Genomic DNA, 115,343 nt, shown 5'->3' on the forward strand with positions numbered 1-115,343 from the left:
TCAGCAACAACTGGAAAGCAGCGATCTGGATCAGTACCGCGCGCTGTTGGCTAAACTGCAACCTGCAGAAGAGCTGGACATCGAAACGCTGGCTGCTGCACTGCTGAAAATGGCACAGGGCGAACGTCCTCTGATCGTTGCCGCTGACCCAATCTTCAAAAGCCGTCCACCGCGTCGTGAATTTGAAGAACGTGGCGACCGCGGTGACCGTGGCGATCGTCGTGACCGTCCGGCTCGCAGCAATGACCGTCCTGCGCGTGATGGCGACAGCCCGCGTCGTGAACGTCGTGAAGCTGGCGATATGGAACTGTACCGTATCGAAGTGGGTCGTGATGATGGTGTTGAAGTTCGTCACATCGTTGGTGCGATTGCTAACGAAGGCGACATCAGCAGCCGTTACATCGGTAACATCAAGCTGTTCGGTACGCATTCCACTATCGAACTGCCAAAAGGTATGCCGGGCGAGATTCTGTCTCATTTCACCCGTACCCGCATCCTGAACAAACCGATGAACATGCAGTTGCTGGGTGATGCTCAGCCACAGCCTGCACGTCGCGAACGTCCGGCCGGTGCTGGTGGCGAGCGTCGTGGTAACGGTGCTCCGCGTCCTTTCAACGGTGATCGTCCTGCCGGTGCTGGTGGTGAACGTCGTGGTAACGGCGCTCCACGTTCTTTCAGCGGCGACCGTCGTGAAGGTTCTTCAGCAGCTGGCGAACGTCGTCCGCCAAGCCGCGCACCACGTCGTACTACTGACGCATAATTTATCGCGCTTCGGTTTACTGAAGCTTAGATAATAAAAAACCAGCCTTTACCGGCTGGTTTTTTTTCGTCAGTGATTTGTCGAAGTGCTTAGCTTATACGGTGCTCTTTTACTAAATCGCCCTGCAACTCCGAGACAATTTCAAACGAGCGCAAACGCGCCTGCTGATCAAAAATTTGTCCGTTGATCATCAGCTCATCGGCTTCAGTTTCACGCAAAATCGACTGCAAACCCTGACGCAGAGTGTCTTTATTACCGACCACCGACATACGCAGTGCGTTATCCACACCAAAGCGTTCTGATGCAGACCACAGGCTTTCGATGTTATCCACCGGCGCAGGCAGTTTGCCCGGCATACCACGGCGCAGATTAATGAACTGCTGCTGATTGGAGGTAAACATCCGGCGCGCTTCTTCATCAGTGTCTGCGCCAATCGCGTTGAGACACACCATTGCATAGGGTTTTTCAAGCTGCCCGGAAGGCTGGAACTTGCTGCGGTAAATAGCTAATGCCTGATACAGCATATCCGGTGCGAAATGCGATGCGAAGGCAAAGGGTAACCCGAGGGCCGCAGCCAGCTGAGCGCTGTACAGACTTGAACCCAATAGCCAAATCGGCACATGCAATCCCTGACCCGGTACGGCCTGAACTGCCTGGTTCGGCTGAACTTCACCGAAATACAGCTGCAATTCCTGCACATCTTTCGGGAAGTTATCGACCTCGCCGGAAAGATGGCGGCGCAGAGCAATCATGGTGCGCTGATCGGTACCCGGCGCGCGGCCAAGACCCAGGTCGACACGGTTCGGATACAGCGTGGCCAGCGTGCCGAACTGTTCGGCGATCACCAGCGGGGAATGGTTGGGCAGCATGACACCGCCGGAACCCACGCGAATGGTTTTCGTGCCACCGGCTATGTAGCCCAACAGCACCGACGTCGCGGCGCTGGCGATGCCGGTCATATTGTGGTGTTCAGCCATCCAGTATCGTTGATAGCCCCATTTCTCGGCGTGTTGTGCCAGTTCCAGGGAAGATTTAAAAGCCTGCGCGGGATCAGTACCTTGTGGAACAGGTGCCAGATCGAGAACGGAAAGGGGAACGGTGTGTTTATCAGACATAGTCACGGCTCACTCGTTGAGGGGCGAAACGAAAGCGGCTCGCCCGCTAAAAATGCTCATAATTAGAACGAGTATTACCCATTCATTACGGATTGAATACTGCATTTGTGCCTTTCCTGACCCTCTAATTTATATGTGACAGCTATGAATCATGTTTAATTTATCGTTTCGGACAATATGTTGTTTTGTGTTAAAACGTCTCTGTCTGCGCCGCTATGATTGAGCGTCACCTATGATGAAACTGTTACTCCGAGAACGGAGCGCGGCAAAAACGGACTATAAAGGAATGGAAACCCCATGCCGTTGAACAAAACTGGCGAAAAAAAGGATCAGGCAACACATGAGTAAACGTATTTTATTGACCCTTCTGCTGGTCGCCGTGGCGGTGTCATTAGCGGTCTTATTCCGCGCGCATAATCAGGATTTATTGTTGCAGGGCGAAGTGGATGCGCCTGAGGTTATTGTCGCCTCGAAAGCCAAAGGCCGCGTGATCGAACGTCATGTCGAGCGGGGTGATGACGTCAAAGCCGGTCAGTTACTGATAACCCTCGACAGCCCGGAAATGATGGCGCAGTTGCGTGCGCTTGAAGCGGCACGCGATCAGGCAAAGGCTCAGCTCGATCTCTCCGTAAACGGCACTCGTGAAGAAAGTATTCGCAATCTGAAAGCCACGCTGGCGCAGTCTCAGGCCGAATACATTAATGCCCGCGATCTCTACAATCGCAACGCCAAAGTCGCGGCGAAAGGATTTATTTCTGCGTCTGATTTAGAAGATTCCCGCCGTGCCCGTGACAGCGCGTATCAGCAGGTTTTGGTCGCCAAAGCCAATCTTGATGAAGGCACTAATGGCGACCGCGTTGAACAACGTGAAAGCTATGCCGCACAGTTGCGTCAGGCAGAAGAGGATTTACTTGAGCTGAAAGCGCAAACCGACGACTTACAGGTCAAAGCGCCGGTCGCGGGTGAGGTGGGGCCGATCCCGGTGGAAGTTGGCGAGCTGGAAAGTGCCAACAGTCCGTTGTTGACGTTAGTGCGTTTGCCGGACGCCTATTTCGTCTTTAACCTGCGTGAAGATATTTTGGCCGGCGTGCGCAAAGGTGACAAAGTGCAGATGCGCGTGCCTGCACTAAATAACCAGATGATTGAAGCCGAAGTGCGCTACATCGCGCCGCTTGGTGATTACGCCACCAAGCGCGCCACCCGTGCTACAGGCGACTTCGATCTCAAGACCTTTGAAGTACGTCTCTACCCGGCGAAACCGGTGCCCGGCCTGCGTCAGGGCATGAGCGCGCTGTGGCAGTGGAAGGCGAAGTGAAGCGGGTCAAAGCGCCGCGAAGTGAAAGGATAAAAGCCGGGTGGCGCTGCTTTAGCCGTGCTTTTAACCGGGAGGTCAGTTTTGCTTTCCGTAAGCCGGTGATCCACTGGCTGTGCTGGATTTTCCCCTTGCTGCTGTTCGGGCTTATCAGCAGCAATTTCTCGGAAGGCACCTTGCTGGATTTACCGGTATCGGTAGTCGATAACGATCACAGCAGCCTGTCAAAAACGCTAATCCGTAAACTGGATGCCGGATCCCACGCCCACGTTCAGGCGTTTAACGGTGGATTGCAGGAGGCCGAATACCGGTTACGCACTGCACAAGATTATGCGCTGCTGTATATTCCCACCGATTTCGAAGCCGACGTACTGGCCGGAAAACAGCCGAGCGTCGTGCTGTACTATAACGCTTTGTTCTATGGTGCCGGTTTGTACTCCACGCAGGATTTCAGCGGGCTTATCACCGAACTGAACACCAGTTACCGTTCGATTATCGCTACGGAAATCGGCAAAACGCTGCCATCGCTGGCCAGCGTCGATCTCTCATACGGTAGCCTGTTCAACGCCAGCGGCAGCTATATTTACTACCAGCAGTTCGCCGCGACCATTCACCTGCTGCAACTTTTCACAGTGACCTGCATGATCTACGTGATGGCACGCAGTCAGGCGTTGCTCAGCGCACCGTCGTTTACCCTGGCGCTGCTCGGAAAACTTGCCCCTTACACGCTGTGTTTCACAACCTTGCTGATGGTGGAAATCGCCATGCTGGTGGGGTTCTTCGATGCGCGGGTTAGCGGCAATCCGCTCTATATGTTGCTTGTCGGCTTCTTCTATGTGATTGCCGCCCAGAGCCTCGGGTTACTGCTGTTCACCTTCACCAAAACCACCATTACGGCCTACACCATGATGGGGATTTTCGTCAGTATCGCGCTGACCTTCTCCGGCATGGCGGTGCCGGTGCTCTCGATGCCGCTGCCCGCAAGGATAATCTCCGCTATCGAACCGCTGAGTTACGCGCTGGCGGCAATGTTTGACGTTTTCCTGCGTGAAGTCTCGGTGCGCGGTATTTTATTGGTCTGCTGCATCCTGCTAATTTACCCGCTGGTCACCGGCTTCCTGGTGCGTAAGCGGTTATACATGCGAATGAAACAACAGGAGCCAGGAAAATGACCCGTCGTGAATGGTTCAAAACCTGGTGGGGTACGTTTAGCAAAGTGCTGACCGGCCTGCTTGATAAACCGATGTGGATGATGTTGCTGATTTCGCTGTGCGTGATGAGCCTGGTCTACGCCAACCGTACGGTGTGGGATTTGCCGGTGGCGGTGGTTGATCAAGACCACAGCTCCGCCAGCCGGATGCTGACCCGACAGCTGGACGCCACGTCGAAAGTCAAAACCGTGCAGTACGAAAATCTGGCGGATGCGGAACACGATCTGGCGCTGCGCCAGCTTTTCGCGGTAATTATCATGCCGGTGGATCTTGAAAAGAAGATCCTCGCGGGTCAGAACATTGTGATCCCGGTGTACGGCGATGCCACCAACCGGCTGGCGAACGGCCAGATCCAGCAGGATGTGCTGGCTGCGTACCAGTCGATCCTTACGCAGTACAATAGTGATCTCCTGCTGCGTAACGGATTCAGCGAACGACAGGCCAGCGTCGTATTGTCGCCAATGGTCGGCCAGACGCTTGACCTGTTTAACCCCGGCATCAGTTTCGCAGCGATCATTTTCCCCGGCCTGCTGGTGATGTTATTACAGCATTCCCTATTGATCGCCAGCGTGCGCGTCAGCATCGTGCTTAACAGTGGCCCCTCAGGAAAGCCGGCGATCCCGGCATTTCTTGGCGGGATTTCGGCGCTGATCCCGGTGTGGCTATTTTTATCGATTGTCCTCTTCGTGCTGTGGCCATGGATCCTGGGCTACCGGCAAACGGCGAGTATTCCTGAGATACTCTTGCTGACGTTTCCGTTCCTGCTGGCAGTGTTAGGGCTGGGTAAACTGGTGACGGAATGCCTGCGCAGCGTTGAACTTATCTACCTGACGTTAGCTTTTCTGACTACGCCGGTGTTCTACATTTCCGGCACTATCTGGCCGCTTCAGGCAATGCCCGCGTGGGTAAGGGGGATTTCGTCCATGCTACCGTCAACGTGGGCAACTAAAGCGATTGCCGGGGTGAATCAGATGGGATTGCCGTTCAGAGACGTCGGCGGCGATATTCTGATGTTGCTGCTTCTCTGCGTTTTTTACACCTTTATCGGAATCGCGGTGGGCATGCTGCGCGATGGCGTCCGGCTGCGGGCGATGTTCAGGCGCAAACATAAAAGCGTATGATCAAAAAAGGGATGTGACCGCAACGTCATATCCCTTTTGCGTTAGTGTGTCTGACGATTACTGGCGCAGTTCCAGCCCGGCGACGCGCTGCCAGTAGCCGTTACAGTCGGCTTTATCGGTCAGATGAAGTGGCGCTAATCCGCGCTCGTTATTGCGGAAGGCTTCCAGCGTGGCGAGCGAGTCCATGCTTTCCGGCGAAAGCCGCACGATATCCACCAGCCCCTGCATCGACATCAGTTCATTACCCAGATTGTAGCAATAGCCGCTCTGCGTCTGGATGCCGTTGAGCACGAACACTTGCTGATTTTCCTGCGACAGGACTTTGCGCCCCTGCGGATAATCGATGCAGCAGGTTTCGCATTCGTCTTTAGCTTTGTTTTCCGAACGTGCGGTGAAACAGCGGGCCGAGTACGCCAGTGGCAGATGTCCGTAGGAGAGTACTTCCACTTCAAACTTATCGCGGATGCCCAGATCCTGGCACTGGTTAAGCAGATTCACCAGCCAGTCGCGGGAAAGCTCGACCGGCATACACCAGCGCATCATCCCCTGTTTTTGCAAAATTTTGAGTGTGACCGCGTTGTAGCAATTCAGCGCATGGCCGACCACAAACGGCAGGTTACGCTCCGCCGCCATATTCACTGCGCCGAAATCATTGGCCTCCAGCAAGAATTCGCCGTTTTCGACGTAGCGCTTGAGTTCGTTGAGTTCGGAGGGCGCCTGCAATAAAGCCAGCGTGGAGATCACCACTTGTTTGCCGGTTGCTGCCAGCTGACGTGCAATCTCCATCCAGTCGTTCACTTTCATCTCACGGCGTTTGGTACAGACATTTTCTCCGAGATAAATGACGTCGGCGCTGCTTTCTGCAGCGGCCTGATAAAATGCCTCAACCTGCGCTTTCGGCCAGTAATACAGGATCGCCCCTAAAGAATATTTCATCATCGTCTCTTCACTTACTGCCATTTGCGATGATACGCACCGAGCGTGGTTTGCGTACCTTCAGACATTGCACCCAGCGTGCTCATCCACGCGGCATCGGTTTTGAAATTCTGCGGATCGGCCATGCAGCGGTCGATCGCCGCCCGCCAGACCTTTGCCACCTGGCTGACATACGCCGGGCTGCGCTGGCGTCCTTCAATTTTCACCGACGCTATATTGGCGGCGAATAATTCCGGCAAAAGCTCCAGCGTATTCAGGCTGGTCGGCTCTTCCAGCGCGTGATATTTCGCACCATCCACCAGATAACGGCCTTTGCACAGCGTCGGATATCCGGCATTTTCGCCTTCGTCATAACGGTCGATCAGCACATCGTTCAGGCGGGATTCCATGCCCTGTGCCGTTTGCTGCCAGCGGACAAAGCGCGCCGGCGAACACGCGCCAACGGTGTTTGGGGATTCACCGGTCAGATAGGAGGACAGATAGCAGCGGCCTTCGGCCATGATGCACAGACTGCCGAACGCGAACACTTCCAGCGGCACCACCGTCGTACGTGACAGCTGGCGCACCTGATGCATCGAAAGCACGCGCGGCAGCACCACGCGGGCGACGTCAAAATTACGTTTATAGAAACGAATGGCTTCATCGTTGGTGGCAGATGCCTGCACCGAGACGTGGCGTTCAACCTGAGGATATTTATTGGCAGCGTAATCAAGCATCGCGATATCAGCGAGGATCAGCGCATCGGCACCGAGCTGCGCGGCCATGTCCACGGCGCGTTCCCAGCGCTGATAACCGTCCGGATGTGCAAATGTGTTGATGGCAATATGCAGTTTACGACGGTGACGGTGAACATAGTTGGCCGCCTCCTGGAGCTTTTTCTCGGTGAAATTCAGGCCGGCAAAATGACGCGCATTTGTATCATCTTTCAGACCGATATAAACCGCATCGGCGCCATTATCGACTGCCGCTTTCAGCGCAGGTAAATTCCCTGCCGGGCAAAGTAGCTCCATGATCATTCCTTGCTGCAACCGGACAGCGTAGCTGAAGGGTTGATAGTGATGAGAAGCCATGTGCCGACGTAATTCATTCATCAGCGAAGGCTTTGATTGGCGAACCATTTTAGAGAAGCTATAGATGCAATATTTTGATTTGAGGCAGTTTATGGGGTGTTGAGAGGGGGAGTTAGGGCCGGGGAGGTTGTACGCGACGTTTTTCTGTTGCAGTATTTATTGATGCAGGCCGCTGAATGAGTCTGGTGATGTGGCAAAATAGTGCCGAGAGTTGCCTAAAAAGTTACCGAAAGGAGTAGTGCCAGTGTTGCAAAAACTACGTGCACGTATGGTTCGCCAGGGGCCATCCCTGTTAAGTGTGCCTTTAAAATTCACCCCTTTCGCGCTTCGGCGTCAGGTTTTGCAGCAGGTGTTGAGCTGGCAGCTACGTCAGGCGTTGGCCGACGGTGAACTGGATTTTTTGGATAACCGCTGGTTAAAAATTGATGTCTCCGACCTCAGCCTGAGCTGGCAGATGTCGGTGGAAGCCGGAAAACTGGTGATCCGCGAACAAGGCGTTGCCGATGTCAGTTTCAGCGGTTACGCCAACGATCTGATCCTGATCGCTGCCCGTAAAGAAGATCCGGACACGCTGTTCTTCCAGCGCCGTCTGCGCATTGAGGGCGACACCGAACTCGGTCTGTATGTGAAGAATCTGATGGATTCTATCGATCTTGATACCATGCCTGTGCTGCTAAAGAACGGCTTGTTACGTCTGGCCGATTTTGTCGAAGCGGGTATGCAGGAGGACCGTGAGCCGCAAGCTCCGGTAGCTGAACCATGTTAATCCGAACTGAAATTCCTGTTGATGCAGCAGGCATTGACCGTCTTCTGCGTTCCGCTTTCCCGACGGGCGCGGAAGCTGATCTGGTGCAGGAACTGCGCGAAGACGGCTTACTGACGCTGGGCGTTGTGGCAACCGATGACGAAGGCGGCGTGGTCGGTTACGTCGCGTTTTGTCCGGTCGATATTCAGGGCGAAGATCGTAACTGGGTCGGGCTGGCACCGCTGGCGGTGGAAGACTCTCTGCGCCGTCAGGGGCTTGGCGAAAAGCTCATTTACGAAGGGTTAGATTCTCTGAATGAATTCGGTTACGCCGCGGTGGTGGTGCAGGGCGACCCCGCCTATTACGGTCGTTTTGGTTTTAAACCGGCCGCGGCGCATGATCTGCATTGCCGCTGGTCGGGCGCTGAAGGCACTTTCCAGCTGTTTACGCTGACCGATGACGCGCTGACTAACGCCAGCGGAGAAGTGGTTTTCCCGCCTGCGTTTAACCGGTTATGATTTCCCCACGGGCCTGTTTTCAGGCCCGTTAGCATTCTTCCAGACTCCCGCTTTCCGGCCATCCCAGATAACATTCCAGCGATTGCGGCGCGGCTTTCACCAGCAACTCCTTCTGCGCTTTACTCAGCTTTTTCACTTTCAGCTCCAGCTTTGACGCCAGCGAGCGGTCACCCGCCGCACAGTGAAACGCCAGCTGTAACTCGCCTTTTCCACGCAGCGCTTTCGCCCCTTTTCCGCACTGATGTTCTCCTATACGCCGGGCCACGTCGGTGGTGATGCCGGTGTACAGCGCGCCGGTCGGTGTTCTTAACATGTATAAATACCAGTTCGGTGCGACAGACATATGCTCGTTGCGTTTGGCAAAATTTGCGTAAGTTTACCCGAAGAGCACAAAGGAGTGACGTAAAAACGCAAACTGGCGCGTTACACTGTGCGCAAAGAATGGCAAGGGCACCGTTAATGAATAACCCCGACGATCTGAAACACATCCTGAAGTTTCTCAATAAAAATCACGTACTGGCGCTGTGTGCCGTCGCCGATGGCGAAATGTGGAGCGCCAACTGCTTTTACGTTACTGATGCAGAAAACCTGTCGCTGTATTTCATGACCGAGCTGAAAACTCTGCACGGCACGCTGATGGCGAAATCCCCGCAGGTGGTCGGCACCATTGCCCCGCATCCGAAAACAATCGCGTTAATTAAAGGCATTCAGTATCGCGGAGAAGCCACGGTGCTGACCGGCGAGGAAGAGCATCTCGCGCGCGCGCTTTACTGCACGCATTTCCCCATCGCCGTCGCGATGAAAGCGCCAGTTTGGCGGCTGAAACTCAATCACATCAAAATGACCGATAACGCACTCGGCTTCGGGAAAAAGCTGCTGTGGGATCGGGTGGTGTCTGACAAACATCCGTAACAAGATATGTCTTATGGCGCTACTTTAACAATCAGGTAACACTCAAATATCTCAATATGAAACGCCGTTTTTTAAAAGGAAGTGATATGGCAAAAGTTCTTCTTCTTGGTGGAAGTGGTCTGGTCGGGCGCGAACTGTTACGCCTGCTACAGCTCGATCCGCGCGTCAGTCGCATCGTTGCGCCAAGCCGACGTCCGTTGCCGCCGGGCAGCAAAGTGGTCAATCCGCTGGGAGCGAACCTGACTTCTTTAGTTGTCGCGCTGGATGAACCGATCGATTTGCTGTTTTGCTGCCTCGGCACCACACGAAAGCAGGCGGGAAGCGCGGCGGCGTTTCGGGCCGTGGATTACGATCTGGTGGTCGACAGTGCCAAAGCTGCCCGGGAACTCGGTGCCCGCCATTGTCTGGCGGTCAGTGCTCACGGGGCCGATGCCACTTCGCGTTTTCTCTACAACCGTACCAAAGGGGAAATGGAACAGGCGCTGATGCAGCAGGGCTGGCCGCTGCTGACGCTGGTCCGGCCATCACTGCTGGTGGGCAAACGCCATCCGCCGCGTTTGCTCGAACAACTTAGCGCGCCGCTGTTTAAACTGCTGCCGGGTAAGCTGAAAGCGATTGATTCCGATATTGTGGCGAAAGCGTTGCAGGAACAGGCGTTTAACGCCGGGTTGGGCGGCATCACGGTGTTGGAGTCCGATCAGATCGCTGCCAGTATTGAAGAGCGTTAACCCTGAATAAGATGTTGAATCGGATCGCATTTCCCCTATGCCGGTGCAACGTCGTTGATCCGCAGTCAGGATCTCTGTGATAGGGTAGGGACAAAAAAGCAAAATTTGCCCCTTCCTTTTCAGCTCTCCTGCATTTCCCCGTGCGTTTTCTTCTGTCTGCTCAGTAATTCCCGTAAGGCTCTCAGCGTGTCCTGTAATTCGCCGTCGTTGTTCAGCCGCTGACACCCTGACGGCAGTGCGTTGTCATACTCTCTCGCACGACGCAGACGACAGGCGATCTGCGTGGCGTCTTCGCGTCCGCGCCGGGTCAGACGCTCCGCCAGCACCGCCTCGGACACCTGCAAACAGACCGGCAGCAAGAGCGTGCCGTAACGCTGGCGGGCGCTTTCCAGATGCGCCCGTGAACCGTTCACCACCACCTGACAACCGAGCTGCATCCAGCTGTCGATTTCAATTCCGACGCCGTAGCGGCACTCATGCGCCTGCCATTGCAGCGCGAACAAGCCCTGCTGCTGGCGTTGGATAAATTCGGCTTCGCTCAGCGCGATATGATTCTCGCAACCCGCGTCAGCGGCGCGCGTAATATAACGATGCGCCACCGCCACGCCCGCCGGTAACTCCCGACGCAGCGCCTCCAGCAGACTGTCTTTCCCTGACCCGGATGCGCCCATCAGATAAAGTAAACGACTCATCACGCCTCCGTTTAAAACACCTGAATGCCCTGACGCCAGACGTTTTGCACATAATGATGATCGCCATGCGCCCGTGCCAGCACCAGATCTGCGCGTTTGCCTTCGGCGATTTCGCCGCGATCCTGCAAACCCAGCGCGTTGGCCGGATTGCGCGTGACCAGCTTTACCGCCTGCGGCAGGCTGAACGCATTGCTTTCATCACCGGCGATGCGGAACACGGCGTCGAGCAGGCTGGCGGGATAATAGTCGGAAGACAAAATATCCAGCAGCCCGAGCGACGCCAGCTGATGCGCCGCGACGTTGCCGGAATGCGAGCCGCCGCGCACGATATTCGGTGCGCCCATCAGCACCTGCAAACCGTTGGCGTGTGAGGCGCGTGCTGCTTCCTCGGTCGTCGGGAACTCAGCGATCACGCTGCCGAGCGCCAGCGATTCCTCGACGTGTGCGGTAGTCGCATCATCATGGCTGGCCAGTGAAATATTGCGCGCGCGGCAATGGGCGGCAATCGCTTCACGATTGGGCTGCGCCCAGCGGCGTGACAGCGCGATCTGCTCCTCCTGGAATTCATCCATTTGCGCGTCATTCATGTGGTATTTGCCCTGATAATACTCGCGGTATTTCTGCGGCGTGGAGAACTGGCGCTGGCCCGGCGAATGATCCATCAGGGAAACCAGCGACAGCACAGGGGTATCCATTAACTGTTCGAACAGTGGCAGCGTGGTGTTGTGCGGCAGCTCGCAGCGCAAATGTAAACGATGCTCGGCGCGGTTCAGCCCGGCATTCTGACTGTTGACGATGGCGTTGATCATCTTTTGCAAATTATCCAGACGGTGCCCGCCGTCGCGCACGTCTCCGACCGCCACCGCGTCCAGTACCGTGGTAATACCGCTGGCGATCATCAGCGCATCGTGACTGCTCATGGCCGAATGGGCAGGCCAGTCGACTTTCGGGCGTGGCGTGAAAAACTTATCCAGATTGTCGGTGTGCAGCTCGATAAAACCTGGCATCAGCCAGCCGCCCTGAGCATCCAGCGCCTGCGGTAGTTGACTCCTGGTGTCGGCAAAGGCGCTGATCACGCCGTTTTGCATCTCCAGCGATCCTTCGACGATTTGACTGTCGAGCACCAGTTTGACGTTATTGATGATCATGCGGACATCTCCGGGGCGGTTTCGGGGTTCATTTCATACAGGCGATCGGCAACGCGTTCGCGCACATCGGCATCATGGAAAATGCCGACCACTGCCGCACCGCGCTGTTTCGCCTGTTCGATCAGCGTTACCACGGCGGCGCGGTTGGTGGCATCGAGTGAGGCAGTCGGTTCATCGAGCAACAGCACCGGATAATCGACCACAAAACCGCGGGCGATATTTACGCGCTGCTGCTCGCCGCCTGAAAACGTCGAGGGCGCGAGATGCCACAAACGTCCCGGCACGTTGAGATGTGTCAGCAGGGCGCTGGCGCGGGCTTCGCTTTGGGCTTTCTCCACGCCAAGCTCCAGCAGCGGCTGCATCACCAAATTCAGTGCGCTGATGCGCGGGATCACTCGCAGAAACTGACTGACCCAGCCTACGGTGTGGCGACGCACCGCCAGGATCTCACGCGCTTCGGCGCTGACCATATCGATTTTCTGGCCCTGATGTTCGACCCAAATCTGCCCGCTGTCCGGCAGATAATTGCCGTAGAGCGAGCGTAATAACGTGGATTTCCCGCTGCCAGAATGGCCGTGCAGCACCACGCATTCTCCGGCATCTACCGTCAGGCTGGCATTACTGAAAACAGGTAATCTGGCGCTGTTCTGGTTATGCAGAACAAAGGTTTTACTGAGATTTTCGACCCTGAGCTTCGTCGTCATTTTGGTCACTCTTTCTCTGGAATGAAGTTTAGGAAAGCACGGAAGACACTAAAAGCTGAGTGTAAGGATGATGCGGATCGTCGAGCACGCGGTCGGTTAATCCACTTTCCACCACCTGACCCTGTTTCATCACTAACAAACGGTGCGCCAGTAAGCGCGCGACGCCCAAATCGTGGGTGACAATCACCACCGCCAGCTGCATTTCCACCACCAGTGTGCGCAATAAGTCCAGCAACCGCGCCTGAACGGACACATCCAGCCCGCCGGTCGGCTCATCCATAAACACCAGACGCGGATGCGTCACCAGATTGCGGGCGATTTGCAGACGCTGCTGCATGCCGCCGGAAAACGTGGTCGGCAGGTCATCAATGCGCGACACCGGGATCTCGACATCTTCCAGCCACTGGCTGGCCTTCTGGCGGATATCGCCGTAATGCCTCTCACCGACCGCCATCAGGCGTTCGCCGATATTGCCGCCCGCCGACACCTGACGGCGCAGGCCGTCCATCGGATGCTGATGCACCACGCCCCAGTCGGTGCGCAGCAAACGGCGGCGATCACTTTCGGCCATGTCATACAGCGACTGCGCCGGTGTCTGACCGTTGTTGTAAATGACGCTTCCCTGCTGCGGTGCGAGCCTCGCTGAAATCGACTGCAATAGTGTGGTTTTGCCCGAACCGGATTCGCCGACAATGCCCAGCACTTCGCCCGGATACAAATTGAATGACACATCGCAAAAGCCTTTGCCCGGCGCATACAGGTGAGTCAGGTTATTCACCGACAGCAGCGGCTCAGCGGTGAGATGTAATGGCGTAGTCATTGGCGGTGAACCTCATTGGAAGCCTGTTGCTCAACTTGCTGAGCGCAGAAATCAGTGTCTGAGCAGACGAACATGCGGTTGCCCTGATCGTCGAGCACCACTTCGTCGAGATAGCTGTGGCGCGAACCGCAGATGGCGCAGGGTTCGTCCCATTGCTGGACGGTGAACGGGTGATCGTCGAAGTCCAGACTTTCGACTTTAGTGAACGGCGGCAGGGCATAAATGCGTTTTTCGCGCCCGGCACCGAACAGCTGCAACGCAGGCATCATGTGCATTTTCGGGTTATCAAATTTCGGGATCGGCGAGGGATCCATCACATAGCGGTCGTTCACTTTCACCGGATAGGCGTAGGTGGTGGCGATGTGCCCGAAACGCGCGATGTCCTCGTACAATTTCACCTGCATCACGCCGTACTCCTCGAGCGCATGCATTTTGCGGGTCTCAGTTTCACGCGGTTCGATAAAGCGCAGCGGCTCGGGGATCGGCACCTGATAAATCAGGATCTGATCTTCCTGAAGCGGCGTTTCCGGAATGCGGTGGCGGGTCTGAATCAGGCTGGCATCGACGGTTTTCTCCGTGGTTTTCACGCCCGCGACGCTCTGGAAGAATTTGCGGATCGACACGGCGTTAGTGGTGTCATCTGCGCCCTGGTCGATCACTTTCAGCACGTCTTTTTCGCCGATCACGCTGGCGGTGAGCTGGATCCCGCCGGTGCCCCAACCGTAAGGCATTGGCATTTCACGCCCGGCGAAGGGTACCTGATAGCCGGGGATCGCCACGGCTTTGAGGATCCCACGGCGGATCATGCGTTTGGTCTGCTCGTCGAGATACCCGTGGTTATAGCCGGTGATCGTTTGCGCTGAATTATTGTTCATTGGCGTAGTCCTGTTTTCTTGCGGCGCGCAGGCGTTTCAGCAGTTCCAGCTCTGCCTGAAAATCGACATAGTGCGGCAGCTTGAGGTGCGAAACGAAACCGGCAGCTTCGACGTTATCGGCGTGTGAGAGCACGAATTCTTCATCCTGCGCGGGGCTTGTGATCAGTTCGTTGTGCTCGCGGGTTTGCAAAGCGCGGTCGATCAGCGACATCGACATCGCCTTGCGTTCGGCGCGGCCAAACACCAGGCCGTAGCCGCGCGTAAAGTGCGGCGGCTTATCCTCTGGTGCGACAAACCCGTTCACCATCTCGCATTCGGTCAGCAGGATTTCGCCGATATCAATCACGAAGCCCAGCTCTTCGGGCACGATTTCCACCGTCAGCCAGCCGGTACGGATTTCCCCGGCGAACGGATGCGTGCGGCCATAGCCGCGCTGCGTGGAATAACTCAGCGCCAGCAGAAAGCCTTCGTCTCCTCGCACCAGCTGTTGCAGACGCGCCGCGCGGGAGGCCGGAAACACCGGCGGCGTGCGGGTAATGTCTTCCGGCTCTGCGCCGTTGTCTTGTTCCTCAATCGCCAGCTGTTGCTGCGTCAGCAAATCAAACACGTGGCCGCAGTTTTCCGGCTGAGCTTCGTCGGCAATCGGCGTAAACGGTGCTTCGCCCTCGGCCAGCAATGCAAAATCCAGCAGCCGGTGGGTGTAATCGTAGGTCGGCCCGAGCAACTGGCCGCCTGGCAAATCTTTGTAGACGGCTGAGATACGGCGCTCGAGGCGCATCGCGGCGGTATCGAGCGGCTCGCTGGTCGCCAGACGCGGCAAGGTGGTGCGATAAGCGCGCAGCAGGAAAATGGCTTCGACCAGATCGCCGCCGGACTGCTTAATCGCCAGCGCCGCCAGTTCGCGGTCGTAAATTCCGCCTTCGCTCATCACGCGATCGACTGCCAGACCCAGCTGTTGTTCGATCTGTTCACAGCCCAGTTCATTCACTTGCGGATTGCCACGGCGTTCGCACGCCAGCAGCTGATGGGCGGCGGCTATCGCCTTTTCGCCCCCTTTCACAGCGACGTACATCAGCACACCTCCACGCGCGTAGTGCGCGGTATGGCAATCATTTCTTCGCCGCAGGTGAACATAAAGTCCAGTCCCAGCGGGAAGCGGTGAGGGCGGCGGGTCAGATAATCACGCACGGCGTCCGGCAACTGTGGGGAAATAGTCCGGCTGCTTTCGATACCGGGGCCGGAAAGACGCAAGGAAGTGCCGCCGGTCAGGCCAGCGAGCTGAACGATCACGCTGGTCGCCAGCTCCGGCGACATCTCATCCCCGCAGGGAAAGGCCAGCAAGGTGGCGCTGTCTAGCGCCGGATCGGCGAGAGCAAAACTGACGGCGGCAGGATTGTCGGTCAGCACTGCGCCGGTGTGAAAGCGCAGGTTTTTACGCAGGATTTCATCGTCGAGCGAGGCACTGAGCCACAGCGGCGTATCCTGATCGATAAGTGTTAACAATATGCAGGCGCTGGCGGAACCGAGCGCGCCAAATCCCTGCATAGCCGGCAACTGAATGCTGACGCCAGGTTCGCTCAACGCTTTGAGAATACGACGGAAACTGTATTGTGCATCGGCAACAGGATTTTGAAAACTGGCAACAAGTGACATGAATTATTCTCCGCGAACCAGGGTAAAGAAATCGACGCGACTGGCAGCCACTTCACGGGCGCGCAGCTCGCGGCGCTCCTGCTGTATGGCCGCCAGCGGGGCAATGATCCGTTTATGCAGCAGCTCGTCCATGCCTTGTATTTGCAGCAGGGCGTCGATCACCGCGCACAGTTCGGCGTGGGGCTTATTACGACCGGCGATGTAGCTGTAACCATAAACGCCGCCTTCCATCTGGATCACCGCGCGGGTGACGGTCATATCGCCCATCACGAAACGTTTCCCGGTGCCGCCCATGCGGCCCTGAAGCTGTGTCAGACCGGTTTCAGCAGCGCGTATGCGTTCAAACTGCGGGGATAAATTCAACGGCTGCCAGTGCGCGAGCAGTTCGTCGGGGCGGCTGTGAGCCAGCACCGACATCCAGCGCTGGCGGGTTTGCAGGTGATCCATTCAGTGCTCCATGGTCAGTTCGATCATGTCGGCGCGGGTCAGGCTGACGGAGTATTCCGCCACCGTGTCGCTGCCTTCACGAATGTTAAGAGTACGCACACACAGCAGCGGTGCCTGCGGCACGATTTCGAGTAATTTGCTCTCTTTCGCCAGCGCACGACGGGCGTTAATGCGGGTGGTGCGGCGGCTGAGTTTTTGCTTAATTTCTTCGCGGATAAAATCGTGCAGCGAGCCGCTGTGGAAGTTTTGCAGCGCAGGCCACCAGTCGAGATCTGGCAGGTAGTGGTCAATCACGCAGACCGGTACGCCATTAACGCGGCGTAACGTGCGCAGGTGGATAACCGTGTCGCCTTCCTGCCGTGACAGCGCTGTCGCCACGTGATCGGTACAAGGTCGCAGCACTGCCAGCAAACGTTCGCTGGTCGGGTGACTCCCCTGATCGAGCAGGTTTTGGCTGAACCTTGCCTGCGAATGCAGTGGGTAATCGTAAGGGCGCATCAGCACCAGCGTGCCAATTCCCTGACGGCGCTGTAGCCAGCCGCGATCGACCAGCTCATCTACCGCGCGACGCAGCGTATGGCGGTTCACCCGAAAACGTTCGGCAAGCTGTTGTTCCGGTGGCAGATAGTCGCCGCAGCGGTAACCGTTACGCAGCTCCTGTTCCAGCTCGGCAGCAATTTGCTGATACACAGTGGTGTGACTGGTCGGATGTCTAGATAAGTTCATCACAATGAATACCTCGCACGGGATAAACGGGCAGTGGCAGTGAATTTTGTTGAAGGGGAGCAGGACATGATGCAAACCTCAGCAGGGCGTTGGCATCATGTTGGCGCAGCTTAATGACAGTTGGGTGAAGGTCAGATTGCAGGGAGGTGAAGAATTGGAAGATGTCTCGCAGAGATGTGATGTGGGGATTTACGGAATTAAGCAGGATAAATTACACTCTGCATGCTGTTTAAGTATTCACCATTAATCACATAAGGAATATGTATGTCAGAAGTACTTAATTTGGATTTCAATGAGTTACCTGTTCCGTTACTGCCTGAAACGCCGGCGGAGAAATGGACGCGGGAAAACCAAAAAGGTATCGAAGCGATAACAAAATTTGTGCAAGAGAATGGCTCATTTTCAGACTATCAGCGTGCATTTTGATGGAGCAGTACGCTGTTTATGAAAACAAGGGTGGAGGAAAAGCGGTGTATCCGTATCTGCTGAATATCCATCACCCTTCAGCAGAAGGCTGGGGTAACACAGTCGTGGTGCCACTTGTTCCTTTAGATAAGCTGTGCGACCTGCCGCCGAAGAAACTTTGCCCGTTACTCAAAATCCGGCAACAGCCATTTGTTGCGATGACGCATATGCTTGGTGGGGTGAGATCTAAAGAGGTAGGAAGATGCATCAAAAAGCTGGAAGGTGAAATCTATGAAGTGAAAAATGCCTTCGATTATTTACTGAATGGAATTTAAAAGCATCGAGGGGAAGCGCTTCCCCTCTGAATGACACAAACTTTTTTATCTCAGGTAATGAATCACCTGATTGTCGCTGCCGCGCCAGATGAGCGACGGGTCTTTCAACTCCTGCACAAATTTGCCGTCGACCAGCACGTTGATGAGCGCGATCGCTTCCTGTTGAGCAGCGGTCAGTTCGCCAAGAGTGTAACCGGTCCACATCCACACGTCTTTGCCCGGACACTCAGCCTGCACCCGTAACAGCAGCTGGCGGATCGCCGACAGGTTTTGCGGATGCAGCGGATCGCCGCCGGAGAGCGTTAAACCCTGACGCGGGATCACCGTGTTTTGCAGATCGGCGATGATCCGGTCTTCATCTGCCTGCGTAAAAGGCTTGCCTGAGTCCAGCCGCCAGGTGCTTTTATTGTAGCACCCGCGGCATTCGTGGACGCAGCCGGAAACGAACAGCACGCAGCGCGTTCCTGGCCCGTTAACGACATCGATCGGGTAATATTGATGGAAATTCAACGTCTCAGCCCAGTTGACCATTGCCTAAATGTTTCACGCGGCGCTTCACTTCTTCCTGCTTACCGGCGTTGAACGGACGTGCGTCCGGGCTGCCGAGATAACCGCACACGCGGCGGGTGACGGACACACGTGAAGGCTCGTGGTTGCCGCATTTCGGGCAGGTAAAGCCTTTGCTGGTGCACTCGAATTCGCCGGTGTAGCCGCAGTCGTAGCATTCATCGATTGGCGTGTTGGTGCCGTAATACGGCACGCGGGTGTAACTGTAATCCCACACATCTTCCAGCGCTTTCAGGTTGTGTTGCAGGTTCGGATACTCGCCGTAACAGATAAAACCACCGTTGCTTAGCGGGGGATACGGCGCTTCGAAGTCGAGTTTTTCGTACGGATTCACTTTCTTCTCGACGTCCAGATGGAAGCTGTTGGTGTAGTAACCTTTGTCAGTCACGCCCGCCACCAGCCCGAATTCGGCTTTATCCAGGCGGCAGAAACGGTCGCACAGATTTTCGCTCGGTGTGCTGTAGAGGCTAAATCCGTAGCCGGTTTCGTCTTTCCAGCTTTCGGTCGCGTCTTTCAGGCGGCCGACAATCGCTTCGGCTTTTTCGCGCAGCTGGCGGGCGTCGAAGACATGCGTCTGATTGCCAAACAGCGCATTGATAGTTTCATGCACGCCAATGTAGCCCAGGGAAATCGACGCGCGGCCATTTTTGAAGATGCCGGAAATATCGTCGTCGGCTTTCAGACGCACGCCGCACGCGCCTTCCATATACAGAATCGGTGCAACGCGGGCTTTGATACCTTCCAGGCGCGCAATGCGGGTCATCAGGGCTTTTTTCGCCAGCAGCAAACGTTCGTCGAGCAATTTCCAAAACGCGGCTTCATCCTGTTTTGCTTCCAGCGCGATGCGCGGCAGGTTCAGGCTGATCACACCGATATTGTTGCGGCCTTCGTGGATCATCTCGCCGTTTTCTTCGTACACGCCGAGGAAGCTGCGGCAGCCCATGGGTGTTTTGAAGGAGCCGGTGACTTTCACCACCTGATCGTAATTCAGAATGTCCGGATACATGCGCTTGCTGGCGCATTCCAGTGCCAGCTGTTTGATGTCGTAGTTGGCGTCACCGGCTTTGTGATTCAACCCGTCACGAATGGCGAATACCAGTTTCGGGAACACGGCGGTTTTACGATTTTTACCCAGCCCGGCAATGCGGTTGCGCAGAATGGATTGCTGGATCAGGCGCGATTCCCACGAGGTGCCGAGACCGAAACCGAAGGTGACGAAAGGCGTCTGGCCATTGGCGGTATGCAGCGTGTTGACTTCATATTCCAGCGACTGGAAGGCGTCATAACACTCTTTTTCGGTGCGGCTGTGGGCGAAAGCCTCGACGTCGGCGACCTGCCATTCCTGCGCGATTGCCCGGTGTTTTTCGTAGCTGGACGTGACAAATGGCGCGAGCACTTCGTCGATACGGTTGATGGTGGTGCCGCCATAAATGTGGCTGGCAACCTGCGCGATGATTTGCGCGGTCACGGCGGTGGCGGTGGAAATTGACTTCGGCGTGTCAATTTCGGCATTTCCCATTTTGAAACCGTGATTGAGCATGCCTTTAAGGTCGATCAGCATACAGTTGAACATCGGGAAGAATGGCGAATAGTCGAGATCATGATAGTGGATTTCACCGCGCTCATGCGCCAGCACCACTTCACGCGGCAAAATATGCTGTTTGGCATAGTGCTTGGCAACGATACCGGCCAGCAGGTCGCGTTGTGTCGGGATTACTTTACTGTCTTTGTTGGCATTTTCATTGAGCAGCGCCATGTTGCTTTGCTCAACCAGACCACGAATTTCCTGATTCAGGCGTCCGCGCATTTCACGTTTGACGTCGCGATCGTGGCGATATTCGATATAGGCGCGCGCCAGTTTTTTATACGGGCCAGCCATCAGCTGGTTTTCAACCGCATCCTGAATTTCGTGGATATCGACGCGCTTCTGGTCTTGCAGATTTTCAGCCACAATGCGCGCAACCTGCCCGCAATACTCCGCGCTGTCGATGCCAGCGGCAATGGCGGCGCGCTGAACCGCTTGTTTGATCAGAACTTCATCGAAAGGGACCTGACAACCATCCCGCTTGATGACGATGGGCTGCATTTTAGTGGAACTGGCGGGAATGGATCCGAGTCTGTCTGCCTTCACAATGACACTCCTTTTGAGCGCACTCCGCGCCCCGCAAGGCCTGCGGGCCTGTTGTGCGGGTTTTGCGTGAAATCGCTATATATTGGGTTGGGTGTGTACTATACACACTACATATAGGAATGGCGCGAGCGTTAATTCTCGTTTTATTGACCGGGAACAAAGAATTTTTTCGTCGGAAGAAACCGTGACCAAATGTAAATTCTGGCCTGAATTTTGCCTGTTGTTTTTAAAGGATATGCATAAAAAAAGACCGGGCAGGGTGCCCGGTTTTGAGATTTTTTTCAGACTATTCAGCCAGTATCCAGGCACATTCGTAAGGACGAAGGCGGCCGGAAAGCGGGGCTGCGGCGTAATTACTCAGCAGCGTCTTACCCGTAAATTCCGGCAGGCTGAGCGTCTGTTCCTGCGCGCTCAGATTGGCAACAACGCGCAGCGTCTGCCCGTTCGCCGTGCGTGAATAGCACCATAACTGCGGATGTTCTGCCAGCAAGTCCTGATAATCGCCGTCGGTCAGCACCGGCATGGTTTTGCGTAGCTTGATCAGTTGCTGGTAGAGATAAAACACAGAATCTCTGTCCGCCAGCGCCTGTTCCGTATTGATCTCTTCTGCATTGTGGCTGACTGAAATCCACGGCGTGCCGGAGGTAAACCCTGCCTGCGGCCCGGCGTTCCATTGCATCGGGGTGCGGCTGTTATCACGGGATTTGCGCGCTAAGATGCGCAACAGTTCCTCGTTGCTGCGCCCGTCACTTTTCAGCTCGGCGAACATATTCAGGCTTTCCACATCGCGGTACTGCTCGAGATGTTTAAAACCCGGATTGGTCATGCCGATTTCTTCGCCCTGATAAATATACGGCGTGCCCTGCAACCCGTGCAGCACCATTGCCAGCATCTTGGCGGAGGTGGTGCGCAGTGCGCCTTCATCACCGAAGCGCGACACAATGCGCGGCTGATCGTGATTACACCAGAACAGCGCGTTCCATGCGTGGCCATGCATTCCCTGCTGCCATTCGCGGAAAATCTGCTTGAGCTGAACGTAATCCGGCGGCGCGTCTGTCCATTTTTCACCGTTCGGGTAATCGACTTTCAGGTGATGGAAATTAAACGTCATCGACAGTTCGCTGCCGTCGTTGGCGGCGTAGCGGCGACAATGTTCCAGTTGAGTGGAAGACATTTCACCGACCGTCATCAGTCCCAATGGCTTGAATACGTCGCGGCTGAATTCCTGCAAAAATTCGTGAATACGTGGGCCGTCGGTGTAAAAACGGCGGCCATCGCCGGTCTCATCAGCGGGGAAATCTTGCTGTTTCGAGACCAGATTGATGACGTCCAGTCGCAGCCCGTCGACGCCTTTATCTGCCCAGAACTGACAGACCTGTTTCAGTGCCTCGCGCACCGGCGGGTATTCCCAGTTGAGATCCGCCTGTTCAGTGGCGAACAGATGCAGATAATATTGCCCGCTCTCTTCGTGCCACTTCCACGCGCCGCCGCCGAATTTTGAGCGCCAGTTATTCGGCGGACCCCCTTCGGTTGCACCATCCCGCCAGATATAAAACGGGCGGAACGCACTGCCCGGATCCTGTGACTGGCGAAACCATTCATGGTGAGTGGAGGTGTGATTGAACACCATATCCATGACGATGCGGATTCCGCGCTGGTGCGCTTCGGCGGTCAGGCGCTCGAAGTCTTCCAGCGTGCCGTAAGCCGGGTCGATCGCGCAGTAATCGGCGACGTCGTAGCCGTTATCAATTTGCGGCGACAGGTACATCGGCGTCAGCCACAGGGCATCGACGCCCAGCGTTTTCAGATAATCCAACCGCTGCGTGATGCCGTTGATATCGCCGGTGCCGCTGCCGGTGGTGTCCTGAAAACTCTTCGGGTAAATCTGGTAAATCACGCCGTTTTTCCACCACGGTAATGCGTTGTTCATTCCATTTTCCTTTTTGGATGTCTTACACCACTGCCAGTTCACCGCGACGCGCTTTGCGCTTGTAAACCAACACGGTCAGTACAATCGGCACGACAATGGCCACCAGCATTGCCACCGCATAAATGCTCCAGAACTGCGGTTTGATGGACAAAATGCCCGGCAGACCGCCGACGCCGATGCCGTTAGCGATCACGCCGCTCAGCCCGCAAATCAGTCCGGCGATCGCCGAGCCGATCATTGCGCACAGCATCGGGAAGCGGTATTTCAGGTTGATCCCGTACATCGCCGGTTCAGTCACGCCGAGGAACGCGGAAATAGCGGCAGGCACGGAAATCTCACGTTCATTGTGTTTTCTGCTGACGATAATCACGCCAACCACGGCAGCGGCCTGCGCAATGTTGGAAAGGGCAATCAGCGGCCAGACCGGCGTACCGCCAGTGCTTTGTACCATCTGCATGTCGATGGCCAGCGTGGTCTGATGCACACCGGTGATAACCAGCGGCGCGTAGAGGAAACCAAACAGCGCGGCACCGACCGGCGCGAGGCTGCCGGTCATCACGAATTTCACCGCGAACGCCACACCGTCGCCGATCATGCGGCCAAATGGCCCGATCAGCGTATGCGCGAGGAAGACGGCAATCAGCAGTGACGTCACCGGCACAATCACCAGATACAGGTAATTCGGCACGATGCGTTTGATGCCATTTTCGATCATTGCCAGCGCCATACCCGCCAGCACGGAAGGAATCACCTGCGCCTGATAACCGACTTTTTCGATGGTGAACCAGCCGAAATTCCACACTTCAGGAATTTGCTGGCCGAGGTTGTAGGAGTTCATCAGCTGCGGGGAGACCAGCGTAATGCCGAGGACGATACCGAGGATTTCAGTGCCGCCCATTTTGCGCACCGTAGACCAGCACACCGCCACCGGCAGGAACATGAAGATCGCTTCGCCGAGCAGCCACAGGAAGTCGTAAATGGACTGCCACATCGGATGCATCTGCGCCAGTGTCTGACCGCCGCTCATCGGGATATCGCCGATAACGTTGCGGAAGCCGAGGATCAAACCGCCGCTGATAAGCGCCGGCAACAGCGGGAAGAAGATTTCAGCGAAGTGCGAAATCCCGCGCTCGAACCAGCTCATGTTCTGGCGCGCGGCGACTTTGGCCTGCTCTTTACCGGCTTCGCTTTTGCCGGTGCTGGCGATCAGCACTTTATAGTAATCGTCCACTTCCGGGCCAATGACCACCTGAAACTGACCGGCATTGGTGAAGCACCCTTTGACCATCGGCAACGTTTCCAGCCCTTTCGGATCGGCTTTCGACGGATCATTGAGGACAAAACGAAGACGCGTAATGCAGTGAGTCACCATCGCGATATTGTCGCTGCCGCCGACGAGGGCGATCAGGCGATCAATATCCTGTTGCTTTACTTTGCTCATGAAAAAACCTTCTTGTTTTTAAATGCCGGTGTAGGGAACGGCTAAAGCATAGCGAAGGCGATGGGAACTTGTCTGGGAACGTTCCCGGTTTTGCCGGGACGATCACAAAGTTTCTGTTTTTCAAGACTCAGGGAAGGGGTTCAGACCGCCAGTTTTCCAGGAATAGTCAGCTGTTTTAAGGTCGCTGAGCCGTCGAGTTGCGCCAGTAATTGTTTTGCCGCCGCCTCGCCGCCCGCGCCGTAGCCAAGCTCGACGGAACAAGATTCGGGAAAAAGGAAATGCAGAAGCGGGTTGTTGCCGATGCCACACACCTGCACGCCGGTGATCTGCTGTTGTTGCAGGTATTTTTGTGCGCCGATGGCGATGGTATCAGAGGCGCAGATCACCGCTTCAATGCGGGTTTCCAGCAACTGCGGCAGCAGGTCGAAACCGCTCTGATAGGTCAGCTCACCGAGCACCAGATGCGGCGTCAGGCCGTGTTCGTCGCAGAATACCTGATAGGCCTGGCTGCGCTTCTGGCCGGTGGTGGTGTCATGGGGTGACACGCCGATAAAGCCGATGGAGCGGATATTTTGTGCCAGCAGCTTTTGCATCAGCAACTGCACCGCGCCCGCATCGTCGTAACATACCGAAGATAAGCCCGGCATCTCACGCGCCAGCATCACCAGTTTATCTTTCCACGGCGTCAGCATCTGCGCGGATAAACCGGTAAAACCAAACAGCACCACGCCGTCGATATTACGCTGCTTCAGTACCTGCAAATGCTCTTTCACCCGCTCGGCGCTGAACTGGCTTTCCAGTACGATCGGGTCATAACCTTGCTGATAAAAAAGCGGCAGCATGGCGCGTACCGCCTGATTTTCTGAGGGAGAATCAAGGCGCGAGACGATGATCGCCACGATTTTATCGCTGAACCCGCGCATCGCCCGCGCTGATTTCGACGGGCTGAAATGCTCCTGCTCAATCACCTGCAACACCCGCTCACGGGTCTGCGGGCTGACGTTGCCTTCGTTATTTAACACGCGGGAAACCGTGGATTTCCCCACGCCGCTCAGGCGGGCAATATCATTGATGGTCAGGCGATTTTGCATGGTTTGTATAATTATTTTGTATGGTTAAGTTGATCAGGTTTAAAAATGGTTGCAGTTCACAGGCGTATACTCCGCTCAAATATCGAAGTTGCGCAATAGCGAACCGATACCCTAACGGATTTTCCTGCCCGATGCGTATGAATTTCCAAACCGTTCTTTACCGGAGGTGAAAACCCATGGAACCCGACCCCAATTCAGTAGGTCCGTTGTGATCCGGTAAGCACCCGCATTTTTGCTACTGCTTACCGTGACGTTAAAAGTTATCAGGTAAGCGGTGGCGCACGTCTTTCGTTCGCTCCGTTTTTGTAAACCCTTTTGCCATGTCCGGGCAGCTTTGCCGTGGACGCAACAAAGGTGCGAATCATGTTCAAAAATTTCACTTCCCGGCTGCTCAGCGCGCTCAGCCGTAATTTACCGCGCCGCTTAGTCCGTCGCGATCCGATGCTCGAAAACGTGTCAGTCCGCGCTGCACAGGCCGTGCCTGCTGCGATGGCCGCGCATTGTCAGGCCTGCGCCCGCGCTACCGAAGACCAGCTGTACCTGCAATTTGGCAGTCATCCCGAAGGGTTGACCGGACCGGAGGCAGACGCCATTCGTGAAGTTTCCGGCCTGAATCAGACCGGCGATCAGCAGCCAGCGCCGTGGTGGCTGCATCTGTGGCACTGCTACCGCAATCCGTTCAACCTGCTGCTGACCGTGCTCGGTCTGGTGTCTTATGCCACCGACGATCTGACAGCGGCGCTGGTGATTGGCGCGATGGTGTTTATTTCCACCCTCATGCACTTCATCCAGGAAGCACGCTCCAACAAAGCCGCCGATGCGCTGAAAGCGATGGTCAGCAACACCGCCACCGTACTGCGCAGCGACGCGCAAACCGGGCGCAGCGAAACGGTGGAAATCGCCATCAGCCAGCTGGTGCCGGGCGACCTGATCAAACTCTCGGCGGGGGATATGATCCCGGCGGATCTGCGCATTCTTTCCGCCAAGGATCTGTTTATCAGCCAGGCGGCGCTGACCGGCGAATCCCTGCCGGTGGAAAAACACGCCTGCGAAAAGAAACCCATCGCTAACGACCCGCTGGAACTCAACACGCTGTGCTTTATGGGCACCAACGTGGTCAGCGGTACGGCGATCGCGATGGTGATCGCCACCGGCAGCAAAACCTGGTTCGGCCAGCTCGCCGAGCGCGTAGTGCAGGAAGATACCCAGCCGAACGCATTTCAGGCTGGGATCAGCAAAGTCAGCTGGCTGCTGATCCGCTTTATGATGGTGATGACGCCGGTGGTGCTGGTCATCAACGGCTACACCAAAGGCGACTGGTGGGAGGCGGCGCTGTTTGCGCTCTCCGTGGCGGTCGGGCTGACGCCGGAAATGCTGCCGATGATTGTCACCTCCACGCTGGCGAAAGGCGCGGTGAAACTGTCCCGTCAGAAAGTGATCGTCAAGCGTCTGGACGCGATTCAGAACTTTGGCGCGATGGATATTCTCTGCACCGATAAAACCGGTACGCTGACGCAGGACAAAATTGTGCTGGAACGCCACACCGACGTACTCGGCGTGACCAGTGACGACGTGCTGCATCTGGCGTGGCTGAACAGCCATTATCAGACCGGCCTGAAAAACCTGCTCGATGTGGCGGTGCTGGATGCGGGGGATATCGCGACCGCGCATAACTCGCTGAAAGTGGATGAGATCCCGTTCGATTTCGACCGCCGCCGCATGTCCGTGGTGGTCGCCGAGAACGATCAGAACCATCGGCTGATCTGCAAAGGCGCGCTGGAAGAGATGCTGTCGATTTGTACGCTGGTGCAGCTTAACGGCGAGATTGTGCCGCTGACCGATGCGCTGCTGGCGCGGATCCGCCGCATCACTGACGATCTCAATCAGCAGGGGCTGCGCGTGGTGGCCGTCGCGCACAAAGTGATGCCTGCGCGCACGGTGGGTTACGGCGTACCTGATGAATCCAGTTTGATTCTGGCCGGATATATCGCGTTCCTCGATCCGCCAAAAGAGAGCACCGCTCCGGCGCTGGCAGCGTTACAGCGTAAAGGCGTGACCGTCAAAATTCTGACCGGCGATAACCCGCTGGTGGCACGTAAAGTCTGCAAAGACGTCGGCCTCAAAGTCGATACGGTGCTGATCGGCAGTGATATCGATGAACTGGATGACGTGCAGCTGCTGCGCGTCGCCCGTGAAACCACGGTATTCGCCAAACTGACCCCGATGCACAAAGAACGCATTGTGCGGGTGCTGCGCGGTGAAGGGCACGTGGTCGGATTCATGGGTGACGGTATCAACGATGCGCCTGCACTGCGGGCGGCGGATATCGGGATCTCGGTAGATTCAGCGGTGGATATCGCTAAAGAAGCGGCGGACATTATTCTGCTGGAAAAAAGCCTGATGGTGCTCGAGCAGGGCGTGACGGAAGGGCGCAGGACCTTCGCTAATATGCTCAAATATATCAAAATGACCGCCAGTTCCAACTTTGGTAACGTGTTCAGCGTGCTGGTCGCCAGCGCCTTCTTGCCGTTCCTGCCGATGTTGCCGCTGCATCTGTTAATTCAGAACCTGATTTACGATGTGTCTCAGGTGGCGATCCCGTTTGATAACGTCGACGAAGAGCAGCTGGCGAAACCGCAGCGCTGGAACGCCGGTGATATTGGTCGCTTTATGGTGTTCTTCGGGCCGATAAGCTCCGTGTTCGACATTCTGACCTTCAGCCTGATGTGGTGGGTGTTTAAAGCCAATACTGTTGAAGCGCAGACATTGTTCCAGTCCGGCTGGTTTATCGAAGGGCTGCTGTCGCAGACGCTGATCGTCCACATGATCCGCACCCGCAAAGTGCCGTTCATCCAGAGCCGCGCTTCATGGCCGCTGTGCATCATGACGCTGATGGTGGTGGTCACCGGCATCGCGCTGATTTACTCGCCGGTCGCCGGATTCCTGCAATTGCAGGCGCTGCCGCTGAGCTACTTCCCGTGGTTGATCGCGATTCTGGCGGGCTACATGGTGCTGACCCAGTGCGTTAAAGGCTGGTTCGTGCGCCGCTACGGCTGGCAGTAATTTTTTTGCATTAAGCATGAATGATAAAGGCGGTGATTGTTAAGTCAGTCACCGCCTTTTTTCACCAGAGGCTATGGTTATTCCTTTGTATTTCATTCATCTGAGATGCTGGTTTATCAGCGGAGTTTCACCGATGTTATTGCCTTTCCGCCGTATCCTTCTTGCTTCGTCGCTTTTTCTCACCGCTTCCGCTCTGGCCACACCGGTCAGCAAACTGGTGCATCATGGATGCGCTGAAGATTCAGGTTACGCTGGCTTCTGACAGGCCGCCGCCGTGAACAGTACGTCGGTAGAGGAGTTCAGCGCCGTTTCTGCCGAATCCTGTAAAATCCCGATAATAAAGCCGACGGCGACCACCTGCATGGCGATGTCATTCGGAATACCAAACAGGCTGCACGCCATCGGGATCAGCAACAGCGAACCGCCCGCCACGCCGGATGCGCCACAGGCACACACCGCCGCCATCACGCTCAACAGCAGCGCAGTCAGAATATCCACTTCAATACCGAGTGTGGTCACCGCTGCCAGCGTCAGCACGGTGATAGTGATCGCCGCACCGGCCATGTTGATGGTTGCACCCAGCGGAATCGACACGGAATAGGTATCTTCATCCAGCCCCAGCTTGCGGCACAAATTCATGTTCACAGGAATGTTGGCTGCTGAACTGCGGGTGAAGAATGCCGTGACGCCGCTTTCACGCAGGCAGGCAAACACCAGCGGATAAGGGTTACGACGCGTTTTCACCAGTACGATCAGCGGATTAAACACCAGCGCAACCAGCAGCATACAGCCAATCAGCACCACCAGCAGATGGGCATAATCGTACAGAGCACCAAATCCGCTGGTGGCCAGTGTTTCAGCCACCAGACCGAAAATCCCTAATGGCGCAAAGCGGATCACCACACGAACGATTTTAGTGACCGCCAGTGACACATCGGTGACCAGCGTTTTGGTCGTGTCTGCCGCATGACGCAGCGCCAGTCCCAGACCAATCGCCCAGGCCAGAATGCCGATGTAATTGGCGTCGATCAGTGCCCGGAACGGGTTAGAGACAATGCTCATGATCAACCCTTTAAGCACCTCGGCAATGCCGCCCGGCGGGGTGATTTCGACATTCGCTACTTTCAGATCCAACGTAGACGGGAACATAAAACTGACCACTACGGCTATCAGCGCCGCAGAGAACGTACCGAACAGATACAGGAACAGGATCGGTCCGAGTTCGGTTTTTTTGCCTTTGGGGTGATTAGTAATGGAGGCGGTCACCAGTACCAACACCAGCAGCGGTGCAACGGCTTTCAATGCGCCAACGAACAGGCTGCCGAGCAGACCCGCGGTTTTTGCTGCTTCGGGAGCCAGCGCGGCGAGTGCAATACCGGCGATCAGACCGACGAGGATTTGCATGACCAGACTGCTGTCGATAAATCGTTTCAGAAATGACGGAGAGGATTGTGTATGCATACTATTTTTCCTTTTTATGAGTATTCACCGTTCTTGTCCTGAACGATGAAGCAGGAGACTAGCAGAATTTAGTCTAAAAAATAACGGACGCCATGAGGCGTCCGTTGCAAAGAATCATTCTGCGAGCGATGCCCGCTTATTTTTGAGATTTTGCGTGGTCAGTCCGGTAGTTCACCCACGTATTGATCAGCAAAGTAATAACCAGAATCGAGGCGATCACCCCGAGCGATACGGCCACCGGAATGTGGAACACGTCGAGCAGCAGCATCTTGATACCGATGAAAATAAGTATCACCGCCAGACCGTATTTCAGCATCGAGAAACGTTCCGCCACGCCAGCCAGCAGGAAGTACATCGCTCGCAGGCCGAGGATCGCAAACAGGTTAGACGTCAGCACGATGAACGGATCGGTGGTCACGGCAAAGATTGCCGGGATGCTGTCGACGGCGAAAATGACGTCACTCAGTTCGACCATGATAAGCACCAGCAGCAACGGCGTTGCGAACAGAATACCGTTGCGGCGCACGAAGAATTTCTCCCCATGCAATTCATCGGTCATCCGCATTTTACTGCGCAGCCAGCGGATCATCGGTTTCTCACCGACTTCGCCGTCGTCTTCTTTGGTCAGCGCCATCTTGATGCCGGTAAACAGCAGGAACGCGCCGAATACGTACAGGATCCAGCTGAACTGACCCACCAGCCAGCTGCCGGCGAAAATCATACCGGTACGCAGAACGATCGCACCCAGTACGCCGTAGATCAGTACGCGACGTTGCAGATTTGCCGGGATAGAGAAATAACTGAACAGGATCAGCCAGACGAAGACGTTATCCACCGCCAGCGCTTTTTCCAGCAGATAACCGGTCAGGAACATCGTCGCCTGCGCATCCGCCACTTCACGACCCATTTCGCCGTTGAGATACCACCAGAAACCAAAGTTAAACAGCAGCGACAGGCCAATCCACACCAGCGACCAGATGGCTGCGCTTTTCATGGTCATGACCTGCGCACCTTTGCGCCCCTGCAACAGCAGGTCGAAGGCGAGCATAATCACCACCACCACAGCAAACGCGCCCCACAACATCGGGTTGCCCACTGAATTCATCATTACGTTATCCTCCGAAAAAACATCAAAAAAAACGGCCAGCGTCGGAAGACGTTAGCCGCTCTCTCTGAGCTATAAGCAAACCTCGCCTTCCGGCAAGGTCTCACTTACAACTCTGAAGCATTCATTAGATGAATCAGTGTTGCCCCGGTAACCGGGTGGCTGAGACGGCGTTTTAACGCTTGTCCAGGCACCGTAATGACGATTATCCGACGAAGAAGTTACTCCCCTTTGCAGTTTGAAAATTAATTCAAAGTGTTACTGGTGTCAACATTTTGACATATCTTTGCACATTAACCCGCCAGCGCCTGACGCTTACCCAGCGCGCCGACGAAGGCCAGCAGCAATCCCTGACTGAGCGGCGTTTCGCTAAGTTGATGAGCCTGATGGGCAAAGTCCACGCTGTCATCTTCGGCGATCGAGCCTAGCCACGACAGATAAGTTTTCATCACCGCCAGACTGAATTCAGGATGGAACTGCGTGCTGATGGCGTTCGGGCCGTAGCGCAGGATCTGATGTGGATCGTGCAGCGTTTTCGCCAGTACCGTCGCGGTCGCCGGAGGCGTCACCACGGTTTGCAGATGGATAAGATTCGCGGCGAACTGCGCTGGCAGTTGCGATACCAGCGGATCGAGATGTCCGGCGGGCGTCAGCGTGATGTCGTGAGTGCCGACTTCAATGCCCTGCGGATGGTAATCCACTTCGCCGCCCAGCGCGTAGGCCATCAGCTGATGCCCGTAGCACGCGCCAAACATCGGCAATTCCTGCAACATGCCCAGACGTACCCAGTCTGCGGCTTCCTCGCTCCACGCCAGGTGTTCGGTCACCATGCTGCGTGAACCGGTAATAATGGCTCCGCAATATTGATCCGGCGGCAGCGGGCGCTCACCGGCCTGTAAATCGACAATCACCACCTGCTGCGGATCGATATCGCCCTGACGGATAAACATCTGCGGGAAATTATCGTGCGCACGACGGATGGGCTCCGGTGCGTGACCGGTCTGCAAAATCAACAACGGCTTCAGGCTGGGTGCAGTCATCTGTGACTCCCGAACTGGCGATAAAAGTTAAGGCTGATGGTCAGCAGGGAACACCACGCCGGTCTGACGGCGGATCTCTGTCAGCACTTTGGCGGTGATGCGCGACACTTCCAGCCCCGGATGCGCGACAAACTGGTTATCCACCAGAATCGCAAAAGTTTCCGCTTCATACAGCATGGTATTGATGTGCTGCGGTTGCGTCAGATCCAGCTTCTGGCTGCCGCGAGGCGTCAGGCTTAGCGTCTGGCATTCAGAGAGTTTTTCCATCTGCAAGGTGCCTTCTTCGCCCTGAATTTCGCTCGGCAGATGGGAATCGCTGATTTTGGAGTGGTTGATAACGACTTCGAAGTCGTCGGCATAGGTCAGGATCACCGTGCCCTGACCGTCCACACCGCTTTCCAGCAGAGTCGCCGTGGCAGTGACCGACTCAGGTTCGCCAAACAGCGCGATGGTACTGGCCAGACAGTAATAGCCGATATCCATGATTGACCCGTTTGAAAACGCCGGATTAAAGGTATTCGGGTTTTCACCGGCCAGATAACGCGGATAACGCGACGAATACTGGCAGTAGTTGAAAATGGCTTTGCGCAGTTTACCAATACGGTTTAATGCGCCCTTCATGTGCAGGAAATTCGGCAGATAAGCCGTTTTAAACGCTTCGAACAGTACGACGTTATTCTCTTTCGCACAGGCGATGAGGCTTTCAGCTTCGGCCAGATTGGACGCCAGCGGCTTTTCGCAAATCACGTGCTTTTTATGGCTGAGGAACAAAAGCGATTGCGGATAATGTAAAGAGTTCGGGCTGGCGATATAGACGGCGTCGATCAAATCTGAGGCAGCCATTGCTTCAAGTGAATCAAAGTAATGCTCGACCGGATAATCCTCGCCCAGCTTTTTGGCACCTTCCAGCGTACGTGAATAAATCGCCGTCAGCTTCATCTTGCCGCTCTCGTGCGCAGCATCAATAAAGCGTTGGGTGATCCAATTGGTGCCGACAACAGCAAAGCGAATCATAAATACCTCATTATTATTGTTAAGTTATTGATACAACTTACCGAATATTTCCAGATGCGTCAGGTACATGCGCGTATCGAATTCTAACTGATGATAGTCGGGCGTCATATGACAGCACAGGCTGTAGAATGCTTTGTTGTGATCTTTCTCTTTCAGATGCGCCAGTTCGTGCACCACGATCATCTTCAGAAAGGGTTCCGGCGCGCTTTTAAAGACAGTCGCGACGCGGATTTCCGCCTTGGTTTTCAGCTTACCGCCCTGAATGCGCGATATAGCGGTATGCAGCCCCAGCGCGTGCTTCATCACGTGGATTTTGTTGTCGTAGGCCACTTTACTTAACGGCGATGAACTGCGCAGAAACTGGTTTTTCAGGTCCAGCGTATACTGATAGAGCGATTTGTCGGTGGTCAGCTCGTGCGGTTGCGGATATCGCGTCAGCAATACTTTACCCAAACGTTCCTGGTCGATTAACTGACGCACCTGAGCCTGAAGATGCTCGGGATAGCCTTGCAGATAGGTCAATTCAGGCATAACTGGTTGCTTTGTCTCTTATTGACGGGAAAAAGGTGCCGCAGCGGAAAGCGTGGATTTTGGCGCGATCGCAGGGATCCGGCAGATAAACCCCTTTTTAACTGAAAAAACATTTTACTGATAGCCCAATTTAGGGGATAAACAGCGCAAATTGAATATTGAGGAGGGCCAATGAGCCAATTCGAAACCGAAGTAGGTGGTCAGTTGCTGCAACTGAGTCTGGAACGTTATCCGCAGGACGAAGCGGCAACGCAGTTGCAGGCCTGGGAAGCGGCCGATGAATATCTGCTGCAAACCCTGAACACCGCTGAGCTCAATGGCCGTCCGCTGCTGATTTTCAACGATGCGTTTGGTGCGCTGGCCTGTGCGTTACAGGAGTTCAATCCAACCAGCATCAATGACTCTTTCATGAGCCAGCTGGCGACGCGCCATAACCTGCGTCTGAACGGGTTTGATGAAGACGCCGTGGCCGCGCAAAGCAGCCTGGTGCCGTTGCCGATCAATCCGGGTCTGGTCATCATCAAAGTGCCAAAAACGCTGGCGCTGCTGGAACAGCAACTGCTGGCCCTGCGCGAAGTTGTAACGCCTGAGACGCAGATCATCGCCGGGGCGAAAGCCCGTGATATCCACACCTCGACGCTACAATTGTTCGAGAAAATTCTTGGCCCGACCAAAACCAGTCTGGCATGGAAAAAAGCGCGTCTGATCCATTGTGAAGCCACGTTGCCTGCACAGGCCGCCGAGCCGGTGATCGCCGAATGGGCGCTGGATGACAGTGAGTTCCGCATTTCCAATCACGCGAACGTGTTCTCTCGAGGCGGTCTGGATATCGGCGCGCGTTTCTTCATGCAACATCTGCCGGAAGGCATCGAAGGGCGCATGGTGGATTTAGGCTGCGGTAACGGTGTGATCGGCATGACCGCGCTGGCACTGAACCCGGACGCCGAAATGCTGTTTGTGGATGAATCCTACATGGCAGTGGAATCGAGCCGCATCAACGTTGAAAACAATTTGCCGCAGGATGTCAGCCGCTGTCATTTCGAAGTGAACAATATGCTGGCCGGTGTCGAGCGCGAAACGCTGGACGCGGTGCTGTGTAACCCGCCGTTCCATCAGGGCACCGTGGTCAGTGATGACACTGCATGGCGTATGTTCTGTGATGCCAAACGTTGCCTGCAAACCGGCGGCGAACTGCGTATCGTCGGTAACCGCCATCTGGATTACTACCAGAAACTGCGCCGTTTGTTCGGTAACTGCACCACTATCGCCACCAATCAGAAGTTCGTGATTTTGCGCGCGGTGAAGACGGCGTCACAGCATTGATTTGAATGATGTCTTCAGCAAAAAAGCCGCTCACGCGGCTTTTTTTTCATCTGTACTTTCTCAGATTGCCAGCGCCAGCCGGGTGCCTTGTTCTATGGCGCGGCGGGCATCGAGTTCGAGCGCAACGTCCGCGCCGCCAATCAGGTGCACGGTTTTCCCGGCTTCCTGCAGAGGCTGATACAAGGCGCGCTGTGGTTCCTGTCCGGCGCAGATAATGATGTTATCCACCAACAGACATACCGGTTCACCGTTCATAATCAGATGCAATCCTGCGTCGTCGATGCGTTCGTAGCTGACGCCATTTTGCATTTTCACGCCGCGCTGCAACAGACTGGCGCGGTGGATCCAACCGGTAGTTTTACCGAGTCCTGCGCCGACTTTAGTGGTTTTGCGTTGCAGCAAAACGATATCCCGCGCTGCCGGTTCCGGCTGCGGGCCTTGTGGCGCAAGGCCGCCGCGCTGGGTGAGCGTCTGATCGATCCCCCATTCATGACTGAACGCGCGGCTGCTGAGGCTCGACGATGTGCCGTTGTGGATCAGGTATTCGGCGGTATCAAACCCAATTCCGCCTGCACCGATAATCGCCACGCGGTTGCCGACCGGTTTTTTATCGCGCAGCACGTCGAGATAGGTCAGCACGCTCGGGTGACTGATACCCGGAATGTCCGGCAAACGCGGCGAGATGCCGCAGGCGAGGATCACCTCGTCATAGCCGGTCAACTGGCTGGCGCTAACTGTTTCGCCAAGGCGCACCGTCACACCGAGTAACGCCAGCTGGCGCGAGTAGTAGCGCAGGGTCTGATAAAACTCCTCTTTGCCAGGAATTTGTTTAGCAATATTAAACTGCCCACCAATTTCATGGTGGCCGTCAAACAGCGTGACCTGATGTCCGCGGCTGGCGGCCGTCGTAGCGAAAGCCAGACCCGCAGGGCCGGAGCCGACCACGGCCAGGCGTTTAGACGCTGGCGCGCGGGTCACTGGCATCTGCGTTTCATGGCAGGCGCGTGGGTTTACCAGACAGGACGTCACTTCGCCGACGAAAATCTGATCCAGACACGCCTGATTGCAGCCGATGCAGGTATTAATTTCATCCGCCCGGCCCTGCGCCGCTTTCTCGACAAACGCCGGATCGGCGAGGAACGGGCGCGCCATCGAAACCATATCGGCGCAGCCTTCGGCGAGAATTTTCTCCGCGACGTCCGGATCGTTGATGCGGTTGGTGGTGATGAGCGGAATGCCGACTTTGCCCATCAGCCTTTGGGTTACCCAGCTGAATGCCGCGCGGGGCACCATAGTAGCGATGGTGGGAATACGCGCTTCGTGCCAGCCGATACCGGTATTAATAATGCTCGCTCCTGCCTGCTCGATGCGTTGCGCCAGCATTTCGACCTCCTGCCAGTCCGACCCTTCCTCCACCAGATCCAGCATCGACAGGCGATAAATGATGATGAATTCCAGTCCGCACGTTTCGCGCACGCGGCGCACCGCTTCGGTCGCGAAGCGCATGCGATTTTCCACGCTGCCGCCCCAGCGGTCGGTGCGCTGGTTGGTTCTGGCGGCCAGAAACTGATTAATCAGATAGCCTTCCGAACCCATGATTTCCACGCCGTCGTAGCCAGACTCTTTGGCAAGCAGAGCACAGCGGGCGAAATCTTCCAGCGTTGTTTCGATCTGTTCTTCGCTCAGCGCATGAGGCGTGAAGCGGTTAATCGGTGCCTGAAGGGCAGAGGGCGCGACCGGATGAGGCTGGTAGCTGTAGCGACCGGCATGCAGGATTTGCAGTGCGATTTTGCCTCCGGCGGCATGTACGGCACGGGTCACCACGCGGTGATGTGTGATGTGTTCCTGTTCGGCCAGAATCGAACCGCCCTGATACACAACGCCCTGCGCATTGGGTGAAATGCCGCCGGTGACGATTAGCCCGACGCCCGCCGCCGCGCGCTCGGCATAAAACGCTGCCAGCCGCGCCGGCCCGTCCTCCAGCTCTTCAAGTCCGGTGTGCATGGAACCCATCAGCACGCGGTTTTTCAGCTGCGTAAAACCTAAATCCAGCGGCGCCAGCAGGTGCGGATAAAACGGCGAAGCGCGTTCAGTCATGGAATTCTCTTAAGTGGTCGGAGGAGATGAATTCAATTTAGCGGGTGGCGGAAGAATTGGAAAGCGGGCACGCAATGATTGTGAGCTGTATCACTTTGGCTAAAACGGGGAAAATTATTAACGCTTCAAAATATTATTAATCAGGCTTATTTAATTAAAATATTAATTAGTGAGGAGGCGAATGATTGCGAATAAGCAGACAAATTCATTCTTTCACTGTTTTTACACAAGATTGATGAGATGCAGGTTGTTTATTTTTAACATTTTTTTCCTAAGTTATGCGGATTAAGAATATTCTTATAAAAACACCTGGAATCGATTCAGTTCGGGTTAGAGCTGGACTAGGCTGGAGCTGCTTCACCCTAAAATTCAATTCTAACCTGGATATATACTATGAATCTTATTGACCATACAGCCTGCCGTCCGTTTACCGAAGCCGGGCACTTGTCGCAAATTGCTGCCTATTATGAAGAAGGCCGTAATGTCATGTGGATGATGCTCAGGTCTTATCCACGTCCTTGTTTTAATCAGGAGCTTATCGAAGACATCATGACGCTGACCTACGCTGCGAAAGCGTCCGGGCTGCGTTTCGATTTTTGGGTGACCGGTTCGCTGGTGCCCAATATGTACAACGTGGGAGGTGATCTCAGTTTCTTTGTGGATTCTATCGTTAATAACAAGCGCGAAGCGTTGCGTGCCTACGCCAGAGCCTGTGTGGACTGCGTACACGCCGCCGCGCGCGGATTTGATGTCGGTGCCATTAGTTTGTCGATGATCGAAGGAACCGCGCTGGGCGGCGGGTTTGAAGCGGCACTGGCGCACCATTACGTGCTGGCGCAAAACACGGCCCGTATGGGATTTCCTGAAATCGCGTTTAACCTGTTCCCTGGCATGGGCGGTTATTCACTGGTCTCACGAAAAGCCGGTATGCGGCTGGCGGAGGAGCTGATTACCACCGGTGAATCGCATACGGCGGAATGGTTTGAAAGCCGCGGGTTAGTGGATGTTCTGTTCCAGCCTGGTGAGGCATTCAACGCCACCCGTACCTTTATGGATACGCTGCGGCCAAAGCTCAACGGGATCCGGGCGATGATCCGGGCACGTCAGCGCGTATTGCAGCTGTCGCGTTCGGAGCTGATGGATATCACTGAAGACTGGGTGGATGCCGCTTTTACTCTGGAGGAGAAGGATCTGAGTTATATGGAGCGGCTGGTCATGCTGCAAAACCGGCATACGGCGTCCTTGCGTAAAACCGGCTAGCAGCAGACAGAAAAAGCCCGTCACTGGCGCTATTTCTGTTTTGCTTTATGTTTAAACACATTGGGTGAAGCAACGTTTTTATCATCAAGCCAGTGCTCCAGCTCAATCGCGGGCATTGGCTTGGCGTAAAGAAAGCCCTGTTTACTGTCCACGCCGATTTCATCGATAAGCTTCTCTTCTTCCACCGTTTCCACGCCTTCCGCCACGACCGTCAGTTGCAACGTTTTAGCCACCGCCACAATCGCCCGGACCAGCGCCTGCGAAACCGGATCGTTATTAATCCCACGAACAAAACTCTGATCAAGCTTGATGCAGTCCAGCGGTATACGCGCCAGCTGTGACAGCGAAGAATACCCGGTGCCGAAATCATCCAGATGCACCTGCGCGCCCAGTTTGTGAAGCTGATTGATCATCGCCACGGCGGCACTTTCATCTTCCACCAGACAGCTTTCGGTCAACTCAAAATCCAGCAGGCAGCCCTTCATGCCGGAGGTCTTCATCGCTTCGGCGAGCGTGGTGATAAAGGAGCCGTTATTAAGCTGACGGCCGGAAAGATTCACCGCCACCCGCAGATTGAGGCCTTTTTTCTGCCATTCCGTTGCCTGACGCGTCGCGGTTTCGATCACCCATTTGCCCAGCGGCGTAATCAGCCCGGATTCTTCGGCGTAAGGGATAAAGCTTTGCGGCTGAATCAGCCCGCGTTCCGGCGACTGCCAGCGCAGCAGAGCTTCAACGCTGTTGACCGCCCCGTAAAGCGAGACTTTCGGCTGGTAATACAGCACCAGCTGATCTTTGTCGGCCAGCGCCTTTCGCAAATGTGTATCCAGCCACATATATTCGGCGGCTTTCTGATTCATTTCCGGCGAGAAAACGCAGTATGAGTTTTTGCCTTTTTCCTTGGCCACGTACATTGCGGTATCGGCGTTTTGCAGCAGAGTATCACCGTCGATGCCGTGTTCCGGGCAGATAGCAATCCCACCGGAACAGCCGGTGTACACTTCGATAAGTCCGATACGAAACGGCATGCTCAGACGTTGTAAAACCCGCTGGCTTAGTGCTTCCAGCGTTTTGATTTCAGCCTGGGTGCTGAGAATAATAAATTCATCGCCACCGAGTCGGGCAAGCTTATCGTTGCTCGACAGGCAATCCTGAATGGCATCGGATACCGCGCGCAGCAGGTGGTCACCAAACATGTGCCCGTAAGCATCATTCACTTTTTTGAAATTATCGAGATCAAGATAAATCAGCCCGACTTTATTCTCACCCCGGTCTTTTAGCGCGGTGGCCAGGGATTCCTGCAACGCATTACGGTTGGCAAAGCCGGTAACCAGATCGGTGTTGGCGAGAACGCGTAACCGTTCCTGCGCTTTGCGTTCGTCGGTGATATCAGACCCCGAGCAGATCAGATATTTTTGCTGTTTTCCGCTGCCGCTGTGGACGAATTTATTACGGAACAGGAACAGACGCTGGCCTTTAACGGTGTTGATCCAGCGTTCTACCTCATAAGATTGCTGATGCTGAAAGAAGCTGGTGATGTTCTGGCGTGAGGCCAGGCCCTCTTCCATCGACATGAATAAATCGTAGGCGCTGCGTCCAATAACATCGACTTCGCGCAGGCCGGTATACTCTTCGCTCAGCCGGTTGAAACGGTGGATTTTGCCTTCCTGATCGATAATCACAATCACCGAATTTGCCTCAGAAACCACCTGTTCGGCAAATGTCAGCCCGACTTCTAAATCATGTGCGACGGATTCAGTGTCCTGATACGCCGATGCGGTGCCCGCCCAGACCTGACTGTCAATTTTGCGGCCCACCAGATACAGGCGAACGGAGGATCCGAACAGAGTAATGTCCAGCGTGAAACTTGAGGTGATCCCGGTCAGTTGTCGGATCTTTCCTGCCTGCCATTGTGTCAGGGAGATGGCGACGTTGACGATGCCTTTCTCAGCAGATAACTCCAGTGCATTGCTGTCTGAACCCAGTCGCCAGTATGGGCGGGGCGTACCGAAATGCAGGTACAGGATGGAGGCATCTTGTGAGTCGACCATGAATGTTTCTCCGCAAAGAACGCAAAACGCCGGCTTTGTGCGAACCTGGCGACAGTCAGCACAGACGGAGCTTACTCTGTTCGGCCCACTCGCAACGCTCCGCATCCGGCGGATAAAGGCAAAAGGGCATAACACATTGAAATTAAGGTTAGCAACTGTCCGTTATATATCCAGTCTGCGGACAGAAATTGCCGTTGAGCACCGGGGCGCGGGTTGCCTTGCATCGTTAGTGCTCAACGGGCTTTTGACCGATTTCCGGGCCTGTGTTCTGACCCGGAAATCACTTTCGAAAAATTACTTCAGCAGGAAACTGGTTTGCTTAACGTTCTGCGAATCCAGACCGATGAACACGTTGAATTTGCCAGGATCAGACGCCCATTTCAGCTGCTCGTTGTAGTAACGCAAATCCGGTTCATTGACAGTAAACGTCACGACTTTTTCCTCACCCGGTTGCAGTTCAACCTTTTCAAAGTTCTTCAGCTGTTTCACCGGACGGCTGATGGACGCGGTGACATCCTGCAAATACAGCTGCACGATGGTCGCTCCGCTGCGTTTACCGGTGTTTTTCACCGTCACGCTGGCGGTCAGCGGATGTTTGGCATCCATGGTGGTGGCCGACAGACTTACGTCAGAGACGCTGAAGTCGGTGTAACTCAGGCCATAACCAAACGGGAACAGCGGGCCATTGGTGATATCGAAATATCGGGTAGTGTATTTATCCGGATGCTGTGGATTAAACGGACGGCCGGTATTAAGGAAGCTGTAGTACAGCGGGATCTGGCCGACTTCGCGCGGGAAGGTCATTGGCAGTTTGCCTGACGGGTTGTAATCGCCAAACAATACGTCGGCAATCGCATGGCCGCCTTCTGTACCGCTGAACCAGGTTTCCAGCATCGCGTCAGAAATTTCGTTTTCCCACGTCAGGGTCAGCGGACGGCCATTCATCAGAACGATTACCAGCGGTTTGCCGGTCGCTTTCAGCGCTTTCAGCAGGTCACGCTGACTTTGCGGAATGTTCAGTTCAGAACGGCTGGACGCTTCGTGCGCCATGCCTTGCGCTTCACCAACGACGGCGACGACAACGTCTGATTTCTCGGCCGTTTTCACCGCTTCGTCAATCATATCCTGCGGTTTACGCGTGTCGTTGATGACCTGTTTGTCGTAAGAGTTGAGGAAATCTACCATCGCCTGATCGTCAGTGACGTTCGCGCCGCGTGCATACAGCACGTTGCCTTTGTCACCGAGCACATCTTTCATGCCTTGCAGGACGGTCACGGCCTGCGCGGCTTTACCCGCCGCCGACCAGCTACCCATTACATCACGTTTGCTGTCAGCCAGCGGGCCGATCACCGCGATGGTGCCTGATTTCTGCAACGGCAGGGTCTGATTGCTGTTTTTCAGCAGTACCAGCGAGGTCCGTGCCACTTCACGTGCTTCGGTGCGATGCAGACGACTTTCGGCATTGGTATCCGCCGGATCGCTGGAGGCCGGGCCTAAATGACGGTACTCATCGACAAACAGGCCCATGTCCCATTTGGCAGCGAGCACGTCACGCACGGCACGGTCGATGTCATTCTGGCTGACCAGCCCGTCGGCGAGTAATCCTTTCAGATACTTACCGTACATATTGTCGGCCATATCCATATCGACACCGGCTTTCAGCGCCATCGCTGCTGCCTGACGATCGTCTTCTGCCACCCCGTGTTTGACCAGGCCGCCAATCGCGCCGTGATCGCTGACGGTCAGCCCTTTGAATTGCCAGTCGTCGCGCAGAATGTCTTTGAGCAGCCAGGTATTGGAAGTTGCCGGCACGCCGTTGACGCTGTTAAGCGCAATCATCACGCCGCCCGCGCCCGCATCCACTGCGGCTTTGTACGGTGGCATATAGTCGTTGAACATGCGGGTCAGGCTCATGTCCACGGTGTTGTATTCGCGGCCGCCTTCGACAGCGCCATACAGCGCGTAGTGTTTGACGTTGGCCATCACGGCGTCTGGCCCTGACGGGTCTTTACCCTGATAGCCGGTGACCATCTCATGTGCCAGGCGCGACGTCAGATAGGTGTCTTCACCGAAGCCTTCGGAAACGCGACCCCAGCGCGGGTCACGGGTGACATCCACCATCGGCGAGAAGGTCATATTCAGACCATCGGCGGCGGTCTCTTTGGCAGAAATTCGGGCGCTGGTGGCGACGGCGCTCATATCCCAGCTGGCGGCAAGGCCGAGGCTAATCGGAAAAATCGTGCGCTGGCCGTGAACGACATCATAGGCATAAAAAGGGGGGATCTTCAGGCGGCTGTTTTTCACTTCATCCTGAAGTCGACGGATATCGGGTTTGGTGACGGTGTTAAACACGCCACCGACTTTGCCCGCGCGGATATCTGCCATGATGGCTTCTTTCGGATAATCTGTTCCGACGGTCACCAGATTCAACTGCCCAATTTTTTCATCGAGGGTCATTTTTTTCATCAGATCGGCAATGAACGCATTGCGTTCTTTGACCTGATTTTGGGGGATACCCGCCGTTTCAACCGCCAGTGTAGAAGCAGAGCTTACCAGTAACACAAACGCGCCAAGCATGTGATGCGTATTCATCGGAATTCCTTCAGCCATAAACAGGGATGCCAAAACATTGAAAATTCAGCAGCCTGAAGCAAACAAATCAATGATCATTCTAAGAAAAGTATAGTGTGAGAATCTAATACGACCGTTCAACTATTAGCAATCAATAGTTTTATCAGTCTGCACATTATCTTTAACCCGTGGAGACAGATCGCAATTTACAGGTAATCGGGCAGATGGCTACAAAAAGAGGTTCGATATACCGCGCAATTTGAAACAATTAGGATTAGGTGACGGATTGTCATCAGATTGAGCAACTAAATAGCGTGTGAGGAATATTTTTTGCAGGATAAACCGGGCAGAAAGCGATGTTCTGCCCGGCAAGAAAGCGGGTAAAAACGGGATTAATCGAAAATGGGATTAATAGTAGAAAGGCATATCCGTCGGTGTTTTGCTCATCACGTCGAAGAACACATCTTTGGTCATTGACCAGAATTGCGCGATGGCGGCGGCGTTGTAGGTCATGCCCATCAGGCTCATGACAAAGAAACAGGTCACGGTCAGGCCGAGACCACTACAAACGAAAGCCATCGTATTGCGGCTCGACTGGCGGCAAACGATATTGAGCTGGCTGGTGCAGAACATCAGAAAAGCGCTCAGTAATTCCCAGCGCATCATGACGATGCCAGCGGTTAATGTACCCATAGATAAAATCCTTACTCACTACAGCCGGTTGCGCGACGCCAACATCAGCCGTAACGGCTGCAAAAACAGGAGGGCAATGGGCTTATCGAGGTATTAATTAAGTTGAATAGTGTGACTTGAGTCACATTATATCATCGGATTTTATTTATGAGCAGAGGGAATGAGCAGAAATTGTTCGCTAATACGTTTTATGTATAACGCACCGCCAATTCATGGCCATGCGTTATCAAAAAACTGCATTTACGAAAGGATTACGCGCCGTAGCCCATGACCTGCAACAGATGCTGGGCCTGCTGGACCGCTTCCTGCCGGTGCGCAACGCCAAGTTTTTGATACAAATTACGGATATGCGTTTTGATGGTGGTTGAGGCGACGTCCAGCTCACCGGCTATCTGATCGTTGCTATAGCCGGAATAAATCAGGCCGAGCACCTGCCACTCGCGCTGGGTCAGCGGGCTGGTGCGGATAAGTTCCGGCACCTGCGGATGCGTCAGCAGTTTATTCACAAAACCTTCGTCGAAATGCGCAAACTTGTGGCGGTGATGCTGGTTAATTTCGCGCAAAATCTGCTGCGCGCGACGCTGTTCCAATTCTGGCAACAGATTGAGCTGAATCAGCTGACGCAGCTGTTGCGCCATCATTTCACCCTCGATGACGAAATGGCTGACAAAGCCGGTGCGGTTCGCCAGCCCCAGTGCTTCAATCAGCACGCGTTGCGCATCGTTCTTACGGCCTGTGTGCCAGTAAAGCAGATTGCTCAGCAGCAGATTGCGGTTCAGATCGCTGGTCAGGCGCAGCTGGCGTGCGTTCTGATTGAGCTCGTCGAGCACCACTTCGGCTTCGTCAAATTTCTCCAGCAGAATCTGCATGCGGGCAATATTGCGCCACTGTCCTTGCTGGAAATGGTTGTCCGCCATGTCCGGTTTTCGCGCCTGTTGCAGCCACTGGCGGGCGGCGGCTTTATCACCAATCATCTGCCAGTAAATCACGCGAGGTTTGTCGGTATTAGTCAGCCAGTCGATATGATACTGGCCAGTTTTCAGCAGGGTTTCACAGCGCTGTAAATGGTGATGGGCATTATCGAGCTGACCGCGCGCCAGCGAGCATTTCGCCAGCATCGCCAGGCACTGCAATTGCTGCTGCGGCTGGAAATTGGTCAGCACGTCGAGGCCTTTCCGCGCGGCGTCTTCGGCATCGTCAAGGCGTGACCACGACCACAGCAGCTGTGAGCGCAGGCGCAGCAGGAATTCATGCATCGGTAACTGTTCAAGATGCTGCTCGCGCACCAGTTCAAACGCGCGATCCTGCATCTCGTAGGCGGCCTGCAAAAAACCCTGTGCAATCAGGATTTCGCTCTGTTGCAGCAACGCCCATAAGGCATAGTGATAGGCTTCGTAGCGCCGTGCGATCTGTTCCGTTTGCTGCATCAGCGGCAGCGCACGGGTTAAATCGCCTTTGCAGTGCTGAATTTCGCCGGTCACCGAGGTGGCGACGATGCGGCTGTAATAGCTTTCATACGGCAGGAAACGCAAGGCGTCGGCGGCCAGCTTTTCCGCTTCATCCTGACGACCATCATTGATCGCCACCTGCGCACGCAGGGCATCAAATTCGGCGGTCATATCCTGTTCCATCACGATATTGCGCTGCTGCATCTCGCTTTCAGCGCGCACCAGCAGGGCTTCGACTTCGGCATAGCGATGCTGACTCTGTGCCAGCCATGCCTGCAACAGTACCAGTTTAGGATTCTGTATCAGGCGTTCGTACGGCAGCGCGTTCAGACACTCTTCCAGCAACGCCAGCTCGCTTTGATTAAACAGCGCCCAGGCGTGCTGCAACAGAATATCGCGCAATAAATCAATATCTTCTGCGCCCAGTGCGTGATGAATCGCCTCCGCCGGGAAGCCCTGTGCCAGCCAGCCTTCAGCGGCGGCGCGGTGAATTTCCGGCAGTTGTGCTGCCAGTTCCCACTGGCAACGCTGGCGCAGGAAAGTCGCGAATAACGGGTGGAAGTTAAACCATTCGCCGGTGTCATCCATTCTGTGGATGAATAATCCCTGACGCTCTAATTCTTCAAGACGTTGCTGACCGTTTTCGCCGCCGGTCAGACGCACGATCAGCGCATCATTCATCGAACGCAGTAATGAACAGCGCAGCAGAAAATCACGGGTCGGGGCATCCACGCGATCCAGTACTTCATCCACCAGATATTCCGACAGATGGCTGGCATTGAGCCCGGCGAGTTTACGCGCCGATTGCTGAGTAGATTGCTGTGTCGAGGTGGTGGACTGGCGCGCTGAGAGCGCGATCAGCTGCAGTGCGGTGGCCCATCCGGCGACGTCGTCACACAAACGGCTGCTGTCGGCATGATCGATCGGGTCTTTCAGACGGTTGTCGAAAAACTGCTGCGTTTCTGGGTGGGTAAAGGCCAGGTGCGAGGCATTGAGCTCGAGCAACTGATCGCGCACGCGGAGATTGGCGATGCCCAGCGGCGGCAGGGTGCGTGAGAGCACCACCAGCGAAATATTTTCCGGCTGATGACGCAGGAAAAAACGCATGCCTTCATGGATGGCGTCGTTAGAAATCAGATGGTAGTCGTCAATCACCAGCAACAGCGGGCGGTGCCAGTCGGAAAGCTCAACAAACAGTTGCCCGAACAGCGCGGACAAACTGGCGTACTGATGCTTCTGGCTCAGCCCCTCACTTTTTACGCAGTGGCCGCCGCAGGCCTGCTGTACGGCAGCAATCAGATAGCTGGCAAAACGCTCCGGCTGGTTGTCGCTTTCATCAAGAGAATACCAGCCCAGATCGCTTTTCCCCGCCGCCCAGTGCGCCACCAGCGTCGTCTTGCCGTAGCCCGCCGGACTGGCGACCAGCGTAAGACGGTAATTAGGCGCAGTCGCGAGCTTCGTCAGCAAACGATCGCGAACTACTGTGTTTTGCTGCCGCACCGGGCGGCTGAGTTTTGACGGGATCAGCATTTTTTTCGATTCTTTTGACGGTAAGCAGAGGGCGGTTTAATTATTTCACAGCGCGTAATTAATCACTTTTTCTAAAGTCCTCCTTTGAAACATTGATTGCAAGAATGTTACGTTTTTACATGCCGTTAAGTTGCTCTGTATCACAAATTTCAATGAGAGTTTTCGTACGTCTACCCTGAGAGCCCGTCTCCTCCGGCTACGCCCCGTTTCTCCTCCCTGTCTAATCTTTGGCGGGATGATGCTGCTCACAGACACAAGCGTCAGCATAGTGATTATCAATATTGTACTTCCCTACAAATTCCCGAATATAAAGAGGCATGTGATGCAGGTGACTTTGGATAAGACACAATTTTTGGCCGCACTAAAACGCCAGTGGCAGGGATTTGGTTTGCAGCAGGCGCAGGACATGACGCCACATCAGTGGTGGCAGGCGACCAGTGCCGCACTCTCAGAACAGCTGAGCGCGCAGCCTGCGCCGGTGGCGGAGAAAACGCCACAGCGCCACGTTAACTATATTTCGATGGAGTTTCTGATTGGCCGGCTGACCGCCAATAACCTGATCAATCTCGGCTGGTATGACACCGTGCAGCAGGCGCTTAAAGAGCAGGGCGTAGCGCTGGCGGATGTGCTGGAGCAGGAAACCGACCCGGCACTGGGCAACGGCGGTCTTGGGCGCCTGGCAGCCTGTTTCCTTGATTCGATGGCGACCGTCGGACAACCGGCGACCGGTTATGGTCTGAATTATCAGTACGGCCTGTTCCGTCAGTCGTTCAGCGAAGGCAAGCAGCAGGAAGCGCCGGACAACTGGCATCGCGAAAGCTATCCGTGGTTCAGCCACAACAGCTCGCTGTCGGTCGACGTGGCGTTTGGCGGCAAGCTGACGAAGAACGATACGGGCGCGGAACACTGGCAGCCAGCGTTCACCCTGCGTGGCGAAGCCTGGGATCTGCCGGTGGTCGGTTATAAAAATGGCGTCACTCAGCCGCTGCGTTTATGGCAGGCGACCGACGTGCATCCGTTTGATCTGACGTTATTTAACGACGGTGAATTCCTCAAGGCCGAGCAGAAAGGCATTGATGCCGCGAAGCTCACGAAAGTGCTCTATCCGAACGACAATCATGAGGCCGGAAAACGCCTGCGCCTGATGCAGCAGTATTTCCAGTGCGCCTGTTCGGTCGCGGATATTCTGCGCCGCCACCATTTCCTTGGCCGAAAAATTCAGGATCTGCCGAAGTTCGAAGTGATCCAGCTCAACGATACCCATCCGACCATCGCCATCCCGGAGCTGCTGCGCATTCTGATCGACGAGCATCAGCTCGACTGGGACGCCGCGTGGGCGATCACCAGCCAGACTTTCGCTTACACCAACCACACGCTGATGCCGGAAGCGCTGGAGTGCTGGGATGAAAAGCTGGTTCGCAGCCTGTTGCCGCGCCACTTCTCACTGATCAAAGCGATCAACGCTCGCTTCAAAAAAGTCGTCGAAAAACAGTGGCCGGGCGACAAAGCGGTGTGGGAAAAACTTTCCGTCCATCAGAACAAACAGGTGCGTATGGCGAACCTGTGCGTGGTCAGCGGCTTTGCGGTGAACGGCGTCGCGGCGCTGCACTCCGAGCTGGTGGTCAAAGATCTGTTCCCGGAATATCACCTGCTGTGGCCAAACAAATTCCATAACGTCACCAACGGCATCACGCCGCGCCGCTGGCTGAAACAGTGCAATCCGGCACTGTCATCGCTTATCGACGAGACGCTGAAAACTGAATGGGTGAACGATCTTGATGCGCTAAAAGGGCTGGAAAGCTACGCCGACGATAAGAAATTCTGTCAGCGTTATCAGGCGATTAAGCGCGAGAACAAAATCAAACTGGCGGACTATGTTCAGCACACAATGGGCCTGACGCTGAACCCGGATGCGATTTTCGATGTGCAGATCAAACGCCTGCACGAATACAAACGTCAGCATCTGAATCTGCTGCATATTCTGTCGCTTTACAGTCAGTTGCGCGATAACCCGGAAATGGACATAGTGCCGCGTGTGTTCCTGTTCGGCGCGAAAGCGGCACCCGGCTATTATCTGGCGAAAAATATTATCTATGCCATCAATCAGGTCGCTGAAAAAGTAAATAACGATCCGCTGGTGCGCGATCGCCTGAAAGTGGTGTTTATTCCGGATTACCGCGTGTCAGTGGCTGAACTGATGATCCCGGCAGCGGATGTTTCCGAGCAAATTTCCACCGCCGGTAAAGAGGCGTCCGGCACCGGCAACATGAAGCTGGCGCTTAACGGCGCGCTGACCGTCGGCACGCTCGACGGCGCGAACGTCGAGATCGCCGAACAGGTCGGCGAGGACAATATCTTTATCTTTGGCAATACCGTCGATCAGGTCAAAGCGTTGCTGGCTAAAGGCTACGATCCGCTCAAACTGCGTAAGAAAGACAAGCATCTGGATAAGATCCTCAAAGAGCTGGAAAGCGGCTTCTTCAGTCATGGCGACAAGCAGGCATTCAGCCTGATGTTGGACAGTTTGCTGGATGGCGGCGATCCTTATCTGGTGCTGGCGGACTTCGCGGATTACTGCGCCGCACAGCAGAAAATCGATGCCCTGTATCGCGATCAGCAGGAGTGGACGCGTAAAACCATTCTCAACACTGCCCGCGTCGGGATGTTCAGTTCCGACCGTTCGATCCGTGATTATCAGCAGCGGATCTGGCAGGCGAAACGTTAAGGAGCCCCCATGGAAAATAAAGCACTGGAGCAGGCCGCCAGGGAGGCGGGGATTTCCTCTGGTTTTATTAATGCGCACGGCAAACAGCAGGCCATCGCGGCGGAAACTAAACGTGAGCTGTTATCGGCGATGGGCTGGGTGGCGCAATCGCGCCCGGTCAACACGCCGGTACCGGCTGTTAAAGTGTTCGTTACCGGCAGCCGTCTGGCACTGCCGGTCGGCGGTGACGGCGAATATGGCTGGACGCTGCGGCTGGAAAATGGCGGAACCACACAGGGGCGCGTCAGCGGTAAAATGACGCTGGCGCTGCCGGGGAAAATTCCCACCGGTTATCACCAGCTGACGCTGACGCAGGACGCGCAGCAGTGGGATTGCCGGGTAATTGTCGCGCCGAAACGCTGCTACGAGCCGGACGCGCTGCTGGCCGGTAAAAAACTCTGGGGCGCCTGCGTGCAGCTCTATACGCTGCGCTCGGAGAATAACTGGGGCATCGGCGATTTCAGCGATCTCAACGTATTACTGAAAAATGTCGCCGAACGCGGCGGGGCGTTTGTCGGCCTCAATCCTATCCACGCGCTCTATCCGGCCAATCCGGTGGCAGCCAGTCCTTACAGCCCGTCTTCACGCCGCTGGCTAAACGTCATTTATATCGACGTTGCTGCGGTGGATGATTTTAAGCGAAGTGAAGAAGCACAGATTTGGTGGCACCGGCCGGTGACGCAGCAGCGTTTGCAGGCGGCACGCGCCAGTGACTGGGTGGATTACGCCGAAGTGATGCCGCTCAAACTGGAAGGTTTACGCCTCGCCTACGCCCATTTCCTGGGCCGTAAGCCGCAGGATGCGCAGGTCAAATCCCTGGCGAATTTTGTGAAGCAGGGCGGCGAAAGCCTGTATTTACAGGCGGCGTTCGATGCACTGTATGAACATCTGGCGAAAGAAACCGATGTGGCGCTCGGCTGGAACCGCTGGCCGGAAAAATATCACGATGCGCGAGGCCCGGCGGTTCGGGCATTCTGCGAGCAACATGCGCAAGACGTGGAATTTTATCTGTGGCTGCAATGGCTGGCAGAAACGCAGTTTTCGCGTTGCTATCACACCAGCCAGCAGCAGGACATGCCGATGGGGCTGTACCGCGATCTGGCGGTCGGCGTGGTCGGGGGCGGTTCTGAAACCTGGGGTGACGGCGAGCTGTATTGCCTGAAAGCCTCGGTCGGTGCGCCGCCGGATATCCTCGGTCCGCTTGGTCAGAACTGGGATCTGCGCCCGATGGATCCTCATGTGATGATCAGACGCGGTTATCAGCCGTTTATCGATCTTCTGCGTTCCAACATGACCAGCTGCGGCGCGCTGCGTATCGATCACGTGATGGCGCTGTTGCGTCTGTGGTGGATCCCTGCGGGAGAAACGGCGGATAAAGGCGCTTACGTGCAATATCCGGTGGACGATCTGCTGGCGATCCTGGCGCTGGAAAGTCAGCGTCATCGCTGCATGGTGATCGGCGAAGATCTGGGTACCGTGCCAGTGGAAATCGTCAGCAAGCTGCGCGAGGGCGGCGTCTATTCTTACAAAGTGCTGTATTTCGAGCGCGATGAGGAAAATAACTTCCGCGCGCCGCAGTCGTATCCGGTTCAGGCGATGGCGACCATCACCACACACGATCTCCCCACGTTGCGCGGCTACTGGCAAAGCGACGATCTGGCGCTCGGCAAAACCCTTGGCCTGTACCGTGACGAAGAGGTTTTACAGGAGCTGTACGCCGACCGTGCGCGGGCGCGACAAGGTCTGCTCGACGGTTTGCATCACTACGACTGCATTCCGAAGAAAACCGGACGCAAGGCGGCGCTGATGGAAATGACGCCGGTGCTCAACCGTGGCCTGCAACGTTACGTCGCCGACAGCGCCTGTGCGTTGCTCGGCCTGCAACCGGAAGACTGGCTCGACATGGACGCGCCGGTCAACGTTCCCGGCACCAGTGACGAATTCCCAAACTGGCGACGTAAGCTTTCTCACACGCTGGAAGAAATGTTCGCCGACGAGCAGGTGAATAAGCTGATTAAAGACCTCGATAAACGCCGCAGGAAAGTGTCAGTGAGCTGAGGTTGATAAAGTCAGTGAGAGAAGGGGCTCTGTCAGAAGACAGAGCCCCTTTTTTATGCGCGAAAGGTTGGGATATGTTGCTTTGTAGAGGAAGCATAAAGGATGCCGTAAGGTTTATGGATAAAGGGATAACCCACCCGGTGTACGCTGTGCTGTCGAATGACTCCAGTGCTCCGTGATGGCAGTTGCCAACGCCTCCCTCACTGAAAATTTCAGAATGCATGGCTCACCGGATAAAAAAAAGGCGGCTTATTAAGCCGCCCAAGACACAGGGAATCAAACAAGTAGAACACCCATTGCTGGGATTAAGCGCATTAGCTTTTACATCAGTTACCCTTTCACTCCCCCCGCCGTCAGGCCGCCGACCAGCCAGCGTTGAGCAATCAGGAAGACCGCCGTAATCGGTATGGCGGACAGAATCGCTGCCGCCGCGAAATCGCCCCACAGGTAGTTCTGCGGGTTGAGGTATTGCTGCATGCCGACCGCCAGGGTGTAGCTGTTCACATCACGCAGCAGCAGTGAGGCGACCGGGACTTCCGTTATTGCAGCGATAAACGACAGAATGAAGACGACCGCCAGAATCGGCACCGACAGCGGCAGGAGCACCAGCCGGAAAGCCTGCCACGGGCTGGCGCCGTCCAGCGCAGCGGCTTCTTCCAGCGAACTGTCGATGGTTTCGAAGTAGCCTTTGATCGTCCACACATGCAGCGCGATGCCGCCCATATAGGCGAAAATCACACCGCCGTGGGTGTTCAGCCCGAGGAACGGCACGTACACGCCAAGGCGGTCGAAGAGGGCGTATAACGCCACCAGCGACAGCACCGCCGGGAACATCTGGAAGATCAGCATCCCCTTAAGCAGTGAGCTTTTGCCACGGAACTTCATGCGGGCAAAGGCGTAGGCGCAGGTGGTGGAAAGGGCGACGATCCCGACGGCGGTGATCGCGGCGATTTTGATCGAGTTCCACAACCACAGCATCACCGGGAATGGCGGCGGCGTGATGCTGCCGTCGCTGTTGGTGACGGCGATCCCCAGCGCCAGTTTCCAGTGATCCCACGACACTTGATCCGGGATCAGGCTGCCGGTGGCGAAGTTACCGGGACGCAGCGAGATGGCAAACACCATCAGCAGCGGGAACAGGATCAGCGCCAGAAAGCACAGCAGTAACAGGTGCGTCACCAGCAATCTGACTTTTTGCGACTTAGGTTTAACCATTGGCATTGTGTGTTGCTCCTCAGTCGAATTTCATACGTGAAGCTTTCAGATTCACGATAGCCAGCGCGCCAACTAACAGGAAGATGAGCGTGGCAATCGCTGCCGCCAGCCCGAAGTCCTGCCCGCCGCCGCCTTCAAAGGCGATGCGATAGGTGTAACTGACCAGCAAATCGGTATGTCCGGCCGGTGTGGTGGTGCCGAGCATGTCCGGGCCGCCGTTGGTCAGCAGCTGGATGAGCACGAAGTTATTAAAGTTGAAGGCGAAGCTGGCGATCATCAGCGGCGTCAGCGGTTTGATGAGCAAAGGCAGCGTGATGCGGAAGAAGTTCTGCATCGGCGTCGCGCCGTCCATTGCTGAGGCTTCGTACAGATCGTCCGGAATGGCCTTCAGCAGCCCCATGCACAGGATCATCATGTACGGATAACCCAGCCAGGTGTTGACGATGATGATCATACTTTTGGCGGTCCACGGATCGCTGAACCATGCGGGTTTGATGCCAAACAGTGCGCTGAGCATCAGGTTGATTTCACCGAAGCTCTGGTTGAACAGGCCCTTGAAAATCAGAATCGAAATAAAGGCCGGTACCGCATAGGGCAGGATCAGCAGGATGCGGTATGCCGCTTTGCCTTTCAGCTCCTCCCACTGCACTACGCACGCCAGCACCATGCCGACGGCAACGGTCAGCACCACGGTCAGCAGGGCGAAAACAATCGTCCAGACAAAGATCGACAGGAAGGGTTTCTGAATACCTTCATCATGGAAGACGCGCAGGAAATTTTGCCAGCCGATGCCAACGGTAAATCCGGGGCTGAGTTTTTCAGCCTGCCATTCACCTTGTGCGTTCACCGCCTGATAGAAGCCGGTATCCATGTTCGGGCGATAAAGCATGCCGGTTTGTACGTTGGTCAGCTGTTTACCATCGTCAGCCCGTTTATACAGCGGCTGGGTGCCGGAGAACTGGCGCAGGGAACTCATGCGCAGGGTTTCGCCGTCGGGCAGTTTGGCGGCGAGCTGGCCGAGCGCCAGACGGTTTTGCGTCACCACGCGCAGCCCGGCTTTATCCCCGGCGGGAACGGGCTGCGGCGTCATTTCCAGCGTTTGTGGCGCGGAGGCGTCGAAGGCAAACGGCGGAGATACCAGCGTTTCGCTGCTTTCTGCGGACGTCAGTGCCAGCTGCCATTTTTCACCCACAGGGAAGAGTGCAAAATTCAGTGCTTTTCCGCCCTGAAATTCGCGGCCCATCAATACCGACTGCGCACGTTCGAAAGTCAGCTGGTTGGTGCTGCTGTAGTTAGTAAAGGCAATCGCGATGGTACACACCAGCGGGAACAGCACAAATAAAGACATGCCCGCCAGGCCGGGATAGACGTAGCGCCAGGAATAGGCACGGCGGTTGCCATAAATAAAGAGGCCGAGGCTGGAGAGGATCAGCGCCAGAACGGCAAAGAGGTATTCACCCTGCGCATACATCAGCACGATCAGGTAACCGGATAAGCAGGCGAGCAGGCCGATGGCCAGCCATTTTAACGCGTTGCCGAGCGGTCGTTTTTTGGCTACTGGCATAGGGAAATCCTTTTAGTAACGGTGCGGACTTCATCAGGCCGCACCGTTTATTTCATTACCTTAACTTCATTAACGACATCACAATCATTACTTGGTAATGCGTGTTTCTACATCTTTCAGCGCTTGCGGAACGGTCTGACGGCCATTCACTGCGTTGATGATTGCGCTACGTTCGGCGTACCAGAAGGCACTCATCTGCGGGATGTTAGGCATGATTTCGCCGTTCTTGGAGTTCGCCATGGTGGCGGCGATGCGTGGGTCTTTTTCCAGTTGCTCCTGGTAGGACTTCAGCGCCACTGCACCCAGTGGTTTGTCTTTATTCACCACCGCCAGACCGTCGTTGGTGATCAGGTAGTTTTCGAGGAACTCTTTCGCCAGTTCTTTGTTCGGGCTGGCGGCGTTAATCCCGGCAGTCAGCACGCCGACGAACGGTTTAGACGGTTTGCCATGGAAGGTCGGCAGCAGCGTCACGCCGTAGTTGATTTTGCTCTTGTCGAGGTTTGACCACGCCCACGGGCCGTCGATGGTCATCGCGGTCTGGCCTTTGTTGAAAGCGGCTTCGGCGATGGAGTAGTCGGTGTCGGCGTTGATGTGCTTGTTCTTCACCAAATCGATGATGAATTGCAGGCCTGCCTGCGAACCCGCGTTGTTCACGCCGGTGTCTTTAATGTTGTATTTGCCGTTTTCAAACTTGAAGGCATAACCGCCGTCAGCGGCGATGATTGGCCAGGTGAAGTACGGTTCCTGCAGGTTCCACATGATGGCGCTTTTGCCTTTAGCACGCAGTTCCTTGTCCAGCGCCGGGATTTCTTCCCAGGTTTTTGGTGCTTCTTTAATGATGTCTTTGTTGTAAATCAGCGACAGCGCTTCGACAGCGACCGGGTAACCGATAAGCTTGCCGTTAAAGGTCACGGCGTCCCAGGTGAACGGGAACAGTTTGTCTTTGAAGGTCTGATCCGGGCTGATTTCAGCCAGCAGACCGGACTGTGCGTAGCCGCCAAAACGGTCGTGTGCCCAGAAGATGATGTCAGGGCCGCCGCCGGTGGCTGCAACCTGAGGGTATTTCTCTTCCAGCTTGTCCGGATGTTCTACCGTGACTTTAATGCCGGTGTCTTTTTCGAATTTCTTACCGACTTCCGCCAGGCCGTTATAGCCTTTGTCACCGTTGATCCAAATGACCAGCTTTCCTTCTTCTATTTTGGCAAAAGCGGAAGATGACAGCACCAGCGTAGCCAGCGCTGAAAGTGCCAGTGTGTGTTTCACGACTTTTTTGATGAAAGGAGCCTTAATGCTGAGGGTCATAATCCAATCCTTTTTATTCCTGTAGGGAGTCGGTTTTTCAAACGTCATAGACGGAAAAGACAGGGTACGACGCCAGTGTGGATTCAACCCGCCGGGGCTTCATCATCCCCCCCTCTACGCCCCCGCCTCTCAGAGTGTGATCCCACCGACACTCTCAGGCGTTATGTGGTTCATCACTCAAAAATATGGTTCGATTTTTGCCATTCAGATCACGAATTTGATTTTTGATGTGAACTTTCATCCGGTTGCGCGAACCGGTCATCCTCCTTGCTCCTCCCCCATGAAAAACTTTGTTACGGATGATTACGCTTTACCGCTAATCCTTCACTCTTCGTTGCATTGAGTTTCATCGCTGGCAGCAAGTACAGGAGTTCAGGATGGCGAGCGTTTCCCTTAACAGCGTGTACAAAGCCTTTGGCGACACCGTGATTTCCAGTGACATCAACCTGGACATCGACGAAGGCGAATTCGTGGTGTTTGTCGGCCCGTCGGGCTGCGGTAAATCGACGCTGCTGCGCATGATTGCCGGCCTGGAAGACATCACTTCCGGTGAGCTGAAGATTGGCGATAAACGTATGAATGAAGTGCCGCCCGCGGAACGCGGTATTGGCATGGTGTTCCAGTCTTATGCGCTGTACCCACATCTTTCCGTGGCAGAAAATATGTCGTTCGGCCTGAAGCTGGCCGGCGCGAAGAAAGCCGAAATCAATCAGCGCGTGAATCAGGTTTCTGAGGTGTTGCAGCTGGCGCATCTGCTGGACCGACGTCCGAAAGCGCTTTCTGGCGGACAGCGTCAGCGCGTGGCGATTGGCCGTACGCTGGTTGCCGAACCGACGGTGTTCCTGCTCGATGAACCGCTGTCAAACTTAGATGCCGCGCTGCGTGTACAGATGCGTATCGAAATATCACGTCTGCATAAGCGCCTGAAACGCACCATGATTTACGTGACCCACGATCAGGTCGAAGCGATGACGCTGGCCGATAAAATCGTGGTGCTCGACGCCGGACATATCGCGCAGGTCGGTAAGCCGCTCGAGTTGTATCACTATCCCGCCAACCGCTTTGTCGCCGGTTTTATCGGCTCACCCAAAATGAATTTCCTGCCGGTGAAAGTCACCGGTGCCGAAGCTTCACGCGTGCAGGTCGAATTGCCAAACCGCCAGCAGGTCTGGCTGCCGGTGGAAGGCGGCAACGTGAAAGTCGGCAGCAATCTGTCACTGGGGATCCGCCCGGAACACCTTTTGCCAAGCGACGTCGCCGAAGTGACGCTCTCCGGCGAGGTACAGGTTGTTGAGCAGTTGGGCAACGAAACACAGATTCACATCCAAATTCCGGCAATTCGTCAAAACCTGGTGTACCGCCAGAACGACGTGGTGCTGGTAGAAGAAGGTGCAACATTCGCCATCGGTTTGCCGCCACACCGCTGCCACCTGTTCCACGAGGATGGAACAGCCTGTCGCCGGTTACACCCCGAACCTGGTGTTTGAAAGCACGCGATCCCCTACAGGAGAAAATGATGATCACAATGCGTAGTTCTTCCCTGGCGCTGGCAGTGGCTGCTGGCATCCTTTCTACACAAGCAATGGCAGTGGATTTCACCGGTTATGCCCGTTCGGGCATTGGCTGGACTGGCAGCGGCGGCGAGCAGCAATGTTTCAAAGCCACCGGCGCTGACAGCAAATACCGTCTGGGTAACGAGTGCGAAACCTATGCCGAGTTAAAACTGGGCCAGGAAGTGTGGAAAGAAGGGGATAAGAGCTTCTACTTTGATACCAACGTCGCGTATTCCGTTTCACAGCAGAACGACTGGGAGTCAACCGATCCGGCTTTCCGCGAAGCAAACGTGAAAGGTAAGAACCTGATCGAATGGCTGCCAGGCTCCACCATCTGGGCCGGTAAACGTTTCTACCAACGTCATGACGTTCACATGATCGACTTCTATTACTGGGATATTTCTGGCCCGGGTGCCGGTCTGGAAGATGTGGATCTGGGCTTCGGTAAGCTGTCTCTGGCGGCGACCCGTAACACTGAAAGTGGCGGTTCCTACGGGTATATCGCCGATCAGCGTAACGAAGTCCCGACCTCAAACGACGTGTTTGACGTGCGTCTGGCCGGTCTGAACCTGAACCCGGGCGGCGTGCTGGAACTGGGTGTCGATTACGGTCGTGCCAATGCGCGTGACGGTTATTCACTGGATAAAAACTCCGCCAAAGACGGCGTGTTGCTGACTGCAGAACATACGCAAAGTATCTACAACGGCTACAACAAATTCGTCCTGCAGTACGCAACGGATTCCATGACGGATCCGAATACCGGCGCAGCGACGGGTCACTCCAACGGCGGGAACATCAACAGCAACGGCCACATGGTTCGCGTTCTGGATCACGGTGCGATTGACTTCAATGATACCTGGGGCCTGATGTATGTGGCGATGTATCAGGACGTTGACCGTGATAACAACAACGGTGCGACCTGGTACACCGTGGGTGTGCGTCCGATGTACAAATGGACGCCAATCATGAGCACCTTGCTGGAAGTCGGCTACGACAACGTGAAATCTCAGCGCACCAGCGAGACCAACGGTCAGTACAAAGTGACTCTGGCACAACAGTGGCAGGCAGGCGACAGCATCTGGTCACGTCCGGCTATCCGTGTGTTCGCCACCTATGCAAACTGGGATGAGAAATGGGGCTATGACACCGACAGCGGCGCAAGTAATGGTTTAGCGATGAATGACACCAGCACCCGTACTTTCAGCCGTGGTAATGACGATGAAGTGACATTCGGTGCCCAGATGGAAATCTGGTGGTAAATTTTTCCGTCCTCCTTCGCGCCGCTGGTGCGTTGGCTGCCCGGTCTCGCCCCGGTCACGTACTGATGTATGCTCCCGGGGACTTGGCCGGTTGCCGCCTTCCAGCAACACGAATGAGTTAGGAAAAAAGTGGAAACCTCTACAAATAATTCGCAGTAAGAAGATGTGCTGGCTGGCGGAATATCCAACGATAGCCGCCAGCCTTCATGGTGATTCAAAAGGAAATAACAATGAGAAAAAATCTGCTGTCACTGTGTCTGTCGCTAAGCCTGATGGGGGCTGTTCCTGTGGTGTCATACGCCGCGCAAAGTGATGCGAATACGGCACCGGCGATTTCCAGCCAGACCTTACGCAACCTTTCATGGACGCCGCTGGTTCCCCCAGTGACGCAGGATGTGACGCTCGGAACCACCAGCGTACAAATTAATCAGGGTGAGATTCAGGGGGCTGTCGGGGCATATTCTTTGCCTGCCGATCGCGGATCCCTTGAGATCACGTTGACCAGTATTGCCACCGGCAAAACCATTTATGCGCCGAACGTCTTAGTGCTCGATGAGCAAATGCGTCCGGCGGCGTTTTATCCTTCCAGCTACTTCCCGTATCAGAAACCCGGGATCGTCTCAAGCGATCGTCTGGAAGGGACCATGAAGCTGACGCCAGCGCTGGGTCAGAAACAAATTTATCTGCTGGTGTACACCACGCGTCAGGATCTGGCGGGCACCACCCAGATGACCAACCCGGCCAAAGCCTTTGCGGCTGGCGTGGGTAACGCCGTGCCGGATATCCCGGATCCGATCGCCCGTCATACCCCAACCGGTACCCTGAGCCTGAAGGTCAGCGCCGAACAAAGAACCGGTAACGTAATGATAGGACAGCTATTCCCGTCTTCAACAACGCCGGCGGCCACGCCAGTGGTCGTCGGTAATACCCAGCCTGCCGCTGCCGCACCGGCTGCTGCACCGGTGAAGCCGAGCGAGCCAATGCTCAGCGATTCAGAAAGCTACTTCAATGACGCTATCAAGAAAGCCGTGAAAGCAGGCGATGTGGATAAGGCCCTGAAATTGCTGGATGAAGCCGAACGTCTGGGTTCTAAAACAGCCCGTAAAACCTTTATCGAAAGCGTCAAGCGTTAGCATCCTCTCCTGCGAAAGGGAGGGTTGGGGGGGTAATCCTCCTCCCAGCTTCCCCATTCGCAGGGGGCACGCCCTGTTTTATTCATCTCTCCCGTTTGTTACTCTGTTGTTAATTCAATCAGGGGGGATTTATGGCATCTGCAAACTGGGTCAATTTCTCCAAAGATACGGACAGCGGGATCGAGACGATCCACGCACATTTCGAAGGCCACGCCTACGATCCTCACTGGCACGACACTTATCTGGTCGGCGTCACGCAGCAGGGATTGCAGCAGTTCAGCTGTCGCCGCCAAAAACATCAGAGCCTGCCGGGCAAAGTCTTTATGCTCGAACCGGGTGAAATCCACGACGGTGACACCATTTCGCCCGGCGGTTTCACCTATCACATGCTGTATCTCGATCCGCAGTGGCTCAGCCGCGAGCTGGCTGCCCGGCGCGACTCTCTTTCTTCCGCTGGCGACCCGAGTTTCGAAAATACTTTAGCGCAGGATCCGCAACTGGCGCTGGCTACCTCGCGGGCGTTTCAGGCTCTGCACGGCAAAGAGCTGCGCATTGTGCGCCAGACCGCGCTTGACGGATTACTCGGCGCACTGGGCGGACACCTGACGTGGCAGCCGTCGCCGTCACAGCCTTCTGCACCCTGGTCGCGGGTGGCGCATCAGGCGCGGGAATATCTGCATGCGCATCTGCATGAAGATATCGGCCTCGACCAGCTGGCCGCCGCCACCGGCGAAAGTCGTTTTGTGGTCAGCCGCGCTTTTAAAGCTGAGTTCGGTCTGCCGCCGCACGCCTATCTCATCCAGCTAAAACTGACCCGCGCCCGCGACGGACTGGCCGCAGGAGGCACGCCCGCCACGGTGGCGGCAGATTTAGGTTTCGCCGACCAAAGTCATCTCGGGCGCTGGTTTCGCCGCGCTTATCAGCTCACGCCCGCACATTACCGGCGTCTGTGCACAAATCTTCCAGATTGAGAAAACGCCACAGGCTAAGCTCGGGTTTCAACTCAACCGGAGCCCATAATAATGAATACGCCTGCAACCCTGCTTTTATCGCCCCCTGAACGCTGCGTGATTGTCATCAACCAGCAACTCTCCACCGGACATGCCGCCAATGCCGCTGCCGTACTGGCGCTGACGCTCGGACAACGCCATCCGGTGCTGGTCGGTGCACCGCTGATTGACGCCGATAAACGCCAGCATCCGGGGCTTATCCCGATTGGTATCAGCGTGCTGGTCGCCAACAGTGAACAACTGACGCATCTTCATCAGCATTTATTAAATGACGACGAGATGGACGGCATCATTTTTCCGGTTGAAGGGCAACAGACCACCGATTACGCTGCGTTTCGCGAGGCGGTTTCTGTGGTGGCGACGGGAGATTTGCAACTGCTGGGGATCGCGCTGGCCGGCAATAAGAAAGTCGTCAGAAAGCTGACTGGTAAACTCGGTCTGCTCGGCGCATAGCTGTCATTGAACCGTCACATTTCCTGTCTACTCTCCTGATATTCAAACTCATATCAGGAATTTCACCGTGCATAAGTCCGTCATCGCTTTGCTGCTTTTCACTCTGACGTCATCCTTTGCCGTTCAGGCTGCGCAAGAAGCCAAACCCTTTATCACCAGCCAGGAGCTTGATCTGACTAAATACCTGCCGGCACCTCCGGCAGATGATTCTGCGCAGACAAAAGCTGAGCTGAAAGAGTTGCTGGAGATCCAGGCCACCCGCACGCCTGAGCAGGAAAAGGCCGCCGTTGCCGACGCCGAAGAGAACGTCTGGCGCTTTGCCGATGTGATGGGGCCAGACTTTACCGCGGCAAAATTGCCGAAAACCGCCGCGCTGTTTGACCGTATTATTGCGACCGAAGACGTGGTGGACGATCACGCCAAAAAAGCCTTCAACCGCCCGCGTCCGTACATGCTCGATGAGCAGATCCATCCGCTGCTGAAAAAATCCAAATCCGGTTCCTGGCCTTCCGGGCATTCCACCGTCGGTTATCTGATGGCGACCGTGCTCGGCGATCTGGTGCCGGAAAAACGTAATGCGCTGTTCTCCCGAGCGTCTGTGTATGCCGAAAACCGCCTGGTGGCGGGTTTCCATTACCGTTCAGATACCGTGATGAGCCGTACAGGCGCAGCGCTGATCGCCCAAAAAATGGCAGAGCAGCCGGATTTCCAGACTGAATTCGACGCAGCAAAAAACGAACTGCGCGCGCAGCTCGGCCTGAAGTAACCTCTTCTTAAAATCTACCCCTGAAGCGTTACATTTCGGCATGTAACGCTTTCATTTCTTTGAAATTATCTGGAAGGCATTGCGCAATTTTCTGTTTTGCTGCTTGGTTCACTTCCGGCATTTCCGGTAAAGTGATGTTCGCTATTTACGCCGAGGGCAGAACAGATGGAATACAGATTCAAGCGAATTGATTCACCGGTAGGGTTACTGACGCTGGCCGCCAAAGGTGACAAGCTGACGGCTATCTTATGGGAATGTGAAATTGACGGCAGAGTGAAGCTGGGCGAGATGCTCGAAGATCCGACGTTTCCGATCCTGCTGAAAACCGAACAGCAGCTGAATGAATATTTCGCTGGCAAGCGTACGCGCTTTGAGCTGGATCTTGACTTCACCGGCACTGATTTCCAGAAAGAAGTCTGGGCTGCCTTGATCGAAATCCCGTTTGGTGAAACGCGCAGTTATAGCGATATTGCCCGCCGCATCGGACGCCCGAAAGCCGTTCGCGCCGTCGGTGCCGCTAACGGGCGCAATCCGATTTCTATTGTTGCGCCGTGCCATCGGGTGATCGGTACTTCCGGTAAGCTCACCGGCTTTGCGGGCGGGCTGGCGAATAAAGAGTTATTGCTTCGCCTGGAGGGGCGTAAATTTTAATCCTTGGTGCAGGTTCCGGGAGCGAAAAATTCCTTGATGTTGGTTTGTAAGTCGATGCATAGTCAAAAAATAAGCAGTAAATAATGAAGTCGTAAAAAGCAAAAACAACATCACTTAGAAACGGAGTTTTTAGTCAATGGATCAGATTCAATCCCTCGAACAGTTCTTATCCTCAGTCCAGCAGCGCGACCCGCATCAGGTCGAATTCTCTCAGGCGGTACGTGAAGTCATGACGACTCTCTGGCCGTTCCTCGAACAAAATCCGCAGTACCGTCGTTCGGCTTTACTTGAGCGTCTGGTCGAGCCGGAGCGCGTTATTCAGTTCCGTATTGCGTGGGTGGATGATAAAAACCAGGTGCAGGTGAACCGTGGCTGGCGCGTGCAGTTCAGCGCGGCTATCGGCCCTTACAAAGGCGGTATGCGTTTTCACCCGTCGGTAAACCTGTCGATCCTTAAATTCCTTGGTTTCGAACAGACCTTCAAGAACGCGCTGACCACGCTGCCGATGGGCGGCGGGAAAGGCGGCAGTGACTTCAATCCGAAAGGAAAAAGTGAAGGTGAGATCATGCGCTTCTGTCAGGCGCTGATGCTCGAACTGTATCGTCACCTCGGCCCGGACACTGACGTGCCTGCGGGCGATATCGGTGTCGGCGGGCGCGAAGTCGGCTATATGGCGGGCATGATGAAAAAGCTCTCCAACAACACTGCCAGCGTCTTCACCGGCAAAGGATTGTCGTTTGGCGGCAGCCTGATCCGCCCCGAAGCTACCGGTTATGGTCTGATCTATTTCACCGAATCGATGCTAAAACGTCATGGTCTGGATTTCGAAGGCATGCGCGTGGCGGTTTCCGGCTCGGGTAATGTGGCGCAGTACGCGATCGAAAAAGCCATGTCACTCGGTGCACGTGTGATTACCGCCTCTGACTCCAACGGCACTGTCGTCGATGAAGCCGGTTTTACCCCTGAAAAATTGGCGTTGCTGATGGAAATCAAAGCCAGCCGCGATGGCCGCGTGGCGGATTATGCGCAAAAACTGGGGCTTCAGTATCTCGAAGGCCAACAGCCGTGGAGCGTACCTGCAGATATCGCGCTGCCTTGTGCCACGCAAAACGAGCTGGATGCAGAGGCTGCGCGCACGCTCATCGCCAACGGTGTGAAAGCCGTGGCCGAGGGCGCGAATATGCCGACCACCATCGAAGCAACGGATCTGTTTATCGAGGCAGGCGTGCTGTTTGCACCGGGTAAGGCCGCCAATGCCGGTGGCGTAGCAACGTCTGGTCTGGAGATGGCGCAGAACGCCGCGCGCCTGAGCTGGAAAGCCGAAGAAGTCGATGCACGATTACGCCACATCATGTCAGACATCCATCAGTCGTGCGTAGAATACGGCGGAGAAAGTCAGCAGACGCAATATGTGCGTGGTGCGAACATCGCAGGCTTCGTGAAAGTCGCCGATGCGATGCTGGCACAGGGCGTGTTGTAAATCCGGAGCGACAATTTAGCGCCACTTTGGTTAGCCAACAAAAAAGCCACTTCGCGAGAAGTGGCTTAATTATTTGAATCTAAAGCTAAAATTTGGTGGCCCTTGCTGGACTTGAACCAGCGACCAAGCGATTATGAGTCGCGTGCTCTAACCAACTGAGCTAAAGGGCCTAGGTGCGGGATTATACGGTAAACTCTGCTTACAGGTCTATATGTCTTCAGCTTGTATGCGCGTTTTATGCGCAGTTGCAGGGTATTGTGATCGCTGCACTTTTTATTGATAACTTCCGTAAATACGTCACAGGGCAAGATTATGATCACCGATATCATTGATGAGGATCTGACCGTGGTGTTCTGCGGTATTAACCCCGGTTTATCGACGGCGCATCATGGCTATCATTTTGCCAATGCCAACAACCGTTTCTGGAAAGTGATCCATCAGGCGGGTTTTACCGAACGTCTCCTAAAACCTGAGGAAGAGCAGCATTTGCTGGATACCGGCTGTGGCATCACCATGCTGGTGGAGCGTCCGACGGTGGAAGCGACAGAACTGGTGCGCGAGGAACTGCGTGAAGGCGGGGCGATGCTGACGGAGAAGATCGAGCGGTATCAGCCGAAGGCGTTGGCCGTACTGGGTAAGCAGGCATTCAGCAAAGCGTTTGGCATAAGCAAAGTGAACTGGGGGCGTCAGGCACTGAAAATCGGCAGGACCGAGGTCTGGGTATTACCCAATCCAAGCGGATTGAACAGGGCGAAGCTGGAAGAGCTGGTCGCGTCTTATCGCGAGTTGTATGACGCGCTTAATGCCTGAAAATACACATTAGTAGAAAAAAAGCCCCGCCATTTCCAGAGAAAGGCGGGGCTTTTAATCGCCGGGAGCTTCAGGACGACTAGTCGTCGAGGAAGCTGCGCAGCACTTCGGAGCGGCTTGGGTGGCGCAGTTTACGCAACGCTTTGGCTTCGATCTGACGGATTCGTTCACGGGTAACATCGAACTGTTTGCCCACTTCTTCCAACGTGTGGTCAGTGTTCATATCGATACCGAAACGCATACGCAGAACTTTCGCTTCACGTGCGGTCAGGCCAGCCAGAACATCGTGCGTTGCAGAACGCAGGCTTTCCGAGGTCGCAGAATCCAGTGGCAGTTCGAGGGTTGTATCCTCGATGAAATCACCCAGATGCGAATCTTCATCGTCGCCGATTGGCGTTTCCATGGAGATTGGCTCTTTAGCAATTTTCAGCACTTTGCGGATTTTATCTTCCGGCATCAGCATGCGTTCAGCCAGCTCTTCCGGCGTTGGCTCACGGCCCATCTCTTGCAGCATCTGGCGTGAAATACGGTTGAGTTTGTTAATGGTCTCAATCATATGCACCGGAATACGAATGGTACGTGCCTGGTCAGCGATGGAGCGGGTGATAGCCTGACGGATCCACCAGGTCGCATAAGTAGAGAACTTATAACCACGGCGATATTCAAACTTATCAACGGCTTTCATCAGGCCGATGTTACCTTCCTGAATCAGATCAAGGAACTGCAAGCCACGGTTGGTGTATTTCTTCGCGATAGAGATAACCAGACGTAAGTTCGCTTCAACCATCTCTTTCTTCGCACGGCGGGCTTTCGCTTCGCCGATCGACATGCGACGGTTAATGTCTTTTACCTGTTCGATAGTCAGGCCAGTTTCTTCTTCGATCTGACGCAGTTTCATCAGGCCGCGCTGCACGTCTTCGGTGACTTCTTTCAGCTTCTCAGACCATGGTTTACCCATTGCCAGAGCGGCATCAAACCAGGTACTGCTGGTTTCGTTACCGGCGAACAGATTGACGAAGTTTTTCTTCGGCATTTTGCACTGTTCAACGCACACTTTCATGATCAGACGTTCCTGAGTACGGACGCGATCCATCATGGAGCGCATGCTGTTAACCAGGAAATCGAACTGTTTTGGTACCAGACGGAACTGTTTAAACACATCGGACAGCTTCAGAATTTCTTCTGCGGCGCTTTTGTGGCTACGGCCATTTTTCTTGATAACGGCACGGGTCGCTTCATGTTGCTCACGCAGATCGGTGAACTTCTGACGCGCCAGTTCCGGGTCGATGCTGTTGTCGTCTTCAGCATCGTCGTCGTCTTCTTCATCGTCATCGGTATCGTTCTGCTCTTCAGTGGTCAGTTCAGAACCCACGTGAGTCGCAGTCGGCGCGATTTCTTCTTCGGCGTTCGGATCAACAAAACCGGTGATCAAATCTGACAGACGTGCTTCGCCTGCTTCAACACGGTCATATTGCTCTAACAAATAGGTGATAGCTTCAGGATATTCAGCAACGGAGCACTGGACCTGATTGATACCGTCTTCGATACGTTTGGCGATGTCGATTTCGCCTTCACGGGTCAGGAGCTCAACGGTACCCATTTCGCGCATATACATACGCACAGGGTCGGTGGTACGGCCAATTTCAGATTCAACGCTGGAAAGCACCTGAGCCGCTGCTTCTGCAGCATCTTCATCGGTATCAGGACGGTTTTCGGCCAGCATCAAATCATCGGCGTCCGGCGCTTCTTCAAGAACCTGGATGCCCATGTCGTTAATCATCTGGATGATGTCTTCGATCTGGTCGGAGTCGACGATATCTTCCGGCAGATGGTCATTGACCTCAGCAAAGGTCAGATAGCCTTGCTCCTTACCACGGGTGACAAGTAGCTTAAGCTGTGACTGCGGGTTTTGCTCCATAAGACGGTATCCACACTTCAGAGTATTTGGGTTCGTGTCGGTCGGGTGATATCGCCAACAATAACGTTAGGGGCGTTTATTGTGCCGCGGCCCACCAGGGCGGCTCTGCGCAGGGCCATGCCCCGCTATATATCGGCACTTAAGCCGTGTTTTCTGCGATAACGCTTCACGCGCTATCTCTATGTTCTTATTTTTTAGTTCTTTCTCGCTAACACCTGATTCAGGGAACTGACTTCAGTGCGTTCCTCCGGGCTCAGGCCGTGCGTCCTGGCTTTGGCAATTAAGGTTTCAAGCCGTTGCTCTAAGATTGAGTCATACAGGCTGGCGAGCGTGGCACGAAATTCCTCTTCGACCATGTCCTCTACGATCATGTGGTTCCATGTCGCCAGAGTTTCAAGCTGTTGGTAGAACTTATTGTCGCGATAAAGTTCAAGTAACTGGCCTGTGGTCAGCCCCGGCTGGGCTAAGCAAGTGGTCACCAACTCACTGAATAAATCCAGTCCAGGTTGCTTCGCTTGCTCCAAACCTTGCAGCGAGGGTATAAGTGTAGCCAGTTGTGGGTTTTGTACCAGTAACCCTATAAGTATACGCATGGTTGTGCGTTTTAGCTGGGGCGCCTGATAGGTATTGCCATTCTCAGCCTGTTTGGGCATCAGCTTTTCGAGCTGGCTGTCATCCAAAATACCGAGCTTGTTCCCTAACTGCTGACGCAAATACATCCGCAACGTCTCACCGGGTACCTGACGAATCAGCGGCAATGCCAGCATGCTGAGTTTGGTGCGCCCGTCTGGGCTGCTCAAATCCACCTGCGGCATCAGCGAATCAAACAGGAACGTGGAAAGCGGCATCGCCTGCTCCATTCTCTGTTCGAAAGCTTCTTTGCCTTCCTGACGCACCAGCGTGTCCGGATCTTCGCCGTCCGGTAAAAACATAAACCGCAACTGGCGGCCATCATTGAGATACGGCAGCGCCGTTTCCAGCGCACGCCATGCCGCTTCACGCCCCGCGCGGTCGCCGTCATAACAACAGACGACGTTATCCGTACTGCGGAACATCAGCTGAATATGGTCGGCTGTGGTGGAGGTTCCCAGTGACGCCACGGCATAATCAATACCGAACTGCGCCAGTGCCACGACATCCATATACCCTTCAACCACCAAGAGACGCATTGGGGTCGGGTGCTTCAACTGCGCTTCATACAGGCCATACAACTGGCGGCCTTTATGGAAAATTTCAGTTTCCGGTGAGTTGAGGTATTTCGGGGTACCGTCGCCCAAAACCCTGCCACCAAATGCGATCACGCGGCCACGCTTATCACGTATCGGGAACATAACCCGTTCGCGGAAGCGATCATAACTGCGTCCGTTGTCATTGGTGACCAACATACCGGCGTCAATCAGTGATGCTTTGTCATCGGCATTTTTACCAAAACGCTTTAGGGCGTTGTCCCAACCCGGCGGGGCGAAACCAATGGCAAAATGTTGGATGACGTCTGCACTTAAACCACGCTGGGCAAGATAATCCCGTGCGGGGGCACCTGCGGGTTGTTTAAGTGACTGTTGATAGAACTCGCTGAGCGGGGCCATCAACTGGTAGAGGCTTTGACGCTGATGACGCTCCATCTGGGTCGGGCCGGTGCCTGCTTCGTACGGCACTTCCAAACCCTGCATTGTCGCCAGTTCCTCAATGCTTTCGACAAACTCAAGCCTGTCATAGTTCATCAGGAAATCGACGGCATTGCCGTGGGCACCACAGCCGAAACAGTGATAAAACTGCTTATCGCCATTTACGGTAAATGAGGGTGTTTTCTCATGGTGGAAAGGGCAGCACGCGTGATAATTTTTACCTTGTTTCTTGAGCTTTACCCGGGCGTCGATCAAATCGACAATATCGATACGAGCCAGCAAGTCATTGATAAATACGCGCGGAATTCTCCCAGCCATAAGCCCCTTACTCACTAGCCTATAAACGAGAACAAGCCGCGCATCCCTTTCGGAAAGCACGGCCTTCGTATGCTACTACGCAGTCTGCGCGTTCTTAATATTGCAAATCACGCGATTTGGGGTTGCCCCCGAAGATTAATACAGACGAGTGCGACGTGCGTTTTCGCGAGCCAGTTTCTTGGCGTGGCGTTTTACTGCAGATGCTTTAGCGCGTTTACGTTCTGTAGTCGGTTTTTCATAGAACTCACGACGACGAACTTCGGCTAATACACCTGCTTTTTCGCAGGAACGTTTGAAGCGACGCAGAGCTACGTCGAACGGCTCGTTTTCACGTACTTTAATTACAGGCATGTGCCTCTCACCTCGATAAAATCGGTTTGTTTGCTGATGTTGTACCAGCACATTTCAAAATGGTGCGGAATTTTACTCCAATTCGCGTCGCCTTGTAAAGCATAACGGCAAATTGAAACGGGTGCTCTTTGCAACCCTTCTGCAACATTGTGCGCTCGCTTTTGCGTCGGGCGGCGATTATATACCAATCAACCCAAATTGCTCGACATTAATTGGTCGTAACGATGATTAGTAAAGTGGCAGGAATTCCAACGCCGTTGCAGCGCCTGCGGGCGCTTATGTGCTAAACTGCGCGCCGCGAGTGAGCGCCAAACAATGATGGAAAGAGTGATGCGAGTACTGGGTATTGAAACGTCCTGCGATGAAACCGGAATTGCAGTTTATGACAGCGAAGCCGGTTTGTTGGCTAACCAACTGTATAGTCAGGTAAAACTACATGCAGATTACGGCGGAGTGGTGCCAGAACTGGCTTCACGTGACCACGTTCGTAAAACAATACCCCTGATTCAGGCCGCGCTTAAAGAAGCCGGGCTGAGCGCACAGGATATCGACGGCGTGGCTTATACCGCCGGTCCTGGCCTGGTCGGCGCGTTGCTGGTCGGGGCCACGATAGGCCGCTCTCTGGCGTTTGCCTGGGATGTTCCTGCGGTACCTGTTCACCACATGGAAGGGCATCTGCTGGCACCTATGCTGGAAGATAACCCTCCTGATTTTCCGTTCGTCGCGTTGTTGGTTTCCGGCGGTCACACGCAATTGATCAGTGTCACCGGCATCGGTGAATACACTCTGCTCGGCGAATCCATTGATGATGCCGCCGGTGAAGCCTTCGATAAAACGGCCAAATTATTAGGGCTGGATTATCCGGGCGGCCCGTTGCTGTCGAAAATGGCCTCACAGGGCGTGGCAGGGCGGTTTACGTTCCCGCGTCCGATGACCGATCGTCCGGGGCTGGATTTCAGTTTCTCGGGCCTGAAAACGTTTGCGGCGAACACTATTCGTGGCAATGACAGTGACGCACAAACGCATGCGGACATTGCGCGCGCATTCGAAGATGCGGTTGTGGATACGCTGGCGATCAAGTGCAAACGCGCACTGGATCAGACCGGTTTTAAACGGCTGGTGATGGCCGGTGGCGTTAGCGCCAACCGCACGTTGCGCGCAAAATTAGCCGAAATGATGACCAAGCGTGGCGGCGAAGTTTTCTACGCCCGTCCTGAGTTCTGCACCGATAATGGCGCGATGATCGCTTATGCGGGCATGGTGCGGCTGAAAACCGGTGCGACTGCCGATTTAGGTGTCACCGTCCGTCCCCGCTGGCCGCTGGCTGAGTTGCCGCCCGTCTGAGCCGGATGGATACAAACAAAAAACGACCTTCAATGAGGTCGTTTTTTTTGTCTGAAATCTGGCGTTACTCGTCTTTATCTTCTTTTTCAGCTTTACGTTTCTTCTTCAGCTTATCCCAGATTTTCCCTTCCTGACCCCGCCACAACCGCTGGATATTGTCATGGTGACGCAACAAGATAAGGCAGGAAAGCATAGCTACCGGGAAGGTGAATTCGGGTTTGAACCACCAGACGTAAAACGGGGCGATCAGCGCGCTGACGATCGCACCCAGCGACGAGTAGCCGCTTAGCAGTACTGTCAGCAGCCATGTGCCGGTCATCAGGCCAGTTAAGTCCCAGCCGATAGGCGCGATAGCACCGAATGCTGTCGCCACGCCCTTGCCGCCTTTAAAGCGGAAGAAGACCGGGTAGATATGGCCGAGGCAGGCCGCGATGGCGGTAAGGCCAAGGTACATCGGTGGAATGTTGAGAAGATAAGCCAGCCAGACCGGCAGCATCCCTTTGAGTACATCAAAGATCAGGACTGCCGCCGCGGCAAGACGTCCACCCAGGCGCAACACGTTAGTCGCGCCTGGATTGCATGAACCCGCCGTACGCGGATCAGGCAAACGGGCTACCCGGCAGACCAGAATCGCACTGGAAATCGAGCCGCAAAGGTAGGCGAAAATAATCATTCCAAGCGCGGTAGCACTCATAAAGCCGTTCCGTCTAATAAGGGTCGTTTTAATCGCAACATACATGGATAATACGCATTTTCTGCTGGAAGTGGTATCCGGCTTGGCCAAAAACAGAGAATCGCGTGATGGATATCGTATTTATTGAGCAACTAAATGTAATCACTACTATTGGTGCCTACGATTGGGAACAGACCATTAAACAGAAACTGGTGTTCGATATCGAACTGGCGTGGGATAACCGCAAGTCGGCTTCCAGCGATGATGTGAATGACTGTTTAAGTTATGCGGATGTCAGTGATGCCGTCATTGAGCACGTCTCCACGCAGAATTTTGCGCTGGTTGAGCGGGTGGCGGAAGAAGTGGCAACGCTGCTTCTGGCGCGTTTTAATTCGCCATGGGTGCGGATCAAGCTCAGCAAGCCCGGCGCCGTGGCACAGGCTGCCAACGTTGGAGTGATCATTGAGCGCGGCCAACGTTTTTAATTTCTATAATGGATAGAATTCAGAATCAGCTTGTCTATTGATTGTCATAAAGAAGCATTACAAGTAGAAGCCGGCTCGCCGGTTTCGCTTGATTGAAGCGACTCAGCATGATGTCGCTTTTTTATTGTCTGTTTTGCAGCATATTTTGCCCGCATGCGGGCCACTATGAGGGTTGGGTAAACTAATGATCGCTGAAAGTCATTCTTTGCTGGTTGCCGTAATTATGGGAGTGGTGGAAGGGCTGACCGAGTTTTTACCGGTTTCCTCCACCGGGCATATGATCATCGTGGGTAACCTTTTAGGGTTCACCGGAGATAAAGCCAAATCGTTCGAAGTGATCATCCAGTTGGGCTCTATTCTGGCGGTCGTGGTGATGTTCTGGCGTCGTTTATTCGGCATGATTGGCCTGCATTTTGGCAAACCACCGGTTCATGAAGGCACGGGAACCCGCCGTCTGAACTTACTGCACATTATTCTGGGCATGATCCCTGCGACGGTGTTGGGTTTGCTGCTACATTCGCAGATAAAATCGCTTTTCGAGCCGAAAAACGTAATGTATGCGCTGGTAGTCGGGGGCTTTTTACTGATCGCCGCCGAGTTGCTAAAACCGAAAAAACCACGCGCAGAAGGTCTGGATGACATGACCTATACGCAGGCCTTCCTGATTGGGATGTTCCAGTGCCTGGCGTTATGGCCGGGATTCTCGCGTTCCGGAGCGACGATCGGTGGCGGGATGTTGCTGGGCGTCAGCCGTTTTGCTGCGTCTGAATTCTCTTTCCTGTTAGCCGTGCCGATGATGCTGGGTGCCACAGCGCTGGATCTTTATAAAAGCTACAGCTTTTTAAGCATGGCCGATCTGCCGATGTTCGCGACCGGTTTTATCACCGCGTTCATCGTCGCGTTGTTTGCTATCAAAACCTTCCTGGCCGTGATTAAGCGTATCTCGTTTATTCCGTTCGCGATTTATCGTTTCTTCGTCGCGCTGGCAGTCTACTTTGTCTTTATTGCCTGATTTTCAGCATTTCAAGACCAAAAAAAGCCCCGACGGGAAACCGTGCGGGGCTTTTTTAGCACTCGTCCTGATCAGAGAACGGGATCCTGCATTGTCTTCCATTCGGCCAAAGCCTGCGTCCGACGTTTTTTCAGCTCATCACGGATTTCGATCCCCTGAAAACCGTCATCCAGCACTTCTTTGTTGGAAATACTGCTGGCGATAGTAAAGGCTTCGCGCAGGAAATCGCCCTGCGGATACGGATTATCTTCAAACGTTGTGCGCCCGCGCGCATCGGCTTCACTGGTCATGATCATTTGCTCAAGGCGCTGCGGTTTGCGCCACACATCAATGGTATCAAACAGTTTGAGCAGGGTTTCCGGGCGCAATTTATTCACGGTGTGGATAAGGTCATGGAATTCTGCCACCAGTTTCGCCAGGTCACGAATATGCGTCGGGACTTTCAGCCGCTGGCAGATATTTTCTACCAGCTTAACGCCGGCCGGGCCGTGACCGTGATGGTGTGGCCAATATTGCGGCGGCGTCAGGCCTTTGCCCAAATCGTGGCACAGTGCTGAGAAACGCACGTCAATGTCAGGAGAGAGTTGGCTGGCGATTTTCAGCGTCATCAGCGTGTGAATGCCGGTATCGATTTCCGGATGCCATTTCTCTGGCGCAGGTACGCCAAACAGCGCATCAACTTCAGGGAACAGCACTTTCAGCGCGCCACAGTCGCGTAGTACCTGGAAGTACACCTGCGGATCCTGAGTCTGCAACGCCTTTTCAGTTTCTTTCCACACGCGTTCTGGCGTCAGTGCTTCCAGTTCGCCGCTTTCCGCCATCTGCTGCATGAGCGTCTGCGTTTCTGCTGCAACGGTGAAACCCAGATGCGCAAAGCGTGCGGCGAAACGCGCAACGCGCAGAACGCGCAGAGGATCTTCACCAAAGGCATCAGAAACATGGCGTAACTGGCGTTTTTCGATATCGCGCTGACCGTGATAAGGATCGATTAACTGGCCATCCGCACTTTTGGCAATGGCGTTGATGGTGAGATCACGACGCATCAGATCTTGCTCTAACGTGACGTCCGGCGCGGCGTAACAGGTAAAACCGTTATAGCCGGAGCCTGATTTGCGTTCCGTTCTGGCCAGCGCATATTCATCGCGGCTGACCGGATGCAGGAACACCGGGAAATCTTTACCGACCTGTTGATAGCCGTTTTCCAGCATATATTCAGGCGTCGCGCCCACGACCACCCAATCGTATTCAGACACAGGCAGGTTTAATAAACTGTCTCGGACTGCGCCGCCGACCAGGTAAATCTCCACGCGATAACTCCTGAAATATGGCTCATGAAGCGCACCGTGGCGCCAAAGCAGGGATGGGTTCTGTCTTCATCATAGCAAAGTTGCGCTACGGATTTCCCGATTGATGCAAACACGAAAAGGCACCGAAGTGCCTTAAGGTTAAAATCCAAACAGGAAAGGTGTGACGGAATTAACCGGTCAGCTCATCCAGCGGTCTTTTTTCTTACGACGTGGGATGAGGTGTGGGAGCAGCAGGCCGAGAACCAGACCCACACCCGCGACACCGCCACCGTACATAAACCACTGTAAAATAATGGTGCGCTGTTTGTCGTCGAGCTGGACGTTTACCGCGTTAACTTTCTTCTCCGCGATGATCTTCTGGTTTTTCAACTCCTGATTTTCTTTCTTCAGGGCGTTGATGATGCTGTCGCTGGAGGCGACTTTACTCTGCATTTCCGCTGTGCGCTGGTTCCAGCTGGAATCAATGTTCGTCAGCTTGTCGGTCAGCGTTTTGACTTGCTTCTCGAGATCGGGAACGCGGGTACGGATACTCGGTAAATTGCTCAGTTGGTCGAGAGGGATCCAGGCGGTTTTCCCTTTCGAGTCAATGATCTCACCGTATTTAGTGCTGTCGTTGACACTGCGCAGGGTGACTTCATCACCGGCATTCAGGGTGCCAACAATGCGATACTGATTACCCGGACCGCTATGGATATAGGTGATCAAATCGTCGGAAATGTAGCGCTTCTCATCGGCATGAGCGCCCCAAGTGATGCTTAAGCCAAGCAAAGCGAAACCAGTCAGGCGTAATTTATGCATTATTTCATCGTTTCTTTGTGAATTTAGGGAACGTGAAGTGTGGATCCGTTTTATCAGGATACGTCTTCCAGCGACCGCGGTTTTGGGCGTTCGCGTTAATTTGGTGACCGATAGTAAGGGCAACAGTGTGACGACGCAATGCATAAACCGGAATGAGAACTATCTTACAATCCCGCAACATGCGGCTTGCGCGCTGTCCTTATGGTAGAATTCAGGCGACGCGTTTATCCCTTTTGGCAGCAAAGAATCGGTGTGAAAACCCTTATGACCGTAGAAATAGAATTAAAATTTATCGCCACCCCGGCCGCAATTGCCGAGTTACCGGCACAGCTCGCTCGATTTACCAGCGAGCACACCGCGCCTTCGAAACTGACCAACATCTATTTTGAGACTGCGGAAAACTATTTACGTTCGCATGACATCGGTCTGCGTATCCGTGGTTTTGACGATCGGTACGAAATGACCATTAAAACCGGCGGGAAAGTGGTAGGTGGTTTGCACCAGCGTCCGGAATATAACGTTGAGCTGAAAAAGCCGGTGCTTAAGCTCAGCGCGTTCCCGAAAGATATCTGGCCGGAAGGTTGCAAAGTGGCGGCGCTGCAAAAAGCCTTAGCGCCGTTATTCCGCACCGATTTCACCCGTGAGAAGTGGGTGATCACTTACGGTGAAAGCGAGATTGAACTGGGTCTGGATCAGGGGGAAGTGGTTGCCGGTGAGTTGTCCGAACCGCTGGCTGAAATCGAACTTGAGCTGAAAAAAGGCAACACGGTGGATTTGCTGGCGCTGGCCGCTGAAATCGGCGAGCACGGTGGTTTACGTCAGGGCGGATTCAGCAAAGCCGCACGCGGTTATCATCTGGCGAAAGGCAATCCGCTGCGTGAAATCAAACCGTTACCCATCTACAAAGCGCAACCAAAAGCCACCGTTGAGCAGGCGATGGCCGGGATGTTCGAGCTGGCGCTCGATCACTGGCAGTACCATGAAGAGTTGTGGGTGCGCGGCGACAAACTGGCGCGCCCGGTGGTCTTACAGGCGGTTGAAACCGTGCGTCAGATTTTGGTGCTGTTTGGCGGGCTGGTGCCGCGTAAAGCCTCCTCTGAGTTGCGCACGTTGCTGACCGATCTGGTGCCGGTACTGGAACAGAAATCTGCTGATGCGCAAGACGTCTGCTTCAGCGCGACCTATCTGAAAAGTAAGTTAGTGCTCACATCATGGCTGACCACATCGGGCTGGACGCCGTTCATCGATGATAAATCGGCGAAGAAACTGGAAGGCTCCTTCAAGCGCTTCTCTGACATCATGCTTGGCCGTACCGCTGCCGATCTGAAAGAGGCCTTTGCACAGCCGCTGACCGAAGAAGGTTATCGCGACCAGCTGGCGCGTCTGAAGCGTCAGATCATCACCTTCCATTTGCTGTCGGGTGCCTATCCTGAACGCGACGTCGCTGACTATCTGGCGGGCTGGACGGAGCTGCAACAGGCGATTATCCAGAAGCAACTGGCGCTGGAGGATTCCGCCCGTTCCCATGCGGTGATGATGGATGCGTTCTGGTTAAACGGTCAGCCACGTTAATTGACTGATAAGCCTGGGCTCATTGCCCGGGCTTTTTTTTGCAAGGAATCTGATTTCATGTTGCCACTTTCTCCTGTTTTGCAAAGCCACGCCGAGAGTTTGCTTGAGCAATGGCGTGAACATCCTGAACCACTGCCGCTTCCCGACAAGGATCAGCTGGCGGTGCTGGCGAGCAGTCAGTTTGTGACCGACAGCCTGCTGGCATTTCCGCAGTGGTGGCATGAAATCGTAGAAAATCCGCCGCAGGCGCAGGAATGGCAATTTTACCGCCAGTGGCTGGAGGCTGCGCTGGAAAGTGTGACCGATGAGAACGGGCTCATGAAGGCGCTACGGCTGTTCCGACGCCGGACGCTGACCCGCATTGCGTGGTCACAGTCGGCGCAAACCAGCGAAGCACAGGATACGTTACAGCAGCTGAGCGAACTGGCGGAATTGCTGATCGTCAGCGCCCGTGACTGGCTGTATGAGGCCTGCTGCCGCGAGTTCGGTACGCCGGTCAATGAAACCGGTGAACCGCAACGTATGCTGATCCTCGGAATGGGCAAACTCGGCGGCGGCGAACTGAATTTCTCGTCTGATATCGACCTGATTTTTGCGTATCCGGAAAACGGCCAGACCCGTGGTGGCCGCCGCGAACTGGAAAATTCACAGTTTTTCCTGCGTCTCGGTCAGCGGTTGATAAAAGCGCTGGATCAGCCGACGCTGGACGGCTTTGTCTACCGCGTCGATATGCGACTGCGGCCATTCGGCGACAGCGGCCCGCTGGTGATGAGCTTCCCGGCGCTGGAAGATTATTATCAGGAACAGGGGCGCGACTGGGAACGCTACGCGATGGTCAAAGCGCGGCTGATGGGCGGCGCGGAAGACATCAGCAGTCAGGAACTGCGCAAGATGCTGAAGCCTTTTGTATTCCGCCGTTACATCGATTTCAGCGTGATCCAGTCCCTGCGCAATATGAAAGGGATGATCGCCCGTGAAGTCCGCCGCCGGGGTTTGAAAGACAACATCAAGCTGGGCGCGGGGGGGATCCGCGAAATTGAATTTATCGTGCAGGTTTTCCAGCTGATCCGCGGCGGGCGCGAGCCTGCGCTGCAACAACGCGCTTTGCTGCCGACCTTGCAGGCGCTGGAAAAACTCGGGCTGCTGCCTGTCGAACAAGTGATGCAACTGCGCGCCAGCTATCTGTTCCTGCGTCGTCTTGAAAATCTGCTGCAGGCTATCGGTGACGAGCAAACGCAAACGCTGCCTGCAGACGAGTTGAATCAGGCGCGTCTGGCGTGGGGTATGAATTTCAATGACTGGCCGCAGCTGCTTGACGCAGTGAATGCTCACATGCAAGCCGTGCGTGCCGTGTTTAACGATCTGATTGGTGATGACACGCCGGATACCGAGGACGATCAGCAGCAGTCATCCTTCAGCAGTTTATGGAGTGATTCACTGGAGCCGTCCGAGCTGGCACCCTGGGTGCCGCAGCTGGACGAGAGTGCGCAGCGGCATATTTTGCAGCAAATCGGCGAATTTCGCCGGGACGTTGATAAACGCACCATCGGGCCGCGGGGTCGCGATCAGCTGGATTTGCTGATGCCCCGCCTGCTGGCGCAGGTTTGCACCTATAAAAATGCCGATGTGACTTTGCAGCGCCTGATGCAGCTGTTGCTGAACATCGTCACGCGGACGACCTACATTGAGCTGCTGGTGGAATATCCGGGGGCGCTTAAACAGCTTATCCGCCTGTGTGCCGCCTCGCCGATGGTCGCTTCGCAACTGGCGCGCCATCCGTTATTGCTTGATGAACTCCTCGATTCACGCACGCTTTATCATCCGATTGAGCCGGGCGCTTACCGCGACGAACTGCGCCAGTACCTGATGCGCGTGCCGACGGAAGATGAAGAACAGCAGCTGGAAGCCGTCCGCCAGTTCAAACAGGCGCAACATCTGCGTATCGCCGCCGGGGATATTTCCGGGGCGCTGCCGGTGATGAAAGTCAGCGATCACTTAACCTATCTGGCCGAAGCAATACTGGACGTGGTTGTTCAGCAGGCCTGGGATCAGATGGTTCTGCGTTACGGTCAGCCGACGCATCTTGCGCAGCGTGAAGGGCGCGGGTTTGCGGTGGTTGGCTATGGAAAACTGGGCGGTTGGGAACTGGGATACAGCTCCGATCTGGATCTGGTATTCCTGCTCGACTGTGCACCGGAGGTGATGACCGACGGCGAGCGCAGTATCGACGGGCGACAATTTTATCTGCGACTGGCGCAGCGCATCATGCATTTATTCAGCACGCGTACGGCTTCCGGCATTCTGTATGAGGTAGATCCGCGCCTGCGCCCTTCCGGCGCGTCCGGTATGCTGGTCAGTACTATTGAAGCCTTCGCTGACTATCAGGCCAATGAGGCCTGGACCTGGGAACATCAGGCGCTGGTGCGCGCGCGCGTCGTGTACGGCGATCCGCAGCTGGCACAGCAGTTTAACGCCACGCGCCACGATATTCTCTGCCGCGAGCGCGAGGGCGACGAGTTGCGCAAAGAAGTCCGCGAAATGCGCGAAAAAATGTACGCGCATCTCGGCAGCAAAAAATCTGCCGAGTTTGATTTGAAAGCCGATCCGGGTGGCATCACCGATATTGAATTCATTGCACAATATCTGGTCCTGCGGTTTGCGCATGAAAAGCCGAAACTAACGCGCTGGTCGGATAACGTGCGAATTTTCGAACTGATGGCGCAAAACGACATCATGCCGGAGGAAGAAGCGCGGGATCTGACCCACGCTTATGTCACGTTGCGCGATGAAATCCATCACCTTGCATTGCAGGAACACAGCGGCAAAGTGGCAGCAGGCAGCTTTGCAACGGAACGTGAGCAAATCCGCGCCAGCTGGGCGAAATGGCTCGGCTGAGGGTTTTTATTCGGGGTGTGATATTATCCGCCGCACTCTTTTTATGTCTGGTTTTACCTGTTTTGGAGTCTTGGGATGAAAGTGACTTTGCCTGATTTTCACCGTGCCGGCGTGCTGGTGGTCGGTGACGTAATGTTAGACCGCTACTGGTATGGCCCGACCAACCGTATTTCACCGGAAGCACCCGTGCCGGTGGTCAAGGTGAATACCATCGAAGAACGCCCAGGCGGCGCGGCTAACGTAGCGATGAATATTTCGTCCCTCGGTGCTTCTTCCCGTCTGATCGGTCTGACCGGCGTGGACGATGCGGCTCGCGCACTGAGCGAACGTCTGGCGGAAGTGAAGGTTCACTGCGATTTCGTGGCATTGCCGACGCATCCGACCATCACCAAGCTGCGTATTTTGTCGCGTAACCAGCAACTGATCCGCCTCGACTTCGAAGAAGGTTTCGAAGGCGTCGATCTGCAACCGATGCTGACTAAAATCGAGCAGGCTCTGCCGGAAAGCGGGGCGCTGGTGCTGTCAGATTATGCCAAGGGCGCGCTGACCGAAGTGCAGAAGATGATCCAGCTGGCGCGCAAAGCGGGCGTTCCTGTTTTGGTTGATCCAAAAGGCTCTGACTTTGAACGCTATCGCGGTGCAACGTTGCTGACACCTAACTTGTCAGAATTCGAAGCCGTGGTCGGCCGCTGTAAGAATGAAGACGAACTGGTCGCGCGTGGTATGCAGCTGATTGCTGATTTTGAGCTGTCAGCGCTGCTGGTGACCCGTTCCGAACACGGTATGACGCTGTTGCAGCCGGGCAAAGAGCCGCTGCATCTGCCGACCCAGGCGCAGGAAGTGTATGACGTAACCGGTGCCGGTGACACGGTGATCGGCACGCTGGCGGCTGCGCTGGCGGCAGGGAATACTCTGGAAGAATCCTGCTTCCTGGCCAACGCCGCCGCAGGTGTGGTGGTCGGTAAGCTCGGCACATCCACCGTGTCTCCGGTCGAACTGGAAAACGCCATCGGTGGCCGTTCGGACGTCGGTTTCGGCGTAATGACGGAAGAACAGTTAAAAGCGGCTGTGGCGATGGCGCGTCAGCGCGGCGAGAAAGTGGTGATGACCAACGGCATCTTCGACATTCTGCACGCCGGGCACGTTTCCTATCTGGCGAACGCCCGCAAACTCGGCGATCGTCTGATCGTCGCAGTGAACAGCGACGCGTCCACCAAACGTCTGAAAGGCGAAACCCGTCCGGTCAATGCGCTACAAAACCGCATGATCGTGTTGGGTGCACTAGGCGCCGTGGACTGGGTGGTCTCATTTGAAGAAGATACCCCGCAGCGCCTGATCGCCGGGATCTTGCCGGACCTGCTGGTCAAAGGCGGCGACTACAAACCGGAGCAAATCGCCGGTTGTGATGAAGTCTGGGCCAACGGCGGCGAAGTCCGCGTGCTGAACTTTGAAGACGGGTTGTCTACGACCAAGATCATCAATCAGATCAAAGCGCAGGACTGATTCTGTCATCCGCGCACTGACCGAAGGGCTTATCTGATAAGCCCTTTTTCTTTATCGAAATTTCAATTCAGAACCCAAAACGGAAGTGACTCTGTTGTGAGCGGCTTAAAACAGGAACTCAGTCTGGCGCAGGGCGTCGGTTTGCTTTCCACTTCATTGCTCGGCACCGGTGTGTTCGCGGTGCCCGCGCTGGCGGCGCAGCTGGCGCAAAACGACAGCCTGTGGGCGTGGCCGGTGCTTATTCTGCTGGTGTTTCCTATTGCCATCGGCTTCGCTGCGCTCGGGAGACATTTTCCCAGCGCGGGCGGGGCGGCCCATTTTGTGGGTAAAGCCTTCGGGCCGCACATGGCACGCGTGACCGGCTGGTTGTTTTTATCGGTGATCCCGGTTGGTTTACCTGCTGCGTTGCACATCGCCGCCGGCTTCTGGCAGGCAGCGTTTGGCTGGAGCAGCGAAAATCTGCTGCTAGTTCAGCTTGGTACGCTTTTGGTGATCTGGTTCCTTGGCACGCGCAGCGCGGGTTCGAGCGCCAATATTCAGACGCTGATTGCGGCTCTGGTGATTGCTCTGGTCATCGCCATCTGGTGGAAAGGCGATATTACGCTGCCGGAAATTCCGTTGCCGGCCATTCGGGATATCTCGCCATCAAACCTGTTTGATGCGCTGGCCGTGATGTTTTGGTGCTTCGTCGGGCTGGAAGCGTTCGCCCATCTGGCGACAGAATTTCGTAACCCGGAACGGGATTTTCCGCGTGCTTTACTCATCGGTATGCTGGTTGCCGGAGCCGTCTACTGGGGCTGTACCGTGGCGGTGCTGAAATTCCATGCGTGGGGAGAAGGGCGGGAAGCGGGCGCATCACTGCCGGGTATTGTGGTGCAGCTGTTCGGGCAAAAAGCGTTGTGGGTGGCCTGCATCATTGGCTATCTGGCCTGCTTCGCCAGCGTAAATATTTATACTCAAAGCTTCGCGCGGCTGGTGTGGTCGCAGGCGCAGCTCAAGCCGCAAAGCAGGCTGGCGCAGCTGTCCTCAGAGCGGGTGCCGGTTGCCGCACTGAATCTGGTCGTCGGTTGCTGCGTGCTGTTCACGCTGCTGATTTACTGGCTGCATCTGCCACTCGGTGCGCTGATCACTTACGCCAATGGGATCTTCATCCTGATCTATCTGCTGTGCATGCTCGCCGGGGCGCGGATCCTCAAAGGCCGTTCGAGGTGGATGGCGATGCTCGGCGCGGTATTGTGCTGCGTATTGCTGGCAATGGTGGGCTGGAAAGCCGCGTACGCGCTGATGGTGTTTGCCGCGCTCTGGCTACTTTTACCGCGTGCTAAAACGGTGCTTCACACACGGTAACTGTCTGAGAGCGAGACATAAAAAAGGCCTGCTGAGCAGGCCTTTATCGTTTCTGACGAGCGGAAAATCAGACCGGGTCTTGCGGTTTTTCGGCGTCGGTCAGTTTACTTTCCAGTGCGGCCAGACGTTGTTCCAGCGCGGTCAGTTTTTCGCGGGTGCGCAGTAAAACCTGAGTCTGCACGTCAAACTCTTCGCGATTGACTAAATCCATACGGCTGAACTGTGCCTGCAATACCTGACGGATTTTCTTCTCGGCATCTTCACCAAATTCGCGGATCCCTTTCGGCATAGACTCGTGAACCTGGCGGGCAATTTGTTCAATTTTTTTCGGGTCAATCATGTTATTTCCTTTTCTCGAAGGAGGTGCTTTTGCTTAGTGTAATCGCAGATGACGTTTCTATAAACCTTCCGGGGCACTAATTGGCCAATCCGCAGGATTGCTCTGGTCATTTATTGGCGTTATAGTTGATTTGCTTATTCTCAGGGCGGGGTGAAAGTCCCCACCGGCGGTAAACCACAGAATATCGGAAGGATCTTAATCCCTTCCACGTGGAAGCCCGCGAGCGCTCAATCCTTCGGGATTAGAGGTCAGCAGATCCGGTGTAATTCCGGGGCCGACGGTTAAAGTCCGGATGGGAGAGAGTAACGATTCAAGCCGGGCAAAATTTGTCCGCTGCGTTATTTTTTATAACTGTAGCACGCCATCAGGCCGCTGCAGCTAGCCTCCTCAAGACGCCCTGATTCTGGTAATCCACATACAGAACATGAGGTTATTTTTACCATGAATCAGACCCTACTTTCCGAATTCGGTACACCTGCTGAACGTGTTGAGCGTGCTATTGACGCCATTCGTAACGGCGTTGGTGTGATGGTGCTGGATGACGAAGATCGTGAAAACGAAGGCGATTTAATCTTTGCCGCCGAAAACATGACCGTTGCACAAATGGCGCTGACTATTCGCTACGGCAGCGGCATCGTGTGTCTCACCATGAACGAAGACAGCCGTAAAAAGCTCGACCTGCCGATGATGGTGGAGAACAACTCCAGTCAGTTCCAGACGCCTTTCACCGTGACCATTGAAGCGGCTGAAGGCGTAACCACCGGCGTTTCTGCCGCTGACCGTATCACCACCATCCGCACCGCTATTAAAGACGGCGCTAAACCTTCTGACCTGAGCCGTCCGGGGCACATCTTCCCGCTGCGCGCACAGGCGGGCGGCGTGCTGACCCGTGGTGGTCACACTGAAGCATCCATCGATCTGGTGACGCTGGCCGGCCTCAAACCTTTCGGCGTGCTGTGCGAGCTGACCAATGACGACGGCAGCATGGCACACGCGCCAGAAGCCATTGTTTTTGCGAAACAACACAATATGCCAGTAGTGACCATTGCCGATCTGGTGGAATATCGCCAGGCGCAGACCCGTCAGGCCAGTTAACTGTTGGCGGTATTGTATAGAAAAGGTCGCTTATGCGGCCTTTTTGCTTTTTATTGCTGATTTTTGTCTGAACGGATGCTGTTAATAAAATCCAGCCAGACTGCCTTTGATTTTTCCCTTCAAATTTATTGAACATCTCCTTCATGGTTATCCGGCTGTAACCCGTACTGAAAAAGAGTACCGTATTTTCATTACGCGGCAATCCGCTGGTGAGCGCCGCTCTCTTTTATTTTGCGGTAAGGAATTTATGATGACGACTCAACGTATGCCCGCACTTTTCTTAGGCCACGGCAGCCCGATGAACGTGCTGGAAGACAACATCTACACCCGTGCCTGGCATACGCTGGGCGAAACATTACCCCGGCCAAAAGCGATTCTGGCGGTGTCAGCCCACTGGTTTACCCGTGGCACGGCGGTGACGGCGATGGAAAATCCGCGCACTATTCATGACTTCGGCGGTTTCCCGCAGGCGTTGTTCGACAAGCGCTATCCGGCACCGGGTTCGCCTGCGCTGGCAAAACGCGTGCAGGAGTTGCTCAGCCCGGTGAGTGTGCTGGCGGATACCAGTGAATGGGGCTTTGACCACGGCACCTGGGGCGTACTGATTAAGATGTATCCTGATGCCGATATCCCGGTAGTTCAGCTGAGTATTGACGGCACACAGCCGCCGGAATATCACTTCGAGCTTGGCAGAAAACTGGCCGCGCTGCGTGATGAGGGTGTGATGATTGTCGCCAGCGGCAACGTGGTGCATAACCTGCGGATGGTGAAATGGGACGGTAAGGGCGAGCCTTATCCGTGGGCGATCACGTTCGATCAATATGTGAAAGATAATCTGAGCTGGAAGGGCGACACGAAGGATCATCCGCTGGTGAACTTTATGGATCACGAAGGCGGTGCGCTTTCTAATCCGTCACCGGATCATTATCTTCCGCTGTTGTATGTGCTGGGGGCGTGGGACGGCGTTGAGCCGGTGACTCAGCCGACCGAGGGGCTGGTGATGGGATCGCTCTCAATGCTTTCAGTTCAGGTGGGCTGAATCGGAAAATAAAAAGGATAATGATTTTTTCATTATCCTTTCTTACGCTTTTTAGCCGACGATGGTGTGCGGATAGAAACGTGACAGATCCTGAGTGATCAGAGCTTTGTCTTCGCGGATGCCGATCCCGCAAGGCTGATCGTTCACCAGCCAGCTGCCGATCAACACATAGCTGCCGTCAAAAACCGGAAGCGGGTGGAACTGCTGCACAATCATGCCTTCCGCGCCGTACGGGCCTTCCACGCTCGCGACTTCCTGACCTTTCTCGATCACCTTAATATTTGCGCCTTCGCGGGAAAACAGCGGTTTCACCACATAATGATCCAGTTCCGGATGCGCATCATCTGCGAAGTATGCCGGTAACAGATTCGGGTGATCCGGGAACATTTCCCACAGCAACGGCAGTAAGGCTTTATTCGAGAGAATGGCTTTCCAGGCCGGTTCCAGCCAGCGCACACCGGCATCTTCCAGCTTGGTGGCGAAGATTTCGCGGAACATAAACTCCCACGGATACAGCTTAAACAGGTTGGAAATCACCTGATCCTGAGGATCGGTAAACTGGCCGCGTTCGCCCAGACCGATCTCTTCGATATACAGAAACTCGCTGGCCAGTTCCGCTTCCAGCGCACAGTCTTGCAAATATTGCACGGTGCCGCGATCTTCTTCGGTGTCCTGACAGCAGGCGATGTGCAGCAGTGAAAAACCGTGTTGATTTTTCAGCCCGGCAAAACGCTCAATCAGCTTTTCCTGCAAACTGTTGTACTGATCGGCATCCTGCGGCAGGTTACCGGCCGCGATTTGGTCTTCAAGCCACAGCCATTGGAAGAACGCCGCTTCGTACAATGAGGTCGGCGTATCGGCGTTGTTTTCCAGAAGCTTTGGCGGATTGACACCGTCGTAAGCGAGATCCAACCGCGAATACAACGAAGGCTGCTGGGTACGCCACGAACTGCGGACAAATTCCCAGACATGTTTTGGGATCTGGAATTTGGCCATCAGCGCATCGTCACCCACCACGCGTTCGACCACTTTTAAACACATCTGGTGGATGTCGGCGGTAGCGTCCTCGATCTCTTCGATCTGCGCCAGCGTGAACTGATAATAAGCATCTTCACACCAGTAGGGTTCGCCATACATGGTGTGAAAATTGAAGCCAAATTCCGTGGCTTTTTCGCGCCAGTCCGGGCGCTCGGTGATCGGTAAACGTTTCATGTGCCTCTTAGCCACCCATGCTGCGGCCAGCACTGCGCGGAGCGGCAGTTGAGTTGCGTTGCATTGACGTTTGTTTCGCTACGCTTTCGCCAAAGCCGCCACGGGTGATGGTTTTGGTGACAGCCGGTTTCGGTGCCATCGCGGTTTTCGGCACGTTCATGGTACGGCCACCCGCGGTTGCCGGGCCGTAGTTTTTACCTGTCGCATCGACGAATTTGCCGTTCGCCGGGCTGGCCGGGTTTTTAGAGCTGAAAAGTGGCTGCTGCGCATAAGCGCCGCCGCTCATCATGCGGCCCATCATGTAACCCGCCATCAGCGGCATCCACATGCTGCCGCTGCTCTGGCCTTCGGCAGAAGCCACACCGGACTGCGCTGGCGTCTGCGTACACTGGCCTTCGCCGAATTCGGCAATACAGTCTTCACGTGAGGCGTATTTCGGTGCGGTTTTTTCGGCGTCTTTCTTCGCTGCATCATAGGCTGCGACGCATTGCGCGCTGCCAGACGGATTCGCTTTAGAGCAGTCGTCTGCGTTCTGATACAAAGACACCGTTTCATCGGTTTTCTCACAGCCTGACAGCATGAATACAGCGCCGACAGCCAGTGCGACAGGAGTGATTCGAGCGCTACGCCATGATTTACGGAAGGTAGCGAGGTTGACGTGTTGTGTCCGTTTCATCGTTCTTATCCCATATGCAGGGCTTTTTTGCCCTTTCCCAGTAGGGCTTAAGGATAGGGGAAACAGGGTGATTGTTAAAGCAGCGCAGGCCAATTGTTACCAGACTTTACAGAGGGACGTGACCAAGGCAAAAAAAAGCAGCCTTTTCAGGCTGCCTCAGGGATTTACGCTCAACAAAAATGGCGACTTTTCAGGATCAGTTCTGGAAAGGATTGCCGCTTTTTTTGGTGGTATTGGTATTGGTGGTGGTTGTTGCGCTGGCTCTTTCAGTGCGTGGCGCCGCTGCCTGCGTGCCGTCACTGTTATAACCGTCAGCCGCAGCATCCTGGTTTGGCGTTTCAGGCGCTACCTGATCCGGTGCCGTCGGAACCGGTTTACCCAGCGCACCATTGAGTGCCAGAAGATCACTTTCGTTCAGTGTTCCCAGCGCTGATTTGATGTTCAGCTGGTTAATCAGATAGGTATAGCGCGCACTGGAAAGCTGTTGCTTGGCGTTGTACAGCGTGGTGGTCGCGTCCAGCACATCAACGATCGTACGGGTACCGACCTGGTAACCGGCTTCCATCGCATCCAAAGAACTTTGCGCAGAGACAACGGCTTGTTTGTAAGCGTTGATACTGCTGATGGACGCAGAGATATTGTTGAACGAAGAACGTACGGTCTGCACTACGCTGCGGTGCGCGCTTTCAAGCTGCTCGCTGGCGCCTACAAAGTTGTACTGGGCCTGTTTCACCTGAGAGGTGACAGAACCGCCGCTGTACAGGGGCAGGGAGAAGCTCAGGCCAATTTTGTTCTGGCCTGCATCGGCATCCTGATAGCTGGATGCGCCACCGGTTTTGTCGCCGTTGTACTTGGTGTTGCTGATGCCGGTAGAGGCAGTCAGATCCACGGTCGGCATGTGGCCGGTTTCAGCATAACGGATTTGTTCACGAGCTAAATCTTGTGACAGACGCGCAGACAGCAAGCTCAGGTTGCGGCTTTCTGCTTCTTTCAACAGTGTGGCGACCGGCTGCGGACGCGTGGTGTTGAAGTTGTCGACGTTCAGGGAAGACAGCTGCGGATAATAAGTGCCGGTCACCTGACGGAGGGATTCCAGTGCGTTATCCAGGTTATTGCGCGCAGTGACTTCATTGGCCAGCACAGTATCGTATTGTGAACGGGCGTTCTGCACGTCAGTGATAGCCACCAGACCCACGTTAAAACGCTGAGTGGTTTGATCTAACTGGCGATAAATAGCCTGTTTCTGCGCTTCGGTATAGGAGAGTGAATCGATTGCACTCAATACGTTAAAATAAGCTGTTGCAGAATTGAGGATCAAAGACTGTTGATCAGTCTGATAAGACACGTCCTGAATACCTGCGGTTTTTTCCTGCAGGGTCAGCGCGCGCCATTTTGACATATCAAAAAGGGTCTGCGTTAATTGCAGGCTGGCACTGCCAACATTGCTGTTTACGCCATTTGCATCGCGGTAGCCATTGGTATAACCATAATCCGCACCCAATCCAAGTTGCGGTAATAAAGGACTGCGGCTTTCGTTAATTTTTTCGAATGCGGCATCCCGGTCAGCAGCTGATTTACGCAGGTCCGGGTTACTCGTCCTGGCTTGCTGATAGACCTGCATCAGGTTTTCGGCCTGGCTCATCGCACTAAAGCCGCCCAGGCTGAGTCCGATGAGAAGGGGGAGCAGTTTCTTCATTTGCATTCCTTGTTGTGCAGCAATGTTGTTATGTATGGTGAGGCAGTCAAATACTCGAATAGACGCGGATTCTAGCAGAGTCAGGCTAAAGGGGCGGTTGGCTTAACGTGCCTTCCCAACTGAATGAGCCTAAATCTATCACAAACAACCTTGATTATTATTAACGCATTTTCATCAAATTGACCTCAAAAGGCGATAATTTACCTTTGTGAGGTATTAAAGGAGAACGCTCCATGTCTTCATTCAACAATTCACCGGTAAGTTTCGGCAAAGATGATGTAGAAATTATTGCACGTGAGACACGATATAAAGGTTTTTTTTCTATTATTGCATATCGGTTTCGCCATCGTTTGTTTAATGGAGAAATGAGCGGCGAGGTGGTACGTGAAGTTTTTGAACGCGGGCATGCGGCCGTGTTATTACCTTATGATCCTGAGCGGGATGAGGTGGTGTTGATCGAACAGATCCGCATCCCATGTATTGATTCCAGTGATACCCCATGGCTTCTGGAGATGGTCGCCGGTATCATTGAAGAGGGCGAAACGGTAGAAGAAGTCGCCCGTCGCGAAGCGCTGGAAGAAGCGAACATTGTGGCGAAACGTTGCAAACCGGTGCTGAATTATCTTGCGAGCCCCGGTGGTACCAGCGAACGTCTCTCCATTATGGTCGGTGAAGTCGACGCCACCACGGCAGAAGGAATTCACGGTCTGGAAGCAGAGAATGAAGACATCCGGGTACACGTTGTGAGCCGCGAACAGGCTTACCGCTGGGTGGAAGAAGGAGCGATAGACAATGCGGCATCAGTGATTGCTCTGCAATGGCTGCAACTGCACTATGAATCCCTGAGAAAAGAGTGGGCCAACGAATGATTAAGCGCTATACCCCTGATTTCCCTGAAATGATGAGATTGTGCGAAACTAATTTCGCACAGTTGCGCCGTTTAATGCCGCGCACAGATGAGCCTGGCGAAACAGTGACATATCAGGTGAGTAGCGCCACGTATCGCCTGACGATCCTTGAATCGACGCGCTATACGTCACTGGTAGAAATCAAGCAAACCGCACCTGCGGTCAGTTACTGGAGTTTACCGTCGCTGACGGTTCGCCTTTATCACGATGCGATGGTGGCGGAAGTGTGTGCAAGTCAGCAGATCTTTCGCTTCAAAGCACGCTATGATTATCCTAATAAAAAGTTGCATCAGCGTGATGAAAAGCATCAAATTAACCAGTTCCTTGCGGACTGGCTGCGTTATTGCCTTGCGCACGGAGCGATGGCAATTCCGGTTTGTTAGACAGACTTCAATAACAAAGGAAACGATTTGGAAAGCCTGTTTAAACTGCCTTTGGTAAATGGGGCCAAAGTCAGAGTTCTACAGATTACCGATACCCATCTTTTTGCCGGTGAAGATGAAACGTTGTTGGGCGTGAATACGTTTAACAGCTATCGCGCCGTGCTGGACGCTATCAAGGCGCAGCAGCGTGAAGTCGATATCATCGCGGCGACAGGGGATTTGGCTCAGGATCAGTCGGTGGCGGCATACCATCAGTTTTGCCGTGGCATCAGTGAACTGCCTGCGCCTTGTGTCTGGCTTCCCGGAAACCATGATTTCCAGCCTGCCATGTTTGACACCTTGCGTGACGCCGGGATCAACCCGTCGAAGCATGTACTGCTCGGCGATCGCTGGCAAATCATTCTGCTCGATACGCAGGTGTTTGGCGTGCCGCACGGTGAGCTGAGTGAATATCAGCTGGAGTGGATGGAGCGCTGTCTGAAGGCTTATCCGGATCGCTTTACCCTGCTGATGCTGCATCACCATCCGTTACCGTCGGGTTGTACCTGGCTCGATCAGCACAGTCTGCGCAACGCGCACATGCTGGCGAATACGCTGTTGAAATATCCGAAAGTGAATACGCTGCTGTGTGGCCATATTCATCAGGAACTGGATCTCGACTGGTATGGCCGTCGCCTCTACGCCACCCCATCGACCTGCGTTCAGTTCAAACCGCACTGCACCAATTTCACCATTGATACCGTTGCGCCGGGCTGGCGTTATCTGGATTTATATCCGGATGGCCGCGTAGAAACGCAGGTATTCCGTCTCGAATCCACCGAGTTTCACCCGGATACGGAATCGGACGGCTACGAATGAACACCCTATTGTACCTGCATGGATTTAACAGCTCTCCCGACTCGGCCAAAGCGACATTGCTGAAAAACTGGCTGGCGGAACATCATCCGCATATCGACATGGTGGTGCCGCAGTTGCCGCCGTATCCGTCCGAGGCCGCCGAGTTGCTGGAAAGTCTGGTGATCCAAAAAGCCGGTAAAAAGTTGGGCATTGTAGGGTCGTCGCTGGGCGGATATTACGCCACGTGGTTATCACAGTGTTTTGCCGTACCGGCGGTAGTGGTGAACCCGGCAGTCAAGCCGTATGAGCTGCTGATCGACTTTCTCGGGCAAAACGAGAACCCCTACACCGGCCAGCAATATGTGTTAGAGTCACGCCACGTTTACGATCTGAAAGTGATGCAGATCGAACCGCTGGAGTCGCCGGATTTACTCTGGTTATTACAGCAAACGGGCGATGAAATTCTCGATTACCGTCAGGCTGTGGCATATTACACCACCTGTCGTCAGACGGTTGAACCCGAGGGAAATCATGCATTTGTCGGCTTTGAGCGCTATTTTTCGCCGATTGTCGATTTCCTCGAACTGGCCGCAGACTAACATTGCAGGGTGACGTTTCTCCCCGGATGTAGAGCGTCTGCGTGCTGCCAGTGATTTTCCTCCCGCCCACATACTGTATCGTTAGCCCACAAACCTATGAGCCACGAATAATCAACGATGAGCCAATCTACTTATAACGCGGATTCCATAGAGGTCCTCAGCGGACTCGAACCGGTGCGCCGCCGTCCGGGCATGTACACCGATACCACCCGGCCAAACCACCTCGGCCAGGAAGTGATTGATAACAGCGTGGATGAGGCATTAGCCGGCCACGCTAAACGTATCGAAGTCATTCTGCACGAAGACCAGTCTCTTGAAGTCATCGATGATGGCCGTGGAATGCCGGTGGATATCCACGCGGAAGAAGGCGTGCCTGCCGTCGAACTGATTTTCTGCCGTCTGCACGCGGGCGGTAAATTCTCTAACAAAAACTACCAGTTCTCCGGCGGCCTGCATGGCGTCGGGATTTCGGTAGTCAACGCCTTATCCAGACGCGTCGAAGTGGCGGTAAAACGCGGCGGCGAAGTGTATGAGATGGCGTTTGAAAACGGCGATAAAGTCGAAGATCTGCACGTCACCGGCACCTGTGGAAAACGCAATACCGGCACCAGCGTTCACTTCTGGCCAGACGTCAGCTTCTTCGACAACCCGCGTTTTTCGGTCAGCCGCCTCAGCCATTTGCTGAAAGCCAAAGCCGTACTGTGCCCCGGTGCTGAGATCATCTTCAAAGATAAGGTGAATAACACCGAACAACGCTGGTGTTATGAAGACGGGCTGACCGACTACCTGATGGAAGCGGTCAACGGCCTCATCACCTTGCCGGAAAAAGCCTTTGTCGGTGCATTTGCCGGTGATATCGAAGCAGTAGACTGGGCACTGCTGTGGCTGCCGGAAGGCGGCGAACTGCTGACCGAAAGCTACGTCAACCTGATCCCAACCATGCAGGGCGGTACACACGTCAACGGCCTGCGTCAGGGGCTGCTCGATGCGATGCGCGAGTTCTGTGAATTCCGCAACATTTTGCCGCGTGGCGTAAAGCTTTCTGCGGAAGATATCTGGGAACGCTGCGCTTATGTGCTCTCGGTGAAAATGCAGGATCCGCAATTCGCCGGTCAGACCAAAGAGCGTCTCTCTTCACGTCAGTGCGCCGCGTTCGTCTCCGGCGTGGTGAAAGATGCCTTCAGCCTGTGGCTGAATCAGAACGTCCATGCGGCAGAACAGCTGGCGGAACTGTGTATTTCCAGCGCTCAGCGCCGTTTGCGCGCAGCGAAGAAAGTGGTACGTAAGAAGCTGACCAGCGGCCCTGCGCTGCCGGGGAAACTGGCGGACTGTACGTCGCAGGATCTGAACATGACCGAACTGTTCCTGGTGGAAGGGGATTCCGCAGGCGGCTCGGCCAAACAGGCGCGCGACCGTGAATATCAGGCGATCATGCCGCTCAAGGGTAAGATCCTCAATACGTGGGAAGTCTCTTCCGATGAAGTGCTTGCGTCGCAGGAAGTACACGATATTTCCGTGGCAATTGGTATCGATCCGGACAGCGAAGACCTGACGCAGCTGCGTTACGGCAAAGTCTGTATTCTTGCGGATGCGGACTCCGACGGCTTACACATCGCCACGCTGCTGTGCGCACTGTTTGTCCGTCACTTCCGATCTCTGGTGCGCGGCGGCCACGTGTATGTCGCTATGCCACCTCTTTACCGTATCGATCTGGGCAAAGAAGTGTTCTATGCGCTGGATGAGCAGGAAAAAGAAGGCGTACTGGATCAGCTCAAACGCAAGAAGGGTAAGCCGAACGTCCAACGCTTTAAAGGGCTGGGTGAGATGAACCCATTGCAGCTGCGCGAAACCACGCTTGATCCGAATACCCGTCGTCTGGTTCAGCTGACCATCGATGAGAATGATATCGACCAGACGCTGCGCATGATGGATATGCTGCTGGCGAAGAAACGGTCTGAAGATCGCCGTAACTGGTTACAGGAAAAAGGCGATACCGCCGAACTGGACGTCTGATCCCCTCAGATTGCGCCATAAAAAAATGCCGGACGCTTTGCAGCGCCGGCATTTTTGTTTTAAACGAAGTCAGATTTAGGATCAGGCTTTTTCGATAATATGGATCACCACATCCAGCACGTCGGCTTTGATGTTTTCACGGTGCTTGTCCATGTGCGGTGCCTGCTGATGCGCTTCGAGATGCGCCAGGCTCTCCCAGTCTTCCAGCATGAAAATGGAATCAGGAACGGTTTTACGCCACGGGATCTGGCCGTTGAAATCAATGTAAGGCTCATAGCGGTGGCAGCCTTTCTCTTCGAGAACGCTTGGCAGCAGCGCGGTAATTTTTTCCATGACCGCATCGCGGCGGCCCGGTCTTACTTTGATTTCGGCGATAACAGTGATCATAACTACCTCATTACACGAATGACTTTTTACCTTAGGCCTGACCGAACACATTTTCAAGGTGCGCGCGGTAACGGGCGAAATCACCTTCGATATCGGGCTGCTTAATCACGTCGTTACACATGAAGGTCGGCAGTGTGTCCAGACCAATGAACTGGTTGGCTTTATGCTGTGCCAGATAGACACCGTCAACGCCCACGCCGTGGAAGAACTGCTCTTTATCCTCGAACGCCTCCAGTGGCGCATTCCAGGTCACGGAAAGCATGTAACATTTGCCCTGCAACAGGCCGCCGGAACCGTATTTTTTTGCACCGTCTGAACGGGTACGGCCATCGCTGGCGTAGAGTTTACCGTGGCCTTCGGTGAAGATTTCATCGATGTACTTTTTCAGCGTCCACGGCATGCCCATCCACCAGCCCGGTTGCTGATAAATGATGGCATCGGCCCACAGGTAGCTGTCGATTTCAGTCTGAACGTCGTAACCCTCTTCAAGTACGGTCACGCGTACGTCATGCCCGGCATCGCGCAGGAAGCTGGACGCGACGTCGGTCAGGCTATTGTTCAGTGCGCCTTTTGAGTGGGCAAAGGTTTTGCCGGCGTTAATAATCAGGATGTTGCTCATGGGGTTTCCTTAAAATGAATTCTGGCTGTCAGGCTGTTGTCACATAGTGTACTGAACTCTGCATAGCGAAAAAATGTGATATTGCGCACAAGACTATTGACCCAGATGCAATAATCGCCCGATTTGCCCGACAAATTCGCCAGTTCGGCCGGCTAAAACTGGTTAAAAACAACGCATAAACACAGCAACTGTGACAGGAATACGGCAGATGATGTACTATCGCGGACATCATTGCCTCGCGGCGGGTGCCTTTGCGCGCCTGCGGGGGCAAGCTTCCTTAATTTCCAAAACGATAACGCCACGGGTCTGAGGATTAAACATCAATGAGCGAAATGACTCATGACGGAACAGAGCGTTTAGCACTGCACACGTTTACTGAGAACGCCTATCTCAACTATTCCATGTACGTCATCATGGACCGCGCGCTGCCGTTTATCGGTGACGGCCTGAAGCCGGTACAACGCCGTATTATTTATGCGATGTCCGAACTCGGCCTGAGTAATAACGCTAAATTCAAGAAATCCGCGCGTACCGTCGGTGACGTGCTGGGTAAATATCATCCGCACGGCGATAGCGCCTGCTACGAAGCCATGGTGCTGATGGCGCAGCCCTTCTCTTACCGTTATCCGCTGGTTGACGGGCAGGGGAACTGGGGGGCACCGGATGACCCGAAATCCTTCGCCGCGATGCGTTACACCGAATCGCGCCTGTCGAAATATGCCGAAGTGCTGCTGCGCGAGCTCGGTCAGGGTACGGTGGATTATGTCCCGAACTTTGACGGCACTATGCAGGAGCCGAAAATGCTGCCTGCGCGCCTGCCCAACATTCTGCTAAACGGCACCACTGGCATCGCTGTGGGTATGGCGACGGATATTCCGCCGCATAACATCCGTGAAGTTGCCGCGGCTGCCGTCGCGCTGTTGGAAAAACCGGGCAGTTCACTCGATGATCTGCTGGAATTCGTGCAGGGGCCAGACTTCCCGACCGAAGCCGAAATCATCACGCCGCGCAGCGAAATCCGCAAAATGTACGAATCGGGCAAAGGCTCGGTACGCATGCGTGCGGTCTGGCACAAAGAAGATGGCAGTGCGGTGATCACCGCGTTGCCGCATCAGGTCTCCGGTGCGAAAGTGCTGGAGCAAATCGCCAGCCAGATGCGAGCCAAAAAGCTGCCGATGGTCGAAGATCTTCGTGACGAATCCGATCACGAAAATCCGACCCGCCTGGTGGTGGTGCCGCGATCCAATCGTATCGATCTCGATCAGGTCATGAATCACCTTTTCGTAACCACCGATCTGGAACGCAGCTACCGCATCAACATGAACATGATCGGGCTGGATCACCGTCCGCAGGTCAAAGGGCTGGTGGAAATCCTTACCGAGTGGCTGGCCTACCGCCGCGATACCGTGCGTCGCCGCCTGAATTTCCGCCTCGATAAGGTTCTGAAACGTCTGCATATTCTCGAAGGTTTGCTGATAGCCTTCCTGAACATTGATGAAGTTATTCACATCATCCGTACCGAAGATGAACCAAAGCCTGTGCTGATGCAGCGTTTTGAGCTGTCTGATACGCAGGCCGAAGCGATCCTTGAGTTGAAATTACGCCATTTGGCTAAACTCGAAGAAACCAAAATTCGCGGTGAGCAGGATGAGCTGGCGAAAGAGCGCGATCAGTTGCAGGCATTGCTGGGCTCAGAACGTAAACTCAGCACCCTTATCCGTAAAGAAATTCAGGCCGATGCTGAATCCTTTGGCGATGACCGTCGCTCGCCAATCATTGAGCGTGAAGAAGCTAAAGCGATGAGCGAGCACGACTTCGTGCCATCCGAACCGGTGACTATCGTACTGTCTGAATCTGGCTGGGTGCGCAGCGCCAAAGGCCACGATATTGATGCCTCCGGTTTAAGCTATAAAGCCGGTGACAGCTTCCGTGCGGCCGCCAAAGGTAAAAGCAATCAGCCGGTGGTGTTTATCGACTCCACCGGGCGCAGTTACGCGCTGGATCCGATGACGTTGCCTTCCGCGCGCGGGCAGGGCGAGCCGCTGACGGGTAAGCTTACGCCACCGCCGGGTGCGACCATTGAACATGTGATCATGGCACAGGACGAGCAGAAACTGCTGATGGCTTCCGATGCCGGTTACGGTTTCGTGTGTACCTTCAACGATTTAGTGGCGCGTAACCGTGCCGGTAAAGCGATGATTACCTTGCCGGAAAATGCCAAAGCCTTTGCACCCATTGAGCTTAATGGTGCGGATGATATGCTGCTTTCCGTGACCGCCGCTGGCCGTATGCTGTTGTTCCCGGTGGCGGATTTGCCGCAACTGTCGAAAGGCAAGGGTAACAAAATTGTTTCAATCCCTTCGGCGCAGGCCGCTTCCGGTGAAGATAAACTCGCCTGGTTGCTGGTTCTGCCGCCGCAGACGTCGATCACCCTGCACGTTGGTAAGCGCAAACTGCTGTTGCGTCCTGAAGATTTGCAGAAGTTCCGTGCGGAACGCGGGCGCAAGGGAACCCTTCTGCCACGCGGCCTGCAACGGATCGATCGCGTCGAAGTGGATGCGCCTGCCCGCAGTAAAGGCAGCGACAGCGAAGAATAACGCGCTGACTCAACGGCACGGACAGGGCACATTTGTGCCCTGTCTACGTTCTGGCGTTCACCTGTTGTTTGAGACTGTTGTGCAGTGCAAAGATTTTACATTTGTATAAACAAAACCGTTGTATAGCGTCGAATCAGGCTTGAGAATAGTTCGGCGCACAGGGATCACAACTGCACAGGTTTCTTACCGGCTTCGGCTGTAGTTTTATGAGGATGTTATGTTATTTATTTTACGACTGATAATCGTGGTGATTTACTCGATTCTGGTAAGTTTTTTTGGCTGTATCTATTGTCTGTTCAGCCCGCGTAATCCGAAACATGTGGCGACATTCGGAAAGTTATTTGGAAATCTGGCCCCGGTGTTTGGCCTGACCGTTGAAAAGCGTATTCCCGCTGAGGCGCCGAACAACGGTAAATGCATTTACATCGCCAACCATCAAAACAATTACGATATGGTGACCGCCTCGTCGGTTGTCATGCCCGGTACCGTCACCGTCGGTAAAAAAAGCCTGGTCTGGATCCCTTTTTTTGGTCAGCTTTACTGGCTTACCGGCAACTTGCTGATTGACCGTAACAACCGCGCGAAAGCCCACGGGACGATTTCGCAGGTTGTGAGCCAGATTAAGAAAAAGAACCTGTCGATCTGGATGTTCCCTGAAGGAACGCGCAGCCGCGGTCGTGGCCTGATGCCGTTTAAAACGGGCGCTTTCCACGCAGCGATTTCAGCCGGGGTGCCTATCGTGCCAATTTGCGTCTCAAACACCAATGGCAAAGTGAAACTCAACCGCTGGTCCAACGGCCACGTCATTGTTGAGATGCTGCCGCCTGTTGATACAACCGGCTACACGAAAGATCGTTTGCGCGAATTATCTGAACACTGTCACAAGCTGATGGCGGATAAAATTGCCGAGCTGGATGCCGAAGTGGCGCTGCGCGAAGCTGCAGAAAAAAAATAAAAATCATTACATACCCCATTAAAACCCGCTGCCATTGATGGCGACGGGGCCTACTTTTGTTTTCATGGAGAAGATATGTCACTCAGTCGTCGCTCGTTCCTGCAAGCCTCCGGCGTAGCTCTTGCCGCAGGTGCTCTGCCATTGAAAGCAGAAGCGAGTGGTTCGCAACCGGCCTTGCCTGTTCCGCCGCTGCTAGAATCGCGTCGCGGGCAACCCCTGTTCCTCACGTTGCAATCCGCCCACTGGTCGTTCCTCGGCGGTGCCAAAGCGCCTGTCTGGGGCATCAACGGCATGTATCTCGGACCGACGGTGAAAGTGCACAGTGGGGATGACGTGAAGCTGATTTACAGCAACCGTCTGACAGAACCGGTGTCGATGACCATCAGCGGTCTGCTGGAACCGGGCACACTGACCGGCGGTGGCGCACGCATGATGTCACCGGGCGTTGACTGGTCGCCGGTATTGCCTATCCGCCAGCCAGCGGCGACGTGCTGGTATCACGCCAATACGCCAAACCGCATGGGACCTCACGTCTATAACGGGCTGGCAGGAATGTGGATTGTCGAGGATGAAATCAGCAAAAATCTGCCGTTGCCGAATCATTACGGCGTCGATGATTTCCCGCTGATCATTCAGGACAAACGTCTGGACGGTTTTGGTGTGCCGCAATACGACACACCCGCGTCGGGCGGCTTCTTCGGCGACACCATGTTGGTGAATGGGGTGCAAAGCCCGTTCGTCGAAGTCTCACGCGGCTGGGTACGTTTGCGTTTACTGAATGCGTCCAATGCGCGTCGTTATGAGCTGAGCATGAGCGACGGTCGCCCGTTCCACGTAGTGGCTTCCGATCTCGGCTTCCTGCCTGCACCGATGACCGTGCAGCGCTTATCCCTTGCCCCCGGCGAGCGCCGCGAAGTGCTGGTGGATATGTCCCAGGGTGAAGAAGTATCGATTACCGCCGGTGAAGCAGCGGGCGTGATGGAGCGTCTGCGCGGGCTGTTTGAGCCATCGAGCATTCTGGTATCCACGCTGGTGCTGACGCTCAAACCGACCGGCCTGCTGCCGCTGGTAACGGACAATCTGCCGATGCGTTTACTGGCTGACCAAATTCTTTCCGGCAACGTGATCCGCACCCGTGACCTGCGCCTCGGTGACAGTCAGCCGGGCGTGAACGGTGCGATGTGGGACATCAACCGTATTGACCTCACGGCTCAGCAGGGGACGTGGGAGCGCTGGACAATACACGCGGACATGCCGCAGTCGTTCCATGCGGAGGGCGTGTCTTTCCTGGTGAAAAGTGTCAACGGTGCCGCGCCGCTGGTGGAAGACGCCGGATTCAAAGATACGGTCTGGGTCGATGGCGAAGTGGAGCTACTGGTGTATTTCAACCAGCCGTCGTACGAGCATTTCCCGTTTGTGTATCGCAGCGGCGCGCTGGAACTGGCGGATCGCGGTTCAGCGGGCAATATGCTGGTTCAGCCGTCGATGTAACGATTGTGATAGCCAAAAAACAAAACCCGCCTAGGCGGGTTTTTTAGTTTTCAGAACACAGCAGGATTACAGCCCTTTTTCAGGATCTGGCCCCAGACGGTGCTCTTTATCCAGTTTGGTCACTTCCGCCAGCTCTTCCTTTTCCAGTTTAAAATCAAACACGTCGAAGTTTTCGCGGATGCGTTTTGGTGTGACAGATTTCGGGATAACGATCAGCCCGTTATCCAGATGCCAGCGGATCACGATCTGCGCCGGTGTTTTATCGTATTTATCCGCCAGTTTCTGAATCAGCGGCTGATCGAAAACGCCTTCGCCACCTTGTGCCAGAGGGCTCCAGGATTCGGTGGCGATATTGTGCGTGGCATTCCAGGAATGCAGCTGACGCTGTTGCATCAGCGGGTGCAGCTCAATCTGGTTCACCACCGGGAAAATCCCGGTTTCATCTTTCAGTTTCTGTAAATGGGCGAGCGGGAAGTTACACACGCCGACGCTTTTCGCCAGACCCTCTTCTTTCAGCTTCAGCAGGGCTTTCCATGCTTCAACATAATTGCCCTGTTGCGGTTGCGGCCAGTGGATCAGGTACAGATCGACATAATCGGTTTGCAGTTTTTTAAGGCTGGTTTCCAGCGCTTGCGGTGCATTCAGCTGATCGTCATTCCACAGTTTGGTGGTGATGAACAACTCTTCACGAGGAACGAGGTTAGCGGCAATCGCTTCGCCAACGCCTTCCTCATTCTTGTAAATGGCGGCGGTATCGATATGACGATAACCGGTTTCGATGGCGGTTTTTACCGCCGCGGTAGCATCCTGATTACTGGCTTTCCATACGCCAAGTCCTAACTGAGGCATCAGGTTGCCATCGTGAAGTTTTATGATGGGTTGAGTTGCCATGAGTTTCTCCTAATGGGCGGACCTTAATTGACATCGTGCCCGCTGAAATACGCAGGCACAGACAGAAATGGGGCTTTAGCCTGAGACTAAGTCTAGTTAACGAAACGGCATCTTGCTGAGCAAGCTACTGATTTTATTTTCAACTAGCCGATCAAATGACGGTTTTTACTGTACGTCCAAACTGCCGCCCGGGAGATGCTCAATCCTGCTTAAGCCTTGCCTGTTTCTGCTTGTCTCTGTAGAAACGATGGCGGATATGGCACTATTAATGCCGGTTTATCGGAAACGGGATGAAGATAATATGGAAAACGTGGACAGCTTATGTGCCCGTATGTCGGCACGTGTCGCGCAGCTGAGCGGTGACAAAATACTCAGTAAATCGGCGGTGCCTCAAGTCACGCTGATGTACACCACGCAGTACCATGCGCGCCAGCCGGTGCTCTATAACCCCGGCGTGGTGATCCTGTTTCAGGGAAGCAAAGTCGGCTATCTCGGCAAAAAAACCTTCTCCTACGATCCGCATAATTATCTGATGCTGACGGTGCCGCTGCCTTTCGAATGCGAAACCTTCGGCAGTCCGGAACAGCCGATGGCCGGTATTCAGATCAGTATTGATAACCTGATGTTGCAGGATTTGCTGATGGATATAGGCGATGAGGCGATGGCGCATCAGCGCGAGTCTTCCACAGGGATTAATTCCGGTGTTTTAGATGATGACATCCTGTGTGCGACCGAACGTCTGCTGGATGTGATGGATAAACCGCTGCACGCCCGTGTACTTGGGCCGAAAATCATCCGCGAGATTTTGTTCTTTATTCTGACCAGCGAAAATGGCGGGGCATTGCAGGCTCTGGTGAACCGCCATACGCACTTCAGCCAGATCACCAAATCCTTGCGCCGCATTGAAGCTCAGTATGCCGATAATCTCAGCGTCGAAATTCTGGCGAGTGAAGTGAACATGAGCGTTTCGGCGTTTCATCACAACTTCAAAGCCGTGACCAGCACGTCGCCGTTGCAATACCTGAAAACCTATCGTCTGCATAAAGCGCGCATGATGATGATTTATGACGGAATAAAAGCCAGTTCGGCGGCATTACAGGTGGGTTACGAAAGCGCGTCGCAGTTCAGCCGCGAGTTTAAGCGTTACTTTGGTGTAACCCCGAGCGACGAAATTGCGCGCCTGAGGGAAGGCCATTTCGGTGCAGTGGCCGTCGCCGACGCATCATTTAAAGCAGTATTCTAGCCGGTGATAATAGAGAACTGAGTGGCCTCAGGCGTGGGCTTTGCGGTTTTTCCACAGCACCACGAGACCGCCTGCGAGGCCAATCACCAATAGCAGCACCGGTAAAATCATCAGCCCGGCCATGACCTGATCTTCATGACGTTTCACCAGAGGAATGTGGCTCATGGCAAAGCCCAGCGTAATCACCACACCTACCCACAGGATGGCGCTCAGCCAGTTAAAGAACTGGAAACGCGCGTTATTCAGACCGGAGATCCCGGCCATGGTCGGCAGCAGCGTGCGTACAAACGCCAAAAAACGGCCCGCCAACAGCGCCATCAAACCGTGCTCAGTGAACATCCGGTGGGCTCGCTGATGATAATGCGCCGGTAGCTGCAACAGCCAGCCTTTCACCACGCGTGTATGACCAAGCCATCGCCCCTGAATATAGCTCAGCCAGCAGCCTAGGCTGGCTGCGATCACCAGAATAATCAGCGTCGGGAAAAAGCTCATTACACCTTTGGCGATGAGCGCACCGGTCAGCAGCAGCAGGCTGTCGCCGGGCAAGAAAGAGGCGGGAAGCAATCCGTTTTCAAGGAACAGCGTGGTGAACAGGACAGCGTAAATAACCCAAAGCAAATTGGGGTCGGCGAGCATAGTAAAATCATGCCGCCAGAGTGCATGAAAAATGTCGCAAATCACTGCCATATTCTGTCCTGTTGCTGTTCGTGTACCGTACGTAAAGATCGTTATCGCTTACAGTGTACCGTGGATCCCGTTCTGAGACGTTGATCTGAGGCTACTTCAAAAAATCTCATGCCCTGAGATTGATTCATCAGGGCTATGAGTAGAGCTTACAGATTATTCTCATTATACGAATGAAAATCCGACAGATACCTTAACGATCTGCGCAGTCTGTCGCAATCCCTGTGTCTCAGACGGTGGCAATCCGTTCAAATGCCGCAGTCAGATCGGCGATCAAATCATCACAGTGCTCAAGACCGATATGCAGGCGCACCAGCGTACCGGTGAAATCGACGGTTTCTGCCGGGCGGATGGCCTGAATTTCTTCCGGCTGATTGGCCAGAACCAGCGATTCAAACCCGCCCCAGGAATACGCCATGCTGAAATGTTCGAAGTGATCGAGATAGTCTGAAAGCTGTTGTTTGCTCAGGCGCTGTTTCAGTACGAACGAGAACAAGCCGCAGCTGCCGGTAAAATCACGCCTCCAGAACTCATGGCCTTTGCTGCCCGGCAATGCCGGATGATTCACCACGGCGACTTCCGGACGCGTCGCCAGCCACTGCGCGATATGCAGACTGCTTTCTGCATGCTGCTTCAGGCGAATGCCCATGGTACGTAAACCGCGACTGGCGACGTAAGCCGTATCGGCGTCGACCATTTGCCCCATCAGATAGGAATGCTCGCGCAGCTGCTCCCAGCAACGTGCGTTGGAAACAGCGGTGCCGATCATTGCATCGGAATGCCCGACGATATATTTGGTGCCTGCCTGAATCGAAATATCGATATCAAACTCCAGCGCCTTAAACAGAATGCCCGCCGCCCAGGTATTGTCGATCATGACGACGACGTCCGGGGACACCGCACGTACCGCTTTGACCATCGCCGGAATATCCGGCACTTCCATAGTGATCGAGCCCGGTGATTCGAGGAACACGACTTTAGTGTTGGGTTGCATCAGCGCTCCCAACCCGGCGCCGATGTCTGATGGGAAGTAGGTGGTTGAAACACCCAGTTTTTTCAGCACTTTTTCACAAAAATCCTGCGTTGGCTCGTAAGAAGAACCGGCCACCAGAATGTGGTCACCGGCGCTGACAAACGACAGCACCGCATTGCTGACCGCCGCCGCACCACACGGATAGAGCGCGCAGCCCGCGCCACCTTCCAGCTCGACCATCGCTTCCTGTAATGAGAAATGCGTCAGGGTGCCGCGGCGGCCGTAAAACAGCTCGCCGTTGGCGCGATTGGCGGTGGCGTATTTTTTCTCAGCCACCGTTTCAAATACCAGCGATGACGCGCGCTGGATCACCGTATTCACTGAACCCTGCGTGAATTTCTTGTCCCGCCCGGCGCTGACCAGCGCGGTTTCAATTTTCTTAGACGACATAATCCGTATTTCACCCTGATTGATTTTGGAGAGCGGCGCGCTGACGCGTCGGCTGATATGTCTTTAACTTAACATGAGGAATTTCAGGGATCTGTCTTTTGCCCGGTGAATGAAAAAATTTCAGACAAAAAAAAGCCCGTTCGCAGAACGGGCAGAGGAGAAACAAGGCACAAAGGAAAAGTTAACCCGTATAAACACCAAACAATTTGGGCAGGAATAGCGAAATCTCAGGAACATAGGTCACCAGCATCAGCACTACAAACAGCACGCAGTAGAACGGCAACATGGCTTTGACGACTTTCTCGATGCTCTGCTTACTAACTGCGCTGGCAACAAACAGCACCGAACCGACCGGCGGCGTAATCAGCCCGATCCCCAGGTTGACCAGCATGATCATCCCAAAATGTACCGGATCGATGCCGAGCGATAGCACCACCGGCAGCAGCACTGGTGTCAGGATCAGGATGATCGGCGCCATGTCCATCAGCGTGCCGATCAGCAACAGCATGATGTTGATACACATGAGGATCACGTATTTGTTATCGGAGATCGAGGTGAAGAACTCGGTGATCCGCATAGGCAACTGCATATAGGTCATCACCGCGCCGAAGCTGGCGGCAAAGCCAATCAGGATCATGACGATGCTGACCGTTTTGACCGTGCGGTACATCAATTTTGGCAGCTCGTTCCACTTGTAATCGCGGTAGATAAACATGGTGACGAAGAATGACCACAGGCAGGCGATAGCGGCGGATTCGGTCGCGGTGAAAATCCCGCTAAGAATACCGCCCATGATGATGACCACTGTCATCAGCCCCCACAGCGTGTCGATGAAAATCTTCAGCGCCTGGCGGAACGGCACGCGCTCGCCTTTCGGATAACCGCGCTGATGGGCAAACACTACGCACATCACCATCAGCGTCAGGCTGAGCAACAAACCGGGCAGAATACCGGCGATGAACAACGCGGCTATTGAGACCGTACCTCCGGTCGCCAGCGAGTAAATCACTGAGTTATGGCTCGGTGGTGTCAGGATCGCCTGCACCGAACCGCTGGCGGTGACCGCAGCGGCGAAATCGCGTGGGTACCCTTTTTTCTCCATTTCCGGGATCATCACCGAACCGATCGACGCGGTATCTGCCACCGACGAGCCGGAGATCGCACCGAAAAACGTCGAAGCAACAATGTTGACCAGCGACAGTCCGCCGCGAATAAACCCGACAAAGATGTAGGCAAAACTCACCAGCCTGCGGGCGATGCCACCTTCGGCCATGATCGCGCCCGCCAGAATAAAGAACGGGATCGCCAAAAGTGAAAACTTGTTTACGCCGTTGGTCAGCTGGATCATCAGTGCCTCAAACGGCAGGTCGATCCACCAGGCACCGGCCAGCGCGCTGAGGCCGACGGCGTACGCTACCGGCACGCCGATAGCCAGCATCACCCCCAGCGTTAATAATAAAATGAGTGCGTCCATAAACGTCTCCGGGTCAGGCGTCGGAATTGCCCAGTATCACTACCGGGCGCTGATGCTGCGGTCCGGCGATGATCTGCTCAATGATAAATAAAATTGTCAGGGCGGATCCTATCGGCAGCGGCAGATAGGTTTCACCGGCGGTGAGCAGTGGGAACTCCGCTACCGGTTGTGTCCAGAGCTCGCTGCACAGATGCATGCTGTACCAGAAGATGAAAATACTGATGGCCAGCATCATCAGGTCAGACAGCAGCGCTGAGAACTTTTTCAGGGCAGGGGGCAGACGGTCGGTGACCATCGCCACCACGATGTGAGAGCCAGCGCGGTAGCTGACGGCAGCGCCGATAAAGGTGAACGTCACCATGCACATGATGGCGACCGGTTCAGGCCACGACAGTGCGCTGTTCATAACGTAACGTGCGAAGATCCCGATGGGGATCACTGCCACCATCAGCAATAGCGCAATCCCGGCGAGCCACATTGCAGCGCGGTAAAGGATGTCCATCAGGGTGTGATATCCGGAAATCATTAGGCTTCCCCCGGTGAGTGTCGGAAAAGGGCAGCGGTCGCTGCCCGAGCAGAGACAGTGTTTACTGAACGTCAGCGATTTGCTGCATCAGCTCTTTATGGTCTTTGCCGAACTCATCGCGCACGGACTGTGTGGCTTGCACATAAGTCGCCGGATCGATTTCGTAGAATTTCACGCCACCCGCTTTCATCGTGGCGAGGGCTTTCTCGTTATAGGCTTTCCACAGTTCGCGCTGCTCATCCTGCGCTTCTTTCGACAGTTTGAGGATCAACTGCTGGTCTTCAGGTTTCAGCTTGTCCCACTTCACTTTCGAGTACAGGAACAGCTCAGGGATAATGAAGTGGCGGCTGTAAGTATAATTCTTCACTACTGGCAGATAGTTGTGCGCGACGAACGTCGGCGGATTATTTTCGGTACCGTCGATCACGCCGGTTTGCATTCCGCTGAACACCTCACTGACGCCCATCGCCACCGGATTCGCCCCCATAGCTTTCAACGTGGCCAGTGCAATCGGGCTGCCCTGAACGCGGATCTTCATTCCTTTAAGATCTTCTGGTTTTACTACCGGCTCTTTGGTGATCAGATTACGCGTACCGCCGTCCATCCAGCCGAGGAACACCAGACGCGAATTCGGGTTGTTAGTGATTTTGTCTCCGATCTCTTTGCCAATCTGACCATCAAGCACTTTGTGCATGTGGTCTTCATCACGGAAAATATAGGGCAGGGTGAACACGTTAATTTCCGGCAGTATCGAGGCAACCGGCGTCATTGACACACGAATGATATCCAGCGCGCCGAGCTGAGCCTGCTCGATTTCCTGCTTTTCATCGCCCAGCACGCCGCCGGGGAAGGTTTTGATTTCAAGACGTCCGTCGGTTTGCTCTTTCAGCTTCTCGCCCATGTGCTGGACAGCAACCACGTTTGGGTAGCCCTGCGGATGCACATCGGCGGCTTTCAGCGTTTGTGCCGACAGGCCGGAGGTAAATAACAGGGTGGCGGAACTCAGGCAAAGGCTGAGAAGTGCTTTTTGCATTTTCATCAGTTTGTCTCCAGGGGTAGTCGATAATGAAATGAAAAGGTAGGGCGAAATTGAACCGGTCTTGCATAAAGAAATTAGCCGGTTCTACATGAGAATCTTTTAAAACATCTTGTAAATGAGTGAGATACTGGACATGCCGGTGTAAGGTCTTTGCCCGTGATAATCACCTTACCTTATTTATAACTGTTGGGTATTTGAGCGTTATCACAAACTCGCAACAAATGTAAAATACCGTTACTTAATATTTAAAACGTTGTTTTGTCTTTGGTAATTACAGGCAGATGATTGATTTAGTGCGGGATTATTTGCAAAAGTGTGACGCAGATTAAACTGACGATCTATTGACCAAAGGGTCAAAACCTTGTCATCCGTCAAGGACACTGGCGACGTCAGACGCGACAATGTAAATAATAATGAGAACGACTATCAATTAGGCCTTTTTATTTGATATAATTCGGCGTTATTTAACCCATATACATTGATTCTGGCTGGAGGCGACGCGTGAAAACGGCTCGCAATAAAATGAAAAAAACGACCTCTGTATTGATGTCGTTAATGTTGGTCGCTGGTTTAAGCGGCAACGCAACGGCAGCGCCTGCGACGCCGGCGGCGAACGCCGTCACTTCTGAGAACACGCAACCTGCGCCTGCTGCGGCTGACACAACGCCAGCACCTGTCATGCAACCTGCGTCGACCGAAGCTCCCGTCATTCCAACCGATTTGTCTGTATTAGGTATGTACCATCACGCTGATGTGGTGGTGAAAACCGTCATGATTGGCCTGCTGCTGGCGTCCGTGGTCACCTGGGCTTTGCTGTTCAGCAAAGGTTCGGAAGTGTTCAGCGCCAAACGTCGTATGCGCCGTGAGTTTGACGCACTGTCTTCCGTGCGTACGCTGGACGAAGCCGCTGAGCAGGCTGAAAGCTTCGCCGCCAGCAGCATCAGCGCGCAGATGATCCGCGATGCGCAGAACGAACTCGAGCTGTCTGCCGGTTCTACCGACAATAACGGCATCAAAGAACGTACCGGCTTCCGCCTTGAGCGCCGCGTCGGCGCTGCCGGTCGTCACATGGGCCGTGGCAACGGGATCCTCGCCACCATCGGCGCGATTTCTCCGTTCGTTGGCCTGTTCGGCACTGTCTGGGGCATCATGAACAGCTTCATCGGTATCGCACAAACCCAAACCACTAACCTGGCCGTTGTTGCGCCGGGTATCGCAGAAGCACTGCTGGCGACAGCTGTGGGCCTGGTGGCCGCAATTCCTGCTGTGGTTATCTACAATATTTTCGCCCGTACCATTACGTCTTACCGCCATCAGGTAGGTGACGTGGCGGCGCAGATTATCCTGTTACAGGGCCGCGATTTGGATCTGGCTGCCAGCGAAGGCGATGCGCCGCGCGGTCAGACAGGTCAGTTACGCGTAGGATAAGAACAGATTATGGCTATTCGGTTAAACGACGATATCGACGAAAGCGGTGAAATGCATGACATCAACGTCACGCCTTTTATTGACGTCATGCTGGTGCTGCTGATCATCTTCATGGTTGCCGCGCCGCTGGCCACCGTAGATGTACGGGTAGATTTACCGGCTTCGACGGCTAAAGCACAGCCGCGTCCGGAAAAACCAATCTTCCTGACGGTGAAATCCGACAAGCAGTTGTACCTCGGCGACAGCCCGGTCAACAGCGACAACCTGACGGCCATGCTTGATCAGCGTACTCAGGGCAACAAACAAAGTACGATTTTCTTCCGTGCAGATAAGACGGTGGATTACGAAACGCTGATGAACGTAATGGATAACCTGCGTAAAGCCGGTTACCTGAAAGTTGGGCTGGTCGGTGCAGAACAGACCGGCGCAGCCGCCGCGAAGTAAGCGTTTATCTGCGGTGAAGTCCTAAAGAAAAGGCCAGCGTTTGCTGGCCTTTTTGCATGTTGGGTATGTGAATCAGGTCACCGGTGCCGGGTTAAACACTGCCAGTGCATTGTGAATGCCCCAGGTGTCTGACCAGGTTTTCTTGCGGCCGCTGGCGATATCTAAAATGAAGTGGAACAGCTCCCAGCCGACGTCTTCGATCGTCGCGTCGCCCGTGGCAATGGTACCGGCATTGATGTCCATCAGGTCATGCCAGCGATTGGCCAGCGTAGTGCGGGTTGCCATTTTGATTACCGGCACGGCCAGCAGGCCATAAGGCGTACCGCGCCCGGTGGTAAAGACCTGAACGGTAATACCTGAAGCCAGTTGCTGCGTGCCGCAGACAAAATCACTGGCGGGCGTCGCGGCGAAGATCAGCCCCTTTTTGGTCGGACGCTGTCCCGGTGACAACACTTCTGAAATCGCACTGGTGCCAGATTTCGCAATCGAGCCAAGCGCTTTTTCTACTACGTTCGCCAGTCCACCTTTCTTGTTGCCCGGCGACGGGTTGGCGCTGCGATCGGTTTGCCCGAGCGACAGATAATTATCGTACCAGGCCATCTCTTCCAGCAGCCGTTTACCGACGCTAACATCCGCTGCACGCGGAGTGAGCAGGTGGATCGCGTCGCGTACTTCGGTCACTTCGGAGAACATTACCGTGCCACCGCAGCGGACCAGCAGATCCGAGGCGAAGCCGACCGCCGGGTTGGCGGTCACGCCGGAGAAAGCATCGCTGCCGCCACACTGCATACCGACCACCAGATCTGACGCCGGACAAGTTTCACGCTGACGGCGGTTCAGGCGTTCGAGATGGAACTGTGCGACGGTGAGAATATCGTCAACCATCGACTGAAAACCGACGTGCTGTTCATCCTGTAAACGGACGATGTGAGTATCGTCGAGCGAGATGGCCTGCACGTCTGGTGTGCCTTCCAGCAGACGTTCCGGCTGTAGTTTCTCGCAGCCCAAACCGACCACCATCACCTCACCGCCAAAGTTCGGGTTGAGCGCCAGATTGTGGATGGTGCGGATTGGCACGACCGCTGCCGGTGCGTTGATAGCCACGCCGCAGCCGTACAAATGGTTCAGCGCGACCACGCCATCAACGTTGGGGAATTTCGGCAGTAAATCACGTTCGATGATTTTCACCACGTAATCAACCACACCCGCTACGCAATGCACGCTGGTGGTAATACCGAGCAGGTTTTTGGTGCCCACACTGCCATCTTCGTTGCGATAGCCTTCAAACGTGTAGCCTTCAAGAGGCGGTAAGGCCGGGGGAACACGTGTCGCCAGCGGCAGGCTGGCGAGCTCCGGTGCAACGGGCAGTTCGACCAGCGATTCGTCAATCCAGCTGCCTTGCGAAATTTCCCGCACGGCATAACCGATCACTTCACCATAACGAATAATATCGCCGCCTTTGGCAATCGGTTCTAAAGCCACTTTATGGCCTTGCGGAATATGCTCAATTAATTCCAGACCATTTGAAAATCGGGTGCCGGCTTTTAAGCCGTTATCGTTCACAATAATGGCAACGTTATCGCTTTCATGAACTTTAATGAAAAGTGCGTCGGTTGCATGCTCTTTATCTTTATTACGTGACATAACTGTCTCCGCGTTTATTAAACATCCCGAAAAAAGATCCTTCGGTTAATTCTCTGAAGTTGTCGCGTACAAATGTTAACGTTTTGTCTTTCCGGCATTACAGGGTATGCCCCCATTATAAAGCAGCTGTCCGGGAACCTCATTGTGCAACTGACCAGCTTTTCGCTCGCGGAACGTCATTCTGTGTGGCAGGTGACAGAATAGATGTGACGGATATCACCCTTTGTTTTGCAGGCTTTCAGAACCCGTGTGAACTGTGATTATCCTCCCATCACGATGTGTGGATGCAAAAAAATAGTCGTTATCTTACGGTGTATTCTTGGGCGAATGCACAGTGTTATTTCCGCCCTCGTTTTTTATACTGTGTTTGCCCTCTGAAGGTCGCGTTGAAAGCAATACAGGTAAATTTCAGGCATGGATAAATTACGATGAAATGCCTGTCTCATATAAAGGAAGCCAGCAGGTGATACGAAAAAAAGTTATTTCGATAACTGTAATTTCCCTGCGAATTTTTCCGTACTAGTAAAATGAGGGTCACCATGAGCGTTCATTCCCAGTCCCGCGTACTGGCGCAAAGTAAGACGCGAACACATATTCGCTATTATATTTTGCTGATTATTTTTCTTATCACGGCGGTGAATTATGCCGATCGTGCAACGCTTTCCATTGCCGGTACTGAGGTCGCGCGTGAGCTGGGCCTGGATGCCGCTGATATGGGGCAAATCTTCGCCGCGTTCGGCTGGGCTTATCTCATCATGCAACTGCCCGGCGGCTGGCTGCTGGACCGTTTCGGTTCCAAAAAAGTTTACTCCTACAGCCTGTTTTTCTGGTCACTGTTCACGTTGTTGCAGGGCTTTGTTGGCTGGTTCCCGCTGGCATACGGCGCGCTGACGCTGTTTATCCTGCGCTTTATGCTCGGTTTTTCTGAAGCACCTTCCTTCCCGGCGAACGCCCGCATCGTGGCTGCCTGGTTCCCGACCAAAGAGCGCGGTACCGCCTCGGCGATTTTTAACTCCGCACAATATTTCTCGCTCGCGCTGTTCTCCCCGCTGCTCGGCTGGCTGACCTACGCCTGGGGCTGGGAACATGTCTTCATCGTGATGGGTGTGCTCGGTTTTGTGCTAACGCTGGTGTGGATCAAGTTCATCCATAATCCGCCGGAACATCCGGGAATTTCTAAAAGCGAGCTGGAATTTCTGAAAGACGGTGGTGCCGTGGTGGATATCGACCACAAGAAAACCGACGGCACGCAAGGTGGCCCGAAATGGAGTTACGTGCGCCAGATGCTGAGTAACCGCATGATGTTGGGGATCTTCTTCGGTCAGTACTTCATTAACAGTATTACGTGGTTCTTCCTGACCTGGTTCCCCATTTATCTGGTCCAGGAAAAAGGGATGTCTATTCTTAAAGTCGGGATGATTGCAGCAATCCCCGCGCTGTGCGGCTTTGCCGGTGGCGTGCTGGGCGGCGTGTTCTCCGACTATCTGCTTAAACGCGGTTTCTCACTGACCGTGGCGCGTAAAATTCCGATTGTCCTGGGCATGCTCTTAGCCACCAGCATCATTTTATGTAATTACACGGACAACAACGCACTGGTTGTGACCCTGATGGCACTGGCGTTCTTCGGCAAAGGTTTCGGTGCGCTGGGCTGGCCGGTCATTGCCGACACCGCGCCGAAAGAAGTCATCGGACTGTGCGGCGGCATCTTCAACGTCTTTGGCAACGTGGCTTCTATCGTAACGCCGCTGGTTATCGGTTATATCGTCAAAGGCCTGCATTCTTTCAACATGGCACTGATTTTCGTCGGCTGCTCTGCGCTGATGGCGATGCTGTGTTACCTGCTGGTTGTCGGTGAGATCAAACGTCTCGAACTTAAGAAAAGCTAATTTGCGATGGCGAGCTGAAGAAAACTCCACGTCCGCCCTATAACGAGGTCATCTATGAGTAATCAAATGATTCCAAACCGGTTTCGTCAGGATTTATTGCAAGGCAAAACGCTGATCGGCTGTTGGGCCGCCTTGTGCAACCCGATTGCTACGGAAGTACTGGGGGTCGCAGGTTTTGACTGGCTGCTGCTTGACGGCGAACACGCACCGAATGACATCAGCACCTTTGTGCCGCAGCTAATGGCGCTCAAAGGCAGCAAAAGCGCGCCGGTTGTACGCCCGCCGTTCAATGAACCGGTGGTGATTAAACGTCTGCTGGATATTGGTTTTTACAACTTTCTCATTCCCTTCGTGGAAACGCAGGAACAGGCCGAGCGCGCCGTAGCCTCCACGCGTTATCCGCCGGCAGGGATCCGCGGCGTGTCCGTTTCGCACCGCAGCAATATGTTTGGCACCGTGCCGGATTACTTCACCAGCATCAACGACAACATCACGGTGATGGTGCAAATCGAGAGCCAGCAGGGCGTCGATAACCTTGATGCGATTGCCGCCACCGAGGGTATCGACGGTATTTTTGTCGGCCCAAGCGATCTGGCCGCAGGCATGGGACATCTTGGCAACGCCGGACACCCGCAAGTTCAGGCGGCAATCCGCCACATCTTTGACCGTGCAAAAGCACACGGAAAATCCAGCGGCATTCTGGCACCGGTTGAAGCCGATGCACGCCGCTATATGGAATGGGGCGCGACCTTTGTGGCGGTCGGCAGTGATTTAGGCATTTATCGCGCAGGTACGCAGGCGCTGTGTGATCGCTTCACTAAGTGATCTCATCACATCAATACTCTGAGGATATCCGAATGAAAATTGGCTTTATTGGTTTAGGCATCATGGGCAAGCCTATGAGCAAAAACCTGCTCAAAGCAGGCTATGAGCTGGTGGTTATGGACCGCAATCCCGATACCGTGGGCGAAATTGTCGCACTGGGCGCAACCGCCGCCGACACGCCGAAAGCGGTCGCTGAGCAGTCTGATGTGATTATTACCATGCTGCCTAACTCACCGCAGGTCAAAGAAGTGGCGCTGGGCGAAAATGGTCTGATTGAAGGCGCGCGTCCGGGCACAATTTTTATCGACATGAGTTCTATCGCCCCGCTGGCTAGCCGTGAAATCAGTGAAGCGCTGGCAGCCAAAGAGATTGCCATGCTCGACGCACCCGTCTCCGGCGGCGAACCGAAAGCCATTGACGGCACGATGTCAGTAATGGTCGGCGGCGACAAAGCCGTGTTCGATAAATGTTATGAAATCATGAAATCGATGGCCGGCTCCGTAGTGCATACCGGTGATATCGGTGCGGGGAATGTTACCAAGTTGGCGAATCAGGTCATTGTGGCGCTGAACATTGCGGTAATGTCCGAAGCGCTGGTGCTGGCAACCAAAGCGGGTGTAGATCCTAACCTTGTTTTCCAGGCCATCCGTGGCGGGCTGGCAGGTAGTACCGTGCTTGAAGCCAAAGCGCCGATGGTGATGGATCGCAACTTCAAACCGGGATTCCGTATTGATTTGCACATTAAAGATTTAGCCAATGCACTCGACACTTCTCACGGCGTGGGTGCGCAACTGCCTCTGACCTCGCTGGTCATGGAAATGATGCAGGCATTGAAAGCGGATGGTCACGGGCAATCTGACCACAGCGCCATTGCACGCTATTATGAAAACTTAGCGAAGGTTGAAGTTACCCGTTAGTCAAAGGGGGTGGCGCGGCCCGATGCGTAGTAAATCGCGCCGCGTAGCCTTTTGGCAGAATGCAAAACTGACAGGACGCTTTTCCACAACGGCGCGTGCAGTTTATGAAGGTAATGACTTTATGAAAATAGTGATCGCACCGGATTCATACAAAGAAAGTTTGTCTGCATTGGATGTGGCGAAGGCCATCGAAAGTGGATTTCGTGAGATTTTCCCTGACGCGGAGTATATCAAACTGCCAGTCGCCGACGGCGGCGAAGGCACGGTGGAAGCGATGGTGGCAGCCACCGGCGGACGCGTGGTGAAAGTGAATGTGACCGGGCCTTTAGGCACACCACTTGAAGCCTTCTTCGGGCTTTCCGGCGACGAGAAAATCGCGTTCATCGAAATGGCCGCCGCCAGTGGGCTGGAAAGTGTACCGGCAGCGCAGCGTAATCCGCTGAAAACCACCTCTTACGGCACGGGCGAGCTGATCCGCTCCGCGCTCGACCACGGCGTAAAACACTGCATCATCGGGATCGGCGGCAGTGCGACCAATGACGGCGGGGCCGGCATGATGCAGGCGCTGGGCGCGAAGTTGCTGACCAAAGAGGGCCAGTCCATTGGTCAGGGCGGGGGGGAGCTGGAAAAGCTGCATCACATCGATATCAGCGGGCTGGATCCCCGAGTCAAAACATGCCGCTTCGAAGTGGCCTGTGACGTGACCAATCCGCTGACCGGAAAAGACGGCGCTTCCGCCATCTTTGGCCCGCAAAAAGGTGCAACGCCCGAGATGATTGAGCAGCTCGACGGCTATCTGCATCATTACGCAAAAGTGATCAAACAGGATCTGGGCATTGACGTTGAGCATGTGCCCGGCGCAGGTGCAGCGGGTGGCATGGGCGCGGCGTTATACGGATTCTGCGGCGCGGAACTGCGTCAGGGCATTGAGATCGTCACCGATGCGCTGGGGTTGGATGCGCTGGTCAAAGACGCGACGCTGGTGATCACTGGCGAAGGGCGTATCGACAGCCAGAGCATCAACGGCAAGGTACCGATTGGCGTGGCGCGGGTCGCCAAGCGTTACAACAAACCGGTGATTGGCATTGCGGGCAGTCTGACTAAAGACGTGGATGTGGTTTACGCTCACGGGCTGGATGCGGTTTTCAGCGTGCTCTACAGTGTATGTACGCTTGACGACGCCCTTAAAAATGCCGCAGATAATTTGCGTAAGTCAGCACGGAATATTGCCGCGACCATTAAGTTATCGCAAAAGCTCTGAGAACGTATTAACGGCAAGAATCAGCAACAATACGTCATTAAAAAACCGGTGTTCAGGCCCAGCCTGCACCGGTTTTTGTATTTTATTCCCGACGATTTTACGTTAGTTTTTAGAATCAAATCGCAACGGGAACCTCGCCATGTCAGAGATTGATTTTTCGCAGCAGCCGGTCAATACACAAACCAAAGGATTAGGTGCCATCAGTGCAGATTCACGCATGGGGGATATCCGCCAGCAGGGCTGGAATATTCTGCGCGAGGACGTCAGCCTGCCGGTGGCGGTACTGCTTGAAGAGCGAATCGAACACAATCTTGCGTGGATGCGTGAATTTATTCAGCGCTATCGGCTGAAACTCGCGCCGCATGGCAAAACCACCATGAGCCCTGAGTTGTACCAGATGCAGCTGGAGTTCGGCGCGTGGGGTATCACGCTGGCGACCGCGCCACAGGTTAATGTGGCGTTCCAGCATGGTGTGCGCAAAGTGATTATGGCGAACCAGCTGATCGGCAAAGGCAGCATGGCGATCATCGCCGGATTATTGCGTGAGGATCCTGAATTTGAATTTTCCTGCATCATCGATTCTGCCGATAACGTGGATGCCCTCGGCCACTATTTTGCCAGCCAGCAACTGACACTGCGCGTCATGTTCGAATACGGCATTCAGGGCGGTCGCACCGGTATCCGCACCGGCGAGCAGGAGGCGGAAGTGCTGGCGGCCGTGAAGCGATGGCCGCAGTCGCTGGCGCTGGTGGGCGTTGAGCTTTATGAGGGCGTCAGTAATGACGAAGCAGCGATCCGCGCCTTCCTGCGTCACGTTGTCGCGCGTACCGAAGCGCTGGCGCAGGCAGGTGAATTCGCTGAACCGCAGGTGATGTTGACCGGCGCAGGATCTGCGTGGTTTGACGTGGTGGCGGAAGAGCTGACACGCGAAGATCCTCATCTCGACAATGATAAAAGCTACCGGCTGGACGTTATCCTGCGCTCCGGCTGCTATGTCACGCACGATGTTGGTGCGTATCAGGCCGCGCTGGAGCGAATGCAAACCAGCAATCCGGTGGCGCGTGAAAT

99 protein-coding genes, 1 tRNA gene and 1 riboswitch (2 of these 101 running past the window's edge) are annotated in these 115,343 nt (G+C 54.7%); of the genes, 49 read left to right on the forward strand and 51 right to left on the reverse strand.

Annotated features, from left to right (window positions below; all coding sequences use genetic code 11):
* Positions 1-760, forward strand: partial view of a DEAD/DEAH family ATP-dependent RNA helicase gene (locus AC0Z7K_RS12330; RefSeq protein ID WP_112164594.1) — the 3' portion only. Its footprint begins 1,175 nt before the window's first position; only the last 760 of its 1,935 coding nucleotides appear in the window; its start codon lies off the left edge, out of view; it ends in the stop codon at positions 758-760.
* An 89-nt stretch (positions 761-849) separates the two neighbouring features.
* Here AC0Z7K_RS12330 and AC0Z7K_RS12335 read toward each other — a convergent pair whose 3' ends face one another.
* Positions 850-1,875, reverse strand: coding sequence for a luciferase-like monooxygenase (locus tag AC0Z7K_RS12335; RefSeq protein ID WP_485614634.1), 1,026 nt, complete (start codon positions 1,873-1,875; stop codon positions 850-852).
* A 340-nt stretch (positions 1,876-2,215) separates the two neighbouring features.
* Here AC0Z7K_RS12335 and AC0Z7K_RS12340 point away from each other — a divergent pair, with 340 nt between their 5' ends.
* Genes AC0Z7K_RS12340 through AC0Z7K_RS12350 form a run of 3 tightly spaced genes read left to right on the forward strand, consistent with a single transcriptional unit; the run spans position 2,216 to position 5,519 of the window.
* Entirely contained in the window at positions 2,216-3,190 is a 975-nt protein-coding gene (locus tag AC0Z7K_RS12340; RefSeq protein WP_413530279.1) for an HlyD family secretion protein, read from the forward strand.
* Positions 3,187-4,359, forward strand: coding sequence for an ABC transporter permease (locus AC0Z7K_RS12345; RefSeq protein WP_485614771.1), 1,173 nt, complete (start codon positions 3,187-3,189; stop codon positions 4,357-4,359). The genes AC0Z7K_RS12340 and AC0Z7K_RS12345 overlap by 4 nt, the downstream gene beginning before the upstream one ends.
* On the forward strand, positions 4,356-5,519 hold the full coding sequence (locus tag AC0Z7K_RS12350; protein ID WP_413530280.1) for an ABC transporter permease: 1,164 nt from the start codon (positions 4,356-4,358) through the stop codon (positions 5,517-5,519). Before AC0Z7K_RS12345 ends, AC0Z7K_RS12350 begins: the two co-directional genes overlap by 4 nt.
* Before the next feature lie 57 nt (positions 5,520-5,576).
* On the opposite strand, the gene AC0Z7K_RS12355 is transcribed toward AC0Z7K_RS12350, so the two are convergent.
* Both AC0Z7K_RS12355 and ubiU read right to left on the reverse strand, forming a co-directional pair.
* The gene (locus AC0Z7K_RS12355) at positions 5,577-6,455 is read right to left on the reverse strand and encodes a U32 family peptidase (protein WP_413530319.1); all 879 of its coding nucleotides are present in this window, start codon (positions 6,453-6,455) and stop codon (positions 5,577-5,579) included.
* Between the two features lie 14 nt (positions 6,456-6,469).
* Positions 6,470-7,465: a ubiquinone anaerobic biosynthesis protein UbiU gene (gene ubiU, locus AC0Z7K_RS12360; protein ID WP_485614774.1), complete on the reverse strand. Its 996-nt coding sequence runs from the start codon at positions 7,463-7,465 to the stop codon at positions 6,470-6,472.
* A gap of 304 nt (positions 7,466-7,769) precedes the next feature.
* Between ubiU and ubiT the strand changes: the two genes are divergently transcribed.
* Both ubiT and AC0Z7K_RS12370 read left to right on the forward strand, forming a co-directional pair.
* Positions 7,770-8,291 (forward strand): ubiquinone anaerobic biosynthesis accessory factor UbiT, encoded by a 522-nt coding sequence (gene ubiT / locus AC0Z7K_RS12365; RefSeq protein WP_485614636.1) that lies wholly within the window; start codon positions 7,770-7,772, stop codon positions 8,289-8,291.
* Positions 8,285-8,788 carry a GNAT family N-acetyltransferase gene (locus tag AC0Z7K_RS12370; protein WP_413530282.1) on the forward strand — a complete coding sequence of 168 codons (504 nt, stop codon included), beginning with the start codon at positions 8,285-8,287 and terminating at the stop codon, positions 8,786-8,788. The genes ubiT and AC0Z7K_RS12370 overlap by 7 nt, the downstream gene beginning before the upstream one ends.
* A 28-nt stretch (positions 8,789-8,816) precedes the next feature.
* On the opposite strand, the gene AC0Z7K_RS12375 is transcribed toward AC0Z7K_RS12370, so the two are convergent.
* On the reverse strand, positions 8,817-9,131 hold the full coding sequence (locus tag AC0Z7K_RS12375; protein ID WP_485614637.1) for a GIY-YIG nuclease family protein: 315 nt from the start codon (positions 9,129-9,131) through the stop codon (positions 8,817-8,819).
* A 116-nt stretch (positions 9,132-9,247) separates the two neighbouring features.
* Here AC0Z7K_RS12375 and AC0Z7K_RS12380 point away from each other — a divergent pair, with 116 nt between their 5' ends.
* Both AC0Z7K_RS12380 and AC0Z7K_RS12385 read left to right on the forward strand, forming a co-directional pair.
* Positions 9,248-9,700 carry a YhbP family protein gene (locus AC0Z7K_RS12380; RefSeq protein WP_413530284.1) on the forward strand — a complete coding sequence of 151 codons (453 nt, stop codon included), beginning with the start codon at positions 9,248-9,250 and terminating at the stop codon, positions 9,698-9,700.
* A gap of 86 nt (positions 9,701-9,786) precedes the next feature.
* Complete coding sequence (locus AC0Z7K_RS12385) at positions 9,787-10,428, forward strand: Rossmann-fold NAD(P)-binding domain-containing protein (RefSeq protein WP_413530285.1); 642 nt, start codon at positions 9,787-9,789, stop codon at positions 10,426-10,428.
* A gap of 119 nt (positions 10,429-10,547) precedes the next feature.
* Here AC0Z7K_RS12385 and phnN read toward each other — a convergent pair whose 3' ends face one another.
* The 9 genes from phnN to phnF are packed head-to-tail and all read right to left on the reverse strand — an operon-like array spanning position 10,548 to position 17,493.
* Positions 10,548-11,120, reverse strand: coding sequence for a ribose 1,5-bisphosphokinase (gene phnN / locus AC0Z7K_RS12390; RefSeq protein WP_485614639.1), 573 nt, complete (start codon positions 11,118-11,120; stop codon positions 10,548-10,550).
* An 11-nt stretch (positions 11,121-11,131) separates the two neighbouring features.
* Positions 11,132-12,268, reverse strand: coding sequence for an alpha-D-ribose 1-methylphosphonate 5-triphosphate diphosphatase (gene phnM / locus AC0Z7K_RS12395; RefSeq protein WP_413530287.1), 1,137 nt, complete (start codon positions 12,266-12,268; stop codon positions 11,132-11,134).
* Positions 12,265-12,972 (reverse strand): phosphonate C-P lyase system protein PhnL, encoded by a 708-nt coding sequence (phnL, locus tag AC0Z7K_RS12400; protein WP_485614640.1) that lies wholly within the window; start codon positions 12,970-12,972, stop codon positions 12,265-12,267. Before phnL ends, phnM begins: the two co-directional genes overlap by 4 nt.
* 28 nt (positions 12,973-13,000) lie before the next feature.
* Entirely contained in the window at positions 13,001-13,792 is a 792-nt protein-coding gene (gene phnK, locus AC0Z7K_RS12405; RefSeq protein ID WP_413530289.1) for a phosphonate C-P lyase system protein PhnK, read from the reverse strand.
* Positions 13,789-14,667 (reverse strand): alpha-D-ribose 1-methylphosphonate 5-phosphate C-P-lyase PhnJ, encoded by an 879-nt coding sequence (locus tag AC0Z7K_RS12410; protein ID WP_485614642.1) that lies wholly within the window; start codon positions 14,665-14,667, stop codon positions 13,789-13,791. The genes phnK and AC0Z7K_RS12410 overlap by 4 nt, the downstream gene beginning before the upstream one ends.
* Positions 14,657-15,739, reverse strand: coding sequence for a carbon-phosphorus lyase complex subunit (locus tag AC0Z7K_RS12415; protein ID WP_485614644.1), 1,083 nt, complete (start codon positions 15,737-15,739; stop codon positions 14,657-14,659). Before AC0Z7K_RS12415 ends, AC0Z7K_RS12410 begins: the two co-directional genes overlap by 11 nt.
* A complete protein-coding gene (gene phnH / locus AC0Z7K_RS12420) occupies positions 15,739-16,320 on the reverse strand; it encodes a phosphonate C-P lyase system protein PhnH (protein WP_485614645.1) in 582 nt (193 codons plus the stop codon). Before phnH ends, AC0Z7K_RS12415 begins: the two co-directional genes overlap by 1 nt.
* Before the next feature lie 3 nt (positions 16,321-16,323).
* Positions 16,324-16,767, reverse strand: coding sequence for a phosphonate C-P lyase system protein PhnG (gene phnG, locus AC0Z7K_RS12425; protein WP_413530293.1), 444 nt, complete (start codon positions 16,765-16,767; stop codon positions 16,324-16,326).
* Positions 16,768-17,493: a phosphonate metabolism transcriptional regulator PhnF gene (gene phnF / locus AC0Z7K_RS12430; RefSeq protein ID WP_485614646.1), complete on the reverse strand. Its 726-nt coding sequence runs from the start codon at positions 17,491-17,493 to the stop codon at positions 16,768-16,770.
* Between the two features lie 264 nt (positions 17,494-17,757).
* On the opposite strand from phnF, the gene AC0Z7K_RS12435 reads away from it, so the two are divergent.
* Together AC0Z7K_RS12435 and AC0Z7K_RS12440 are read left to right on the forward strand one after the other, a co-directional pair.
* Entirely contained in the window at positions 17,758-17,919 is a 162-nt protein-coding gene (locus AC0Z7K_RS12435; protein ID WP_485614648.1) for a type II toxin-antitoxin system CcdA family antitoxin, read from the forward strand.
* Positions 17,919-18,233 carry a CcdB family protein gene (locus AC0Z7K_RS12440; protein ID WP_485614649.1) on the forward strand — a complete coding sequence of 105 codons (315 nt, stop codon included), beginning with the start codon at positions 17,919-17,921 and terminating at the stop codon, positions 18,231-18,233. The genes AC0Z7K_RS12435 and AC0Z7K_RS12440 overlap by 1 nt, the downstream gene beginning before the upstream one ends.
* A gap of 45 nt (positions 18,234-18,278) precedes the next feature.
* Here the strand turns inward: AC0Z7K_RS12440 and nrdG are convergent, their stop codons facing one another.
* The 5 genes from nrdG to treR form a co-directional block, all read right to left on the reverse strand.
* On the reverse strand, positions 18,279-18,743 hold the full coding sequence (gene nrdG / locus AC0Z7K_RS12445) for an anaerobic ribonucleoside-triphosphate reductase-activating protein (protein ID WP_485614775.1): 465 nt from the start codon (positions 18,741-18,743) through the stop codon (positions 18,279-18,281).
* Positions 18,744-18,747: 4 nt separating this feature from the next.
* The gene (gene nrdD / locus AC0Z7K_RS12450; RefSeq protein WP_485614777.1) at positions 18,748-20,886 is read right to left on the reverse strand and encodes an anaerobic ribonucleoside-triphosphate reductase; all 2,139 of its coding nucleotides are present in this window, start codon (positions 20,884-20,886) and stop codon (positions 18,748-18,750) included.
* 331 nt (positions 20,887-21,217) lie between these two features.
* The gene (treC, locus tag AC0Z7K_RS12455) at positions 21,218-22,861 is read right to left on the reverse strand and encodes an alpha,alpha-phosphotrehalase (RefSeq protein WP_485614650.1); all 1,644 of its coding nucleotides are present in this window, start codon (positions 22,859-22,861) and stop codon (positions 21,218-21,220) included.
* 22 nt (positions 22,862-22,883) lie between these two features.
* The gene (gene treB, locus AC0Z7K_RS12460) at positions 22,884-24,302 is read right to left on the reverse strand and encodes a PTS trehalose transporter subunit IIBC (protein ID WP_413530298.1); all 1,419 of its coding nucleotides are present in this window, start codon (positions 24,300-24,302) and stop codon (positions 22,884-22,886) included.
* 140 nt (positions 24,303-24,442) lie between these two features.
* Complete coding sequence (gene treR, locus AC0Z7K_RS12465; RefSeq protein WP_485614652.1) at positions 24,443-25,393, reverse strand: trehalose operon repressor TreR; 951 nt, start codon at positions 25,391-25,393, stop codon at positions 24,443-24,445.
* A 360-nt stretch (positions 25,394-25,753) separates the two neighbouring features.
* Between treR and mgtA the strand changes: the two genes are divergently transcribed.
* The gene (mgtA, locus tag AC0Z7K_RS12470; RefSeq protein ID WP_485614779.1) at positions 25,754-28,456 is read left to right on the forward strand and encodes a magnesium-translocating P-type ATPase; all 2,703 of its coding nucleotides are present in this window, start codon (positions 25,754-25,756) and stop codon (positions 28,454-28,456) included.
* A 246-nt stretch (positions 28,457-28,702) separates the two neighbouring features.
* Here mgtA and sstT read toward each other — a convergent pair whose 3' ends face one another.
* The 5 genes from sstT to AC0Z7K_RS12495 form a co-directional block, all read right to left on the reverse strand.
* Positions 28,703-29,917, reverse strand: a complete 1,215-nt coding sequence (sstT, locus tag AC0Z7K_RS12475) for a serine/threonine transporter SstT (protein WP_485614654.1) — start codon at positions 29,915-29,917, stop codon at positions 28,703-28,705.
* Between the two features lie 136 nt (positions 29,918-30,053).
* Positions 30,054-31,025, reverse strand: coding sequence for a TerC family protein (locus tag AC0Z7K_RS12480; RefSeq protein ID WP_413530301.1), 972 nt, complete (start codon positions 31,023-31,025; stop codon positions 30,054-30,056).
* Between the two features lie 290 nt (positions 31,026-31,315).
* Positions 31,316-32,062: a glutamine amidotransferase gene (locus tag AC0Z7K_RS12485; protein ID WP_413530302.1), complete on the reverse strand. Its 747-nt coding sequence runs from the start codon at positions 32,060-32,062 to the stop codon at positions 31,316-31,318.
* A gap of 27 nt (positions 32,063-32,089) precedes the next feature.
* Complete coding sequence (locus tag AC0Z7K_RS12490) at positions 32,090-33,076, reverse strand: Gfo/Idh/MocA family protein (protein ID WP_485614655.1); 987 nt, start codon at positions 33,074-33,076, stop codon at positions 32,090-32,092.
* Between the two features lie 24 nt (positions 33,077-33,100).
* Entirely contained in the window at positions 33,101-33,607 is a 507-nt protein-coding gene (locus AC0Z7K_RS12495) for a M48 metallopeptidase family protein (RefSeq protein ID WP_485614657.1), read from the reverse strand.
* 171 nt (positions 33,608-33,778) lie between these two features.
* Here AC0Z7K_RS12495 and rlmG point away from each other — a divergent pair, with 171 nt between their 5' ends.
* A complete protein-coding gene (gene rlmG, locus AC0Z7K_RS12500; RefSeq protein ID WP_485614659.1) occupies positions 33,779-34,930 on the forward strand; it encodes a 23S rRNA (guanine(1835)-N(2))-methyltransferase RlmG in 1,152 nt (383 codons plus the stop codon).
* 60 nt (positions 34,931-34,990) lie between these two features.
* On the opposite strand, the gene AC0Z7K_RS12505 is transcribed toward rlmG, so the two are convergent.
* The gene (locus tag AC0Z7K_RS12505) at positions 34,991-37,027 is read right to left on the reverse strand and encodes an oxidoreductase (RefSeq protein ID WP_485614660.1); all 2,037 of its coding nucleotides are present in this window, start codon (positions 37,025-37,027) and stop codon (positions 34,991-34,993) included.
* Positions 37,028-37,420: 393 nt separating this feature from the next.
* On the opposite strand from AC0Z7K_RS12505, the gene AC0Z7K_RS12510 reads away from it, so the two are divergent.
* Positions 37,421-38,287 carry a crotonase/enoyl-CoA hydratase family protein gene (locus AC0Z7K_RS12510; RefSeq protein WP_413530307.1) on the forward strand — a complete coding sequence of 289 codons (867 nt, stop codon included), beginning with the start codon at positions 37,421-37,423 and terminating at the stop codon, positions 38,285-38,287.
* 29 nt (positions 38,288-38,316) lie between these two features.
* On the opposite strand, the gene pdeR is transcribed toward AC0Z7K_RS12510, so the two are convergent.
* From pdeR to malT, 4 genes are all read right to left on the reverse strand, one after another.
* Positions 38,317-40,335, reverse strand: coding sequence for a cyclic di-GMP phosphodiesterase (gene pdeR, locus AC0Z7K_RS12515; RefSeq protein WP_485614663.1), 2,019 nt, complete (start codon positions 40,333-40,335; stop codon positions 38,317-38,319).
* A gap of 294 nt (positions 40,336-40,629) precedes the next feature.
* The gene (bglX, locus tag AC0Z7K_RS12520) at positions 40,630-42,927 is read right to left on the reverse strand and encodes a beta-glucosidase BglX (RefSeq protein WP_485614664.1); all 2,298 of its coding nucleotides are present in this window, start codon (positions 42,925-42,927) and stop codon (positions 40,630-40,632) included.
* A 387-nt stretch (positions 42,928-43,314) separates the two neighbouring features.
* Positions 43,315-43,599, reverse strand: a complete 285-nt coding sequence (locus AC0Z7K_RS12525) for a YjcB family protein (protein ID WP_112164626.1) — start codon at positions 43,597-43,599, stop codon at positions 43,315-43,317.
* A 251-nt stretch (positions 43,600-43,850) separates the two neighbouring features.
* Positions 43,851-46,577, reverse strand: a complete 2,727-nt coding sequence (malT, locus tag AC0Z7K_RS12530) for an HTH-type transcriptional regulator MalT (RefSeq protein ID WP_485614666.1) — start codon at positions 46,575-46,577, stop codon at positions 43,851-43,853.
* Between the two features lie 322 nt (positions 46,578-46,899).
* Here malT and malP point away from each other — a divergent pair, with 322 nt between their 5' ends.
* Together malP and malQ are read left to right on the forward strand one after the other, a co-directional pair.
* On the forward strand, positions 46,900-49,302 hold the full coding sequence (gene malP, locus AC0Z7K_RS12535; protein ID WP_485614667.1) for a maltodextrin phosphorylase: 2,403 nt from the start codon (positions 46,900-46,902) through the stop codon (positions 49,300-49,302).
* Positions 49,303-49,311: 9 nt separating this feature from the next.
* Positions 49,312-51,399 (forward strand): 4-alpha-glucanotransferase, encoded by a 2,088-nt coding sequence (malQ, locus tag AC0Z7K_RS12540; protein WP_413530312.1) that lies wholly within the window; start codon positions 49,312-49,314, stop codon positions 51,397-51,399.
* A 330-nt stretch (positions 51,400-51,729) separates the two neighbouring features.
* Here the strand turns inward: malQ and malG are convergent, their stop codons facing one another.
* From malG to malE, 3 genes are all read right to left on the reverse strand, one after another.
* A complete protein-coding gene (gene malG / locus AC0Z7K_RS12545; RefSeq protein ID WP_413530313.1) occupies positions 51,730-52,620 on the reverse strand; it encodes a maltose ABC transporter permease MalG in 891 nt (296 codons plus the stop codon).
* Positions 52,621-52,633: 13 nt separating this feature from the next.
* Complete coding sequence (malF, locus tag AC0Z7K_RS12550) at positions 52,634-54,178, reverse strand: maltose ABC transporter permease MalF (protein ID WP_485614669.1); 1,545 nt, start codon at positions 54,176-54,178, stop codon at positions 52,634-52,636.
* Positions 54,179-54,265: 87 nt separating this feature from the next.
* Entirely contained in the window at positions 54,266-55,480 is a 1,215-nt protein-coding gene (malE, locus tag AC0Z7K_RS12555; protein ID WP_485614671.1) for a maltose/maltodextrin ABC transporter substrate-binding protein MalE, read from the reverse strand.
* Between the two features lie 377 nt (positions 55,481-55,857).
* Here malE and malK point away from each other — a divergent pair, with 377 nt between their 5' ends.
* The 8 genes from malK to gdhA all read left to right on the forward strand — a co-directional run bounded on the left by malK (position 55,858) and on the right by gdhA (position 63,785).
* Positions 55,858-56,967, forward strand: coding sequence for a maltose/maltodextrin ABC transporter ATP-binding protein MalK (malK, locus tag AC0Z7K_RS12560; RefSeq protein ID WP_112164632.1), 1,110 nt, complete (start codon positions 55,858-55,860; stop codon positions 56,965-56,967).
* Between the two features lie 26 nt (positions 56,968-56,993).
* Entirely contained in the window at positions 56,994-58,292 is a 1,299-nt protein-coding gene (locus AC0Z7K_RS12565) for a maltoporin (RefSeq protein WP_413530325.1), read from the forward strand.
* Positions 58,293-58,522: 230 nt separating this feature from the next.
* A complete protein-coding gene (gene malM / locus AC0Z7K_RS12570; protein WP_413530326.1) occupies positions 58,523-59,425 on the forward strand; it encodes a maltose operon protein MalM in 903 nt (300 codons plus the stop codon).
* Positions 59,426-59,556: 131 nt separating this feature from the next.
* Entirely contained in the window at positions 59,557-60,396 is an 840-nt protein-coding gene (locus AC0Z7K_RS12575) for an AraC family ligand binding domain-containing protein (protein ID WP_485614672.1), read from the forward strand.
* Positions 60,397-60,447: 51 nt separating this feature from the next.
* Complete coding sequence (locus tag AC0Z7K_RS12580) at positions 60,448-60,888, forward strand: DUF2000 domain-containing protein (protein ID WP_413530328.1); 441 nt, start codon at positions 60,448-60,450, stop codon at positions 60,886-60,888.
* A gap of 67 nt (positions 60,889-60,955) precedes the next feature.
* The gene (locus AC0Z7K_RS12585) at positions 60,956-61,654 is read left to right on the forward strand and encodes an acid phosphatase (RefSeq protein WP_485614674.1); all 699 of its coding nucleotides are present in this window, start codon (positions 60,956-60,958) and stop codon (positions 61,652-61,654) included.
* Between the two features lie 165 nt (positions 61,655-61,819).
* On the forward strand, positions 61,820-62,305 hold the full coding sequence (locus tag AC0Z7K_RS12590; RefSeq protein ID WP_485614675.1) for a methylated-DNA--[protein]-cysteine S-methyltransferase: 486 nt from the start codon (positions 61,820-61,822) through the stop codon (positions 62,303-62,305).
* Between the two features lie 136 nt (positions 62,306-62,441).
* Positions 62,442-63,785: an NADP-specific glutamate dehydrogenase gene (gene gdhA / locus AC0Z7K_RS12595; RefSeq protein WP_413530331.1), complete on the forward strand. Its 1,344-nt coding sequence runs from the start codon at positions 62,442-62,444 to the stop codon at positions 63,783-63,785.
* Between the two features lie 93 nt (positions 63,786-63,878).
* Here the strand turns inward: gdhA and AC0Z7K_RS12600 are convergent.
* Positions 63,879-63,955: transfer RNA gene (locus AC0Z7K_RS12600), tRNA-Ile, on the reverse strand.
* A 142-nt stretch (positions 63,956-64,097) separates the two neighbouring features.
* Here AC0Z7K_RS12600 and mug point away from each other — a divergent pair.
* On the forward strand, positions 64,098-64,595 hold the full coding sequence (gene mug, locus AC0Z7K_RS12605; RefSeq protein WP_413530350.1) for a G/U mismatch-specific DNA glycosylase: 498 nt from the start codon (positions 64,098-64,100) through the stop codon (positions 64,593-64,595).
* 79 nt (positions 64,596-64,674) lie between these two features.
* On the opposite strand, the gene rpoD is transcribed toward mug, so the two are convergent.
* The 3 genes from rpoD to rpsU form a co-directional block, all read right to left on the reverse strand.
* Positions 64,675-66,513, reverse strand: coding sequence for an RNA polymerase sigma factor RpoD (rpoD, locus tag AC0Z7K_RS12610; RefSeq protein ID WP_112164641.1), 1,839 nt, complete (start codon positions 66,511-66,513; stop codon positions 64,675-64,677).
* Between the two features lie 194 nt (positions 66,514-66,707).
* Positions 66,708-68,456, reverse strand: coding sequence for a DNA primase (dnaG, locus tag AC0Z7K_RS12615; protein ID WP_413530351.1), 1,749 nt, complete (start codon positions 68,454-68,456; stop codon positions 66,708-66,710).
* A 135-nt stretch (positions 68,457-68,591) separates the two neighbouring features.
* Complete coding sequence (rpsU, locus tag AC0Z7K_RS12620; protein WP_001144069.1) at positions 68,592-68,807, reverse strand: 30S ribosomal protein S21; 216 nt, start codon at positions 68,805-68,807, stop codon at positions 68,592-68,594.
* A 330-nt stretch (positions 68,808-69,137) separates the two neighbouring features.
* Here rpsU and tsaD point away from each other — a divergent pair, with 330 nt between their 5' ends.
* Positions 69,138-70,151 (forward strand): tRNA (adenosine(37)-N6)-threonylcarbamoyltransferase complex transferase subunit TsaD, encoded by a 1,014-nt coding sequence (gene tsaD / locus AC0Z7K_RS12625; protein ID WP_413530352.1) that lies wholly within the window; start codon positions 69,138-69,140, stop codon positions 70,149-70,151.
* Between the two features lie 64 nt (positions 70,152-70,215).
* Here tsaD and plsY read toward each other — a convergent pair whose 3' ends face one another.
* On the reverse strand, positions 70,216-70,845 hold the full coding sequence (gene plsY / locus AC0Z7K_RS12630) for a glycerol-3-phosphate 1-O-acyltransferase PlsY (protein ID WP_413530353.1): 630 nt from the start codon (positions 70,843-70,845) through the stop codon (positions 70,216-70,218).
* A gap of 107 nt (positions 70,846-70,952) precedes the next feature.
* Here plsY and folB point away from each other — a divergent pair, with 107 nt between their 5' ends.
* Positions 70,953-71,309 carry a bifunctional dihydroneopterin aldolase/7,8-dihydroneopterin epimerase gene (gene folB, locus AC0Z7K_RS12635; protein ID WP_213051928.1) on the forward strand — a complete coding sequence of 119 codons (357 nt, stop codon included), beginning with the start codon at positions 70,953-70,955 and terminating at the stop codon, positions 71,307-71,309.
* A 187-nt stretch (positions 71,310-71,496) separates the two neighbouring features.
* Positions 71,497-72,321 carry an undecaprenyl-diphosphate phosphatase gene (bacA, locus tag AC0Z7K_RS12640; RefSeq protein WP_112164715.1) on the forward strand — a complete coding sequence of 275 codons (825 nt, stop codon included), beginning with the start codon at positions 71,497-71,499 and terminating at the stop codon, positions 72,319-72,321.
* A gap of 71 nt (positions 72,322-72,392) precedes the next feature.
* Here bacA and AC0Z7K_RS12645 read toward each other — a convergent pair whose 3' ends face one another.
* Positions 72,393-73,628, reverse strand: a complete 1,236-nt coding sequence (locus AC0Z7K_RS12645; protein ID WP_485614684.1) for a multifunctional CCA addition/repair protein — start codon at positions 73,626-73,628, stop codon at positions 72,393-72,395.
* Positions 73,629-73,805: 177 nt separating this feature from the next.
* On the reverse strand, positions 73,806-74,426 hold the full coding sequence (locus AC0Z7K_RS12650) for a TIGR04211 family SH3 domain-containing protein (RefSeq protein WP_485614687.1): 621 nt from the start codon (positions 74,424-74,426) through the stop codon (positions 73,806-73,808).
* Between the two features lie 264 nt (positions 74,427-74,690).
* Here AC0Z7K_RS12650 and AC0Z7K_RS12655 point away from each other — a divergent pair, with 264 nt between their 5' ends.
* The 4 genes from AC0Z7K_RS12655 to yjeH all read left to right on the forward strand — a co-directional run bounded on the left by AC0Z7K_RS12655 (position 74,691) and on the right by yjeH (position 81,743).
* Positions 74,691-75,998: a CYTH domain-containing protein gene (locus tag AC0Z7K_RS12655; RefSeq protein ID WP_485614688.1), complete on the forward strand. Its 1,308-nt coding sequence runs from the start codon at positions 74,691-74,693 to the stop codon at positions 75,996-75,998.
* Between the two features lie 57 nt (positions 75,999-76,055).
* The gene (gene glnE / locus AC0Z7K_RS12660) at positions 76,056-78,893 is read left to right on the forward strand and encodes a bifunctional [glutamate--ammonia ligase]-adenylyl-L-tyrosine phosphorylase/[glutamate--ammonia-ligase] adenylyltransferase (protein ID WP_485614689.1); all 2,838 of its coding nucleotides are present in this window, start codon (positions 76,056-76,058) and stop codon (positions 78,891-78,893) included.
* 75 nt (positions 78,894-78,968) lie between these two features.
* Positions 78,969-80,396, forward strand: coding sequence for a bifunctional D-glycero-beta-D-manno-heptose-7-phosphate kinase/D-glycero-beta-D-manno-heptose 1-phosphate adenylyltransferase HldE (gene hldE / locus AC0Z7K_RS12665; protein ID WP_413530357.1), 1,428 nt, complete (start codon positions 78,969-78,971; stop codon positions 80,394-80,396).
* 96 nt (positions 80,397-80,492) lie between these two features.
* Entirely contained in the window at positions 80,493-81,743 is a 1,251-nt protein-coding gene (gene yjeH / locus AC0Z7K_RS12670; RefSeq protein WP_413530358.1) for an L-methionine/branched-chain amino acid transporter, read from the forward strand.
* A gap of 67 nt (positions 81,744-81,810) precedes the next feature.
* Here the strand turns inward: yjeH and ubiK are convergent, their stop codons facing one another.
* A complete protein-coding gene (gene ubiK / locus AC0Z7K_RS12675) occupies positions 81,811-82,083 on the reverse strand; it encodes a ubiquinone biosynthesis accessory factor UbiK (protein ID WP_485614690.1) in 273 nt (90 codons plus the stop codon).
* 132 nt (positions 82,084-82,215) lie between these two features.
* Positions 82,216-82,391, forward strand: a riboswitch (FMN riboswitch).
* Positions 82,392-82,524: 133 nt separating this feature from the next.
* Between ubiK and ribB the strand changes: the two genes are divergently transcribed.
* A complete protein-coding gene (gene ribB, locus AC0Z7K_RS12680) occupies positions 82,525-83,178 on the forward strand; it encodes a 3,4-dihydroxy-2-butanone-4-phosphate synthase (RefSeq protein WP_485614692.1) in 654 nt (217 codons plus the stop codon).
* Between the two features lie 250 nt (positions 83,179-83,428).
* Complete coding sequence (gene ygiD, locus AC0Z7K_RS12685) at positions 83,429-84,217, forward strand: 4,5-DOPA-extradiol-dioxygenase (RefSeq protein WP_485614780.1); 789 nt, start codon at positions 83,429-83,431, stop codon at positions 84,215-84,217.
* Between the two features lie 51 nt (positions 84,218-84,268).
* Here ygiD and AC0Z7K_RS12690 read toward each other — a convergent pair whose 3' ends face one another.
* From AC0Z7K_RS12690 to tolC, 3 genes are all read right to left on the reverse strand, one after another.
* On the reverse strand, positions 84,269-85,429 hold the full coding sequence (locus tag AC0Z7K_RS12690; protein WP_485614693.1) for a glutathionylspermidine synthase family protein: 1,161 nt from the start codon (positions 85,427-85,429) through the stop codon (positions 84,269-84,271).
* Between the two features lie 7 nt (positions 85,430-85,436).
* On the reverse strand, positions 85,437-86,105 hold the full coding sequence (locus AC0Z7K_RS12695) for a DUF1190 family protein (protein ID WP_413530362.1): 669 nt from the start codon (positions 86,103-86,105) through the stop codon (positions 85,437-85,439).
* A gap of 196 nt (positions 86,106-86,301) precedes the next feature.
* On the reverse strand, positions 86,302-87,807 hold the full coding sequence (gene tolC / locus AC0Z7K_RS12700) for an outer membrane channel protein TolC (protein WP_485614695.1): 1,506 nt from the start codon (positions 87,805-87,807) through the stop codon (positions 86,302-86,304).
* 227 nt (positions 87,808-88,034) lie between these two features.
* Here tolC and nudF point away from each other — a divergent pair, with 227 nt between their 5' ends.
* From nudF to parE, 5 genes are all read left to right on the forward strand, one after another.
* Positions 88,035-88,670, forward strand: a complete 636-nt coding sequence (gene nudF, locus AC0Z7K_RS12705) for an ADP-ribose diphosphatase (protein WP_485614696.1) — start codon at positions 88,035-88,037, stop codon at positions 88,668-88,670.
* Complete coding sequence (locus AC0Z7K_RS12710) at positions 88,667-89,092, forward strand: DUF1249 family protein (RefSeq protein ID WP_120133194.1); 426 nt, start codon at positions 88,667-88,669, stop codon at positions 89,090-89,092. The genes nudF and AC0Z7K_RS12710 overlap by 4 nt, the downstream gene beginning before the upstream one ends.
* Before the next feature lie 27 nt (positions 89,093-89,119).
* Positions 89,120-89,950, forward strand: a complete 831-nt coding sequence (gene cpdA / locus AC0Z7K_RS12715) for a 3',5'-cyclic-AMP phosphodiesterase (RefSeq protein ID WP_413530365.1) — start codon at positions 89,120-89,122, stop codon at positions 89,948-89,950.
* Entirely contained in the window at positions 89,947-90,528 is a 582-nt protein-coding gene (gene yqiA / locus AC0Z7K_RS12720; RefSeq protein WP_413530366.1) for an esterase YqiA, read from the forward strand. Before cpdA ends, yqiA begins: the two co-directional genes overlap by 4 nt.
* A 117-nt stretch (positions 90,529-90,645) precedes the next feature.
* A complete protein-coding gene (gene parE, locus AC0Z7K_RS12725) occupies positions 90,646-92,541 on the forward strand; it encodes a DNA topoisomerase IV subunit B (RefSeq protein ID WP_485614697.1) in 1,896 nt (631 codons plus the stop codon).
* A gap of 81 nt (positions 92,542-92,622) precedes the next feature.
* On the opposite strand, the gene AC0Z7K_RS12730 is transcribed toward parE, so the two are convergent.
* Together AC0Z7K_RS12730 and AC0Z7K_RS12735 are read right to left on the reverse strand one after the other, a co-directional pair.
* Positions 92,623-92,928, reverse strand: coding sequence for a putative quinol monooxygenase (locus AC0Z7K_RS12730; RefSeq protein ID WP_413530368.1), 306 nt, complete (start codon positions 92,926-92,928; stop codon positions 92,623-92,625).
* 31 nt (positions 92,929-92,959) lie between these two features.
* The gene (locus AC0Z7K_RS12735) at positions 92,960-93,547 is read right to left on the reverse strand and encodes an NAD(P)H-dependent oxidoreductase (RefSeq protein WP_413530369.1); all 588 of its coding nucleotides are present in this window, start codon (positions 93,545-93,547) and stop codon (positions 92,960-92,962) included.
* Positions 93,548-93,870: 323 nt separating this feature from the next.
* On the opposite strand from AC0Z7K_RS12735, the gene parC reads away from it, so the two are divergent.
* The 3 genes from parC to ftsP all read left to right on the forward strand — a co-directional run bounded on the left by parC (position 93,871) and on the right by ftsP (position 98,590).
* Positions 93,871-96,144 carry a DNA topoisomerase IV subunit A gene (parC, locus tag AC0Z7K_RS12740; protein ID WP_485614699.1) on the forward strand — a complete coding sequence of 758 codons (2,274 nt, stop codon included), beginning with the start codon at positions 93,871-93,873 and terminating at the stop codon, positions 96,142-96,144.
* 217 nt (positions 96,145-96,361) lie between these two features.
* Positions 96,362-97,099, forward strand: a complete 738-nt coding sequence (locus AC0Z7K_RS12745; protein WP_413530371.1) for a 1-acylglycerol-3-phosphate O-acyltransferase — start codon at positions 96,362-96,364, stop codon at positions 97,097-97,099.
* 75 nt (positions 97,100-97,174) lie between these two features.
* Positions 97,175-98,590, forward strand: coding sequence for a cell division protein FtsP (gene ftsP, locus AC0Z7K_RS12750; RefSeq protein ID WP_413530372.1), 1,416 nt, complete (start codon positions 97,175-97,177; stop codon positions 98,588-98,590).
* Positions 98,591-98,656: 66 nt separating this feature from the next.
* Here the strand turns inward: ftsP and dkgA are convergent, their stop codons facing one another.
* Positions 98,657-99,481 carry a 2,5-didehydrogluconate reductase DkgA gene (gene dkgA, locus AC0Z7K_RS12755; protein ID WP_413530373.1) on the reverse strand — a complete coding sequence of 275 codons (825 nt, stop codon included), beginning with the start codon at positions 99,479-99,481 and terminating at the stop codon, positions 98,657-98,659.
* A gap of 301 nt (positions 99,482-99,782) precedes the next feature.
* Here dkgA and AC0Z7K_RS12760 point away from each other — a divergent pair, with 301 nt between their 5' ends.
* On the forward strand, positions 99,783-100,724 hold the full coding sequence (locus AC0Z7K_RS12760; protein ID WP_413530417.1) for an AraC family transcriptional regulator: 942 nt from the start codon (positions 99,783-99,785) through the stop codon (positions 100,722-100,724).
* A gap of 27 nt (positions 100,725-100,751) precedes the next feature.
* Here AC0Z7K_RS12760 and AC0Z7K_RS12765 read toward each other — a convergent pair whose 3' ends face one another.
* From AC0Z7K_RS12765 to AC0Z7K_RS12785, 5 genes are all read right to left on the reverse strand, one after another.
* A complete protein-coding gene (locus tag AC0Z7K_RS12765) occupies positions 100,752-101,411 on the reverse strand; it encodes a DedA family protein (protein ID WP_413530374.1) in 660 nt (219 codons plus the stop codon).
* Positions 101,412-101,637: 226 nt separating this feature from the next.
* On the reverse strand, positions 101,638-102,831 hold the full coding sequence (metC, locus tag AC0Z7K_RS12770; protein ID WP_485614701.1) for a cystathionine beta-lyase: 1,194 nt from the start codon (positions 102,829-102,831) through the stop codon (positions 101,638-101,640).
* 181 nt (positions 102,832-103,012) lie between these two features.
* The gene (locus AC0Z7K_RS12775; RefSeq protein WP_485614703.1) at positions 103,013-104,305 is read right to left on the reverse strand and encodes a TRAP transporter large permease; all 1,293 of its coding nucleotides are present in this window, start codon (positions 104,303-104,305) and stop codon (positions 103,013-103,015) included.
* Between the two features lie 13 nt (positions 104,306-104,318).
* Complete coding sequence (locus tag AC0Z7K_RS12780) at positions 104,319-104,831, reverse strand: TRAP transporter small permease (protein ID WP_413530377.1); 513 nt, start codon at positions 104,829-104,831, stop codon at positions 104,319-104,321.
* A 61-nt stretch (positions 104,832-104,892) separates the two neighbouring features.
* Positions 104,893-105,870, reverse strand: coding sequence for a TRAP transporter substrate-binding protein (locus tag AC0Z7K_RS12785; protein ID WP_413530378.1), 978 nt, complete (start codon positions 105,868-105,870; stop codon positions 104,893-104,895).
* Positions 105,871-106,392: 522 nt separating this feature from the next.
* Between AC0Z7K_RS12785 and exbB the strand changes: the two genes are divergently transcribed.
* Both exbB and exbD read left to right on the forward strand, forming a co-directional pair.
* Complete coding sequence (exbB, locus tag AC0Z7K_RS12790) at positions 106,393-107,298, forward strand: tol-pal system-associated acyl-CoA thioesterase (RefSeq protein WP_413530379.1); 906 nt, start codon at positions 106,393-106,395, stop codon at positions 107,296-107,298.
* Positions 107,299-107,307: 9 nt separating this feature from the next.
* A complete protein-coding gene (gene exbD / locus AC0Z7K_RS12795; RefSeq protein WP_413530380.1) occupies positions 107,308-107,742 on the forward strand; it encodes a TonB system transport protein ExbD in 435 nt (144 codons plus the stop codon).
* 72 nt (positions 107,743-107,814) lie between these two features.
* Here the strand turns inward: exbD and garD are convergent, their stop codons facing one another.
* Positions 107,815-109,386, reverse strand: coding sequence for a galactarate dehydratase (gene garD / locus AC0Z7K_RS12800; RefSeq protein ID WP_413530381.1), 1,572 nt, complete (start codon positions 109,384-109,386; stop codon positions 107,815-107,817).
* 539 nt (positions 109,387-109,925) lie between these two features.
* On the opposite strand from garD, the gene AC0Z7K_RS12805 reads away from it, so the two are divergent.
* The 5 genes from AC0Z7K_RS12805 to AC0Z7K_RS12825 all read left to right on the forward strand — a co-directional run.
* The gene (locus AC0Z7K_RS12805) at positions 109,926-111,272 is read left to right on the forward strand and encodes an MFS transporter (RefSeq protein ID WP_112164676.1); all 1,347 of its coding nucleotides are present in this window, start codon (positions 109,926-109,928) and stop codon (positions 111,270-111,272) included.
* 54 nt (positions 111,273-111,326) lie between these two features.
* Complete coding sequence (gene garL, locus AC0Z7K_RS12810; protein ID WP_413530383.1) at positions 111,327-112,097, forward strand: 2-dehydro-3-deoxyglucarate aldolase; 771 nt, start codon at positions 111,327-111,329, stop codon at positions 112,095-112,097.
* A 26-nt stretch (positions 112,098-112,123) separates the two neighbouring features.
* Complete coding sequence (garR, locus tag AC0Z7K_RS12815) at positions 112,124-113,014, forward strand: 2-hydroxy-3-oxopropionate reductase (RefSeq protein ID WP_485614783.1); 891 nt, start codon at positions 112,124-112,126, stop codon at positions 113,012-113,014.
* A gap of 121 nt (positions 113,015-113,135) precedes the next feature.
* On the forward strand, positions 113,136-114,275 hold the full coding sequence (locus AC0Z7K_RS12820; protein ID WP_413530384.1) for a glycerate kinase: 1,140 nt from the start codon (positions 113,136-113,138) through the stop codon (positions 114,273-114,275).
* A gap of 139 nt (positions 114,276-114,414) precedes the next feature.
* Positions 114,415-115,343, forward strand: the 5' portion of a protein-coding gene (locus AC0Z7K_RS12825; RefSeq protein ID WP_485614706.1) for an amino acid deaminase. Its footprint extends 379 nt past the window's final position; only the first 929 of its 1,308 coding nucleotides appear in the window; the start codon lies at positions 114,415-114,417; the stop codon falls past the right edge of the window.

The sequence above is a fragment of the Rahnella sp. 1L-D-7-B-C2 genome (assembly GCF_057290995.1).

Coding starts and splice junctions, on each gene's coding strand:
- AC0Z7K_RS12775 (WP_485614703.1), bottom strand. CDS start 104,305: ATGGACGCACTCATTTTATTATTAACGCTGGGGGTGATGCTGGCTATC.
- dkgA (WP_413530373.1), bottom strand. CDS start 99,481: ATGGCAACTCAACCCATCATAAAACTTCACGATGGCAACCTGATGCCT.
- exbB (WP_413530379.1), top strand. CDS start 106,393: ATGAAAAAAACGACCTCTGTATTGATGTCGTTAATGTTGGTCGCTGGT.
- AC0Z7K_RS12485 (WP_413530302.1), bottom strand. CDS start 32,062: ATGACTGCACCCAGCCTGAAGCCGTTGTTGATTTTGCAGACCGGTCAC.
- malM (WP_413530326.1), top strand. CDS start 58,523: ATGAGAAAAAATCTGCTGTCACTGTGTCTGTCGCTAAGCCTGATGGGG.
- ftsP (WP_413530372.1), top strand. CDS start 97,175: ATGTCACTCAGTCGTCGCTCGTTCCTGCAAGCCTCCGGCGTAGCTCTT.
- ubiK (WP_485614690.1), bottom strand. CDS start 82,083: ATGATTGACCCGAAAAAAATTGAACAAATTGCCCGCCAGGTTCACGAG.
- gdhA (WP_413530331.1), top strand. CDS start 62,442: ATGGATCAGATTCAATCCCTCGAACAGTTCTTATCCTCAGTCCAGCAG.
- AC0Z7K_RS12435 (WP_485614648.1), top strand. CDS start 17,758: ATGTCAGAAGTACTTAATTTGGATTTCAATGAGTTACCTGTTCCGTTA.
- AC0Z7K_RS12355 (WP_413530319.1), bottom strand. CDS start 6,455: ATGAAATATTCTTTAGGGGCGATCCTGTATTACTGGCCGAAAGCGCAG.
- AC0Z7K_RS12590 (WP_485614675.1), top strand. CDS start 61,820: ATGGAATACAGATTCAAGCGAATTGATTCACCGGTAGGGTTACTGACG.
- AC0Z7K_RS12340 (WP_413530279.1), top strand. CDS start 2,216: ATGAGTAAACGTATTTTATTGACCCTTCTGCTGGTCGCCGTGGCGGTG.
- AC0Z7K_RS12805 (WP_112164676.1), top strand. CDS start 109,926: ATGAGCGTTCATTCCCAGTCCCGCGTACTGGCGCAAAGTAAGACGCGA.
- parE (WP_485614697.1), top strand. CDS start 90,646: ATGAGCCAATCTACTTATAACGCGGATTCCATAGAGGTCCTCAGCGGA.
- phnL (WP_485614640.1), bottom strand. CDS start 12,972: ATGACGACGAAGCTCAGGGTCGAAAATCTCAGTAAAACCTTTGTTCTG.
- AC0Z7K_RS12780 (WP_413530377.1), bottom strand. CDS start 104,831: ATGATTTCCGGATATCACACCCTGATGGACATCCTTTACCGCGCTGCA.
- nudF (WP_485614696.1), top strand. CDS start 88,035: ATGTCTTCATTCAACAATTCACCGGTAAGTTTCGGCAAAGATGATGTA.
- phnF (WP_485614646.1), bottom strand. CDS start 17,493: ATGAACTTATCTAGACATCCGACCAGTCACACCACTGTGTATCAGCAA.
- AC0Z7K_RS12480 (WP_413530301.1), bottom strand. CDS start 31,025: ATGATGAATTCAGTGGGCAACCCGATGTTGTGGGGCGCGTTTGCTGTG.
- phnN (WP_485614639.1), bottom strand. CDS start 11,120: ATGAGTCGTTTACTTTATCTGATGGGCGCATCCGGGTCAGGGAAAGAC.
- AC0Z7K_RS12730 (WP_413530368.1), bottom strand. CDS start 92,928: ATGATCACTGTTATCGCCGAAATCAAAGTAAGACCGGGCCGCCGCGAT.
- AC0Z7K_RS12650 (WP_485614687.1), bottom strand. CDS start 74,426: ATGCATAAATTACGCCTGACTGGTTTCGCTTTGCTTGGCTTAAGCATC.
- sstT (WP_485614654.1), bottom strand. CDS start 29,917: ATGCATACACAATCCTCTCCGTCATTTCTGAAACGATTTATCGACAGC.
- AC0Z7K_RS12765 (WP_413530374.1), bottom strand. CDS start 101,411: ATGGCAGTGATTTGCGACATTTTTCATGCACTCTGGCGGCATGATTTT.
- AC0Z7K_RS12415 (WP_485614644.1), bottom strand. CDS start 15,739: ATGTACGTCGCTGTGAAAGGGGGCGAAAAGGCGATAGCCGCCGCCCAT.
- AC0Z7K_RS12410 (WP_485614642.1), bottom strand. CDS start 14,667: ATGAACAATAATTCAGCGCAAACGATCACCGGCTATAACCACGGGTAT.
- hldE (WP_413530357.1), top strand. CDS start 78,969: ATGAAAGTGACTTTGCCTGATTTTCACCGTGCCGGCGTGCTGGTGGTC.
- rpsU (WP_001144069.1), bottom strand. CDS start 68,807: ATGCCTGTAATTAAAGTACGTGAAAACGAGCCGTTCGACGTAGCTCTG.
- exbD (WP_413530380.1), top strand. CDS start 107,308: ATGGCTATTCGGTTAAACGACGATATCGACGAAAGCGGTGAAATGCAT.
- metC (WP_485614701.1), bottom strand. CDS start 102,831: ATGTCGTCTAAGAAAATTGAAACCGCGCTGGTCAGCGCCGGGCGGGAC.
- treB (WP_413530298.1), bottom strand. CDS start 24,302: ATGAGCAAAGTAAAGCAACAGGATATTGATCGCCTGATCGCCCTCGTC.
- tsaD (WP_413530352.1), top strand. CDS start 69,138: ATGCGAGTACTGGGTATTGAAACGTCCTGCGATGAAACCGGAATTGCA.
- AC0Z7K_RS12565 (WP_413530325.1), top strand. CDS start 56,994: ATGATGATCACAATGCGTAGTTCTTCCCTGGCGCTGGCAGTGGCTGCT.
- AC0Z7K_RS12760 (WP_413530417.1), top strand. CDS start 99,783: ATGGAAAACGTGGACAGCTTATGTGCCCGTATGTCGGCACGTGTCGCG.
- AC0Z7K_RS12735 (WP_413530369.1), bottom strand. CDS start 93,547: ATGAGCAACATCCTGATTATTAACGCCGGCAAAACCTTTGCCCACTCA.
- rlmG (WP_485614659.1), top strand. CDS start 33,779: ATGAGCCAATTCGAAACCGAAGTAGGTGGTCAGTTGCTGCAACTGAGT.
- tolC (WP_485614695.1), bottom strand. CDS start 87,807: ATGCAAATGAAGAAACTGCTCCCCCTTCTCATCGGACTCAGCCTGGGC.
- AC0Z7K_RS12690 (WP_485614693.1), bottom strand. CDS start 85,429: ATGAAACGTTTACCGATCACCGAGCGCCCGGACTGGCGCGAAAAAGCC.
- mug (WP_413530350.1), top strand. CDS start 64,098: ATGATCACCGATATCATTGATGAGGATCTGACCGTGGTGTTCTGCGGT.
- AC0Z7K_RS12580 (WP_413530328.1), top strand. CDS start 60,448: ATGAATACGCCTGCAACCCTGCTTTTATCGCCCCCTGAACGCTGCGTG.
- treC (WP_485614650.1), bottom strand. CDS start 22,861: ATGAACAACGCATTACCGTGGTGGAAAAACGGCGTGATTTACCAGATT.
- rpoD (WP_112164641.1), bottom strand. CDS start 66,513: ATGGAGCAAAACCCGCAGTCACAGCTTAAGCTACTTGTCACCCGTGGT.
- AC0Z7K_RS12490 (WP_485614655.1), bottom strand. CDS start 33,076: ATGATTCGCTTTGCTGTTGTCGGCACCAATTGGATCACCCAACGCTTT.
- malF (WP_485614669.1), bottom strand. CDS start 54,178: ATGCCAGTAGCCAAAAAACGACCGCTCGGCAACGCGTTAAAATGGCTG.
- AC0Z7K_RS12820 (WP_413530384.1), top strand. CDS start 113,136: ATGAAAATAGTGATCGCACCGGATTCATACAAAGAAAGTTTGTCTGCA.
- AC0Z7K_RS12505 (WP_485614660.1), bottom strand. CDS start 37,027: ATGACTGAACGCGCTTCGCCGTTTTATCCGCACCTGCTGGCGCCGCTG.
- ubiU (WP_485614774.1), bottom strand. CDS start 7,465: ATGGAGCTACTTTGCCCGGCAGGGAATTTACCTGCGCTGAAAGCGGCA.
- malT (WP_485614666.1), bottom strand. CDS start 46,577: ATGCTGATCCCGTCAAAACTCAGCCGCCCGGTGCGGCAGCAAAACACA.
- phnM (WP_413530287.1), bottom strand. CDS start 12,268: ATGATCATCAATAACGTCAAACTGGTGCTCGACAGTCAAATCGTCGAA.
- bglX (WP_485614664.1), bottom strand. CDS start 42,927: ATGAATACGCATCACATGCTTGGCGCGTTTGTGTTACTGGTAAGCTCT.
- AC0Z7K_RS12575 (WP_485614672.1), top strand. CDS start 59,557: ATGGCATCTGCAAACTGGGTCAATTTCTCCAAAGATACGGACAGCGGG.
- AC0Z7K_RS12695 (WP_413530362.1), bottom strand. CDS start 86,105: ATGAAACGGACACAACACGTCAACCTCGCTACCTTCCGTAAATCATGG.
- folB (WP_213051928.1), top strand. CDS start 70,953: ATGGATATCGTATTTATTGAGCAACTAAATGTAATCACTACTATTGGT.
- malP (WP_485614667.1), top strand. CDS start 46,900: ATGCAGGTGACTTTGGATAAGACACAATTTTTGGCCGCACTAAAACGC.
- glnE (WP_485614689.1), top strand. CDS start 76,056: ATGTTGCCACTTTCTCCTGTTTTGCAAAGCCACGCCGAGAGTTTGCTT.
- AC0Z7K_RS12655 (WP_485614688.1), top strand. CDS start 74,691: ATGACCGTAGAAATAGAATTAAAATTTATCGCCACCCCGGCCGCAATT.
- malQ (WP_413530312.1), top strand. CDS start 49,312: ATGGAAAATAAAGCACTGGAGCAGGCCGCCAGGGAGGCGGGGATTTCC.
- AC0Z7K_RS12510 (WP_413530307.1), top strand. CDS start 37,421: ATGAATCTTATTGACCATACAGCCTGCCGTCCGTTTACCGAAGCCGGG.
- nrdD (WP_485614777.1), bottom strand. CDS start 20,886: ATGCAGCCCATCGTCATCAAGCGGGATGGTTGTCAGGTCCCTTTCGAT.
- AC0Z7K_RS12370 (WP_413530282.1), top strand. CDS start 8,285: ATGTTAATCCGAACTGAAATTCCTGTTGATGCAGCAGGCATTGACCGT.
- ygiD (WP_485614780.1), top strand. CDS start 83,429: ATGACGACTCAACGTATGCCCGCACTTTTCTTAGGCCACGGCAGCCCG.
- AC0Z7K_RS12525 (WP_112164626.1), bottom strand. CDS start 43,599: ATGGGTACATTAACCGCTGGCATCGTCATGATGCGCTGGGAATTACTG.
- AC0Z7K_RS12785 (WP_413530378.1), bottom strand. CDS start 105,870: ATGAAAATGCAAAAAGCACTTCTCAGCCTTTGCCTGAGTTCCGCCACC.
- AC0Z7K_RS12335 (WP_485614634.1), bottom strand. CDS start 1,875: ATGTCTGATAAACACACCGTTCCCCTTTCCGTTCTCGATCTGGCACCT.
- garL (WP_413530383.1), top strand. CDS start 111,327: ATGAGTAATCAAATGATTCCAAACCGGTTTCGTCAGGATTTATTGCAA.
- pdeR (WP_485614663.1), bottom strand. CDS start 40,335: ATGGTCGACTCACAAGATGCCTCCATCCTGTACCTGCATTTCGGTACG.
- AC0Z7K_RS12350 (WP_413530280.1), top strand. CDS start 4,356: ATGACCCGTCGTGAATGGTTCAAAACCTGGTGGGGTACGTTTAGCAAA.
- malE (WP_485614671.1), bottom strand. CDS start 55,480: ATGACCCTCAGCATTAAGGCTCCTTTCATCAAAAAAGTCGTGAAACAC.
- phnG (WP_413530293.1), bottom strand. CDS start 16,767: ATGGATCACCTGCAAACCCGCCAGCGCTGGATGTCGGTGCTGGCTCAC.
- garD (WP_413530381.1), bottom strand. CDS start 109,386: ATGTCACGTAATAAAGATAAAGAGCATGCAACCGACGCACTTTTCATT.
- malG (WP_413530313.1), bottom strand. CDS start 52,620: ATGCCAATGGTTAAACCTAAGTCGCAAAAAGTCAGATTGCTGGTGACG.
- AC0Z7K_RS12745 (WP_413530371.1), top strand. CDS start 96,362: ATGTTATTTATTTTACGACTGATAATCGTGGTGATTTACTCGATTCTG.
- dnaG (WP_413530351.1), bottom strand. CDS start 68,456: ATGGCTGGGAGAATTCCGCGCGTATTTATCAATGACTTGCTGGCTCGT.
- malK (WP_112164632.1), top strand. CDS start 55,858: ATGGCGAGCGTTTCCCTTAACAGCGTGTACAAAGCCTTTGGCGACACC.
- plsY (WP_413530353.1), bottom strand. CDS start 70,845: ATGAGTGCTACCGCGCTTGGAATGATTATTTTCGCCTACCTTTGCGGC.
- AC0Z7K_RS12375 (WP_485614637.1), bottom strand. CDS start 9,131: ATGTCTGTCGCACCGAACTGGTATTTATACATGTTAAGAACACCGACC.
- AC0Z7K_RS12385 (WP_413530285.1), top strand. CDS start 9,787: ATGGCAAAAGTTCTTCTTCTTGGTGGAAGTGGTCTGGTCGGGCGCGAA.
- parC (WP_485614699.1), top strand. CDS start 93,871: ATGAGCGAAATGACTCATGACGGAACAGAGCGTTTAGCACTGCACACG.
- AC0Z7K_RS12440 (WP_485614649.1), top strand. CDS start 17,919: ATGGAGCAGTACGCTGTTTATGAAAACAAGGGTGGAGGAAAAGCGGTG.
- treR (WP_485614652.1), bottom strand. CDS start 25,393: ATGCAAAATCGCCTGACCATCAATGATATTGCCCGCCTGAGCGGCGTG.
- ribB (WP_485614692.1), top strand. CDS start 82,525: ATGAATCAGACCCTACTTTCCGAATTCGGTACACCTGCTGAACGTGTT.
- AC0Z7K_RS12495 (WP_485614657.1), bottom strand. CDS start 33,607: ATGCCTGAATTGACCTATCTGCAAGGCTATCCCGAGCATCTTCAGGCT.
- AC0Z7K_RS12380 (WP_413530284.1), top strand. CDS start 9,248: ATGAATAACCCCGACGATCTGAAACACATCCTGAAGTTTCTCAATAAA.
- AC0Z7K_RS12710 (WP_120133194.1), top strand. CDS start 88,667: ATGATTAAGCGCTATACCCCTGATTTCCCTGAAATGATGAGATTGTGC.
- yqiA (WP_413530366.1), top strand. CDS start 89,947: ATGAACACCCTATTGTACCTGCATGGATTTAACAGCTCTCCCGACTCG.
- phnH (WP_485614645.1), bottom strand. CDS start 16,320: ATGTCACTTGTTGCCAGTTTTCAAAATCCTGTTGCCGATGCACAATAC.
- phnK (WP_413530289.1), bottom strand. CDS start 13,792: ATGACTACGCCATTACATCTCACCGCTGAGCCGCTGCTGTCGGTGAAT.